The organism is Rheinheimera lutimaris (assembly GCF_013283795.1).
Taxonomy (GTDB): domain Bacteria; phylum Pseudomonadota; class Gammaproteobacteria; order Enterobacterales; family Alteromonadaceae; genus Alishewanella; species Alishewanella lutimaris.
The window spans coordinates 230,686-321,834 of record NZ_JABSOD010000003.1 but is presented as its reverse complement, the minus strand read 5'-3'; the positions used below and the strand labels follow the sequence as shown (position 1 = coordinate 321,834).

Genomic DNA, 91,149 nt, shown 5'->3' with positions numbered 1-91,149 from the left:
AGAAAAATGCCGGTCAGCTTAACTGACCGGCATTACCGCGTAAGCGGCCTTTTTTTTAACTTATATCACAGCCTGTTTATTGGCTCAGTATGTCAAGCGACAAACCATTGCAGTAAAAATACATCCAACGCTGGCGGCTCAGCCTGCAACAGGCTAAAGTAAAAGAAATTTTTCAGTGTCTTCCGGTTTTGGCCGATATAGTAATGCTGTAAGGCAAATTAAACTGCAATCAGAGGTAAATAATGCTCAGAACGATAACCATACAAAAACGATTGCTGGCCGCTTTCGGTATATTGGCACTGTTGCTGGCGATTACCGGCATATTTAGTGTACAAAGCCTGTCTAAGGTAAGAGCACAAGCGGATATTGTAGAATCTAACCTGTTGCCGGCGATAAGTTACCTCGGACAAGTAGAATCATTAACCGGTCGCTCCCGTGCCCTGACACTACGGCTATTGCTGGCGATCGATATTACCCAGGAAGGTGAAACCTTTAAGAGTATCGAATCAATTAATGCTGCGGTAGAAAAAGCGGTACAAGATTATGCTGCAACCGTTTATATACCGGAAGAGCGTAAACTGTTTGACCAATTTGAAGCCGTTGAAAAACAATATTTTGAATTACAACGCAAAGCATTAGAGTTGTTACGCCAGGAAGAACTTGGCGCAGCCCAGGACTTGCTGGAGCAAATGAATCCGTTGGCTGATCAAATGAATAATCTGCTGGCGCAACTTGGCAAAGTGAACCAACAAGCCGCTGTCAATGCCCGCGCGGAGTCAATATCTACCTATGAATCAGCGAAATGGGCGGTAATAGTGCTGATTATTGTCGCCATTATTATTGCGGTGGCGATTGCAGTACTTATCTCACGCAGCGTTAATCAACCTCTGGCACAAGCGGTACTGTCGGCACGTTTTATTGCTGATGGTGATCTGACACAGCCACTGGAAGTCAGTGGTAAAGACGAACTAACCGAATTATCTACCGCTTTAAAGCAGATGCAACAAAAACTGCGAGACGCCATCAGCCATATCGCCAGTTCATCAAACCAACTGGCAGCTGCTGCAGAAGAGCTGAACGTAATTACGGATGAATCGGCCAAGGCTTTGCAATTGCAGAACGATGAAGTTCAGCAAGCGGCAACGGCGATAACCGAAATGAGCTCGGCGGTAGACGAAGTTGCCGGTACAGCGCTGCAAACCTCAGAAGCCTCATCACAGTCTGCCACCCTGGCCAAAGACGGCACACAAAAAGTTGCGCAGACCAGCAGCGTCATTGAGAAGATGAATGCCGATGTACGCCAAAGTACCAAAGTCATTAATACCCTGGCTGAGAAAGTATCATCGATTAACCAGGTACTGGAAGTTATCCGCAGTGTCGCCGACCAAACCAACCTGTTAGCACTTAATGCTGCAATAGAAGCCGCCCGTGCCGGTGAAGCCGGCCGTGGCTTTGCCGTGGTGGCCGATGAAGTACGCAGCCTGGCACATCGCACACAAACCTCTACCGGTGAAATTGAGCAGATGATCCAACAAGTACAGTCCTCTGCCAAAGAAGCGGTAAATGCCATGCAGTTGATCAGCGGCAATGCCGACAATGCACAGAATGTGGCTAAGTCAGCTGCTGATGCGTTGGAGTTAATTGCCACCAATATTATGGCAATTAGTGATCAAAACCACGTTGTTGCCGGTGCTGCTGAAGAGCAATCAAAAGTAGCGCGTGAGATAGACCGTAACATTGTTACCATCAGTGACTTAGCCGCACAAACGGCCGACAGCTCCAGCCAAACCACTGCCAGTGCAGGTGAGTTGTCACGGCTGGCTATTGAGCTGAATGCGCTGGTCAGTAAATTTAAAGTGTAATTGTGTTTTAATCGCTCACATACAGTTCACTTAGTAAAAACCAGAACTACGGTTCTGGTTTTTTTATATCTCAACAACAGAGGTAATAAAAATATCAATATAATGGTGTTTATTGTTTACTTTTGAATTCATTTGAATACACTAAGTATTAAATGAACACGCACAGTGGCAAGGAGCGCAATATGAGCACGAAAACGGTGCCTTTCAGCGCCAGGATCAGTGTCGAAGACGCCGAGTTTATCAGCAGTCTGGAATATGATGGCGCTCATACACCGTCGGATAAATTACGCGCTTTACTGGCAGAAACCCGGCGCAGGCATCAGGGGTTCACCGATTATGGCCAGAATTTGGCCCAGATGCAGGAATGGTTGGGACAAATAAAGCGCCAATTACTGGTGCGTCAACAGCAGTTAAGTCAGCACAGCGAGTTGATGGTGCGGGTGCTGGATGCGCTACCCGATTTATTGGCGACGTTGCAAACAATGGCCGCCAGTTGCAGCAGCCTGAATAGCCGTGAACTGCAACAGACCGAGCAGCAAGTCATGCTAAAGCTATGCCGCTTAAATGAATTGTTAATGCCATTGGCATTAACAGCCAGTGCGGATACCGGGCTGGCCCAACGCATGTTTGGCTTAGCAACCCTGATCCATGAACACAAATTGGCAATACAAGGAGCACCGCAATGAGTGAGAGTATAACCCGTCGTGTCGCGCGTCTGGTCAGTGGCAGTGTTAACGCGCTGGTAGATGCAGTAGAAAACAGTGCACCGGAAACGGTAATGGAACAAGCCATCCGTGAGCTGGATGTTGCGATTGCGGATACCCGCAGCGAACTGGGTCAGCAGGTGGCACAAAAGCATCTGGCCAGTAAAAAACTGATGGAAGAAAACAGTCGCTATGAAGCGCTGGCAAGCCAGTTAGAGGTAGCAGTAGCCAATGGTCGTGATGATTTAGCTGAAGCCGGTATTGCAGAACAAATGGATATAGAGGCGCGCATTCCGATATTGGAAGCGGCCATTACTGATGGTACGGCGCGGGAAAAAGAACTGGAAGGTTTTGTGCAGGCGCTTCAGGCGAAAAAACGCGAAATGCAGGCGGAGCTGCGCTCCTTTGTACAGGCACAGCAAGCGAGTTCACAAGCTGCTTCAGCTGCTGCTCAGCGTGGTGATACTGCAGCCGATAGAGCCGGCCGCGCCAGCGATGCCTTTGGCCGGGTGCTGGAAAAAGCCTCCGGCATTGCCGGGCGCGACACCAACCTTGGTAATGCTGGCAAACTGGCTGAGCTGGAAGATTTAGCCCGCAAGAACCGCGTAGCCGAACGTCTGGCGGCGCTTAAAGCAGGCAAAAGCTAGTGTTTAGTCTGATGCTGGCCAGTGAGAATATGGCCTTTAGTATCGCACTGGTACTGATGCTGATGATAGCTGTGCTGGAAGGGGTCGCTGCCTTATTTGGTGCGGGCGTGTCATCAGCGCTGGAAAGCTTGTTGCCGGAGTCGGAGCTTAGTCCGCATGCAGAAGTTGGCCAGATTGATGCCGATACTGCCTTAAGCCGTTTTCTCGGCTGGTTACGCATAGGCGAAGTGCCACTGCTGATGCTGCTGGTGATCTTTTTACTGTGTTTTGGCTTACTTGGCTTGCTGTTGCAGGGCGCCTTGCACAGTATGCTGGGCGTGCTGGCCCCGGGCTGGTTGGCGGTGCCAATAGTGCTGGTACTCAGTTTGCCGTTGGTGCGGCTGGGCGGTGGTGTATTGCAGGCGATTATGCCGCGCGACGAAACCACTGCCGTCACAGAAGACAGTCTGCTGGGCCGTATTGCCGTTATTACACTGGGCACGGCGCGGGTCGGCTATCCGGCTGAAGCCAAAGTACGTGATCAGCATGGTTACAGCCACTATGTGCAACTGGAGCCGGAAGATGCGGCTGAAGAGTTTACCCAGGGCAATGAAGTGCTGTTGTTGTCGCGCCAGGGCGCGGTATACAAAGCGATGTTAAATCCTAACCCGCATTTGTCAGAGCAGCGCTAAGTGCCTGCCACAACGGAAGGTTTTTTAAAAGGAGCAGTAAATGTTGCCTTTAAATTTAATTGATATTTTGATCATCGCCGGTGCGGTGCTGGTCGGTTTGCTGATACTGGGCATGATTTTGGCCCGGCTATACAAAAGAGCGACTAAGGAAGTGTCCTTTGTGCGTACCGGTTTTCGTGGTGAAAAGGTGATTATGAATGGTGGCGCACTGGTGCTGCCGGTATTGCATGAAATTATCCCGGTAAATATGAATACGCTGCGCCTGGAAGTGCGCCGCGCGAACGAGCAAGCCTTAATAACCCGTGACCGTATGCGTGCCGATGTTACCGCCGAGTTTTATGTGCGGGTAAAGCCGACCGCAGATGCGATTGCCAATGCGGCACAAACATTGGGTTTAAAAACCATGAACCCGCAACAGCTGAAAGAGCTGGTTGAGGGTAAATTTGTTGATGCACTGCGCTCGGTGGCCGCTGAAATGGCGATGGAAGAACTGCATGAAAAGCGCGTTGATTTTGTGCAAAAAGTACAGCATGTGGTATCGGAAGACTTGTTGAAAAACGGTTTAGAGCTGGAGTCGGTATCCTTAACCGGTTTAGATCAAACGGCGTTTGAGCATTTTAACCCACAAAATGCGTTTGATGCCGAAGGTTTAACTAAGCTGACGCAGGCCATTGAATCACGCCGTAAAATTCGTAACGATATTGAGCAGGAAACCGACTTAGCGATTAAGACCAAGAACCTTGAAGCTGAGCGGGCCAAGCTGCAAATCTCACGGGAAGAAGAATACGCCCGCTTAGAGCAGGAACGTGAAGTATCCATTCGACGGGCGTCACAAATGGCAGAAATTGCCCGCGAACAGGCAGAAAAAAAGCGCGAAGCCGAAGAAGCGCAAATTGCCTCACAGCGTGAAATTGATTTAAAACGCATTATGTCGGAACGCGATATCGACAATGAAACCATTCAAAAAGACCGTGCGGTGCGCGAGATGGAAATTGCTAAACAACGCGCGGTAGAGCAAGCAGAAATTGAACGGCAAAAGGCGGTCGAGCTGGCATCGCAGGAAAAATCTATCGCGGTAGCAGAGAAATCCCGTGCCGAGTCTGAAGCTAAAGCCGATGCCGATAAAGCCCGTGCGTTAGCGGTAAAACAGGAAGAGGGCGTTATTACCGTGCGGCAAACCGAGCAGGCAGAACGGGCCAAGCAGGTTGAACTGATTCAGGCGCGTCAGCAGGCGGAAAAGGATGCGATCCATTTGGTGGTCGCTGCTGAGGCAGAGAAAAAAGCCGCAGAAGATCAGGCGGAAGCTTTACGGGTTGCAGCTCAGGGCCAGGCCGATAAAGAGCGCTTTACCGCCAAAGGGCAAGCTGATGCTGAACTGTTGTTAGCTGATGCCAAAGCGCGTAGCTACGCGGTAGAAGCCGAAGGTAAGCAGGCTATTAACGCCGCCGCTAACACCTTGTCAGCTGAGCAAATTGCCATGCAGGTAAGATTGGCACTGATTGAGCATCTGCCAAATATTATTGCTCAGAGCGTAAAACCGATGGAGCAGATCAGCGATATTAAGATCCTGCAGGTTAACGGTATGGGCTCACAGGGTGGCGGCAGCGCTGATGGCGTAGCCAGTGATGGCGGCAATGGCTCATTGGCCGATCAAGTAGTAAACAGCGCGCTACGCTATCGCGCTCAGGCGCCTATTCTGGATTCCTTGCTGTCGGAAATCGGCTTAAAAGCCGGCGACATTAACGGCATGACAGAAGCATTAAAAGCGCCGTTAAAACAGTAAGTTGTTAGATATAAATGTAGAACAGGCCGCAATTGCGGCCTGTTTTGGTTATGCAACTCAGTCGTCAGACATATTCTTTAGTTTATGTTCCCAGCGGCGCTTGGCAAAGCGGCGCATATTGGGGATATCATCGGTTTCATCCATAATCGGCTGGCCGATAATGGTTTCTATCACGTCTTCCATCGTTACCAAACCCAGCCAGCTACCGTATTCGTCGTAGACCAAACACATGTGTTGGCGCTCGTGCATCAGCTGTGTCATCAGCTGCTCGGCGCTCATCTTGTCAGAAATTACTTTGACCGGTTTCATTAAATCGGCAACGGTGGTTTGGTCGGTAATATCCAGCATATCGTAGCGAAAGGCGATACCCAGAGGCGCTTCGTCTTTATCCAATACAGGGTAACGGGAAAACTGGCCTACTTTGACCCGTTCAGCAAAAGCGTCCAGCGGCTCGTCCGGACTGGCAGTTTCGCACACGGTACGCGGTGTCATAATGTCACGTACTTTAATGTCGTGCAGATCAAGAATATTGGCAATAACCCGCTGCTCGTCTTCATCCAGCTTGTTCAGTTCGCGGCCCAATACGGTCAGGGCTTTAATTTCCTGGCGTAAATCATGTTCGTGCTGGCCGCCGCCAAATAACTTCATTATTTGATCCGATAACCAGATAAACGGCTTTAGCATAGTGATCATAGCGTTAAGCACAGCAGGCAGCAGCGGTGCCAGTTTTGGCCAGTAACGCGCGCCAATGGTTTTCGGCATAATTTCAGACAGCACCAGAATAAGCACCGTCATGATCGCAGAGGTGATACCCAAATAGCCGTTGCCAAATACGATAGTCACCTGAGCACCAACGCCGGTAGCACCTACAGTGTGCGCAACAGTGTTTAGCGTAAGAATGGCCGCCAGAGGCTGGTCAATCTTATCTTTTAATACTTTTAACTGTTCATACAGCTTAGGCCGGGTCAGCTTTTGCTGGGCAATATAACTGGGGGTAATCGATAGCAACGCTGCTTCGAGGATAGAACAAACAAAGGATACCGCAATTGACAAAACCGCAAATGCAATTAAAAGGCTCATACAGGTTGGTTACAACACTCCGTTTTACTAACACCGCTGCAGTATACTAAGAGTAAATCGGGAATGCGAGCCGGCACCCTGCCGGCCCTTGATGGTATAGCAACTGCTTTAATGCCTGACTTACAGCTCTGTTACCTGATACACCGTTACACTACCGCTGACTTCATTGCCGATAAGCAGCAGCGGGTTGCCGTTCGGACTGTCGGCGGCAGGCACAAACTTAATGCTTTCCGGGCCTAAATCGCCGGCCAGCGGCACTTCGGTACAGTCCATACCTTCGGCAGTATCACACGGCTCGGCTAAGTCATCGTCCAGCTCAAAATCGGCACTAAAATTACGGTTAATATAATGGCTGACAAAGCTGGCCTGAAACGGATTAGTTACGTCGTAAACAAACAAATCACCGCTACGCTCCTGGGCAATAAAGGCATAGGTGCGGCCTTCGATAGTGCCGACGTCAATGGCTTCCGGCTCGCCACCTTTGTCGTCAGAGCGGTTATCACCTTTGTTTTCAGTATGGGCACTGTTAAAGTTATTGCCGAGAATGGCAGCAGAGATACGGCCGAAATCGTCGCCGGAGTCATAGACCATATTCACATTTTGGTCCCAGATAGAAAATGAACGGCCGCCATAGGCATAGAGTTTTTCTACTACACCGTCGTTATCCGGGTCAACCAGTGCTGCTGTTACTTTTAACCGGCCTAAGCCGTCATCGCCGCCGGTGGCGTCGTACAGCGCTTGCAGTTCAGTACTAAAGGTTTTGTTCAGTTCGTCCGGGTCGATAATATCGGCAGCGCGGATATCTTCTGAGTAAGCATCCCAATCACGTGAGTCGCCTTCGTTAGCAGAGACAATAAAGGTAGCGCCATTCCACTGATAAGAGGCGATAGAATCCGGCTGATACAGGCCATATACGTTAGGCAGTTTGCGAAATGACGCCACTTCGTCTTCGTTAGTGTAATCAATCAGGTACTGCCCCCAATCTTTAACGCCCAGCGCTTTAACTTCAATGGTCATTGCCTCAAGGTCGATAATGCCAATGGCATTGGCTTCCTGCAACGACACCCAGGCTTTTTTGCTATCTGCCGCTACCGTGATGTATTCCGGCTCTAAGTCTTGCGCGACCGTGGTACCTGCCGGGCCGGCAAATTTAACACCCGCTGTTTGCAATAACGCCCGACGTTTAGCGTCAGTGTCGTAGTCGCCGGCAGAGAGTAAATCAGAGCTAAACACGATATCTGTCGTCAGATTTATAGTTTGTGCTACATCAGCCGGTATACCGTCGGTCAGGCTAATCACCGAAATGCTGCCTTCCGGGTCAGCGTTGTAATCGGTATCCGGTTCGCCTTCATTGGCCACCAGCACCTTGCTGCCATCCGGGGTAAAGGTCAGCATGTCCGGCAAGGCACCAGCCGCAACAGCTTTAACCAGGGTACCAACGCCGCTGGCGTTTAAGCTGTAAAACAACACCGCACCGTTGTCAGTTTTAACCGGTGCGGCAACCGCAATAGCAAGCAGGTCGCCATAAATGGCGATAGAGTTGGCTTCCCCCAGCGCTACCGTTATATCGTTACCGGCAGCATCTTTAACGCTGACACTATCGGCAAAAGTAAAAGGTACTGAGCTTAAGCTGTCATCAGTTATACCATTACCAACCGCTGCTACAGGCAGGTTGGCCAAAGCGATAACTTCAATTTGGTTGTCTGCAGCGTTAATGGCAAAAGCCGAGTTTGATGCCTTATGAAACTGCACAATTTCGGCAGCCGACTTACCATAAATGCCAGTGTTAAAACGGCCTACTACTTCAATGCTCAACTCTCGCGGCACGCTCTTGCCAGGCTGTCCGGCATCTCCTGCCGGGCCTGTAGCGCCTGCTGCACCATCATCACCGTCCAGCGAACAACCGGACAATATCGTTATAATACTTAAAGCGAGCAGTGAACGTTTTAGCATGCTGATATTCCTGATTTTATTATTGAAAGCTAACCAATTAATAAATCAGTGTCAGCACAACGCATGACAGTTACATGAAACAGCGGTGATGTTTTTATGACGGCTTGTCTTGCTGATCTTGTTGTTGCAAAAACAACTGCTTCGGCATCAGGTTAATACTTTCATGCAGCTCCGAATAGACAATCACCACTTCACCGCTTTGCAGTTGACGCTGTACCATGGCGACTTTTTCCGCCATCGCCATTTCCTGCTCGCCGTAATCGGTGCCCTCGCGCAGCACATAGTATTCGATCAGGTTGTTAAGGGTGTCTTCTGCGATCTCGGTGTAAGGAATAATCATTTAATTAACTGCTCAATAATAAACTGCGGAATACGCTGATTTAACCAGAATTTGGGCTTTAGCACACTGCCATAAACAAAGCCGACATGGCCGCCGCCGCTGGTCAGCTCGTAATGAATATGCGGGCTGAGCTCATCAGCTTTGGGGATCACGTCGTTACTTAAAAACGGGTCATCTTTGGCATGAATAATCAACGTGGGTATATGAATATGGCGTAAAAATGCTTTGCTGCTGGCTTTGCTGTAATAGTCCTGTGCATTTAAAAAACCATGCACCGGCGCGGTGTAATATTCGTCAAACTGCTCAATGCTGCTAAAACCCTGCACCTGCTGTGGTGTTAACGGCAGGGGAAAGTTACTGAATTGCTGCAGTTTGGCCAAAGTACTGCGCTTTAACCGGCCGAGTAAATAACGCTGATACAGCTTACTGCTGCCGCTGTTAATGCGTTTGGCACAGGCGGCTAACGACAGCGGCGGGCATACCGCCACCGCCGTAGCTAACGGATTCTTTTCGGCCTGCTCACCACAGTATTTCAGTAATACATTGCCGCCAAGCGAATAGCCTACCGCCACTAACGGTCGCTGCGGGTAACGCCGCTTTACCTCATTGATCACCAGCGCAGCATCTGCGGTATCGCCGCTATGATAAGCGCGTGGCAGTTTATTGGGTTTACCGTTACAACCACGAAAATGTACTAACACCGCCGGCCAGTTAAACTCACGGCACTGTGCCAGCATGGCCTGAATATAATGGCTGTTAATATCACCGGCCAAACCGTGCAGCAGGATAACCAACGGCGCTTTATCGTCTGTAACTGCATTGTCTAACCAATTTAGCTGTAATTCATCGCCATCGGGTAAGCTAAACAGTTCCGCTGTGGTGCTGACACGCTGTTTCGGGCTTAAATATTTGGCAAAAATGGTTTGCAGGTGGGCATGCTTTAACCACCAGGCAGGCTGAAACGGCGCATTTGATACTGGTCTGATCTGAGCTTGCAAATTAGTGTATCCTGATAAACAATGAGTTCACTTTTACAGCAGGTGCAGCACTATGGATCGGCGCAAATTTATCTTAACCGGCATTAGCTTAGGTGCAGCAGCCAGCCTGGGTAGCGGGTTAGCTATCCGGGGTTGGCAGCGAAGCCTGACGCCGGATAGCAGCAACCGCGACCTGGTGTTATCTGCGTTGTTACCGGCGCTATTGTACGGTGCTTTACCACAAGATGCGACCTTAGCCGCTGCCGAACTTGATCGCACTAAAACCGCGATCAGCGACTTTCTGCCGTTTTTACCATTGCGCCAGCAGCAGGAGCTTAACCAGCTGTTTAACCTGCTGGCTAACCGCGTTACTCAGTTGGGCCTGACCGGGCATGTCAGCACACTGGCCGACCTTAGCATCCACCAGCGGCTGCAATTGCTCAGCCGGTGGCGCGACAGTTACTTAGCGTTGTTACAGCAAGCTTATCATGGCCTGCGTGAACTGCTGTATGGTGCTTATTATGGCCAAAGTGAGCACTGGCAAACGCTGGGCTACACTGCGCCGCGGTTTAGATAGGATGATAATAAGTGCGAACAGCAACAGGTTGGAACCCCGATGCGCAGCCACAGAGTGTCTGAGTGGGCGCGAAGGCGACCGCGAGTTGCTGTGGCGAGCACAGCGGGTGTTGCAGCCTGTGAGCTTTGGTGGGCACGCGGTCACTGTGAACGACTCTGGTACAAGGAAATCCACACTTCGCCGCCTTCAACAGCACGTCCCTGTGCTGTCTCAGCCTGCGCGGCATCCCTGCCGCTGCTGCGTGCGGACACCTTGTACCGTCGCTTCAGGCACTTTCAGCAGATTAATGAGATAGACACATGACGATTAACCACCTGGATGCCAGCCAATTTACGCAAGACCAGCTGTTTGATACTGATATCGTTATTATCGGCTCCGGCGCTGGTGGCGGTATTGCCGCCGAGCAATTAGCGCAAGCTGGTTTTAAAATTTTGCTGCTGGAAGAAGGCGCCTGGTACACCCGCGATGATTTTGTGATGCAGGAACGCTGGGCGTACCCGCATTTGTATCAGGAAGGTGCGGCGCGTAAAACCCGCGATCAGGCCATCGGCATTTTGCAGGGCCGTACCGTCGGCGGCTCTACCACAGTAAACTGGACGACATCAATAAGAACACCAAAAGCTACACTGGACTTTTGGAACAGCAAATTTGGCGTCAATTTTAGTGGTAAAGATGATTTATCTGATTATTTTGCAGCAGCAGAGCAGCGACTTAACATTCACCAATGGCCGGTGCCACCCAACGCCAACAACGCCAAACTACAGCAAGGCTGCGAAAAGCTCGGTTGGCAGTACACATTAATTAACCGCAACGTGAATGGCTGCGCTAACCTCGGTTATTGCGGTATGGGCTGCCCGATTAATGCCAAGCAATCGATGCTGGTGAGTACTATACCGGCGGCGATGGCATTGGGCGCGACACTGATATCGCGGATTTCGGTGCGCCAGTTGCACTGGCAGAGCGACAGCATTACCGGGTTGGAAGCAGTACCGGTAGACCAGTACTTTCAGCCACGCCATGATCTTCGTATCCGCATTAAAGCAAAACATTATATAGTCGCTGCCGGCGCTATCGGCTCACCGGCTTTGTTGCTGCGCTCAAAAGTACCTGATCCGTCCGGCCGTTTAGGCAAACATACCTATTTGCACCCGACAGTGATTTCCGGCGCCTTGTTCGATGACGCCATAAACGGCCACAGCGGTGCGCCGCAATCCATTTACTCTGATCAATTTGTCTGGCCGGCGGATAACAACAAGGCCGGCTATAAACTGGAAGTACCACCGCTGCACCCGGTATTAATGGCCACCAAGCTAACCGGTACCGGCGCCCAGCATGCCGCCTTAATGCAGCAATTTAACCATTTACAGGTCACCATAGCGCTGCTGCGTGATGGTTTTCATCCGCACAGCCAGGGTGGCACAGTGCAATTAGATGATGCACAGCAGCCGGTGCTGGATTACCCGATCACAGATTATTTATGGCAGGGTATGCGCGAAGCCTTGTTATCGATGGCCGGGCTGCAGTTTGCCGCCGGCGCCAGACAAGTACTGCCTGTTCATCACGATGCTCAGCTTTACAACAATTGGCCCGAAGCCAAAGCAGCCATACTGCAGCTACCAATGCAGGCGCTTAAGCAAACCGTGGTATCGGCCCATGTTATGGGCGGCTGCAATATGAGCGCCAGCGCCGCCAACGGTGTGGTAGATCAAAATGGCCGCCACCATCAACTGCAAAACCTGTCGGTATTCGATGGCTCTATCTTGCCCACCAGCCTTGGCGCCAACCCGCAACTGACTATTTATGCGCTGGTGTGGCGCAATTGCCAACAGTTAATCAGCAGCTTAAGAAACCAGGTTAACACTTTAGCTTAAGCTAACATTTAAATCGCCGGCCGCAGATAAGCCGGCGGATCCGTGCTAAGGTTTACACAACTCTTTTGCTGTGAAGCCTTAGCCTTGCTATGAACACCGACAGTTACAAAGCGCTGAGTAACTATATCGATTTACTGCTCGATGCTATTTGTGTGGTAGATAAAGGCGGCCATTTTGAATTTGTCAGTGCCGGTGCTGAACGTATTTTTGGCTACACCCCCGCCGAAATGCTCGGCCGGCCGATGATAGAGCTGGTGCACCCTGATGACAGAGAGCGTACCTTAGCTACCGCAGCCGAAATTAACGCCGGGGTAGTAAAAGTAGACTTTGAAAACCGCTATATCCGCAAAGATGGCCGCATAGTGCATTTGCTGTGGTCGGCGCGTTGGTCTGACACCGACCAGCGCCGCGTGGCGGTAGCGCGCGATATCAGCCGCAGCAAGGTAATTCAGGCGCGCCAGGCGGCGGTTTATACTATTTCTGAAGCGGCTTTTGCCAGCACCGACTTGCCGGCGCTGTACCACACTATTCAGCAGATCATTGCCGGTTTAATTCCGCTGCAGCGTTTTAGCATAGTGCTGACCGATAATAACCCTCAGCAACTTAATTTTGTTTACGATACAGCCCAACAAAACCCGCCGGGCAGCGAGCTGTTAACCTTCTGCGCCGGGGTTATCCGCCGTGCAGAAACCATTTTAATTACCAAAGATAACCGCAAAGAACTGCCGGCCAAATTACGCCAGCTGGCCGGTGCAAAAGCCGCAAACTGGTTAGGTGTGCCGTTAAAATCGCACAGTGACGTAATAGGCGCTTTGATGTTACAAAACGATGCCACTGCAGCAGGTTACAACAGTAGTGACATTGAGCTGCTGGAATTTGTCTCGGTGCAGGTAGCCGTTGCGATAGAACGTAAACGTATGCTGGACCGGCTACAGTACAATGCGTTGTATGATCAACTTACCGGGCTACCCAACCGCGAATTGTTTGCCGACCGCTTGCAGCTAGCCAAAACCCGGGCGCAGCGCGAGCAGGGCAGCTTTGCCTTGTTGTATCTGGATTTAGATAAGTTTAAACCGGTAAATGACCAGCACGGCCACCATGTTGGTGATCAGCTGTTACAGCTAACCGCACAGCGTATTCTCAGTTGCCTGCGCCACAGCGATACCGTAGCACGGTTTGGCGGCGACGAGTTTGTCATTCTGTTGGAGCACGTAGATAGCACAGAGACAGCGGTGCAACTGGCAGAGAAAATACGCCAGGCACTCAGCCAGCCTTTTGCGCTGGCCGGCCAGCTGCTGCACATTCTGCCCAGCATTGGCGTAGCGCTGTACCCTTGTCACAGCGACACAGAAAAAGAGCTGCTGTTACTGGCCGATGAAGCCATGTACCTGGGCAAAAAAGCCGGTGGTAACCGCGTAACGCTAAGCCACTCCACTCAAGCACAACAGAGCACCGCTTAGCCGCCGGCGGCTCTCCCTCCCGCGCATCGCCGCAACAAAACACCACAGTTACTACTGGTATTTAAAGCCAAAAACAGTCTTACTGCTGCTATGCCCGCTGAAAATATAAAAAAAAGCAAGAAGGTAACGCATTTTGACAAAATCGCCAAAGTAACAAGATTACTACAATGATTGTCGGGGGCTTGGCTGGTCAGCATGGATGTGCAGGCAGTTGGCAAGGTCAGCGCCTGCACAAACGAGCACTGCGGGATCCGGCAAGTGGAATAAATAATGCTGTGAATGCCCGATTGTTTGATTTGAATGACTTATAACAAATCACAAGGGGATGTAGAAAAAATGGAAAACAGGAACAGATTTACCAGAACAGCCTTGGCCCAAGCGGTGTCATTGCTGCTTGGTAGCGCTGCAGGCATGCCGTTATATGCGCAACAAGCGCCGGAAACGGAAACCGTCACGGCGGCAGATATTGAAGTAATTCAGGTTAAAGGTGTGCGCTCCAGTATGCAGGAAGCCGCCTCTATTAAACGTAATTCCATGGGGGTGGTCGACGCCATTTCTGCCGAAGATATCGGTAAGTTTCCCGACACCAACCTGGCAGAGTCTCTACAACGTATTACCGGGGTGTCGATTAGCCGCAACAATGGCGAAGGCTCTGAAGTAACAGTACGTGGCTTTGGCGGCGACAATAATATGGTCACGCTTAACGGCCGCACCATGCCCTCTGCCACCACTTATGGTGCCGGCTCTGGTGCTGACGGTACCACCCGCGGCGGCAGCGCCAGAGCTTTCGATTTCTCCAACCTCGCTTCAGAAAGTATCCGCGCGGTAGAAGTGTATAAAACCGGCAAAGCCAATATTGCCACCGGCGGTATCGGTGCCACCCTGAACGTAAAAACTGCCAGACCGATGGACACCGGCGAAACCGTAGCCAGTGTTGGCGTTAAAGCAGTGCATGACACCACCAACCGCAGCGGCGACGATGTAACACCGGAAATATCGGGTATTTTCAGTCATGTGCTGGACAACGGTAAGTTTGGCGTCAGTATTTCAGCCAGCCACCAGCAACGTGATTCCGGCTATACCGGCGCCACGGTGAATGACTGGGAGGTAGATTACTGGGACGATATTGCCGATGCTGACCGTACCTGGAATAACGCTGATACTGTGGTGGTTAATGCACCGGCACAAGGCCAGTTATATGCCCGGCCAAACGATATCCGTTATGCCTTTTCCAACACTGAACGCAAGCGGGATAACGCTCAGTTGACACTGCAATTCAGACCTCAGGACAACTTTACCGCCACCGCAGATTATACCTTTGCCGAAAATAACCTGGTAGAACACCGTGGTGAAATTACCAACTGGGTGCAAAGAGGCAGTAACACCAAGCTGGTTGAGTTTGATAACAACACGGTAAAAACACCGTCTTATATTCAGGAAACCTATGCCAGTGCAGTTGATGAAGGGTACGAGCAGCAATGGCGTGAACAAACCAATACGCTGAAATCTGCCGGCTTAAACCTGGAATATCAGGTCAATAATTCGCTGACGCTGGCACTGGATGCCCACAGCTCTGAGCTGTACAGCCGCGGCACCGGACCGCGCAACTCAGGCGAGCTTGCTGTTGGTTTAGGCGCACCTATTGTTACCTCGCGTGAATGGTTCTGGGGCGCTGACTTACCCACTTACCTGAATGTGTATGACGACACCCTGCCGGATAAAGGCGCCAATGCCAATGGCATGGTTGACGCCGGTGATGTCGGTTCTTCTATTGCCCGTATTCGTAATGCCAGTCAGGAAAGTAAAATTAAGCAGTTGAAGCTTGATGGTGCCTACGAGTTTGACGATGGCCGCTTCGACTTTGGTGCTGAAATTCGCAATATGGAATCGCGCTCTATCCAAACTGCCGGTAATAATATCGCGCTGGGCAACTGGAACGTCGGCAACCCCGGCGAATTTGGTGATCTGATCCAACCCTTTAATTTACCGGGTGAGTTTGATGACTACGACACCCTGGCGGGCGGCTATGGCTTTATTGCCGATCCGCGTGCCCTGTATACCGCTGCCGAAGCGCTGTATCCGGGTATTCCGTCCACTGTTGAAAGTGCTTTATCCTACGACAACATTGTAGAAGAAGACACCATGGCAGTGTACTTCCAGGTAGCACTGGAAGGAGAGCTGGGCGGTATGCAGTTTGATGTATTAACCGGCCTGCGTTATGAAAAAACTGATTCGAAGTCCAGCTCTTTAGTAAGTGACGTGTACTTTCAGTGGGAGGATAACGACGATGTGGTGGCTTATGTCGACTCCACCGTACCGCCGGAGCCTGCCAATGCAAAAAATGATTATGACTATTTGCTGCCAAGCCTCGATGTCAGCCTGCATATTAGTGATGATCTGATTAGCCGCTTCTCGTTTAGCAAAACTATCGCCCGTGCCGGCCTGGGAAGCTTGGGGGTTTCAGCTTCCGACTTTGGCGGCGGCGGTGGTTCCACCTTGTTAGGCGCCCAACCGGTTGCTGATGCCTCTAATCCCCGTTTGCTGCCGTTGGAGTCGACTAACTTTGACATGTCGCTGGAGTGGTATTACAACCCGTTCAGCTATATGTCGGCCGGCGTTTTCCAGAAAAACGTGGTTAACTTTATCGGCAGCCGCCAGGTCGATCAACCACTGCTGGGTATCCGCGATGTCACCGCCGGCCCGCGTGCAATAGCGGCAGCCCAGGCGGTGCAGGACGGCGGCTTCCCGCTGGATGACACTTACCTGTATGCGATGATGGTATTTAACGAGTACCGCACCCACCCGGATATGATTGCCGAATTCGGCGCCAATCCGCAATTTACCGGCACGCCGGCACAGATCGATTTCCTCGCTAATAATGCGGGTTTTGATTTACGGGCGACAGACGAAGACCCGGAAGTGATTTTCCGTACCAGTACGCCGGACAACAACCGCGCTGCGAAAATCTATGGTGCCGAATTTGCTATTCAGCATTTCTTCGGTGAAAGCGGCTTTGGTGTGCAGGCTAACTACACCATAGTGCGCGGCGACGTTGGCTTTAATAACAATGCCGATCCGAACGAATCGCAGTTTGCTCTGGTTGGCCTGAGCGATACCGCGAACCTGATTGGTATCTTTGAGAAAGACGGCTGGCAAACGCGGGTGGCATGGAACTGGCGCGATAAATATCTGGCTGAAGTCAATAAAGGCGGTTCAAATAACCCGAGGTTCGAAGAAGGCTATTGGCAAATTGATGTTAACGTCAGTTACGACATCAATCCGCAACTGACTGTATTTGCTGAAGCCATTAACCTGACCGGTGAAAACAGCCGCTCACATGCCCGTAATAAAGCCATGTTGTGGTACCTGACCGATTTGGGGCCTCGCTATCAGCTTGGCGTGCGTTACGACTTCTGAAGCCTGCCGCCAGCACAACTGGCGGTGATGCTCTGTTCGTTGTACTGTAAAAGCCGGGCGGCAGCGCAGCGGCTTTTTACCGTTTAACGACAGTGGTAGTAACAGAGACAGGAAGCAGACATGACGCAGCACGTACTGTTAAATAATATCGACCATCAGGATACCCGGGTCTTGCACTGTTTTGCCGCAGAATATGGCGACAACCTTTGCAGTGTGCCGGTGTTTGCCACCGAATTTGGCGCCCTGCAACACGAGTACGCCATTCTGGCGCAGCACAATCAACAGGACGACAGCTTTCAGGCTGTCGCTTTACTGGGGCTGGCAGCAGAAGAAAATCTGTACCTTAACCCACAGCACGCCAATGGCTGGGATGGTCGCTATATTCCGGCACTGATTGAAAAAGGCCCGTTTCGTATCGGCTTTCAGCAGCAGGCCGGACAAACCGAACCCGAAGCCGTGGTGCATATCGATTTGGCACACCCAAAAGTAAACCGGCAATATGGCCAACAATTGTTTCTGTCCCATGGCGGCAACAGCCCTTATTTGCAGCATATTGCCGATACCCTGCAACGTATTCATCGCGGCACGGCGCTGACAGGCCCGCTGTTCAATGCCTTTGGCCGGTTAAACCTGCTGCAGCCGGTTAATATCGAATACAGCCTGCAAAATGGCGAAAAACACCGTTTAAATGGTTATTACTGTATTAACAGCGACGCTTTGGCCAGGCTACGCGGGCCTGAACTGGAACAGTTACATCAAGCCGGTTTTTTACAACAGGCTTTTGCCATGCAAAGCTCACTGCGCCATATCAGCAGTTTAATCGAGCGTAAAAATCAGCTGCTGCGCGCTGCAGCACAACCGGTATAGGGCCCGCTTATGCTGCAGGTTAGCCGGCACTGCCGTATTATTGATGACTGCCAGCCAGGCGTCGTACCGGCGCAACTGCTTAACAGCACTGAGCCGCTGCTGTTAAAAGGCCTGGTCAGCCATTGGCCTGCAGTACGGCTGGGACAACAGGGCCCGGCGCCGCTGGCCGATTATCTGTTATGCCATTACAACGGCGCAGCAACCCAGGTATACCGTGGCGACCCCGGCCTGAACGGTCGCTACTTTTATAATGACAGCGCCACCGGGCTAAATTTTAGTATCAGCAACGGCCGGATTGATCAGGTACTGGCTGATCTGCTGGCCTGGCAAGATGTTGCGCAGCCGCCGTCGGTATATATCGCCTCTAACCTGCTGCAAAGCCACTTTCCAACGTTGCCGGGCCAACTGCCATTGCAACTGCCCAAACCAGAGCTGGATTACGCTACTGAACCGGATCGGGTTAGCATCTGGCTGGGTAACCGCTCACTGGCGGCCTGCCATTATGATGCGTCAGAAAATCTCGCCTGCTGTGTCGCCGGTAAGCGGCGTTTTACGCTGTTTCCGCCGGAGCAAGTCGGCAATTTGTATCCGGGGCCGCTGCAGCCGACACCCGGCGGCCAGGTGATCAGCATGGTCGATTTCGATAAGCCCGACTTGCAACGTTTTCCCAATTTTCCGCGCGCTGTTGCTGCCGGCTGTATTGCCGAACTGGAACCGGGTGATGCCTTATATCTGCCCGGTATGTGGTGGCATCAGGTGGAAGCACAAAGCAGCTTTAATGTGCTGATTAACTACTGGTGGAGCACAGCGCCACACTATACCGGCTCGGGCATGAACCTGCTGTATCACGCCCTGTTGTGCCTGCGTGATAAACCGGCGCATGAGCGCAAAGCCTGGCAGGCACTGCTGAATTACTATGTGTTTGATGATCCGCAGCAAGCCGCAGCCCACCTGCCGGCCGAAGCGCGGGGCATGTTAGGCCCGCTGGATGAACTGCAGGCGCGCCAGCTCAGAGCCATGCTGCTAAGCCGGTTAAACCGCTAATATGAGGGACAATGCTGTGCACACTGAAACAGAACAACAGCCGGGCGTTAAAAAAGTGGTGATAGCCGGCGGCGGCACCGCTGGCTGGGTCGCTGCCGCGGCGCTGTCAAAACGCTTACAAGGTCTGGTACAGGTGGTGCTGGTCGAGTCGGAAGATATCGGTACTGTCGGCGTGGGTGAATCTACCATACCGCCGGTGCAGCTGTTTCATAATCTGCTGGGTATCGACGAGCAAGAGTTTATGCGCGAAACCGATGCCACCTTTAAACTGGGTATTTCGTTTGAAAACTGGGGCCAGCTGGGCGACAGATACATGCACCCTTTTGGCACCACCGGCAAAGGCAGTTTTCTGGCTGATTTTCAGCACTATTACCTGCATGGCCGGGCGCTTGGCGTCACAGCGCCGCTGGGCGATTATTGCTACGAGTTGCAGGCCGCCTGCGCCGGCAAGTTTGGCAAAAGCAGCAATTCGATGATTAGCTATGCCTACCATCTGGATGCCGGCCGCTATGCCCGCTTTTTACGCCGCTTTAGCGAAGCGCAGGGTGCAGTGCGCATAGAAGGCAAAATAGCGCAGGTGCAGCAGCATGTTAACGGTGATATTCGTGCATTGGTGCTGGAAAATGGTGAAGAAGTAACCGGCGATCTGTTTATCGATTGTACCGGCTTTCGTGCCCTGCTGATTGAGCAAACCCTGCACAGCGGCTTTGAACGCTGGGACCACTGGCTGCCGTGCAATAAAGCCGCCGTGGTACAAACCGCACCGGGCGCCAACCTGCCGCCGTATACCCGCGCCATCGCGCATGACAGCGGCTGGCAGTGGCGTATTCCGCTGCAACACCGGGTTGGCAATGGCCTGGTGTACGCCAGCGATTATCTGTCTGATGCCGCCGCCAGTGACCGGCTGCTCAGCAATCTGGAAGGCGCGCCGCTGTTTGAGCCGCGCATCCTCAGTTACCAAACCGGCCGGCGCAAGCAGTTCTGGTTGAAAAACTGTGTCGCGCTGGGCTTAGCCAGCGGTTTTATTGAACCACTGGAGTCGACCAGTATTTACCTGTTTATGAATGGCGTGATCAGGCTGTTGCGCTTATTTCCGTTTAACGGCGTTAGCCAGCCGCTAATTGATGAATATAACCAGCAGTCGATTGGAGAACTGGAGAAAATCCGCGATTTTATTATTCTGCATTATCATCAGACCGAACGCAGCGACAGCGACTTCTGGAACTATTGCCGCACTATGCCGATACCCGATTCACTGGCGCACCGTATAGAGCTGTTCCGTGCCAGCGCGCATGCCTTTCAAACCGGCGACGAAATGTTCCGGCTCGAGTCCTGGACTCACGTCATGCTGGGCCAGCGCTTAACACCACACAGCTATCATCAGCTGGTCGCTGGCTTGCCGGCACAGCAATTAACGGCACATCTGCAGCAAATTCGCGACACCATCAGCCATGCCGTGGCGCGCTTGCCGCAGCACAGCGAGTTTATCCGTCAGTACTGCCAGGCGCCGGACTATACGCGATGCTAAGCCCTAATCCTGCTATGCAGCTAACGGTACAGCACCCCGGCAACGAGCAATCGCCGCTGCTGATAGTCGATAATTTTCTCGCCAAACCAGAGCTGTTGCTGGCCGATGCCTGCCAGCAGCGCTTTGTTGCCAATTCGCCCTATTACCCGGGCGTGCGCGCGCCGGCGCCACAGGCCTATCAGCAAGCGCTGCTGCAAAGCCTGACGCCAGTGTTACAGGAGGTGTTTACCCTGCCTGCCGGCAGCCTGCAGTTTTCTATTTGTCATTATTCACTGGTTACCACGCCACCGGAGCAATTAAAGCTGCTGCAGCGCATTCCGCATTTTGATACCACCGAACGCCATGCACTGGCGGCGGTACATTATTTATTTCACGGCGAGCAGGGCGGCACCGCCTTTTACCGTCACCGTAAAACCGGCTTTGAAACTATAGATAACAACCGCACCGCAACCTATTTCTGTGCAATGGAAGCAGAAAATGGCGGCCCGAATATTCCCGGCCCCGATGCCGGTTATATTAACGGCGACACGCCGTTATTCACCCGGATAGCCGAGGCAGAAGGCGTATTTAACCGGTTAATTATTTACCGCCGCCACGCCCTGCACAGCGGCTCGATCCCGCCCCATGCCAGCCTCTCAGCCAATCCGGCAACAGGCCGGTTAACCATCAGCAGTTTTATCGACCTGCAGCCAGAGCAAGGGTAAACACTATCCTTGCTTTGCCAGACGGCTTAGCCGGTATTTTTTGCCAACACAACTATCGGCTGTACCTGTAAATTATTGTAAGTTGTACAGCAGCGGTGTAGTGTTCTGTACATTAAATTTACAAGCACGGGTAACCCGTGTTTACGTGCGGGCTCGACCCGCCGAAGAAGCGTTCAATGCTGATTTGGGTTAAGAGGTTATATTGAAGCTCTACAAATATATGCCGGATAAATTTGTTAGTGGATTTGTCGATAAAGGGCTTCTTTTGTTCAGAAACCTTACATATTTCAGACAATACGAAGACATTCGCAGAGGCGATCCATTAGAGGGATTTCATCGAGATAACCCTGAGAATGATGTAACTTTGTCTTGCCCAAAAACTGGTCGAATTTTGGCAAAAGGAGATTTCTCTTTCTTAAATTCAACAAATACCGATTTGATTTTTGTCTTTTGCATGTCGAGAATTCTTAAAGATGAGTTGTATAAAGAATTTGAGACTAATACATGCATAGAAATAACCGAACCTTTAGAGTTTACCAAGCGAGTCCATTTTTCGATAAAGAAATTATTGTCACCACATAAAAATGGTTTGTTAGCTGGGGATGTGAATTATTATCGTGATAACGCGCCTGTAGGATTTGATGTAAAAGAGCCAAAGAATCTTGCTTTTGCAAAAGGTAATCATTATGAGCATCAGAAAGAATTTAGGCTTGTATTTGGCACGACAAAGAGAGCCTTCGATTTAAAGCAGCAGATTGTAGTTAATCGAAGTTACGATTTCCTTAAAGAAGCTAAGAATGGTCAGCCTAAAGAGAAATTAGTGAAAATTGGTTGTTTACGTGACATTACGAAAGTACATCGCATTTAATAACCTAGGTCCGAGCAAAATTATCCATAGAGGAAGATTAATGCCACATTTTATCGTCGACTGCTCGGTTGAGGTGCTGGAAAGTCACCCTGAGGAATATATTGCAGAGCAAATTCACTTAGTTGCTGTTGCCTCTGATTTGTTTGATATCGGCGATATTAAAGTCCGGGTTAATCCTTACAGTAAGTATCTGGTTGGCGGAAAGCGTGAGCTTTTCATCCACGTTTTTTCCAGCATTATGCAAGGTCGCAGCACTGAGCAGCGGGCAAAGTTGTCGCAGTCGGTTGTTAAGAAGTTAGTGACTATGTTCCCCCATGTGCCAAATATTGCTATGAATGTCAGTGAATTTGAAAAAGCCACTTACTGCAACCGGAATATGCTCTGAGCAATACAGCTGAATAAAGTCGGGGCTTGCGGCACCCCCGATAAGCACATTTAAAACAAAGGGCAATGGCCGGGTTAAGCCAGTTACTTTGGCCGGGCAATCTGCGCAGTAAAAGGCGACGCCGGTAAGCCTGCACTGTTATACAGCACGGCATCCGGGTTATCGGCCCAGGCGTAGCGTACTTGCTGCGGCGCTTTAATATCGGCATGCGACAGCACTAATTGTTTACCTTGTAGCTTTACCTGCGCCCAGCGGTACTCGCCGTCGCTGCCGGCGATGGCAAAGCTTTGGCCGGCTTTTAGCACCAGCTGCTGATCAAAGCTAAGCAGTAATTTATCGCCCTGCGCCTGTGCCGACAGCAGCTGCGGCCCCTGATACTGCACATCCTCGCCCAGTGCTACCGCGCGTGCCGCCAATGCCAGCCGTTGACCAAGCGTTTTTTTATCCACCGGGTGAATATCGTTCCACTCGCCGACATCAATCGCCACCACCATGGCGGTATTGGGCTCGCTCTGCACAAGGCGTTGTGCTTCACGCAGCGCCGCCCAGCCACTTTCGGTAGGCTGTGGACTTTTCTCCAGATAATTGGCCAGTTGTACATATAAAAACGGCAACTGTGGCTGTTGCCACTTGGCGCGCCAGTCACGAATCAGCGCACGAAACCGCTGTTGATACTGTACTTCGCGGCCAACATTCGACTCGCCCTGATACCAGATCACACCCTTAATTGGCAGTTTGGTCAGTGGCGCGGTTAAGCCATTAAACAGCCCCAGCGGCTGCCAGCGGACAAAGGTATCAGACGGCAACGACTCTGCTGTGGCACCACGGCGCATCTGCCACTGGCCGCTAAGGGCTATATGCTGCCCGTCAGTGCCCAGCCAGTAAGGTTTATCCGGCATCAGGCCGGTTTTGTTATTGGTGGCAATAACCCGCACCGCTATCAGGTTGTTGCCGGCTGTAAGCAGCCCCTTTGGCAAGGTATATCGCCGTGGCGGATACTGATAAGTGGTATGGCCTACCTTAACACCGTTGATATACACCTCGTCGGCATCGATGATAGAACCAAGCCGCAAGGTATCGGCGGCAGCGGCTTGCTGCGCCGTTAACTGCACGGTTTTACGCAGCCACCAGGCGCCGGTAAAAGGCTCAGGCAAAAAGCCAGGTACGGTAAAGCTTTGCCAGTCGCTGTGATCCAGCGTTGGTGCATACCAAGGCGTATCGCCGGTTAAGCCGGCATCGGCTTTAGCCAAAGCGCCATACCACTGTGCGTTCTTGGCTTTATCGGCCGCTTCAATCTGCGCTATCAGCGCTTTGTCGCGAAACTTTAGCCCTTGTGCCAGTGCATCCGGAAAGGCCTGCAGCGCTTCTTCACTCAGCCAGGCTTCGACCGGCGAGCCGCCCAGGGCATTATTTAAAATGCCAATGGGCACGCCGTTGTGGTTAAACAGGTCGCGGGCAAAATAAAACGCCAGCGCGGAAAACTGCGCAATAGTGTCCGCGCTGGCGGCTTGCCACTGCCCGGCGCTTAAATCTTGCTGTGGCGCGTCAAAGTTATACTGCTGCGGTACGGTAAACTGGCGGATTTGCGGGTAATTGGCGCTGGCTAAATCCTGCGGATAGGCCTCAGTGAGGCGCGCCATCGGCAGTTCCATATTCGACTGGCCGGAAGCCAGCCAAACATCGCCAAAGCAAATGTCATTTAGCGTAATTTGATTGCTGCCGGTAAAGCGCAGCTGATGGCCGCAGCCGGCTTGTTGCGCCGCCAGCTTAAATTGCCACTGGCCCTTGGCAGCCTGTACTTGCCCCAACACAGCACCGTTTAACTGCACTGTTATCTGCTCGCCGGGCGCCGCATAGCCCCACAAGGTTAGTGCGGTGTCACGCTGCAGCACCATATTATCGCTGATTAATGTCGGTAAACGAATATCGGCCTGCACACTCAGGCTGCACAGCAAGGCGACGACAGCTAAGCATTTAATCATCCGTGGGCTCCGGCAAGGTTTTGACACAGCCTAACATGCTGTTTTATTACGCCAAGTCTTTGCACAATATTGGCTAAGCGCTTAGTAAAAAACGTAAAACCGGCGCTGACTTCCTCAATTGCAGCTTAAACGGCACATGCTAGCCTGAGCTTTTCGCTAACAGGAAAGCCGCAATGAAGATCACAGCCGCACGCGTTATTGTCTGCAGCCCGGGGCGTAATTTTGTCACACTGAAAATTGAAACCGATCAGGGCCTGTACGGCATCGGCGATGCTACGCTAAATGGCCGCGAGCTGGCGGTGGTCAGCATACTAAACGAGCATATGCTGCCCTGCCTGATTGGCCGTGATGCCGGGCAGATTGAGGATATCTGGCAATATTTTTACCGCGGTGTGTACTGGCGCCGTGGCCCGGTGAATATGACCGCATTGGCCGCAATAGACATGGCGCTGTGGGATATTAAAGCCAAGGCAGCCGCTATGCCATTGTATCAGCTGCTTGGCGGGCGCAGCCGTGACAAAGTGCTGGTGTATGGCCATGCCAACGGTAACGATATCGAACAGACGGTAGAGGCCGTGGCCAAATACCGCGAGTTGGGTTATCAAGCCATTCGTGCCCAGTCTGGTGTGCCGGGTTTGGCCTCGACCTATGGCGTATCGAAAGACACCTTGTTTTATGAGCCGGCCGATGCCGACCTGCCGACAGAAAACCTGTGGTCTACCAGCAAATACCTGAACCATACGCCAAAACTGTTTGCCGAATTGCGCCGGCAATTTGGTGATGAGCTGCACCTGCTGCACGATGTGCACCACCGGCTAACCCCGATTGAAGCAGCAAGGCTGGGCAAAGAGCTGGAGCCGTTTAAGTTGTTTTGGCTGGAAGATGCGGTACCGGCTGAATTACAGCAAGGTTTCCGGCTGATCCGCCAGCACACCACCACGCCGCTGGCGGTAGGCGAGGTGTTTTCCTCCATCCATGACTGTCAGCAGCTTATCAGCGAGCAACTGATTGATTATATCCGCACCACCCTGGTACACGGCGGCGGCATTACGCATTTACGCCGTATTGCCGCGCTGGCAGAGCTGTACCATGTAAAAACCGGCTTTCACGGCGCTACTGATTTATCACCGGTTACCATGGGCGCAGCGCTGCATTTTGACACCTGGGTGCCGAACTTTGGTATTCAGGAATATATGCGCCATACCGATGCTACCGATGCGGTATTTCCGCATGACTATTATTTTGAGCAGGGCTTTTTACACTGCGGCGAAACACCGGGCCATGGCGTGGATATTGACGAAAAGCTGGCAGCAAAGTACCCGTATCAGCGCGCCTACCTGCCGGTAAACCGGCTGGAAGACGGCACACTGTTTAATTGGTAAAAGCTAAGCGGATAACACTGAGCTGCAGATAGCAGGAATAGCTTTACCCTAAACCAACCGTTGCAGGCCAGGATGGCCGAATCGAGCCCCCAGGGATGGGTTCACGGCGTGTTGGTGTGGGTGAAGCTGTTTCTGCCACACCCCACACCAAACGCTTCACAATAAACGCATCAGTTACCGCAGGTCGCATTACCTTCATTTTGTGCCAGCCGCACATTGGCCAGTTGTAATACCAACCCGGCGCTGCTTTGCAGCCGCATAGGCTGGGTTACGCGGCTGATAGCAAAGTTGCTGTCGGCTTCACTAAAGCAGCGCAGTGCAATTTTAATGCTGTGCCAGCCTTTACCCTGCATCTGCGCCAGCTGAGCGCTGATATCCAGCATACCGGCGCAGTTATCGCCGCATTGCATACCCAGCGTAACCGCACTGTCAGCGCCCATCGCCGAAACCTGGTATTCCAGCTCCAGCGCCATATCGCCATTGGCCTGACGCGTTAAATCCAACACAGCTCCGTCAGCCAGGCTAACTGCCACCGCACCCGGTTTGATAAAGCTTAGCGTCACCGAATCTTCCTGCTGCAAGCGGTCGGTGGCCTGCGCCTTTAACGCGCCATTGGCAGAGGTGTGTGTCGCATCAGTGACCACGGTAACCTTGCCCTCATCCAGCAGTTGCAGCTGCCACGGCGTTACTGCCTTGCCGGCATACAAATAGCGGCTGGTATTCAGCATCTCCGCCGCACTGATACCTGCGTTTTCATGCAGTGCTGCCAGCGTGGTGTTATCGCTGTAGCTCAGGCCATAGCCGTAGGCAAACAGCGGATTGTAGTTGGCATCACCGACATTCAGCGGCTCACCTGTAGCGTTATCCGGCCAGGAGAACGACAGTCTGCCCTGAAAATCATGCCGCACACTGCCATCAGCGGCGCGAAACAATACATCGGCCACTGCACCGCCTTCTGAACCGGGCAAAAAGGCGGCAACAAAAGCATCTGACTGATTCAGTTCCGAGTTAACCCACAGCGGCCGGCCCGACAAGAACACGCTTATCGTCGGGATGCCCTGTGCTTTTAGTGCCGTTAGAATTTGCAGGCCCCGGTTATCGTCGAAGGCTAAATGGCTGCGATCACCGATAAACTCAGCATAAGGCTCTTCACCAAAAACCACTATTGCCACATCAGGCTGAGTACTGAAGCGGCCGTTTTCACTCAGTTCAACACTGCCACCACCGGCCTCAACCGCCTGTTTAATGCCGCTGTAAATGGACTCACCATTAGGGAAATCACTGTTACTGTTGCCCGAGCCCTGCCAGCTGAGGGTCCAGCCACCAGTTTGCTTGCCGATATTGTCAGCGCCATCACCGGCCACCAGCACACGGCCATTTGGCTTAAGGGGCAATAACTGCTGATTATTTTTCAGCAGTACCAAAGACTTACGCGCTGCTTCACGCGCCAGTGCGCGGTGCTCTGCATTGCCCAGCAATTCATAACGGCCGGCCAGCGGTCGCGCTGACGGCTTCACCTGCTCAAATAAGCCCATTTCGGCTTTAATGCGCAAAATACGGCTTACCGCTTCGTCCAGCCGCGCCATGCTGATACGGCCAGCTTTTACCCGGGCCAGCGTATTGGCATACAGGGTTTGCCAACTATCCGGCGCCATATACATATCCAGCCCGGCCAGCAACGCGGCGGCGCAATCGGTTGGCGTACAGCCGGCTACCTGGCCATGGCCGTTCCAGTCACCTACCACAAAGCCGTCAAAGCCCATCCGACCTACCAACACATCGGTTAGCATAGGCGCAAAGCCATGCATTTTGCTGCCATGCCAGCTGTTGTAAGATGCCATTACCACCCGGGCGCCGGCTTTAACCGCACTGTAATACGGCACGGCGTGAATATCGCGCAGCTGCGCTTCGCTATCTATACTGTCGCCCTGATCTTTACCGCCGACAGTGCCGCCGTCACCAAGAAAATGCTTTACTGTGGCCAGCATATGCTCGCCGCGCAAAAAGTCTGCCGCGCCGGGTTTACCCTGAATACCCTGCAAAATATAAGGCGCATAGCTGGCGACCAGTTCCGGATTTTCACTGTACGACTCATAGGTACGGCCCCAACGGTCATCGCGCGCTACCGCTATAGTGGGCGCAAAGGTCCAGTCCAGTCCGGTTACCTGCATTTCAACGGCAGTGGCTCGGCCAATTGCCTGCAGTAGCTCTGGCTCATGCATGGCGCCAAGGCCGATATTGTGCGCAAAGATGGTCGCGCCTTTAACGTTGCTGTGGCCGTGCACCGCATCTGTGCCCCAAAATACCGGGATATAAGGCCGGCCATCGCTGGTGTCGGTACTGGCTTGCCAGAACGCATCAGCCAATTCCAGCCAGGCGGCCGCACCGACACGGTTATCGCGGCCGGGGGCTGAATTGCCGCCGTTCAGCACTGAACCAAGGTAATAATCGCGTACCTGCTGTGGTGTCACCGAGGCAATATCGGCCTGAATAATCTGGCCAACTTTTTGTTCCACGCTCATTTGTGCCAGCAGCGCACTCACCTTCGCCTCAATGGCGGCGTTGCGCGCTATCGGCGACGCCTGCAACGGCCAGTTCGCCGGCTGAATAATTGCCCCCTGTTGCGCTGCGGCCTGCGGGTTCGCTTCCGTCGCCGGCCGGCTACAAGCGTTGAGCAACAAGGCCGTAGCCAACATCATTACCGAAACTTGCTGTGCCCTGAACGTTACTTTGTTAAGTTGTCGCATTGTGCCTCCCGGTTCGCTTTAGCCACACAGACCCGGCTAAGATACGCTTTGTTATCACTGACTTCTGTCAGGGCGCCATCAATAGTAAAACTGCCTTGCAGGCGGATATCCGCCGATGAACTGCCAAGTTGCAGCTGTATTTCGCCAGGCTCAACCACCCAGCGCATCTGCTGGTCAAAAAACGCCAGTAAGTTAACCGGCAAAGTAAAACTGACGGTGGCCTGCTCGCCACGTTTAAGCGCAACCCGGGCAAAACCCTTTAACTGCTGCACCGGCCGCGTTACGCTGGCGACAGGATCCTTGATATACAACTGCACCACTTCAGTACCGTCACGCGGGCCGCTGTTTTGCAGCGTCAGACTGATCTGCACTTCACCATTGGCCTGCGCCAGGCTGGCGTCAATCTGTAGCTGGCTGTAATTGAATGTGGTGTAACTTAAGCCATGGCCAAAGGGGTAGAGCGGGCTGATATCGTCAAACAGGTAGCCGCGTTTCGCCGAGGCCTTATGGTTGTAATACACCGGTATATGGCCGGCACTGCGCGGAAAGGTTAGCGGCAATTTAGCCGATGGGTTTACCTCGCCAAACAACACATTGGCTACGGCTGCACCGGTTTCCTGCCCCAGATACCAGGTTTCGATAATGGCTGGCATCGTATCCGCCAGCTCGCCCAGTGCCAGCGGCCGGCCATTGCTCAGTAGCAACACCACAGGTTTACCGGCAGCCAGTACCGCTTTGGCCAGTTGCAGCTGATTACCCACTAACTGCAGGCTGGCGCGATCACCCAAATGGCTTTCGGCCCAGGCTTCGCGCGATAAAGCTTCGTTTTCGCCCAATACCAGCACCACCGCATCGGCGCTTTTTGCCAGCGCCACGGCTTCTTCCAGCAGGCCGGCACGGTCGCTGTCATCGGCCAGCGCTATAGCATCATGGTTCCAGCGCTGCATCGAAAACGTGCCGGCAGCCTGGCTGCGCTGGCGGATATCAGAGGTAATAAAGGCCTGGTTGGCGTCTTGTGCTGTCGCAGTGTTGCTTAACGGTTTAGTAAGCACGGTGCCGCGGGCAAATACCACGTCAGCCTTGCCCTGCAGTTTTTGTTTTAAGCCCTGATAAATACTCACTGTTTGGCGCGGAATACTGCTGTAACCGCCAAGCAGAGTTTCATCGGCGTGTGGGCCTATCACCGCTAATTTACCGATTTTATCCGCATTTAGCGGCAAGATGCCGTTATTTTTTAACAGCACCATTGAGCGTTCTGCCACCTGACGGGCAAAGTCACGCTCGCTGGCCGCGCCCACTAACGCATTCGCCGCTTTGGCATCAACATAGGGCTTATCAAATAAACCAAGGCGAAACTTTAATGCCAGCACGCGGCGCACGGCCGTGTCTATCGCCGCTTCGTCTAACTGACCGGCTTGCACTAGGGCTGTCAGGTGTAAAAAGGTGTCGGGATCAGGCAATTCCATATCCACCCCGGCCAGCAGGGCGGCTTTGGCAGCTTCAGCCGGCGTACTGTATAAGTGATGGCGGCTGTTCAGCTCGTTAATGGCAAAATAGTCGCTGACAATCACACCGTTAAAACCCCAGTTGTCGCGCACTACACCTTGCAGCAGTGGCTGATTAACATGCGATGGTATGCCGTCAATTTCATTGTACGACGCCATAATACTGCCGGCGTGCGCCAGTTTTACTGCGGCTTCAAACGGCGGCAAAAATACTTCATGCAGCTCGCGCGGGGCAATTTGCGCCGGGGCTATATTCAACCCGGCCTGCGGCTGGCCATGGCCGGTCAGATGTTTTAACGTTGCCACTACTTTGTCGCTAGCAAAAGCGCCGTCTTTGCCGCTATCACCCTGAAAACCGCGCACTGCGGCCACGCCCAGCGCCGACATCAGATAAGGATCTTCGCCCATGGTTTCTTCAATCCGTCCCCAGCGCGGGTCGCGGGCAATGTCCAGAATGGGTGTTAACGCCCAGTGCGCGCCGGTAGCGCGCATCTCACGGGCGGCCAGTGCATACACATCATGCATAATGTGTGGCGACCAGCTGCTGGCCAGGGCTATTGCCTGCGGCAGGCTGCTGGCATCAAAGGCAGCATAGCCATGCAATGCTTCTTCGTGCATCAGTGCCGGAATACCCAGCCGGGTATGCTGCTTTAACCAGCGCTGCAGCGCGTTATTAAATTCGGCCGTTTGCTCTGGTGTTTTAAACTCGCTGGGCCGGCCAATATGACCGATACCGAGCGGAATAATCTGCGCCGCCTTATCGGCTAAAAACTGCTGCTGCGGCCCTTCCATACCGCGGCGCTGCTGCCATATGGTTTGCAACTGCGCCACTTTCTCCTGCAGTGTCATCCTTGGCAGTAAATCGTCGACCCGCTGTTCGGTGCTCAGGCCGGCGTTTTGATAGGGCAAAGGCGGCGTGCCTGCCGCAACGGCAACACCGGCGAGCACGGCGTAAGCGGATAGCACAGTAACCAGCAATAGCGGCTTACGCATAGCAATGCTCCTGTTTAGTCACGATAGGGCCTGAGGGTACGGATCCGGCCCTGGTCGTCATGCTGCAGTTCGGTCATTTTCACCGAGCGTAAATGGGTTACGCCGGCAGATAACACAGAGTCGTGGTAAAACAGATACCAGCGGCCGTTAAACTGACAGATCGAATGATGTGTGGTCCAGCCGACTACCGGCTCCAGAATGCGCCCCTGATACGTAAAGGGGCCGTAAGGGCTGTCGCCGGTGGCATAGCAGATAAAGTGTGTATCGCCGGTAGAGTAGGAAAAATAGTACTTACCCTGATATTTATGCAGCCACGAAGCTTCAAAAAAACGCCGATTGGTATCGCCGGCCAACAGTGGCTTGCCGTGTTGGTCCAGAATAACAATTTCGCGCGGGGCTTCGGCAAACTGCAGCATGTCGTCGGTTAATTTAGCCACCCTGGGCCCCAGCGCCGGCTCAGTGGCGGCCGGTTCGCCGTAGTGCGCTGCATACTGATTGTCGCGGTACTGCTGTAATTGGCCGCCCCAGATACCGCCAAAATACAGGTAGTAACTGCCGTCATCGTCGGCAAATACCGCCGGATCAATAGAATAGCTGCCTTGCATGGCTTCGGGTTCGGCTTTAAACGGCCCGGTTGGGCTGTTGCCGGTTGCCACCCCCAGTTGAAAACGGCCGGCGGCGTTTTTTGCCGGAAAGTAAAAATAATACGTATCGCCTTTTTTCGCCGCATCCGGTGCCCACATTTGCCGCTCTGCCCAGGGCACATCATTAATATGCAGTGCTACGCCATGATCGACGGCCTTGCTACCCGGGCCGTCCAGCGACAACACATGGTAATCCTGCATGGCAAAGTGGTCGCCGTTATCGTTAAAGGCTATGCCGGCTTCGATATCATGCGACGGGTAAATATAAATGCGGCCGTCAAACACATGCGCCGACGGATCAGCGGTATAAATATGCTCTACCAGCGGCTGCGACAACGCGCGTGCCTTTACGGCGCTGTAATCGACATCAGACATGGCTTAGTCCCCCTGTAGCACTGCAGCGCGGCGCTGATTCAGCTCACGCTCTATCTGCGATTCTTTATGTTTATTAATTTCGTACGCCAGCATGCAAGCCACACCGAGTAAAAACGGCACGGCAGCATATAAACTGACCGACAATTTAATGCCGTTAATGGTGTCGGCCGCCTGCTGTGGCAGCAGGGCGTCGTAGCCGTAGTGCGCCAAAATACCGGCCACCAGCGCACCGCCGATACTCAGCCCCAGTTTCAGGCCGAATATCATCGCCGAGAAAATAATAGCGGTGGCGCGGCGGTGGTTTTTCCACTCGGAATAGTCGGCCACGTCGGCAATCATCGCCCACAGCAGCGGTATGGTAATGCCGTAAAACAGGCCGTGCAGAATTTGCGCTAAAAACACCAGGCCGATGGCATCCGGCGGTAACAGGTAAAACAGCAAAATAAACAAGGTCGAAATAAACAGTGCTACGGCAAACACATCGCGCTTACCAAAGCGGTCGGCCAGTGATTTGGAAAAGCCAATACCAATAATCATGCAGATAATGCCGCCGGCATTAAACAGGCTAAAGCCGGACGTAGCAGCATCTTTCGGCCAGAGAAATTCATTTAAGCCGATGCCGGTAAGCAGGCTGTTTAAGCCAGCAATAAAGCTATTAAAACCAATATTTTGCAAAAACTGTGCAACATGCGGCGCACTGAGGTAATGCTCAAAGTAAAAAATATACATGCCGCCTTTTAGCGCCAGCGTAATAAACACCAGTACCGTTAGCAGCAACATAATAGCCCAGGGCTTGTTAGCGGCTAAATCGGTTAAATCCTGGCGGATGCTGGATTTTTGCAGCTGTGGCGACTGCACCCGCTCTTTGGTGGTAATAAAGGTGATCAGAAAAAACACTATGCCGGTAATGGCAAATAGCAGCATGGTTTTTTCAAACCCGACAGCTTTATCGCCGTCACCGAGGATCAGTACCAGCGGCAGCAGCAGCGCCTGAATAATAAACTGCGCTATCATTACGGCAACAAAACGGTAAGCCGACAAGCTGTTGCGGTCGGCCATATTACCGGTTAGCACGCCGCTTAATGCCGAATAGGGCAAATTGTTGGCCGAATACACCAGCACCAGCAACACATAGGTAATAAAGGCATAAATAATCTTGCCATTGGCACTGAAGTCCGGCGTGCTAAAGGCCAGCAAAGCAATAACGCCAAAGGGCACCGCTGTCCATAGAATCCATGGCCGGAATTTACCCCAGCGGCTTTGCGTGCGGTCAGCAATAATACCCATTACCGGGTTAAAGCAGGCGCCGATAATACCACCGCTGAAAATAATAGCGGCAGCCGCGCCGGGCGCGATCTGATACACATCGGTATAAAAAAATGCCAGAAAGGTCATCAGCGTCTGAAAAATCAGATTCGCTGCCAGATCGCCAAGGCTATAGCCAATTTTTTCCGTGACACTGAGTTTTTCTGTCGCCACTGATGTAACTGTTTGCATCTGCGTCTACCTGTTGATTATTGTTATTCTGCTGCTTTGTGCGTTTTGCTGTTACTCCGGCTGCTGCGCTGGCAGCCAGGCCTGAAACTGACCGCTAACATGTAACAACCCCAGCAAGTACAGCATGCCATCGTAGTAGCGGTACTGGCCGGTGGGTATAGTTTGCTGCCATAGCGCCTGGACAAACTCAGCCGAGCGCGGGTGCGAAGCGGCTAAGCTTGCCACCGCATTCATTGCTACCAGGCCCGCAGTTGGGCCGGCCTGTTGATTAGTATCGAGTTTTTTACCCTCCAGGCTGTACTGACCGCCATAGTTAGTTAACCCTTCGCTGGCAAAAAACGCCTGCAGCCGGTCACTCAGCTCAACCGCTGTGGCATTTGCGCGCCACCAACTCCAGTCAAACGACCAGTTCATCGCGCTGCGCCAGGCATCAAAGCGAAAATCGGCTGACTCCGGCCGCCACGCTGCGGCCCAGGGGCTACCATCAAAATTACCATAGTCCGGCGTCAGGCCGGTTGTCGGGTGCGCTGCTTTGCTGAAATAGTCGCGGCTAACCTGTGCTGCTTTTTGCCAAAACGCCCGGTCGGCCTCTGGCCCTACTCTGGCCCAGACTTCATAAAAGCCCGGCAGATGGTAAGACGCATCAGTATGCTCGGCATTGGTCAGATCCGGTGTAAAGCGCACCATGGCATAGTGCGGATGAAACAAATTGGTGCCGGTTTGGCTGCCGCGCTGCGTAGTGCCGCTGATCTCTTCACGGTGGCGCATAAGGTGCAACAGCTGGTCGGCCTGTGCCTTGTACTGATAAATACCCTCACCTTCGCCCCAGCGTGTGGCAGCAAAGTACAGCGCGGTAGCAAAGTAAATTTCGCCATCCGGCGCCGGCATTTCATCCAGCGCTACGCCGTCGCTGCGCACCGACCAGGCAAAATAGCCGTAGGCCGGGTGCGCCGGGTCGCTATGGTACATATGGCTTTTTGCCCAGTTCCACAGCGCATTAAACTCAGCCTGCTTATCAAGCTGTACGGCAATCATCATGCCGTACGACATGCCCTCAGAGCGCACATCATTATTGTTCACATCGAGAATATAGGCTTTGCCGCCGGCGGCATTAGTGCCGGCTGGGAAATACACCGCCTCTGTTACTGCATCGCCATAAAACAACTGGTTGAAGGCCTGCGCAATTTTGTCATGCACTGCCTGCTCGCTAATGCCCTGCGCTGCAAACAAATTAGGGTATTGGCCGGTGATGGCTGCCGGCTTAGCTACGCTGTTATCAGGCGCTGCGGCCAGACAAGCTGTGGCCAGGCTAACCCCCAGCAGCAGTATCAAAGCTGGGGTAAACGTCATTAGTCTGCTGTTTAAACTCATTTTTACTCATCGTTTGCTGCTGCTAATCTGACCTTACCATACAACGCCAGCAAGCCCGGCGAACTAACGAAATGTACTGAAAGAATTATGTTTTTTAGCAAGCACACTGTACAGCGGGCGATTAAACTTTATGCTGCAGGCAGATTAAAAAAACAACAGGAGTGACTATTTTGCAGCCTAACTCAGATACCGCAGCGCTTACTGCAGCAGCAGCCGATAACCGCGGCTTTATTTTATTTATTACCATAGTCGCCACCTTAGGCGGCTTTTTATTTGGCTACGACAGCGGCGTGATTAACGGTACTGTCGATGGCCTGCAGCAGGCGTTTAACTCTGAAAGTGCCGGCACCGGCTTTAATGTCGCCAGTATGTTACTGGGCTGCGCCTTCGGTGCTTTTTTTGCCGGCCGCCTGGCCGACATTAGCGGCCGACGCACCTTACTGCAGGTAGCGGCAGTGTTTTTTGTTGTCAGCGCCTGGGGTTCCGGCGTGGCAGATAGCTCTGTGGAGTTTGTGTTTTACCGGATCCTCGGCGGTTTGGCCGTGGGGGCAGCGTCGGTAATGGCGCCGGCCTATATCTCCGAAGTGGCGCCGGCGCGTTATCGCGGCATGCTGACCACAGTGCAGCAAATTGCCATTATCTTTGGCCTGTTTATTGCCTTTATCAGCAACTATTTACTGGCAAAATTCGCCGGCGCCTCTACTGCTGTATTATGGCTCGACTTTGCCGCCTGGCGCTGGATGTTTTGGATGGAGCTGTTACCGGCAACGCTGTTCTTACTGATGTTGTTGTTTATTCCGGAGAGCCCGCGTTTCCTGGTATTAAAGGGCAAAACAGCGTTAGCGAAAACGGTATTAAGCCGGCTATATGGCGACGTTGCCGCAACACGTAAATTAACCGAGATCCAGCAATCGCTGGAGGGCAATCATCAACCTCAGCTGCGCGATTTAGTGGATAAGCAAAGCGGTAAATTACGCCGCATTGTCTGGGTAGGCATTGGCCTGGCGACATTCCAGCAGTTAGTTGGTATTAATGTGGTGTTTTATTACGGCGCTGTGCTGTGGCAGGCGGTGGGCTTTTCCGAGTCAGACGCGCTGCTGATTAACGTGATCAGCGGCGGCCTGAGTATTGCCGCCTGTGTTATTACGCTGCTGGTGATCGATAAAATTGGCCGCAAGCCGCTACTACAATGGGGCTCGGTTGGTATGGCCATAACACTGGCCCTGATGGTGCTGGCCTTTGCCAATGCCGATCAGGACGCCAACGGCCGGCTGCTGCTGGGCGACTGGGGTATAGTGGCGCTTATTGGTGCCAATGCCTATGTGTTCTTCTTTAATATGTCCTGGGGCCCGGTAATGTGGGTGATGCTGGGCGAGATGTTCCCCAATCAAATTCGTGGCTCTGGCCTGGCCGTCAGTGGTTTGGCGCAGTGGAGCAGTAATTTCCTCATCACCATGACCTTTCCGCTGTTATTAAGCGGCATAGGTTTAGCCGGAGCTTACGGTTTATATACCCTGGGCGCACTGTGTTCAGTGTTCTTTGTCGCGAAAATGGTGCATGAAACCAAAGGCACTGAGCTGGAAGATATGCAGGGCTAGGCACCTGGCAAATTCCGTAATAGCAGCGGCAGCTAACGCAATACTGCCGCTGCTATTACAAGGTTAGGCTGGGTTATTTGCCTGAGCAGCCAAGCCTATGCAGCAATTTACTTTAACCAACCTGAGCGGCGACCGCCTGACAATACTTGAGCACGGTGCCGGCATGCAAAGCTGGTCAGTGCCACTTGGCAATAGCCGGCGCGAGCTGATCCTGGGTTATGCCAACCCACAACAATATTTGCAGGATAACAGCTATCTGGGTGCCGTGGTCGGCCCCTACGCTAACCGTATCGGCGGCGGCCTACTACTACTTGGCCAGCAGCAGTATCAGTTGCAGCAAAATGAAGGCCGGCATCATTTACACGGCGGTGCCAACGGCCTGCACCGCCAGCAATGGCAAGCGCTACAGCACAATTCATCCAGCGTAAAACTGTGCTGCACCTTAGCTGATGGCCACAGCGGCTACCCCGGCCCGACAGAGTTCAGCGTGCTATATCAGCTAAATGCTGACAGCTCGCTGGATGTCACGCTTCAGGCCAGGTCAGTGCAGCTGACTCTGGCCGGGCCAACCCTGCACCCGTATTTTAATTTGTCTGGCAAAGCAGAGCCGATAAACCAACATCAGCTCTGGCTTAATGCAGAGCACTACACGCCAACCGACAGCGGGAAAATTCCTACCGGGCAGCTCCTACCGGTAGAGGACAGCGCCCTGGATTTTCGCCACTGCAAAACCATCGGTACGGTACAGCTGGATCACAATCTGGTGGTTAGCGGCAATATGCAGCAAACCGCGGCAATACTGACCAGCCCGGATCAGCAGCTCAGGTTACGGCTAAGCTCAGACTACCCCGGCCTGCAGGTATACAGCGGCGATTATCTGGCCGCGCCCTTTAGCCCACGCCAGGGTATTTGCCTGGAACCTCAGTTTTACCCTGACGCACCGAACCATAGCCACTTCCCATGCCGCTACACCTCACCGGAGCAACCGTTTGTGGCGCATATTCGTTATCAGGTAGAGAAAAGTTAAGTAAACAGGAAGCCATACTAATGTCTGAAAGAATCTTTGCGCAGCTGTTCTGCTTGTTGTTGCCGGCATTAATGAGTTGCAGCGCCGATTTGACTGAAAATTCGGTAGCGGCCGGTTCAGCTGCAGCGGCCCCACCGTCAAGCTTTGATAACCCCATTATTAAATACGACACAGCAAACCCAACCCACCAGCCTGGTGACATCATTTACACTGCTGATCCTGCCGTGATGGTTATCGATGATACGGTTTACCTGTATAGCACCCGCGACGAACAAGCGTTAGAGGTGAACGATTACCGTATGTACGAATATCGCCTGTGGACCAGCAGCGATCTGCTCAGCTGGCAAAATAAAGGCGCAGTGCTGCGCTACTCCGATTTTGCCTGGGCCCGCGGCAATGACAAAACCGGCAACGCCTACGCCCACCATGTCATACAACGTAAAGATGCGACGGGTAAAGCACAGTACTATTTTTATGCCGCAGTAGAAGGCGGCCAAACCAACGGCGAATTTGGCTTTGCCATCGGCGTAGCAGTATCAGACAACCCTGCCGGGCCTTTTGCAGACCCACGCGGTATGCCGATGATTTTGCTCGAAGATACCGCACAGTACAAAGACCACAGCTGGCGCAATATTGACCCGGCGGTATTTATTGACGATGACGGCCGCGCTTATCTTTACTGGGGCAACAAGCAGTTATGGTGGGTAGAGCTGGAAAGCAATTTAATTCACTTAAAGGACGAAAGCTTCACCCCGGATGCCGCCGACAAGATGCAAAACCGTGATGTCAGTAAGGTGCAAATCCATACTGTAGACAGCTTGCCAAACTTCGAAGAAGCGCCTTATGTGTCTAAACATAATGGTATTTATTACTTGCTGTATGCCGCCGGCTTCCCGGAGAGTATCGCCTACGCCACCAGCAGCTCCGCCACCGGGCCCTGGCAGTACCGCGGCATAATCATGCCACCCTTACCCGGCACGACTACCATCCACCCGGCGTTGTTTGATTTTAACGGCAATACCTACCTCGCCTACCACAATGCCGACCTGCCAGGCGGCGGCAACTACCGCAGATCAGTCGCGATAGACAGAGTGTATTTTAACGCCGATGGCAGCATTAAACCCATTGTCAGGACAACGAAGTGACAGACGCCAGCCAACTCTTGTCCGTTAGAGAATGCTCAGTTAGAAAATAGCCAGATAAAGGATACCCTTGCTATGAAAATGACTAAAAACCGGCTCAGTGAGCCTTGCTGTAAACGCCCGGGTGTAAAGCTTGAGTTGTTCAACTTAATTTTACTGATAGCAGTATGTTTCGTTGCAGCGCAAGCGCTGGCGCAGCCGGACGACAGCATGACGGTGATTGCGACTCCGGGCCAGACTGATGCTATCGACCTTGGCACCGGGCCACTGCCCGGCGCCCGGCAGCAGGAAGCCTGGCATTCGCAGTATGGCAGCCGGTTTGTGCGTAATGTCACTGTGGCTACGCTTACACCCTTTTTACCTGATCCGGCAAACGCCAGTGGCGCGGCGGTTATCGTGGCACCCGGCGGGGGCTTTCGCACACTATCCATGGAAAACGAAGGCTGGAATGTCGCCCGTGCCCTTGCCAGCGAGGGTATAGCGGCATTTGTGCTGAAGTATCGTTTACACCAGACACCCTCAGAGATGGCGGCATTTAAACGCGCAATGGACGAGATGTTCTCTAACACCGGGCGCAGAGCACCGTTACTTGAGCCAGAACAGATGAGAATTCAGCTTGCGATACAGCTTGAAGACTCCCGCGCAGCGTTCTTCTTGATTCGGCGCCGGGCCGCTGAGTGGAAAATCGATCCGGAGCGTATTGGTATGCTGGGTTTCTCGGCCGGTGCCATGTTAACGATGGCCACTGCGCTCGCCAGCGAGGATGCCAAACCGGCCTTTATTGGCAATATTTATGGCCCGATCACAGCAGTTGCGGTACCGGCCGATGCCCCGCCTTTATTTGTCGCACTGGCGGCAGACGATCCCTTCTTTGCCAGCAGTAAATTTGGCCTGATCGAGAGCTGGCAGGCGGCGAAGAAACCAGTGGAGTTTCACTTTTATGAGCAGGGCGGTCACGGCTTTGGCATGTACCAGAAAGACACGACCAGTACCGGTTGGTTTAATGCATTCGTCAGCTGGTTAACGATGCACTGCATGCTTCACCGTAAAACGGAATAACAGAATCAAAAGGGTCAGTGTCATTGATTCCTAGTAGCGGCATGTTAACAGTAGAGTTATCAATGACACTGACCCCGTCGATCAACAAATATTGGAGTCAGCTCAAAAATAAATAGTCTAAGCTTAAGCCACACTTTAACAAAAATAGAGTTGCGCAATGGTAAGGCGTTCCGGAGTACATTCAGCGGGTGTACCAGAACATAATGTTCAGCACGGAAATATGTGCGTCATTCTAACCGGCGTTATCAGAGTAGCGGCACCTTCCTGGTCATTCCGGGGCTAGAGACTTCATAAAATATGAATGGTGATAAGTAATGGCATATGTCCCCCTTAAGAATGAAAAACCAGGCCACCAGCATCATCCAAGCCCTGCCAAGGCAACCGCACAAACATTTGTCGATAATCGTGAGTCCACCGCAGCCACTGCACTGCTAAAAGCTATGATGGCTAACAGTCCGCAGCAACAAAAATTGCAAAAAACTGCACAACTGGTGGCAAGTAGCGCTGCGCAACAACGTTTGAATAACACTACACAAACCTCTGCAAATAAACCCGAAGCCTTGCAGAGCATGGAAGGCAAAGAATCGCTCAGAAGTGAATTTGAAACTGCCCAGTTCGATACCAGCCCACGGCACTCCAAAGCGGGTATGCATGTTATCCAACATAAGAAAGGGGACCCGGATGATCCTCATCGGGTACCCGGCGGTGGAGGTGGAGTCTGTCAAGTCGTGCTACCGGAGGTGACCGAAGCAGTGCTTGTTCCGAGTTTGGCTGGCTGCGCCGCTGCCAAAGTGAATATTTATCAGAAGGTGCAAGACAAGCAGACCTTAGTAGGAAGTGCAGTGATACATTCTGAAGGGGACGTTCCACGAACCATAGATGCTGCTAACGAACTGAACGCATGGATAAAACAAACCGCGGTTGATGAAACCTTTTCTGTAAAAATATTGGTGATTTTTAACGGGAAACACCGTAAAGAACCTATTCATTCAACCATTATGGGCATGGTGGTAAAAGACATAAAAGCCCCGCATGAATGCAGAGAGGAGAGTATTAAAAGCGAGGTAGATTTTCTTGATGTCGACATGACAGGTGACGAGCAAGCCATATTGGATCGCTATCCGCTAGTGAAGCCAGCCAGTGAAGAAGTGACAGCTTATCGTAGAGGCAAATTCATTGCCTTCAAGATTTCGACCCAGAATGCGGTAGGTGAATACGAGTTTAATAATACCTGGTTGGTTCGTTGGGGTCAGACGACTTCAATAGACGAAGTGGATAAGTTGATTGCTGAAGCGAAGAAAAAGTCTGACGCTGTCAGATTAAAAAAAGAGCAGAAAAAAAATGAAGGTGGATGCTTTTTAACCTCAGCTTGCGTCGGGTTTGCCGGCTTAAACGATGATTGCCACGAGCTCATGGTATTGCGTAATTTTCGCGATAGTTACATGCTGAGTATGGAAAACGGTCCGGCGTTAATTGAGGAATATTATGCTATAGCTCCCGGCATCGTGGAGCGCATCGATCATCGCGAGGACAAGCAAAAGATTTACGAGAAAATCTGGGCTGTTGTAAGAATTTGCGTAGCTGAAATAGAAAATCTTCAACCAGCAAGTGCTTTTGAACGCTACCGGAGCATGGTGTTACAACTGAATCAAAAGGGCAGTGAATATTGGGGTTGATATACATTCTCACCGTTTAGACAGAAAAAAGCCCGGCAAGCCGGGCAACACACAGGACTACGGGAGTTAAAAACGTTTAGCGGTACAGCACCATATTCAGTTGGTTTTCCAGCAGTTCCTGGCGGCCGCTGACCGGTTGCGGATCAAGCTGGTCGCGTACTGTCAGCTCTGCCAAAGATTGCAGCGTGTGTTCACCGCTCTGAATGGCTTTGCCCAGGCTATCGCTCCAGCCGGCGTAACGTTTGGCCACGGCGGCGCTGAGAAAGTCTTTCTCTATCAGTGCAGCAGCGCGTTTTAGTGCCATGGCCAGGTGATCCATACCGCCGATATGGCCGTGGAACAAATCGTAACGGTCGAGACTCTGGCGGCGCAGCTTGGTATCGAAATTAAAGCCACCGGTTGAGAAACCACCGGATTTGAGAATTTCGTACATCACCAGGCTTAGTTCTTCAACATTGTTCGGGAACTGGTCGGTATCCCAGCCGTTTTGCGCATCACCGCGGTTGGCGTCGATACTGCCGAAAATACCCAGCGAAATAGCGGTAGCGATTTCGTGGTGAAACGAATGACCGGCCAAAGTAGCGTGGTTGGCTTCGATATTAACCCGAAACTCTTTTTCCAGGCCGTACTGCTTTAAAAAGCCGTATACGGTGGCGGAGTCGTAATCGTACTGGTGCTTGGTCGGCTCTTGCGGTTTGGGCTCGATTAATAAGCTGCCTTTAAAACCGATTTTATGTTTATGCTCTACCACCATTTGCATAAAGCGGCCCAGTTGGGCGCGCTCCTGACGCAGATCGGTGTTTAACAGGGTTTCGTAGCCTTCGCGGCCGCCCCACAGCACGTAGTTTTCGCCACCGAGACGTTTGGTGGCGTTCATCGCATGAAACACCTGGGTAGCGCCATAGCTGAATACCTGCGGGTCCGGGTTTGAAGCCGCACCGGCAGCATAGCGCGGGTTACTGAATAAGTTAGCGGTGCCCCACAACAGCTTAACGCCGGTTTCAGCCTGCTTTTGCTCCAGCACATCCACCATAGCAGCGAAGTTGTTGATGTAATCTTTAATGCCGCTGCCTTCGGGCGCTACGTCGGTATCATGAAAGCAGTAATACGGAATGGTTAATTTGCTAAAGAATTCAAAGGCCACACCGGCTTTATGTTTTGCCTGCTGCATGGCGTCACCGCCGGCCAGCCAGGGCCGGTTAAAAGTAGGTTGGCCGAAAACGTCCTGGCCGTTCCAGCAGAAGTTATGCCAGTAACAGGCCGCCATACGTAAATGCTCGGCCATGGTTTTACCGAGGATTTTTTCACTGGCATTATAATGTTTAAACGCCAGTGGGTTGCTGCTGTCGGCACCTTCGTAGGCGATTTTATCTAACTGATCGAAATACTGAGCCACACTGCTCTCCTTGATTTTGCCCTAAATACTACTTTGCTAATGTTGGCTATAGCCGCGGCAGAGCACAATTATGTTTTTTCAGAGCCAGCTTGTGCTTTTCGTCAGTAGCCACAGCCGTGCTCAGAAATGCGCCTGCAGTGCCTGATACAAAGCGGTAAACTTGCTGTAACGCATGGCCAGCGCAGCATGGCGCTGAGTGTCCGGCAGGTGCCGGCTAACTAACGGCGGTTGCGGGCACACACTCTCCAGCGTAGCAGATGGCTCCATAGCCAGTTGCGCCAGCCTGGCTGCACCTAACGCCGGCCCGACTTCGCCGCCTTCGCGAAAGCTTAGCGGCAATTGCAATACATCAGCCAGTAGCTGGCGCCAATAAGAGCTGCGGGCGCCGCCGCCAATCAGGTTAATGTCGGTCGGTTGCAAGCCACTGCTATGCAGGGCTTCCGCGCCTTGCGCTAGTGCAAAGCTAACACCTTCCAGCACCGAGTAAGTCAGCAGCCGGCGATCGGTAGCGTGGCTTAAACCAAACCATACACCTTTGGCATTAGGGTTATTATGCGGTGTACGCTCGCCGGATAAATACGGCAGAAACAGCGGTGCCTGGCTGATATTCACACTGGCTTGTTCCAGTTCTGCCAGCAAGCTGGCCACCGGCGCCTGTGCCACATTATCGGCATACCACTGCAGGCAGCTGGCGGCGCTTAGCGTTACCGCCATCAGGTGCCAGCTGCCTGGCAAGGCATGACAAAAGCTGTGTACTGCCGATTGTGGATTAGCTTTAAAACCGTCACTAACGGCAAAATACACGCCTGAGGTACCCAGCGATAACATCGCCTGGCCCGGGCTGACAATACCGGCACCGACAGCACCGGCGGCGTTATCGCCACCACCGGCTACCAGCGGTACTGCTGCCATACCCCAGCGCTGCGCCAGCTGTGGCAGCAGAATACCGGTGATCTGGTTACCTTCGTACAACTGCGGCATCTGGCTGCGGCTCAGGCCACAGGCACTGAGTAACTCATCGCTCCAGTCACGTTTGGCCATATCCAGCCATAAGGTACCGGCCGCATCCGACATATCACTGGCAAAATCACCGCTTAAACAAAAGCGCAAATAGTCTTTGGGCAGCAATACTTTGGCGACACGGCCGAACTGCTCTGGCTCATGTTGGCGCAGCCAGAGCAATTTTGGTGCAGTAAAACCCGGCATCGCCAGATTACCGGTTAGCTGCTGCAACTGCGGCACTTTTTGCTCCAGTTGCCGGCACTGGGCAAAAGCGCGGCCATCGTTCCACAGTATCGCCGGGCGGATGATTTGGTTAGCGCTGTCAAGCAGGGTGGCACCGTGCATCTGGCCGGCCAAACCTATGGCTTTTACCCCGGCCAGGCTTTGCCGGTTACTCAGTTGCTGCATACACTGCTGCAATGCCTGCCACCAGTGCACCGGCTCTTGCTCAGACCACAGCGGATAAGGCCGGCTTACACTAAGTTCTGCGCTGGCACTGTCGCTAACAGTGCCATCACCCGCCAGTAAAATAACCTTAATGCCGGACGTACCTAAATCAATACCTATATACATCTGTTACACCTGCTCTGCCGTTATCTGCTATCAGGCAATCTTTGTTGAGCAAGCTAACAGCAGCAATTACGAAAATTCGTAACGCGGCGCAGAATTATGATTTTTCGTTGGACGCAGTTAACTACTGGTCTAATATTGAGCAGACCTGCACTATTCTTGTACAGGTGTATTACAACAAATAATAAATAAAATAAGATAATTAACAGGATGGGGATATGTTTAAGGCAAAACACAGCATTACGTTGTTGTTTAATGCAAATAAAGTATATGACCGGCAAGTAATAGAAGGCATTGGTCATTATTTACAATCTTCCAAAGTAGACTGGGATCTGTATCTGGAGGAAGACTTCTCCTGCCGACTCGAACACATTCATGAATGGGGTGGTGACGGCATTATTGCTGATTTTGACGATATGAATATTCAGCGCGCGCTGGCAGACTCGGACAAACCGGTTGTGGCGGTAGGCGGCTCTTACAGCGATGCCGCCGATTACCCGGAAGTGCCCTATGTCGCTACCGATAATTACGCCCTGGTACAAAGCGCTTATGAGCATTTAAAACGTAAAGGCCTGGACCGTTTTGCCTTTTATAGCGTGCCGACAGACGAACAACACCGCTGGGCGCGCGAGCGCGAAAACGCCATCCGTAAGCTAACGGCACAGGATGGTTATGACTGCCATGTTTATCAGGGCCATTGCACCCGGCCGGAAACCTGGCAATACGCCATGAACCGCCTGACCGACTGGATCCAGGGCCTGCCCAAACCTATTGGCATTATTGCCGTTACCGACTCACGCGCCCGCCACCTGCTGCAGGCCTGTGAGCATGTCGGCATTATCGTGCCGGACAATATCGCTATTATCGGCATTGATGATGACGATATCGCCCGCTACTTAAGCCGCATCAGTTTAAGCTCGGTCACCCAGGGCTGCTTTGAAATGGGTTACAAGGCTGCCAAACTGCTGCATATGCAGCTGAATAATATTGATGTTGGCAACAAACGCATTCTGGTGGCACCGGCCGGCGTGGCATCGCGCCAGTCAACCGACTTTAAAGCCCTGCGCGACCCCCACGTCATTCAGGCCATGCACTATATTCGCCGCCATGCCACCCGCGGTGCCAAAGTTGAGCAGGTAACCGATTTTGTCGGTATATCACGCTCAAATCTCGAGCAACGCTTTCGGGCTGAACGTGGCCACTCTATTCACACCGAGCTGCATAACCAGAAGCTGAATAAAGCTTGTAAGATGCTAAAAGAGACTGAAGTGAATCCGGCTGAAATTGCCAAACTGTGCGGTTATCCTTCACTGCAATATATGTACGCGGTGTTTCAGCGCCACTTTGGCCAGACACCAAAAGATTACCGCTGCGGCCACACCGGCGTTGCCAACGATGTAGCAGTAAACGACTAAGGCGCTAAGCCGCTGCGGTTTTAAAAAACGCACAGCACTGACGTATTTTCGTAACAGCAAGGCCATTGATGACAATGGCCTTTTTCCATTTAATGTCACTAACCTTTATCAAGCCGGCACCATGCCGGCCCGGACACCGGGAGTGATATCTGATGCAAAACACCCTACAGAACACGCTGTTACGGCTTAGTTTGTTATGTTGTCTCAGCGCCTGTCAGCCAGCTCAGCAGGCCGTGCAGCAAACCACTGCGGCTGATACAGCTGCAACGGTAGCGGAGGCCCGGTTTGACTGGTTTGACTATCAGGGGCTGGACCCGGTATTCGCCGGCCCTGTGCCGCAGGGGCAATATCAGAACCCGGTACTGGCCGGCTTTTTCCCCGACCCCAGCATTACCCGCAACGGCGATGATTACTATATGACAGTGTCGTCTTTTACCTATACCCCCGGCTTGCCGATACTGCACAGCCGCGACCTGGTGAACTGGCAAATATTGGGTTATGCGCTAACGCGCGAGTCACAATTGCAGATGCATGACTTACAGGTGTCACGCGGTATTTTTGCCCCCACCCTGCGCTACCATAATGGCACCTACTATTTGATCACTACAGTAGTCGATCGCGGCGGTAATTTTATTCTTACCGCCACCGATCCGGCCGGCCCCTGGTCAGACCCAATCTGGTTGCCGGAAGTAGAAGGTATAGATCCGGATATTTTCTTTGATGACGATGGCAAGGTGTATATTGCCCACAATGGCGACCCCGTCGAATCACTGTACGAAGGCCACAAGGCCATCTGGCTATGGCAGTACGACCCGGTGCGCCAGAAAATTGTGCCGGATTCGCAGCAACTGCTGGTTAACGGCGGCGTAGATTTAAGCACTAAACCTATTTGGATAGAAGCACCACATCTGTATAAGCACGACGGCTGGTACTATTTGCTCTGTGCCGAAGGCGGCACCGCTGACCAGCATTCAGCGGTAATATTCCGCAGCCGCAGCCGCAGCCTGAGCGAGCCTTTTGTGCCCTACAGCGGCAACCCGATTTTAACCCAGCGTGACCTGGCGCCGGAGCGGCCAGACCCGATCACCACCGCTGGCCATGCCGACTTTGTCCAGCTACCGGATAACAGCTGGTGGGCGGTGTTTCTGGCCAGCCGTGCCTATCAACAACGTTATTTTAATACCGGCCGCGAAACCTTTTTGCTGCCGGTAAGCTGGCAAGATGGCTGGCCACATATTTTGCCGGCCGGCGAAGCCATACCTTACCGTTTGCCGGCCCCGGCACTGGCAGCGAGCCCGGTGGCAGAACCGTTAACCGGTAACTTTAACTGGCGCGATGAATTTAACAGCACAACACTGAGCCTGCACTGGAACAGCCTGCGCAGCTTTGACCAGAGCTGGCTAAGCCTGAATGGCCAGCAGCTTAGCTTACAGGCTAAAGCCGTTGCGCTGGACTCGCTGGCGCAACCGGCCTTTATTGCCCGGCGCCAGCAACATACGCATTTTGCAGCCAGCAGCGCTTTGCAGATACCGCAAAACAACGTGTCCGCCGGTATAGTGGCATTTCAGAACGAGCAGCATCATTACTATCTGGGAGTGCGCCGTCACAGCGCAGGTGCTGAAGTGTTTTTAGAGCAGGCTAACGGTAGTGCGCCACAACAAATCGTCAGCTTGTCACTGCCATCAGCAGCTGACAGCGTGCAGCTAAAAATCAGCGGCAGTGCCGGCAGTATCAGCTTTTACTTTGCCACAGCAGATAACGCCTGGCAGCCGCTGGCAACAGAGCTGGATGCCATGCTGCTCAGCACCCAAGTCGCCGGTGGCTTCGTCGGTACTATGCTGGGGCTGCACAGCCGGCTGGATACTGAGGCAAAGCAATGAGACTGTTTGCCCTGTTTGCGGCGCTGCTACTGAGCTACAGCGTCGCCGCTCTGCCCGGCAATTATCTGGCGGCAACGCCCGGCAACGCCGACTTTGCTCTGGTTGACCGGCATAGTCAGGCGCTGATCATGGTCGATGAGCAGGATCACAAAGGCGTATTGCGGGCGGTAAACAGCCTGCAGCGCGATATTCAACGTGTCAGCGATAAGCAACTCAGCATCCGCCATAGTGGCCGGGCGAAACAGCTGCTGATTATCGGCAGCCTGGGTAAAAGTGCGTTACTGGATCAACTGGTTAGCAGCGGCAAGCTGGATGTCAGCGCTATTGCCGGCAAGTGGGATGCCTTTCAAATTCAGTTAATATCGCAGCCACTACCCGGTGTCGAACAGGCACTGGTGATAGCCGGCAGTGACAAGCGCGGCACCATCTACGGCATTTATGATCTGGCCGAAACTATCGGTGTTTCGCCCTGGCACTGGTGGGCCGATGTGCCGCCGAAAAAGCAGCCACAGCTGTATATTAAAGCCGGCACCGCCTTTAACGATGCGCCCAAGGTGAAGTATCGCGGCATTTTTCTCAATGACGAGTACCCGGCGCTGACCAACTGGAGCAACGAAAAATTTGGCGGCTATAACAGCAAATTTTACCTGCATGTGTTTGAGCTACTGCAGCGGCTAAAAGCCAATTTTCTCTGGCCGGCAATGTGGAACAATGCCTTTGCCGACGACGACTGGCAAAATGCCGTGCTGGCCGATGAAATGGGCATAGTGATGAGCAACAGCCACCACGAACCTATGCTGCGTGCTGACAAAGAATGGAACCGCTACGGCGAGGGCCCGTGGGAATATTCCACCAACCGCGCCAATATCTACAAGTTCTGGCAGCAGGGCGCACAGCGGCATAAAAAACTGGAAAGCATCTTTACCCTGGGCATGCGCGGCCAGGAAGATGAACCAATGAGCGAAGGCGACAATATTGAGCTGCTGCAGCAAATCGTTGCCGACCAACGGCAGATTTTGCGTGACACCTTCACTGAACAGCCAATTGAAAGCGTACCGCAGGTATGGGCGCTATATAAAGAAGTGCAGGGCTTTTACGAGCGCGGCATGCGGGTGCCGGACGATGTTACCCTGCTGTGGGCCGATGACAACTTTGGCAATATCCGCCGCCTGCCTGCAGCAGAAGAGCGCCACCGCAGCGGCGGCGCCGGCGTGTACTACCACTTTGACTATGTTGGTGCACCGCGCTCTTACCGCTGGCTCAACACGGTACCGCTGGCAAAAATCTGGCAGCAAATGGCTTTGGCCCGGCAATATCAGGCCGACCGCATCTGGATAGTTAATGTCGGCGATTTAAAACCGATGGAGTTTCCCATCGACTTTTTCTTACGCATGGCGTGGAACCCCGAAGCCTTTAACGCGGATAACTTACAGCAATTTGCTACCGACTGGGCCAGCCAGCAATTTGGCCCGGCACATGCCGCCACTATCGCGCAATTGCTGCAGGGCTATACCAGGCATAACGGCCGGCGCAAACCCGAGGCAGTGGAGCCCGGCACCTACAGCATTTTTCATTACAGCGAAGCGCAGCGGGTAAGCGCAGAGTTAACACAACTGGTGCAAACATCAGACAGCGTACAACAGCAATTAGGCCCTGCGCTGCAGGATGCTTATATTCAGCTGGTCGCACACCCGTTAAAAGCCAGCCGCGCCGTGTTCGAGCTTAACCGTGCTGTGGCGCTAAACCGGCTGCATGGCGAGCAAGGCCGCGCCAGCACCAACCACCAGGCAGAGCAGGTAAAATTCTGGTTTGCCGAAGATGCCCGCCTGACAGAGCAATACCACAGCCTCGGCGACGGCCGCTGGAACCATATGATGTCGCAGCCACATATTGGCTTTACGTACTGGCGTAACCCGCCGGCCAATTTAATGCCGGTGGTATCACTAGCCAGCCCGATGCCGGTGGCCGATATGGGCGTAGCGGCTGAAGGCTCAGCGCAGTCGTGGCCGATAAGTGAATACGCCGGCCAGCAATTGGTGCTGGACACCTTTTACCCGCACGGCCAGCTACAGCGCCAAATTGAAGTGTTTAATAAAGGCACAATGCCATTTGAGTTCAGCGCTAAGGCCTCAGCCGATTGGATACAACTAAGCCACAGCAGCGGCAAAATTACTGTTGAGCAAAACATTGCCGTTTCTATTGACTGGAGCAAAGCCCAAACCGGACTAAATCAGGCCGAAGTACATGTTCAGGGTACCGGTTGGGGCGGTGCGAAAGTGCAGGTGTCGGCGTTTAAACCGGCCAGCACAGCAACAACCGGTTTTGTCGAAGCCGATGGCTATATTGCCGTGGAAGCGGCCAGTGCAACGGTGGGCGATAACAGCAGCAAGGCCTGGTGGCAAAAAGTGGACGGTCTCGGCCGCACCGGTCCGGCTATGGTGGCGATGACGCAAGCGGATTATCAGCTCAGTGATCTAAGCCAGGCGCCTTATCTGGAGTATCCGTTGTATTTCCACAGCAGCGGCAATTTCACCCTACACAGCATAGTGGCACCAACACTACAGTTAATACCCGGCCGTCAGCTGCGTATTGCTGTGGCGTTAAACAATGGCCCGCCGCACATTGTCGACACCTTACCCGATCACAGTGAGCAAGCCTGGCAGCAGGCGGTGCTGGATGGCGTGCGCACTATTAAAACCCCACTGCAGGTAGTGCAGCCAGGCGCGCATCGGCTGCGTATTTATCTGCTTGACCCGGCGGTGGTGCTGCAAAAGCTGCTGATCGATACCGGCGGTTTACAACCCAGCTATCTGGGCCCGCCGGCAAGCCTGCTGATCTCCCCTGAGCCGGGTTAATGCCCAACCGAATAACACAGGAACAACACAGATGAACCAACTTGAACAACTACGGCAGCTGACAGTGGTGGTAGCCGACAGCGGCGATATTGACGCCGTGCGGCAACTGCAACCGACAGACGCCACCACTAACCCATCGCTGATTTTACAAGCCGGTATGCAGCCGCAATATCAGCATCTGCTCGTTAACGCGCTGCAACAGCATCGCAGTGACATCAGCGCCGCCTGCGAGCAGGTGACAGTGAATGTCGGCGCTGAGATTTTGCGCCACATCCCGGGCCGGGTTTCCACTGAAATAGATGCGCATTTATCTTTTAATACTGCCGCCAGTGTCGACAGTGCGCTGCGTATTATCGAGCGCTATCAGGCGGCAGGTGTACCAGCGGAGCGGGTACTGATTAAGCTGGCAGCCACCTGGCAGGGGATCCGGGCGGCTGCGCAGTTAGAGCAGCAAGGGATTCACTGCAACCTGACGCTATTGTTTAGCCTTACCCAGGCCAAGGCCTGTGCCGACGCCGGCGTCACGCTGATTTCACCCTTTGTCGGCCGCATTCTCGACTGGTATAAACAACAGCAGCCGGAGCAGGATTTTAGCGGCGAAAACGACCCCGGCGTGCAGTCTGTCAAACGCATTTATCAGTATTACAAACAACACGGCATTGCTACTGTGGTAATGGCCGCCAGCTTTCGTAATGTTGAGCAAATTCGTCAACTGGCTGGTTGCGATCTGCTGACTATAGCCCCAAACCTGTTACAACAACTGGCGGCAGACACCGCGCCGTTGCCCCCGGCCCTGCAAAAACCAGCAACCCGGGCAGTAAACACTCCAGCGGCGCTTGGCGAAGCGGACTTTTTATGGCAACTAAATGAAGACGCCATGGTCAGTGACAAACTGGCAGGGGGCATCCGCCAATTCGCTGCTGATCAGCGCAAACTGGCGCAGTTGCTTAGCAGTATTAGCTGCCAATAAGCTCTGCCGCTAACCGGTAGCTGTGTTGTCGGGCTTTCGGATCATGCATCATACTGGTCAGCATCAGCTCGTCCGGCTTATGCTGAGCAATAAAATCGGTAATGCCTTGTTTTACCACGGCGGCATCACCCACTACGGAGCATGCCAGGGCGGTATTTACATAGGCTTTTTCATGCGGCTGCCAGATGCTGTCCATGCTGTCTACCGGAGCCGGCAGCAAACCGGGTGTGCCGCGCGCAAGGTTAACAAACTGCTGTTGCAGCGAGCTAAACAGCCGTTTGGCTTCTACTGTGTTATCTGCAGCAAATACGTTTAATGCCAGCATCAGATAAGGTTTGTCTAACTGTGCTGACGGCTTAAATTGCTGACGATATAACGCAGCGGCCTGCTGCATCATACCCGGAGCAAAATGTGAGGCGAATGCATAGGGCAGACCGAGCTGCGCCGCCAATTGGGCACCGTACAGGCTCGACCCCAGGATCCACAGCGGCACATTCAGTCCTTGCCCCGGCACAGCCTGCACCAACTGATCCGGCCTGGCGGCAGCAAAGTACTGTTGCAGTTCGGCGATATCGGCCGGGAACTGTGCTTCGGTTTCTACTTTATGCCGGCGTAACGCCCGCGCTGTGGCCTGATCACTACCGGGCGCACGGCCCAAACCTAAGTCGATACGGTTAGGGTATAAGGTTGCCAAAGTGCCGAATTGCTCTGCGATAACCAACGGCGAATGGTTTGGCAACATAATGCCGCCGGCACCTAAACGAATGCGCGAGGTGGCAGCGGCCAGGTGGCTTATCAGCAACGGTGTAGCTGCACTGGCAATACCCGGCATATTGTGGTGCTCGGCCAACCAATAGCGCTGGTAACCGAGCGAGTCGGCATCTTGTGCCAAGGCTTTGCTGGCGGCAAAACTGTCGGCAACCGTGCTGCCGGCCGACACCGGGGCTAAATCTAAAATGGATAAAGGGATCATCAGGGCTCCGCTACAGCGTAAAACGCCAATTTCATACCAAATGGTATACAACTGTAGCAGTAGTGGGGATTAACTGTAGCGGTTTCAAGGGATAGCTAATTGGTAATAAAAAAGCCCTGTAAAAACAGAGCTTTTTTATCAATCATTACTAAACAACGCTTTGCTTAGAACGGGATATCGTCATCAAAGTCGATTGGTGGTTCCATCGGCGCGCGTTGTTGCTGCGCCGGTTGCTGATAACCACCTTGTGGTTGAGCCGGCTTTTGGTAACCGCCCTGCTGCTGTGGTGCTGCCTGCTGGTAACCACCTTGCTGTGGCTGCTGATAGGCAGGGGCTGCTTGCTGGGCCGGTTGCTGATAACCACCCTGCTGTTGTTGGGCTGGTTTTTGGTAGCCGCCTTGCTGGCCGCCACCCATACCGCTACCTTGTTGCTGACCATCACCACGGCCATCTAACATTTGCAGTTCGTTGGCGATAATTTCAGTGGTGTAGCGTTCTACACCGTCTTTGTCCTGCCACTTACGGGTTTTCAGCTTGCCTTCAATATAAACTTTGCTGCCTTTACGCAGGTACTCACCGGCAATTTCGGCTAAACGCTGATAAATTACCACGCGGTGCCATTCGGTTTGCTCTTTCTTCTCGTTAGTGGCTTTGTCGGTCCAGCTTTCTGAGGTTGCTACGGTTAAATTAGCTACTGCGCCGCCTTGTGGCATATAACGCACTTCCGGGTCGGTACCCAGGTTCCCAATCAAAATAACTTTATTAATTCCACGCGCCATGCGAGCTCTCCATTTGTATAGATATCGACAACGGCGGGCCGGAGGCGTCAATATCAGGATCTAATACGGTAATGGCACAGAGTATAACACGGTAAACCGCCAATCAACCACGGTTGAATGCCGCAAAAAAGCAGAGACAGCACTGTGGCTGTCTCCGGTATTAGCTATGTTAAAGTTAACTACGCCGTTTAAATAACCGCAGGCCAAGCAGGGATAAACCAAACAAGGCTAAGGTTGCCGGTGCCGGCACGTCAGTGGGGATCTGGCGGTAACTGATACTGGCCTCGGTGAAGATAGTACTGACACCGGGGTTACCTTCTGACGTCCAGATGCGGGCAAAATTAGTGCCGTCAATCTCTACTTCATCCACCACAGCGCCGGGACCTGCCAGGAAGCGGAAGGAAATAAAGTATTCGTAGTCACCAATAATAAAGCTGTCTGACCCGGTAAGCGGTAAAGTCAGATAGAAATCCGGACATACGGGGTCTTCAATCGAACCCGGTGTGCCGGGCACGCAAGGGTCTGCATTGGTGGTTTCAGTAAACTGCAATGGATATTCTGAACCCAAATCGTAAATACCACCTACCAGTTCAAACAAGCCATACACACCTATGCTGGTCATACTGGCGCCGGCGTTTAAGATATTATTGGTGTGGATAAACTCATCAATGGTAAACCAGGTACCATCGGTGGTAATGCTGTCCGCACGGTGCGCTACCGACAAACTACTTTGGTCGCCGGTACTGCTTGAGCTATGCGGAAAACCCCAGGACACGGTATTGTAGGTTTGAAAACCACCGGGATTACTCACTGTGTCCGGATTACTCAGGGTCAAATCGCAAGCTGCAGGGCCACCATTACTGCAGGTGCCGTAACTACCGCTACCATCGGCACTGCCAAAATAGAAACCGCCTGAAGTTTCAAAATCGAACGACAGTATAGGTGCGGCTAGAGCTGACGTGCTGCAGAGCACTGCAGTTGCTGCGATTGCCAGCAGCAGATTTTTAGGTTGATATTTCATAGAGTCCTTCCTTGTTCCAGCTGATATTTGCTTGTGCAACGCATAATTAGCATTAAACAGGCCAATTTTTTTTGTTAACATTTATCAGATGGTTATCGCGCGGCTTATCCCTAAGCTGCGCTAAGATGTAAAATTAACAGACGGCGGCAAAGCTATAGCAACAGTTGTTTAATGGCTTGCTCGTCATAATCCTGCGGAGCAACTTTCAGATAACAGCGCCGCTCTGCCGGCACCAGGGTAACTTCCTGCACCCCACGACAAGTTGCCAGTTTTGCTGCCAGTGCGCCGGCTTGTTGTTCCGTAAGCGCAGCCATTGCCAACGTCAGACGCTGCGCCCGCTGTGGCAACTGCAGCTGAGTCGCCATTGCAAACCAACATAACCCCAGCACAGCCAACATTGCAAAGAGGACCGCATAGCCAAACTGTTGCACCAGAGCGCCACCGAGCACTCCGCCGACAAAGGCACCGAAAAACTGGCTGCTGGAGTAAATGCCCATGGCACTACCACGCTGACCGGCCGGTGCTATACGTGACACCAGTGCCGGCAAACTGGCTTCCAGAAAGTTAAAGCCGATAAAAAACAGCAATAAGGCTGCGGTTAACGGCCAAAAACCAGGCAGTACAACAATAAGCAACATAGCGCTGATTAATAAACTAATCGCCAGCAGAAAAAAGCCTTTTTCCTGCGCTTTACGCATAGCGATAATCATCATTGGCACCATCAGCACAAAAGAACCCAGCAACAGCGGCAGATAAAACTGCCAATGTTTTACCGATACCAGGCCATAATTTTGCAGTAGGGTCGGCAGTGCAACAAACATGGCGGTCAGCATTAAGTGCAGCAGCAGTACACCGGCATCCAGTTGCAGCAGTTGGCGGTGTTTTAGCATAGCGCCCAGGCTTTGCGGCAGCGCCAGGGTTTCGGCCATCGGCGCTTTGTTTACGCTTTTAGGCAGTAAAAACGCCACCAGCAGCATAGCGCAACAGGCCAATACGGCGGTGAACCAAAATACGCCGCTCAGCCCGGCCCATTTTGCCAACAAGGGCCCCAGCACCATAGCCGCAGCAAAACTTAAGCCGATACTGGCGCCGATAATCGCCATCACTTTCGGTCGTTGTTCTTCACGGGTTAAATCGGCCGCTAAGGCTAAAATAGCCCCGGCAATAGCGCCGGCGCCCTGTAAAATACGGCCCAGTGTAACCATATACACCGAGTCGGCCAGTGCCGCCACTACCGAGCCCAGCGCAAACAGCGCCAGCCCGCCCAGCATCACTTTATGCCGGCCAATACGGTCGGATAACCAGCCCAGCGGAATTTGCAAAATGGCCTGGGTTAAACCATAGGCACCAATGGCCACACCAATCCATAGCGGCGAAAAGCCATCGAGCTCAGTGCCATACAAAGCAAACACCGGCAGCAACATAAATAAGCCCAGCATACGGCTGGAAAACACCAGCGCCAGCGCCACAGCTGTACGTTTTTCTAAAGAATTCAGTTGATGCATCGAATAAGAATTAACCGCCGAAATAAGCGCGCCAGTGTAGCACAAAGGACACAGGGATAAGAGCCTGGTGTATCGTCAAAAATAAAACTAGTGTATATTTTTACAGTTTCATGCAGCCCACGCTGAGTATGTGAAACCAAAAGCAGGCTCAGCACGTAAGCACAGGCGCGATTAAGCTGGAGTAATAATGGACAAAATTGATATCCGTGGTGCCCGTACCCACAACCTGAAAAACATCTCGCTAACTATACCGCGCGATAAGTTAATTGTTATTACCGGTTTATCCGGCTCCGGCAAGTCGTCACTGGCGTTTGATACGCTGTACGCCGAAGGCCAGCGCCGCTATGTCGAATCGTTATCGGCTTATGCGCGGCAGTTTTTAAGTTTGATGGAAAAGCCCGATGTCGATCATATCGAAGGCTTATCACCGGCAATTTCTATTGAGCAAAAGTCAACCTCGCATAACCCGCGCTCAACTGTCGGTACCATTACTGAGATTTATGATTACCTGCGCCTGCTGTTTGCCCGGGTAGGTGAGCCACGCTGCCCAACCCATGATTTACCGCTGGCGGCACAAACCATCAGCGAAATGGTGGATAAAGTCACCGCCTTCCCCGAGGGCACCAAATTAATGGTGCTGGCGCCGGTGGTGCAGGAGCGCAAAGGCGAGCACGTTAAAACACTGGAAACCCTGGCCGCGCAGGGTTATATCCGTGCCCGTATTGATGGTGAAGTCTGTGATTTATCCGACCCGCCAACGCTCGACTTACACAAAAAACACACCATTGAAGTAGTGATAGACCGGATTAAAGTGCGCGACGATGTTAAAACCCGGCTGGCCGAATCGTTTGAAACGGCGCTGAGTTTATCCGGTGGTGTGGCCAAGGTAGCGTTGATGGACGAGCCCGACGCGGCCGAACTGGTGTTCTCAGCCAATTTCGCCTGCCCCAGCTGTGGTTATTCGATGGTCGAGCTGGAACCGCGATTGTTTTCGTTTAACAACCCGGCCGGCGCCTGCCCCAGCTGTGATGGCTTAGGGGTAAAACAGTATTTTGACCCGAATAAGGTCATTGTTAGTGACGAGCTAAGCCTGGCCGGCGGGGCGATACGCGGCTGGGATAAGCGTAATTTCTATTACTTTCAGATGTTAAAATCACTGGCCGAGCACTACGGTTTTGCCTTGGATGTACCCTTTAACAGCCTGACGAAAAAGCAACAGGACGCAATTTTACGCGGCAGCGGCCATACGGTAATTGATTTCAAATACCTCAACGATCGTGGCGATATCGTGCAACGCAGCCACCCGTTTGAAGGCATTTTGCCGAATATGGAGCGGCGCTATCGCGAAACGGAGTCAAATTCGGTGCGCGAAGAGTTAAGCAAATATCTGGCGCATCAATCCTGCCCCAGCTGTAACGGTACCCGCTTGCGCGAAGAAGCCAGGCATGTATTTATCGGCCAGACTAACCTGCCACAAATTGTCGAGCTGTCGATTGGCGATTGTATGGCGTTTTTCCAGCAGTTGGCATTAACCGGCCAGCGCGCGCAAATCGCCGAAAAAGTGTTAAAAGAAATTCAGGACCGTTTAAGCTTTTTGGTTAACGTTGGCCTGAACTACCTGAATTTATCGCGCAGTGCCGAAACTTTATCAGGTGGTGAAGCCCAGCGCATCCGTTTAGCCAGCCAGATAGGCGCCGGCTTGGTTGGCGTTATGTACGTGCTGGATGAACCCTCTATTGGCTTGCACCAGCGCGATAACGACCGCCTGCTTGGCACCCTTACGCACCTGCGCGACTTGGGCAATACCGTGATCGTAGTAGAGCACGATGAAGACGCCGTGCGCATGGCCGATCATATTATCGATATAGGCCCGGGCGCCGGCGTACACGGCGGTAATATTGTCGCCCAAGGTACCCTTGAGCAGGTAATGGCCGCGCCGGACTCCTTAACCGGCCAGTATTTATGCGGCAGCCGTAAAATTGAAGTTCCGCAAAAACGCCATAAGCCGGGCAAAAAATGGCTTGAGGTTTTAGGCGCCAGCGGCAATAACCTGAAAAATGTCGATGTCGCTATTCCGTTTGGTTTAATGACCTGTATTACCGGGGTGTCCGGCTCGGGTAAATCCACCTTAATTAATGATACCTTGTTTCGGGTGGCGCACCGCGTGCTAAACAAAGGCGAGGGCGACGACCCGGCACCACACCGCGAAATAAAAGGTATGCAGCACTTTGATAAGGTCATCGACATTGATCAAAGCCCAATCGGCCGCACGCCGCGCTCTAATGCCGCCACATACACCGGTATTTTTACTGCGGTGCGCGAGTTATTTGCCGGTACCCAGGAAGCACGTTCACGCGGTTATCAGGTTGGCCGCTTTAGCTTTAACGTTAAAGGCGGGCGCTGCGAAGCCTGTCAGGGCGATGGTGTAATTAAAGTAGAAATGCACTTTTTACCCGACGTCTATGTGCCGTGCGATGTCTGTAAGGGCAAGCGCTACAACCGCGAAACGCTGGAGATTAAATACAAAGGCAAGAATATCCATGAAGTGCTGGATATGACAGTGGAAGACGCGCTGGCTTACTTTGAAGCCATACCTGCGATAAACCGCAAGCTGCAAACCCTGCTGGATGTTGGCCTGAGTTATATCAAACTGGGGCAGTCAGCCACCACCTTGTCCGGCGGTGAAGCCCAACGGGTAAAACTGGCGCGCGAGCTAAGCAAACGTGACACCGGCAAAACGCTGTATATTCTGGACGAGCCCACCACCGGCCTGCACTTTTACGATATTCAGCAATTGCTGAACGTACTGCACCGCTTACGTGACCATGGCAACAGTATCGTCGTTATCGAGCATAACCTGGACGTGATTAAAACCGCGGACTGGATCATCGACTTAGGCCCCGAAGGCGGCAGCGGCGGCGGTGAAATTCTTATCGCCGGCACACCGGAGCAGGTAGCCGCGTGTGAAAAGTCTTATACCGGGCATTACCTGAAACCGCTGTTGGTTTAAGGTGCTATCTGAGTGGCCGGCAAAAAATACACAATTGCAAAAGTCCCATAATGGGACTATGATTGCGCTATGAGAATCATTGCACTCTCTACGTTAAAAGCGTTCTGGCAGGATAAGCCGGAATATAGCGATGCCAGGGAGCCTATTCTTGCCTGGCATCGCTATGTGCTAAGTGCTGACTGGCAGTCACCTGCAGATGTAAAGCAGGATTTCCGGCATGCCAGCATTCTCAAAGATGGCAGAGTGGTATTTAATATAGCCGGTAACAAATACCGGCTGGTTGTTTGGATTAACTATGCCTACAAGGTCGTTTATGTACGGTTTGTTGGTACTCACAGTCAGTATGATCAGATTGATGTGCAAACCATATAACCGCCGGAGCAGCAATGATGGATATTAAACCTATCAAAAACGAAGCCGACTACCGTGCAGCGTTGCAGGAAATCGAACAACTGATGCTGGCCCAACCGGACACGCCAGAAGGCGAAAAGCTGGATGTAATGGTTACGCTGATTGAAGCCTACGAAGCAAAACACTTCCCTATGGACTTGCCTGATGCGGTGGAAGCCATTAAGTTTGAAATGGATCGCAAAGGCTTAACGGTAAAAGACTTGGAACCGATGATCGGCAAAAGCAACCGGGTTTATGAAATTCTAAATTACAAACGCTCATTAACTCTGAAAATGATTTGGCGGCTGCACGAAGGTCTGGGTATTCCGGCTGAATCACTGATTAAACCGCCGGCAAGTACCTAAAGCCGTTGTTGGGATAACAAACATAAAAAAGGGGCAACAACTGTTGCCCCAAAACACTCGTGTAGCTACCAAGGAAAATTTAGAACTGGCCGTTTACGCCTAAGCTGTAAACTTTGGTATCAGAACTGTCAGTGTTGCTGCCAAAGCCGGCCACTAATGCCCAGTTACGGTTAAAGAAGTGCTTGGCATTCAGGCTGTAATCGTCAGCTTTATTGTAGCTAACACCTACTGAAGTCATTTTAGAGAAGTAGTAATCTGCTGCTGCGCCCCAGCTTGAGCTGCCATCGTTGTCAGCCAGTGACACGCCTACAGCGATATAACGGTCTTCACCCAGGGCAGCAAAATATTTGCTGCTCAGAGTAAAGAAATCAAACTCGTCATCAACACTGGCAGTAAAACCAACATAGTCGCTGCCTTGTAACTGGTGGTTATAGCTACCGGAGAACAGGTATGAGGTGCTGCCATCTTTTGGCTTAGAGGCTTCTGCGCGTACGATAATGTCGTCAGAGATTAGGTAGCCAATGCCTACTTTATTGCTGTAGAAACCGCTGGTACGGCTATGCGCTGCAGAAAAAACTAATTTGTTGTCGGCAAAGTATTCACCGCCAACATTCCAGAAGTTGCGGTCGTAGCTGCGGTTAAAGCCGGCATTTACATTGCTGACTTTATTAATGTATTCAAATTGATCCAACGGGCCTAAGGTTTGCTTCTTGTCGAAGAAGTAAGTGCCGTTCAGGTGCCAGTTAGTTTCGTTGTCACCGCTAACACGCACATGATCTGCAGTCAGGCTGGTGAATACTTGATATTCTTCCGCAGACAGTGCAGCAGAGGCTGTCAGTGCGATTACAGGTAATACATACTTTAACGTCATTGTTTTAGTTCCCTAAGTTGGTCATTGCGGCGCGCATACTAGCGACAGGGAATTAAAATGTAAATTAAAGTTCAATTAAAATTCACAAACAGAAACTGTTTGCTCACTTTTAAGGCGGGGTTAGTTTAAAAGTTAAGCAGTAACGTTAGTCATCAATATAATCCAGCTGTAACCGGGCTATATTCGTCCCTGATCCGCTTTAATTTATGCAACACACGTTAACAACCTTGCCTTTGCGCCTGGCTACAACGACAATAACGCTAATCAACAAGGAGAGATGATATGCGTAAAACCGTTTTTGCTGCGTTGGTAGCAGCCGGCCTGTTTACACTGCAAGCTGCACCGCTGAGCTTTGGCCCGGAATTTGATAAAACCCATGTAGTAGCGGTGACGGATGTTGTCGCCAACCCCGCGGCTTATCTGCAACAAGACATTACCGTGACCGGTAAAATTCAGGCGGTGTGTAAAAAACAAGGCTGCTGGATGACGTTGGCAGCGGCGGAGGATGCGCCGACGTTCCGTATCAAAGTACGTGATGGTGATATGGTATTTCCGCTTAGCAGTATGGGCAAAACTGCTTATGCGCATGGCCGCATTCAACCGCTACCGATGAACCTGCAAGCCAGTATTGACTATCTGGAGGAACAGGCAGAAAAAAGTGGCAGCGTATTTGACCCGACAAAAGTCACAGAGCCGGTAACGCTGTATCAACTGGTGCCTACCTCAGTGGAAATAACCGACTAACTCAGGCTGTTTAACCGCAGCTGTACTAAATAACGCCGCAACTGTGCCACCCGCTGCGGCCGGTTAAACAGCTGATACAGTTGCATCCAATCGGCCGGCGGCATCCAGCAAACACCGTCTTGCCAGTGACAATGCTGCGGCTTAAATGTCCAACTAACCACAGTGTGATTTTGCTTTACGGCGATACCGGCCATCAGTTCAATATCAGGCCAACCTTCACGGCTGAAACAGGCAAAGTGCGCGGAGACATAATCGGCATGCGGCAATGTTAGCTGCGGTTTAAAATCGGCTGACAACACCTGACAGATCGCGGCAAAATCCTGTTCGCTACATACAATATCAATGTCGTTCGGCGTCGTTTCCAACCCCAACTGCCACAGCAGGCAACTGCCGCCGACACCAAACTGATAGGGTTGCAATAAGCTACTAAGCTGCTGCAGCTGTGCCTGTAAATTATTATTACTCATCCAATGCCTTTATCAGCCCGGCCAGACGGGTCAGCTTTTCGTTGTTCAGCTGGCGGTAGTCAAAGTAAGGGCATACTAACACGCGCAGATGATTATCAACGGCAAACTCATGATCCAACCAGCTAAATTGCGCCGGCAACCCCGCATCCAGCAGCGCTTTGGCATGAGTGCGGCCGGCAATAATATGCACGGCATTGGCTGCGGGCGTCAGATCCGGCGCACTAAACAATAACGCCGTGTTGCTGCCGGCCTGCAGTAAATGCTGCTCACGGTACTGCTGCCAACTACCCGCTTGCTGCGCAAAGCTAAACTGCTTAACACCCGGGGTAAACAGCAGCTTGGCATAAACATTAAATACCTTGCGCCAGCCATTGCCACAGGCACGGTTTATCGCCTCTATTTCGCCGCTGTGCAGTGATTGTACCGTCTTTAACTCTGTATACTCCGCCATCGGTGGCCGGTTAGCGATATATACGCGGACGCTGGCAGCTGTATCACCAAAACCTGATGCTGATATCGATAGGGTTTTCATAGTGTTGCTCAGCAGTAATTCAGCTGGCTACTCTAACATAAGCTGTAATATAAGCACTTGCCTGCGGGGTTACCGCGGGTTAATTTTAATTATTACTCTGCCCGGGAAAGCAAAATGTCATCGTTTTCTGTTGCTGCCGTTAATCGGCTGGACCATTGGTTAATGCAGGTTACACCACCTCAGAATACAGCCGGGTTGCAGCGGTTTTGCTGGGAGTTCTGGTTTTTTGGTCTGAAACAAGCGCGGGCCTGTTTATTTGTTGTGTTGTTTTTTGCCTCTGTGCTGCTGGTGCCGCGCGCCGGTGTTTGGATCATACCGCGTTATGATGTGCTGCTTATTCTGGCGCTGCTGATCCAATATTGGATGGTGTGGAGCAAGCTGGAAACGATTGATGAGTTAAAAGCCATTTGTTTGTTCCACCTGGTTGGATTTGCGTTGGAAGTGTTTAAAACGTCGGGCGCTATTCAGTCATGGAGCTACCCTGATTTTGCTTACAGCAAGCTGTTTGGTGTACCGCTGTTTGCCGGTTTTATGTATGCCGCAGTGGGCAGTTATATTATTCAGAGCTGGCGCTTACTGCAGCAGCGGGTGGTGCATCATCCGCCTTACTGGATGGCGGTGCTGGTGGCGCTGTTAATTTATGCTAATTTTTTTAGCCATCATTATATCGGCGATTATCGCTGGTACATTGCGGCCGCCACCCTGGGGCTGTATGCCCGCACTGTGGTGTACTTTACGCCGCTGGATCGCGAACGCAGTATGCCGCTGTTGCTGGGCTTTGTGCTGGTGGGCTTTTTTATCTGGCTGGCAGAGAATATCAGCACCTTTATGGGGTTATGGAGTTACCCTAATCAGCTCGGCGCCTGGTCGGTGGTACATTTAGGCAAGTGGAGTTCCTGGTCACTGCTGGTGATTATGACTTTTACCATAGTGGCGCAACTAAAGTACGTAAAACAACGCATTGATGTACCGCGCTGAATTCTGCATAAACAAAAGGCAGCTTATAGCTGCCTTGGTATACATAAACCGGTTTAAGCGTCTTTTTGCAGCAGGTAGTTAACCAGCTCTTGCAGCTCGGCTTCCATATTTCTTTTATCCAGAGCTGCGTTGTTAATTTTGTACTTACCGTTTACCACCAACATTGGCACGCCGGTTAAAATGCGCTTTTCAGATAACTCGTCCTGCTCTTTTTTCATCTGATTCGCCGCACCGCGCACAGAGAAGCTTTTCATCGCTTTATCATAGGTTTCAGCGTCGATGTCGTTGATAAGTACCAGGTTACGAATATCATTTTCATTGCTGAACGGCGCACGGTTACGGTGAATTTGCTTAAAAATGGCACTGGCCACCTGGTCACCTTTACCTTGAGACTTCGCAACCAAATACGCCCGGGCCAGGGCGTTTTGAATTTCCGGCGATGCCGCGCGGATAAAATCGACATGCACTTTTTTAAATTCAGCGTCGGCCGGCAGTTTTTTTGCCAGGCTTTGTGCTATCGGCTCGAACGCATTACAGCCACCGCAGTAAAACGAGAAGTACTCTTTTACTTCGGCCTTAGCTGTAGTTTGCTCAGCAATAACATCATAATGTTTGCCCTGCTGGAACTTACTGTTGGCAGACGCCGCCAACGGCAGCAATAACGCAAATACACATACAGATAACAGCTTTTTCATCTTGGGTAATGTCCTTTAGTAGGCAATTAAGCCACAGCTTAACAAAAACTCAGTAGTCTGGCACCAATGAAAGTGGTACTTGTTGTAAGCAAAATAGTTGCTCTTTTAAGGCAATACATTGTTGTTCCCAGTATTTGTCTGTAGCAAACCAGGGAAAGTTCATTGGAAACGCCGGATCTTGCCAGCGCCTGGCCAACCAAGCCATATAGTGCACCATGCGCATGGCACGCAACGGCTCTATCAGCTTTAGTTCGGCAGGGTCAAATTCACAGTATTGCTCGTATTCTTCCAGCATCAGTTCCAGTGTATCACGCTGTTGTAAGCGGTCACCGGAGAGCATCATCCAAATGTCCTGAATGGCAGGGCCGCTGCGGCAATCGTCCAGATCGACAAAAAACGGCCCTTCATCGACATAGAACAAGTTACCGGCGTGGCAGTCGCCGTGCAACCGGATCTGCTGCGCCGGCTTGTACTGTTTTGCGGCTAACTCAATAACCTGGTTTAGCGCCGTGTCAAACGCCGGCCGTATATAATCCGGAATAAACTCCAGAGATTGCAGCACCTCGCGGCTTTGCAACAGATGACTTTCGATGCTGAATGCCGGGCGCTGCGTAAAGGCTTTGGCTTTGCCCACCTGATGCATACGACCGAGAAACCTGCCCAACATAGCAAGTTGATCATCGTTGTCAATTTCCAAAGTTCTGCCGCCGCGGCTGGGGAACACTGCAAAGTGGTAACCGCCATATTGCAGCAATGACCGGCCGCCAATTTGCAACGGTGCCACAACGGGTATATCGGCAGCTGCCAGCTCGAAAGCAAAATCATGCTCTTCCTGCAACTGCGGCGTACTCCAGCGTTGTGGTCGGTAGAACTTCACAACAAACTTGTCCGGCCGCACAGCATCAGCACGGTAAGCACTGAACTGATAAACGCGGTTTTCATAGCTGTTTAACGCCAGCAAACCGGAGCTGACATCCAGCCCCAACTGCTGCAACGCATCAATAATCAAGTCAGGTTGCAGCGTCGAAAAATCAAAGGCCGTCATAGGGCTCCTTAACGGCCAACAAAAAATTTCGTGGTTTGCTCAAGTTTAACATCCGGATTGCCGGCTTGCTGCACGGTAAAGCTGATATCCAAACTACGCTGCTCTGTGGCATAAGGGTCGAGCGCTAAACTTACTGTAACACTGCGCGTTTCGCCACCATTAAGGCTGGCTTGATGCGGGCCTATCCAGTTAAAACTGGCGTCAGAGGCTACACTCAAATCATACTGCACGGCATGCTGCGACTTATTCGAAATACTCAACGTGTAGGTATTCTCCACCAGCCCCTCGTTAGTTTCACGATACAGCGCACCACGATCACGAATAATGTTCATTTCAAACGGCACGCGGCTGTATAACGTCCAAACAAAGGCGCCACATACCACTATCAGCACTAATAAGTAACCCAATAGCTTTGGCCGCAGCACCTTGGTGGGTTTGCCGTTCAGGCTGTGCTCGGTAGTGTAGCGGATTAGCCCGGTTGGGTAGCCCATTTTTGTCATAGTATCGTCACAGGCATCAATACAGGCACCGCAGTTAATACACTCGTACTGCAGGCCGTTGCGGATATCGATACCGGTGGGGCACACCTGCACACAAAGGTTACAGTCGATACAGTCTCCCAAACCTTTGTCTTTATAATCTTTATCTTTCCGGCCGCGTGGGCCTCGGTTTTCACCGCGCTTCTCATCGTAAGTTACGGTAAAGGTGTCTTTATCAAACATTGCTGATTGAAAGCGCGCGTACGGGCAAATATGTGTACACATAATCTCGCGCATCCAACCGGCATTGCCATAAGTGCAAAGAGTAAAAAACAACACCGACACTACCGCCCAAAAGCTTGCCTGCAGCGTAAAAAATTCTGCAAACAGCGGCCCAACGGGGGTAAAGTAGCCGACAAAAATCAATGCTGTAAGCAGTGAGAACGCCAGCCAGCAAAAATGGGTCGCGGCCTTTTTGATAAATTTACTGCCAGACCACGGATCGGCATCCAGTTTCATGCGTTGATGGCGTGTACCCTGAATTTTTTCTTCAAACCAGATAAAAATAAAGGTCCATACCGATTGCGGACATAAATAACCGCACCAGACACGGCCGTAAAAAGCGGTGATAAAAAATAGCGCATAAGCAGCAATAATAAAAAGCCACGCCAAAATGGTAAAATCTTGCGGCCATAGTGTCAGGGCAAAAATATTGAATTTTTGCTCAGTAATATCGAGCAAAATGGCCTGATGCCCCTCATAGCGCAGCCAGGGCAGTAACATAAACAGCCCCATAAACACAAACCCCATATAACGACGAATCGCCTGATGCAGGCCTTTAACGGCACGCACATAAATGCGGTCTCGCGGGTTATATTGGCCGCTGACACCAACGGGTTGATGTACCTCAACATGCACCGGGATATTTCTGATATCTATCTTTTGCTGATCCACCTATGGCTCCGTTTACTGCTTATTGTGTCCGCTACAGAGTATAACAGCTTGAACACCGGATTTTTTGACCTGTAACAAAGCAATATCTGTGCCTGACAACCGGACGCCTTTTGCGCATAAAAGACCGACAAAGCGTAAACAACAGCGACAACCAGCAAGAATATCGTCAACTAAGTTTACAATGCAGCAGATATCATCGCTGTTCCGGTGCAGAGTGTTACACGATCCGCTACAATGGCGCCGTTGTTTTAGCGGAGTAAGTAAGCTGATGAAAAAGTTCTTCTGGTTGGTTGTTGTGGTGTTGTTAGTTATTACCTTTTCCGATCATGATCTGATCAGGCCGCATAAAGAACAACTGTTTGAATTGGTTATGGATAAAGCCGCCATTGCCGGCGACAGTAAAGAAGCAGCATTACGTACCACCCGTAAGCAACTGACAGCGCTGGCGGAACAATGGGGTGAAGGCCAGCGGGCACAACTGGAAAAAGCGGCGGTGAGTATCGACAGTCTGAAAAAATTCCGTCGTGATTATTGTGTCAATAAAGACTTTAACCCGATCCTGTACGGTGAACCGCTCAGAGAGGCCTGTAAGATTATCGACAGCCACTACAATAATTTAATTCAACCCTAAACTGAGGACTGCCCATGCGCACTTGCGGGATCGAAATCAAAGGCAGCGAAGCCATTATTTGCCTGATGACACTGAAAGATGGTTTATTTGAATTGCCGGATTGCCGCCAAACCCGCTTTGCCCTGAGTAAAGATCAGGAGCAACAGCAGATGCGCCACTTCCAGTTTACCTTTGCCAAGTTTATTGAAGATTATCAGGTTACCCAGTTGGTGATTAAAGACCGGCCGCAAAAAGGTAAATTTGCCGGTGGCGCAGTTGGCTTTAAAATAGAAACAGCGTTGCAATTAATTGCCGGTTGTCAGTGCAGCATTCTCAGTTCAACAGAATTGAAGGAGCAACTGAAACGCCATCCGATACCGGTAGATTTTAAAGCCACCGGCCTGAAAGCATTTCAGGAAACAGCCTTTTTAACTGCTTATGCATTTTTAGCGAAGTAACACCCAATAAAGCGATGTGTACCGCTATTTATCCTGTTCCGGGGCAGCATAGCGGTTGTCGTAATCGGTTAAATCTAAGGTTACGGCGCGACCAGCTTGTAAAATCAGTTGGCGGATCAGCTTAGATTTAGCTTCTCCGGTTACTCTGCTTAATTCATTTAACGCATCTATCGCTTCCTGGCTCAGCGTAAAAGTGGCATGACGCATCGGCAAGCGGCTGCTGTCATCCTCTTGCGGTAACTGACGGCGCAAGCTGACGATACGCGGCATGCCCATCGCATAGTTGTTTGCGTCATCAATAAACTCGTCAGCCGTAAAACCGGGTTTACCGTGCGGCTGTGACTTTTTCTTCAGATCGGTCAGCGCCATCGTCTTGTATCGCCTTCATTGCCAATAGCTCAGTGACTATATCACGAATTTCCTGTGCAGCTTTGCCGTCAGGTTCGACGTCCATAACCGATAAACCTTTCTCCTCACTGTCATCATAGGTATTCCGGTTATAGGTAATGGCGTTAAGCACACGAATATTAAATGATTTACACACTTCTTTCGCGTCAAGAATACGCCCGGCCTGGTTTGGCAGCGACGGCGCCTGAGTAATAACACAGCCGACGATCATGTCCGGATTTACCACATTACAAGCGCTGACCAAATCTTCCAGATGCTCTAAGGTTTTTAAATCACGCCGTTTCGGCCGCAGCGGCAACAATACATGGGTTGCCACCACCATGGCAGAACGCAACGCCACACTATCCTGGCCGCCGCAGTCAACAATCACCACGTCGTAATGCATTTCCAGGCTTTTTAACTCGTAACGGATTTTGCCATACATTTGTACGCAATTGATCCACGGTAGTGAAGGGTCCAGATGCCGCTCCTGCACCCAATCTGAAGAGGTTCTTTGCGGGTCGCAATCTACCAGCATAACGTTAGCGTTTTTTTCGCGTGAAAAGTACACCGCGATATTCTGTGCCAGACAGCTTTTACCGCTGCCGCCTTTTTCTCCACCAACCAACAAGATCATCAGGCTACCCTCATTTACACCAATACACCAAATGGCTGTCAAAACTTCAGACAGGGTTGTGGAATAAGTGTAGATGACATCGCTGATATGACCAGCAACACGGCAGAAAGAATTTAGCTAAGCAAATGCTTTATAACAAAATAACACTGTATAAAGTAACAACGGAGCCAAGGCTCCGTTGTTGTTGCATTAACAGCTGCGTCGTCTTAATGCCAGCAACGCTAAAGGCAGTAAAAACCAGCCAAAGCTACCACCACTGCTGTCGTTGCTTGCCGGTGGCGGTGTAGTATTCGGTACCAAAGTTAAACCAGCGACGGTGTTTACTCTGGCATCAACCACTACCATCGACTCTATAACCACAAAGTTATCTGCGACCAACGGCTTGTTATCATCGCGGTCGCTATTGCTGTAATTGCGCAGCGGCAGACCTTCAATGCCGGTAAAGTTAAAGCGTGGCAAAGCCGCTATAGCATCCACTACCGCCATATCGGCGGAACTGATTTGGCCAAAAACGGTAAAACCTGAATTCTGAATATCCAGCTGCGGTCGGCCGCCACTGTTATTCGCCAGATTAATAAACCACTGATTTGTCGCGCTGTCCGGCTTACCGCCTAACTTCGCCATGGCAATGGTGCCACGCACATTAGACCATTTGGGTTCGTTAACAATGGCGGGGTTAGCAGGCCGCGCTTTCAGAGGTAACTGCTGCTCAAACGCAAATCCGCCTCCCTGGATCACAAAACCAGGTTCAGAGCGATGAATAACCGTACCATTGTAGCGTTCTGAGCTTACATAGTTGAGGAAGTTCTGCACGGTTACCGGCGTACTTTCGTCGTACAAATTAATTTCAAACTTACCTAAGTTAGTGGTGACTTCCACTATCGTTGCCTGCGCAAGACCGCTGCAACTCAGCAATGACGCTGCCAGCAGCGTTTTTAACAGCTTTGTGCCCATTATGTGATTTCCTGTTGGCTTATTTGTGTTGCAGCATAAGGCAAGCAGCAAAAAAAAATCCAGCGGGATAACAATTAATTACGCTTTGTAGTTGCACGGTTGCCGGCTTTACGGCGGCCGCCCCCACGTTTGGCAGTCGCAGGGCTTTTACTGCCGCGCCATTGCCTTGTATTTTGTTGTGGTAAACCGCTTGGCGTAACGCTGGCGGCCTGATGTACCAGTTGTGACAACTCGGCAATTAACGGCTGCATAAAAGCCTGATAACTTTGCTCCCGCTGGCAAATCGCATTTAATGCCGCCTCCCACCGCGCCGTCATATCAGGTAACGACGCTTGTGCCGGCACAGCTGCAATAAGCGCTTTACCGGTATCAGTGGCATTAATTTGTTTACCCTTACGCTGTAAAAAGCCGCGTTTAAACAGTAATTCAATAATACCGGCACGGGTTGCATCAGTGCCCAGGCCGTCGGTATCGCGCAAAATTTTACGCACCGCTTCATCTTTTACATAACGACTGATACCGGTCATCGCCGCCAACAAACTGGCGTCGGTAAAAGCCTGCGGCGGCTGAGTATGTTTCTCTAATAACTGTGACGCTGTGCAGAGCAACTGCTGGCCTTGCTGTAACGGCGGTAAAGCGGCTTGCTGCATTGCCGGGTCGGCCTGTTTATCTAACGGCTCTGCTATATTGTCTCGGCGAAATAACTGCTTCCAGCCTGCGGCCTTTTCTGTACGGGCCTTAGCAATAAAACAACCACCGGCAATAGTTAACTCCACCATGGCATCGCTGTAGCAAAATGGCGGGTAAAACTGCGCCAGATACTGCCTGGCGATTAATTGATACAGCCGTTGCTCTGCCACACTCAACCGGGTTAGCGGCAAACGTTTTTCTGTCGGAATAATGGCATGATGCGCCTCAACCTTACTGTCATTCCAGGCTTTGCTGATAAGCTTTGTATTTGCCTCCTGCACCGCGGCGGCCAAATCAGGGTCGTTGGCTGCTATAGCGTCACATACCTTAACAGCTTGCTTCAGTTGCTCCTTTGGCAAATACCGGCTGTCTGAACGCGGATAGGTAATCAACTTGTGCCGCTCATATAATTGTTGGCAGCTGTCCAGCACCTGTTGTGCTGTCATACTAAAGCGTTTAGCCGCATCTATTTGCAATGCCGACAGATTATACGGCAGTGGCGCAGCCTGCTTAGCGTCCTTGTGCTGCAATTTACTTACGATGGCCGGTTGACCGCTGATTTTCTGTTGTACCTTTTCCGCCAGCGCTTTGAGCAATACCCGGCCTTCCTCATCTTGCCACGGGGCGCAGGCTGCACTGGGTTGCCATAACGCAGTAAAACGCTGCTTGTCTGCAGTTTCCAACTCAGCGACAACCTGATAAAAAGGCTTAGAAACAAAATTTGCAATCTCCTGATCCCGCCTTACTACCAGCCCTAACAGCGGAGTTTGCACGCGGCCAACTGACAGCACGCCCTTATAGCCAGCCTTTTGCCCCTGCAAAGTGTAAGCTCTGGTCATATTAAGGCCGTACAGCCAATCAGCACGGCTACGCGCCAATGCTGAGGTAGATAAAGGTACAAAATCTTTATTCGGCTTTAACTGGTTAAGCGCCCGTTTTACTGCCGGCGGATTAAGGTCGCTGATCAGCAGCCGCTGCGTCGTGGCTAAGCGTGCGCCGCTCACGCCGCAATAGGCCAGGACCTCATCTACCAGTAGCTGGCCCTCACGGTCAGGATCGCCGGCATGCACCAGGCTATCTGCCTGTTTTAACAGTTTTTTAAGTACGTTAAGCTGCTGTTCAGCTGACTTACGTACCTTTAACTGCCATTTCTGCGGCACTATAGGTAAGTGCGTGGTTTGCCAACGTTTGTAGTCAGGGTTATAGTCTTGCGGCTCAGCCTGCTCCAATAAGTGGCCAATACACCAACTTACTACGTCGCCATTGGCAAGGCGGATAAAACCTTTGTCTTTATATTGCGGTTTTGGCAATACCGCTGCAATGGCCCGGGCTAACGCTGGTTTTTCAGCAATGTATAAGATCATAGCGGCACTCAACTGTTTTTATATACAGTAATTTAGCCCCGATGCGACCAGGTTGCAAAGAAAATGTAATTTAAATTTGGTTTTAAGCCAAAAGCGCTTAAAATGTTGCCAATAACAAAGCGGTATTTTTTTTGTACTTCCATTCAGTTCAGTTGGATAAATAAACCATGCAATATAGTGAAGTTAAGAAAATCTGTGATGAACTGCATAAAACAGGCAAACCCGTTTCATTAGATTATTTAATTTCTCAGGTGCCGGGCGCCCAGGCCAGTTTGGTCGTGCATTATCAGAAATGGCGTAATGAGCAAGCGAACCGCACACCAGCGCCCGCTGAAGCCCCAACAGACAGTATGTTTAGTACCGACTTTATCAATGCTTTTCAGCGTGAATCTGAACAATATGCCAAGAAACTCACCGACCAACTGAATCAGCAACTGCAACAAGCTATGCAGGCTGAAGTACTGGCAGCCGAACACAATCGTGAGTTGCAACAGCAAGCAGAGCAATTAGAACAACGAAAAGCCGAGTTGGAAAACAGCTTGCAGCAACAACAGCAGCAACTGTCAACCCAGGCGGAAAAGTACGCCGCGTTGAATGAAGAACGTGACCATGCCGTTAAACTGAGCCAAAGCCAACAACAAGAATTGGACAGCGCGAAAAAACAGCTGGATGAGCAACAAAAAGCCTTAGCAAAAGCAGAGCAAGAACTGCAAAGCAATCAACAAGCCCTGACTGCATTGCAAGCTGAACTGAAGCAAGCGCGACAAGAAACGGCACAAGCACAAAAAGCCGCAGAGGATATTCAGCTTAAAGTGATCAGCCTGCAGCAAGCGCAGGATGAGCTGGAAGAACAACTGCAAAACGAGCAACAGCTAAACCAGCAAAAGCTGCAGAAATTGCAAACCGAGCTGGCCGCAGCTGAGCAAGAGCTTGAACCGCTGCAAAATAAAATAAAAGTAGCCGAGCAAGCAGAGCAACAAATAAAAACACTGCAACAAGCGGAAGCTAAAGTAAAAGCTGAGCTGGAAGCTGCACAAAAAACCAGTCAGCAGGCGTTACAGGATCTGCAAACACGCGATCACGACGTTACTGAATTGCAGGCCATGTTGGATGAGTTTGAAAGTAAACTACAGCAAGCCACCAAAACCGAAACTCAGGCGGTTGCGCTAACCAAACGTTTGCAGGCGCAACTGGATCAACTGCAAAAGTCATCCAATGCGCAGGGCAATGTTATTGCCGACCAAGCCGGTATGGCAGATCAGCACAGCGCTTTGCTGGAAGAGCGCGATGCCGCGTTGGCGCAGTTGGCCGAGCTGCAAAAACGCACGGAAGCCCTGGTGCAGGAACGCGACACTGCCTTGGCACAGTTAGAACAAGCACAGCAAGACGCTGTTGACGGTATTCAGTCGCAACAAGCACCGGCTGCGGATATAGCAGCTGAGCAGGAAAAGCTGCAACAGCAACTGGATGAGTATGAGAAACAAATATCGGCGCTGCAAAAAGAGCGTGAAACAGCAAAGCGCGAAGCTGCAGAACAACGTGATGCCGCATTAAAAGTGCAGGAACAGTTGGACGCAATGCAAAAAGCACAAGTCAGCGACGAAGCTGATGAAGCTGATATCCATGCCGCCCTGGCACAATTAAAGTCGAATAACGCCATGTTAAAAGAACAAAGCGCTATTACCGCTAACCATCAGGCTGAGCAACGCGAAACCATTAAACAGCTGCGCGAAGAGTTGCAGCAGCAGCGCGATAAGATGCACGATATGCAAATGGATCAGGATAAGCTGACGAAGCAAAAAAATCAGTTGGAGCAACAAGTTAGCTTTGTTAAAGATAACGCCGCTGCAACTATTGAGCGCTTAACCCGTTACCGTGAACAAGCGCAGGAAAAAATCGAGAAGCTGGAGAAAAAACTCAGTAAAGCTACTGATGCCTAATCAAACAACCCGTTTTACTGTGTAAAACGGATACGGAAACAACTGCCGGGTGCTTCACCCGGCACGTATTCTAACTGTGCTTCGTACAGCTGTAACAAAGCCCTCTATCCGCAAACCAGCCATGGTATTAAGACAACAATAGTGAACGCAGTAATGATAAATAAAGGATTGTTAATGAAACTAAGTATGGTTTCGGCGGGCCTGTTGCTCAGCGCTTGCAGCACACCCAATAGCGTACAACAACAGATTGGCGGGCAGGCGGTGATAGAGCAGGTAACCGAAGGCGAGAACCAGGGTATGTACCGTAATTTGTACCGTCCGCAGAAGGGCTACCCCGACTACCCGGTAACCTGTGACGGTGACTGTTATCCGGCGCATCCTGCTGTGGCCTGCAAGGCCCCGGCGCAAGATTGTCAATATACCGGGCCACAGCTGGCCCCTGCGCTGGACAGTGGTTTTAGCTTGCAGTGGCTGGGCCATGCCAGTTTCTTAGTGAATACGCCCGATGGCCAGCAACTGCTGTTTGACCCGGTATTCGGCCAGTTTGACTGGCCGGTAAGCTGGGCGCAGCATCTGGCCGGCATTATTAAACGACCCTACACACCTAAACTAAGCACAGAGCAATTGGCGGCTACCGATGCCGTGCTGTATTCCCATCTGCATTACGACCATTTCAGCCATGCCAGTATTGCGCAAATTGGTACCGGCGCCACCTATTATCTGCCACTGGGTATGGCGGCTTATATGCCCAAGGGAGGTTACAACATTGTTGAACAAGCCTGGTACAGCCATAGCCAACAAAACGAGCTGAATATCCACTTGATGCCGGCACACCATTTTAATAGCCGTAAGCTATTTAATGATCATAACCAGGCAATGTGGGGTGGCTGGTTGCTGGAGCATGGCGGAAAAACGCTGTTTTTCGCCGGTGATACCGGCTATTCCAACCATTTTAAGGATATTCAGCAACGTTATGGCGATATTGATATCTGCCTGTTGCCGATAGCCTCTTATCACCATGAAAAAGACGGCGCCTGGTACCGCTATGTGCATACTACACCGGAAGACGCGCTGGTTGCCGCAGCAGAGCTGAGCTGTAAAGTGATGATCCCCTGGGGCTACGGCAATGCCAGCTGGCAGATGGGTGATATCAGCTCACACTCGCCGTTACTGCGGTTGTTACATATGCAGCAGCAACTGGATAGCCAGGTGCCGCTGCTGATTTTAAACGAAGGTGATAGTGTCGCGTTATAGTTTACCACTGGCCATTACAGCACCGGTTTTAACCGCGCTTTAGCGGCCAGCCTATTGCTGAGTTTGCCGGTAACGGCCCACACCAGCAACGCCAGCCAGGCAATCCAGGAAAAACCGGCCGGTATATTAAGCAGTGCAATTTTGCCCAGGTGCTGACGGTTAAACGCCAGTGCCAGCAAGCTGGGCAAAAACCACACCGCTAAAAAAAACAGACCAAAGCCAACTAAAAACAGTACATCAGCTTGTTGCCAGGCACTGCTGAAGGCGGTAAAAAGTTGATTTATCGTATCCATATCTTAACCCTCGATCCCGGCTTTTTTCAACGCCGCTTCAACAACCATGGCAATAAACCACATTGCGCCAAAAAAGATGCCGAACGATATGAGCTGGTGGCTGTCAGCCTGATACCAGGCTGTGGTAAAGGGTGTTATCAACTGTTGTAATGTTTCCATTTGTATATCCTCGTTGTTTTAACGTTGTCATCAGTTAAGTCATTGATTATTTGTCAGCTGTTACAGATTATTTTTTTATTTTTTTATGTAACACTTGGCAGCGACAACCAGACTTAACAGGCAGGCGCGGTAAAAAGCGGCCTCAGCAAAACTAAAACTTAACAGCAAGGCAGCATCGTTTGACAACAGGACTTAACAGCGCGCAAAGCGCGATCGATTTTGTATTGCAGCTGTGGCAGCAGCATCAGGGCGCTATTAGCCGTGCGTTGCTGGCCAATGAAGCCGACCAGGCGGCGCGGCAGGATTTAAAACAGGATGTTTTTCTGGCGTTACATCAGGCAGCAGAGCGGCTGCAGGCCGCCGGGCTGCCGCGTGCTTACTTGTTTCGCATTGTGCACAATGTGACGGTAGACCATATAGCCCGGGCGCAGCGCCACAAGTGGCAACCTTTGGATGATGAAATTCAACAGAGCCTTCTGGATGATTGTCCGTCTGAGCAGCTGGGTGAGCAACAACAAAGCCGGCAGTTAATGCAGGCGGTACGGCGTTTGTCGCCGGCCAACCGGCAGGTCATTCTGCTGGCGATGGAGGATTTAGATGCGCCGGAGATCGCTGACATTCTGCAGATCAGCCACGGTGCAGTGCGGGTGCGGCTTAACCGTGCCAAAACAGAATTGATGGAGTTAATGCAAGATGGCCGATAACTTTGATTTCGCCGCATTGGCGAAAAGCTGGCAGCAACAGCCAATCGTTACAGAGACGCCACCCGACGCAGCCGACTTAGCCCAGGCCAGTCAGCGCCAGCGTGAACAAAAGTTGCTGATGTATGCCGAGTGGCTGGGTGCGCTGGTAATGGCCGGTGCCGCCTGCTGGCTGGTATTGGCGATGCCGGATGCGCTGGGGTACTTAGCCGCTGCGTTTTTGGCGTTGGGCGCGCTGGGCACCTTGTATGTTAGCTGGCATATACACCGGCCAATACTGGCTTACGACAACTGGAGCAGCAGCGGGCTGCTGCAATTTCGCCAGCGCGCCTGCCAACTAAGTTTACGTTACTACCGTTACACCCAGCTTAGCTGTGCCGCACTGATACTGTTTACCGCCGCATTATGGTTGCTGGATTGGTGGCAGTTGGCTGCAACATCAACCACCCTGCTGCTGTTTTACAGCCTGATTGCATCGCCGTTATGCTTATTCGGTATGTACCGGCTGCAGCAAAAAGTGCAGCAAAAAACCGCTGAGCTGGCGCATTTAAGTGCGCTGGCAGAAGATTTTAGCTAAGTAGCCAGCCAAGCAATAAACTGCCGGCAAACACCGGCAGCGACCAGTAATGAAATTCCCGCCACAGGCCCGGCTGCTGGCTTAGCCTAAGCGCTATTAAATTCGCCAGTGAGCCGATGGCCAAACCAAAGCCGCCAACCGTTACGCCCCAGCTTAGCGCACGCCAGTCGTCGGTAAAATGCTGTAGAAAAATCGCCGCCGGCACATTGGATATCAGCTGCGACAGCAAGGCAGAGCCCAGATAACTGCCGTCCGGTAACGCCACTAGCTGCGCCGCCAATTGCTGCAGCAACGGCAGTTGTGCCAGCAAGCCAAGGTCAATAAACATCAGCATAAATACCAACAGCAATAACCAATCGATACCGGTTGCCACACTGCGCTTAAACACCGCATAGACTGCCAACACGGCAAGGGCCGCGATGGGCGCTAACTGATACTCCATTGCCAGAATAAACAGCGGATAGCCGGCCAGCGACCAGCCAAACAAGCTGGCGCTATCACTGCTGTTATTATGCGGTACGGCAATACTGAGTTTGTTACTGCCAAAGGCCAGCCAACTTAGCAGCAAGATCAGCAGCAATAAACTCAGTGCCAGTGGTGCCATCATTGAGGTAAATTGCCAAAAGCTATAACCGGATGCTTGCCACAGCAGCAGGTTTTGCGGATTACCAATCGGCGTTAAGGCCGAGCCGGCATTGACCGCCAATGCCAGAAAAATAATTAATCGCCCCACCGGCATACCGGTTAAGCGGCCGATACTGAGGGTAATAGGTAGCAGAATAAACAAGGCGACATCATTGGTAACGATGGCCGACAGCAGCGCAGCGAACAGCAACAGCAGCAGCGCCAACAGGCGCTCAGAATGGCATCGTGGCAGCAGCCAGGCCGCAAACCGGGCCAGATAACCGCTGTCTTCCAGCGCCCGGCTTAACAGCATCAAGCCCGCCAGTGCGGTAACTGTATGCCAGTCAACCAGCGCGGCTAAACCCGCTGCTGAGGTTGGTTTAAGCCATAACAACAGCGGCAGCAATAATAACAACGCCAGCAGCAAATAATCTTCAGTGATACGGCACAGTAAGCGGCGCATGGCTGGCATAGTGGCAGGCTTTTACTGTAAAAACCGTTGGCTGTCGTCTATCTGGCACTGCGCAACAGGCTTGGGTTCGTTGCTACGGTCTGCCAACCAACATTCGTCATAGATAGAGCAGTAGCATAGCTCAATCTGCAAGTTGTCGTTCTCGACCAGTAGCTTGGCGGCCTCCTCATCTTTGACATGTAACGGGGTTAACTTTTCTCCGGCGGTTAATACTAATGATCCCAAATGGGATTGCATATGTGGCACTACCCGCCCGGTGCGCACTGTCAAATAGTCAGCCCACTTTATTATCGGCTGTTCGTTTGACGTTAACCGGGCAAATTTGATCACCGCCGGCCCGGTGCCTTTATTGGTTACGGCGTACAGGAAGGAAGGCTTTGTACCGACATCACTGTAGCTGCGGTGAATTTCCAGCCTTGGCCATACCGAAGCACGGGCGTAGGCCCGGTCAATAAACGCAGAGTAAATACTGACAAAGGCGGTAATTAGACTGACCAGCAGGGCTGAGCCGGCAATGATCATTTCCGGATTTTTAAAACTGTAACGTGTTGTCATATATTAACATTCTTGGCAAAGTAGCAATAAACAACACTGTAATGCAGATATCACGGTGACAACAAGCGCTTAATGTAAAAAACGGCTGCAGACATGCAGCCGGAATAACATAAGATTAACTGAAGCTATGCATTATAAGCCACAATAAGCTGCTAAGCCTTTGTCGGCAACCTGATCGACGGCACGTTGTCCGCCAGCGCGCAGCGCGGCCACTTTGGCCTCTGCTTCCGTAGTAGTAAGCAGCTTATCTTCAACATGCAGCACCCAGTCGATATCCTGCTGGTACTGGCGGGGCTCGGTTGAATCTATCGGGCCAATTGAACCATCGGCGCCCTTGGGCATAAACCACAGGTTAAAATTCATCGACATCGGTACTTCCGGTGCTACGGCGGCGCTATGTTCACCCACTACGTTACCGTTAACATAGTAGCGCACCGATTCTGCTGTAACGTTCATCACCAGTGTATGCCAGCCGGCATAATCACCCGGCACGCGGCTGTATTCGTTAACCTTGGTCCAGGGTTCCAGCTGAAAGGTTTCCCAGGTGGTGGTCCACATTGCGCTGTCACTGTTTTCACCCCAGCCGCCGTTGGGCAGATATTCGAAATCCACTTCGCTATAGTCAGGGTCCAGTGGCGCGGCCAGCGGGCTGATGGCATAGAAAGTCTGGATCACTTCATCGCCATCCGGACCGTAAGTCGGCTCGTTGCGAAAAAACACTCTGGCAGCATAGGTGCCATATAAATATTTACGCGCATGGCAAATTTGCGTATGGCGGGTGCCGGTGCCACTACCATCGGTGATTGAGCTCATGCGGGCAATGCCAAACTGCGCACCGTCTGGCGCTTCGTGCGTACTAATACCCTCTGCTGACCAGGTAGCAGCGGCAATACCCGGATGGCCGGTTTCAGTGCGGGCCGTCCAGCCATTGGCAAACAAGGCATCTGCATCGGCGTAGTTAAAATCGTCAAACATTAAACCGGCCTGCTCAGGTGCAGCAGTTTGGTTTGAACCCGGATCTGTAGCCTGGCCGCAACCGGCCAGTAACAGCAGTACAGCAAATGATGAATAGCGCATAATGTTCCCCGTTTATTGTTTAAAAAACAGCCTAACGGCAAAATGACAACGCTGTCAATTGCTAATTTATTTGCCTCGCCCGGGGTATGCTGAATTATTTGACACTTATGCCAGTCAGGCTATGTTGCTGATCCATTGCAATAATAATGTCCGCCTGTTGCGGCAACTGCTGCCAGCCGGCTTGCGTGAGGCGCTGAAACGGCAACATAAAACGGGCCAGTTCAGCCTCTGTCATGCCTGTACCGCGCTGTTGCCATAGCTGTTGTTCCTGTTTGGCCCGCCAGCGGCAGACACAATCCCAGTCCGGTGCTTGTAGCCACACCAGTGGTGTAAGTAAGCGCCAGTAATCGGTATAAAGCCCGGCCAGTTGCGTATTAACGTAGTGCCGCCAGCGGCCACCAGCGTCCTCGTTAGCTTCCAGTGTATTTACCGGCTGCGAGAGCTCTGCTGCGGTTTGCGGCTGAACGCCTACGCACCAGCCCTCTACCACTAGAATATCCAGTTGCTGTGCAGCTAACGGCGCGGCAGGTTCATCCAACGCTTTATCAAACTGTGGCAGAGCCACCGGCTTGCCGGCCAGCACCGCGTTGGCATCGTTAATCGCCTTCTCAATATCATGAGTCCCCGGCACGCCGCGCTGTGCCAGCAAGGGGTGGATAGTTTGCGCCAGTTGTTGCCGCTGTGCTTTGCTCAGGTAGTAATCGTCCAGTGATACCGCTGCGGCTTCAAGGCCTTGCTGCTTTAGCTGCGCTACCAGCTCGGCAGCTAAAGTGCTTTTACCACTGCCCTGAGCCCCGCTAATACCAATTACCGCCGGCAGACCAAGGTCGGATTGCAGTTTCGCCATTAACCGGGCTAAGGTAGTTTGATAATGCGCGTTGCTGCGAAAATCAGCCATGCTAAACACCTTGGTAAATAACCTGATAACGAGTCTACTATGCTAAACGCCGCTGCTAAACCCCTTGTTAAACTGGTAGAACGTTACCTGCCCGATCCCTATGTTTTTGTGTTGTTGCTCAGCATAGTGGTGTTTGCTGCTGCCGTGCTGTTTGAGCAGCAAAGCCCACTGGTGGTAATAAGTTACTGGGGGGACGGTTTTTGGGGCTTGCTGGGCTTTTCCATGCAAATGCTGCTGGTACTGGTTACCGGCTTTATGCTGGCCAATACCCCGCTGGTAACGGCGATCCTGAACCGCCTTGCCGCTCTGGCAAAAACGCCGGGCCAGGCCATTTTGCTGGTAACGGTGATCTCGTTAATTGCCAGTTGGTTAAACTGGGGTTTTGGTTTAGTGGTGGGCGCTTTATTTGCCAAAGCCTTAGCACGACGTATTAAAGTGGATTATCGCTTGCTGGTGGCCAGCGCCTATTCCGGCTTTGTGGTGTGGCATGGCGGCTTGGCAGGCTCAATACCGCTAACTATTGCTACACCAAACCATTTCAGCGAAGCACAAATTGGCATTATTCCAACCAGCGAAACCATTTTTGCCGGTTTTAACCTGCTGTTAGTGGCACTGCTGTTTATTGCCGTCCCTCTGGTCAATTACTTAATGCTGCCAAATAAAAACGACAGCATTTATGTCGACCCAGCCAAACTACAGGATTCGCAACCGGTGGATAGCGGCACTACGCGCCCGGCAGATAAGCTGGAAAACAGCCTGCTGCTGGCATTACTGGTTGGTTTTGCAGGTATTGCCTATTTAGTACAGTACTTCGGCAAAGGCGGCAGTTTAAACCTGAATATCGTTAACTTCTTGTTTTTATTTCTTGCCATCGTGCTGCACGGCACGCCAAGACGCTTATTGCACAGCTTGCACCAGGCGATACAGGGCGGTGCAGGTATTGTTATTCAGTTTCCGTTTTATGCCGGCATTATGGCCATTATGCTGCAATCAGGCTTGGCGCAGAGTATGTCACAGTGGTTTATCAGCTTTGCCAGCGCCGAAAGTTTAGCGTTCTGGAGCTTTATCAGTGCCGGCATTGTGAATATTTTTGTACCGTCCGGCGGCGGCCAGTGGGCGGTGCAGGCACCGGTAATGCTGCCGGCCGCGCTGGAGCTGGGTGCCGATGTCAGCCGCATTGCTATGGCCGTGGCCTGGGGCGACGCCTGGACCAATCTTATTCAGCCATTCTGGGCCTTGCCGGTGTTGGCCATAGCCGGTTTAAAAGCCAAAGATATTATGGGGTTTTGTCTGGTACAACTGGTTATTACCGGGGTAATTATCAGCCTGGTATTAAGCTTTGCCTTTATCTGAGTTTTGCACGGCCGGAAAACAGGCTGGACAAGGCCACCCTCTCAAATGATAATGGTTATTATTTATATAATTTGCCATTATCAGAGCCCGGATGCCTGCCACAACCAGTTATAACAAAACCCTGCTGGTGATCGAAGATGATGCCCAGATGCGCCAGCAATTACAGCTGCTGCTGCAAAACCATGGTTATCAACCGGACATTGCCGCAGATGGTGAGAGTGGCGCCAGTATGGCGCTGACCGGCAGCTATGATTTGATCCTGCTGGATATCCGCCTGCCCGGCATCGACGGCTTTAACGTGCTGCAACTGTTAAGGCAGCGCGCCAATACGCCGGTTATTATTGTCTCGGCCTGTGGCGCTGAAGCTGATCGTATTCAGGGCTTTACCCATGGCGCCGATGATTATCTGGCAAAGCCCTACAGCTTTGCTGAGTTGCTGCTGCGAATTGAAGCCGTGCTGCGCCGCAGCCAGCCTCAGGCTGCGGTGTGGCAACTGCAATATCAGGAATTAACACTGGACCGGCGCAGCCAGAGTGCCAGCTGCTATGAGCAGTTGCTGATGCTGACGCCGGTAGAATTTCGTTTACTTTGGGCACTGGCGCAGCAACCGCAGCAGGTACTGAGTAAGCGCGTGTTGTATCCGCTGGTGCTGGACCGTAACTTTACCGAGCATGATCGCAGCCTGGATATGCACTTAAGCCGGTTGAGAAAGAAACTCAGCAGTTGTGGCTTTAACACCGAGCGCCTGGTGACACTGCACGGTAAAGGCTTCCGGTTACTATGAACCGGCCGCTGTTTATCCGCTTATGTCTGCTGCTGCTGGCGGTAGGTACTGTGCTGTTGTTCTGGCTGATTGCCGCAGCACTGAACCAGCTGGAGCGTCAGCTTAGCATGTTAAGCCCAGCAGCGAGGCAAACATTATTGCAGTACCGAGATCAGGCCGAAGCTTTGTATGACCCGGCCAATCCGGCTGCACTGCAGCAATGGCTTAACCAGTTTCGGCAACAGGAAAATAGCTGGGCTACCGTGGTGCACCTTGATGTTGTCAGTATCGACAGCACCGATTTACAGGCCCGCTTCACCGATGGCTTTATTCTTGGCCGCAGTATCGATTGGCCAATTCATTTACATCTGGACTATAACCCGGTAATGGACCTGCCGTTTATCCACCACCATGCCAGTTTACTGCTGGAACTGCCTGAGCAACTCAGACCGGGCAAATACTGGCCACCGCTGAAACTACTACTGCAATTATTGCTACCGTTAACGCTGATGCTGCTGGTGTGTTATTTGCTGTACCAACATTTAATGCGGCCGGTAAAGCTGTTACAGCAGCATGCCCGCCAACTGGCCGCCGGCCGGTTAGACAGCCGCGTGCGGCCTGCGCTGGGGCCAAGGCAGGATGAACTGACCGAGCTGGCCGACAATTTTGATCTGATGGCCGAGCGGTTAAACCAGCAACTGCAGCGTCAGCGCCAGTTTATTGCTGATATGTCGCATGAGCTGCGCACACCGCTTAGTCGGATGACGTTGGCGCTGGACTGCGCCGAACAGCAATTGGATAGCCAGATCATGCTGGCACGGCTGCGGCGCGAGTCTGATGCGATGCAGCAACTGATTGGCAATGCGCTAACGCTGGCCTGGCTGGATAATGAAGCAGGTCAGCTGGCCGCTGAACCCTTTGATTTAGCTGACTTACTCGACAGTTTATGCAGCGATGCCCGCTTTGAGTTTCCTGATCGGCAATTACACTGCAACTGGCCGGACAGCATGCCGTTAAGCAAGGGCAGCGCCCGTTTGCTTGGCCAGGCGATTGAGAACATTTTACGTAATGCGTTGCGGTTTACTCCGCCCGGTGCCAGCGTCTGGCTTAGTGTCAGCCGCAGCGAAGAGTACTGGAATCTGCAAATCCGCGACAGCGGCCCTGGCGTAGCAGAAGCTTATTTACCACGGCTATTTACACCATTTTTCCGCGTGCCCGGGGCAGAGCTTTCCGGCTCCGGCTATGGCCTGGGGTTGGCACTGGCGAAGCGGCTGACAGAAGCCGCTGGCGGCAGTATCAGCGCCGCTAATTGCACGCCCGGTTTGTGTATTAGCCTGAAGTTACCCGGCTAAATGTAACAAGTGTAAAAGTGGTTTGCTTCGGCTTGCTGATCTTTACAATGATTAATGATAATTATTCTCATTGTTAAGGAATACACATGTCTCTGCGCTACTCATTGCTGGCTGTCGCTGTTGCCGCCGCCAGTGCTCAGGCTTTGGCCAATACTGGCTCATCTGAGCTGGAAACCATAGAAGTCGTCGGTAAGCGCATTACCGCAGAGCGGCTGATCCTGACTGACGACGACTGGCAAAAGCGCCAGGCGCAGGACTTGGAAGATTTATTCGCTGAACAGGCTGCACTCAGTGTCGGCGGAGGCTTAGGCGTAGCGCAGAAAATCTACCTGAATGGCATTGAAGATTTACTGCTGAATGTATCAATTGATGGCGCCGTGCAATCGGGCAGTATGTTTCATCATATTGGCCGGCTAACACTGGAGCCGGAGCTGCTGCGCCAGGTTGAAGTGCAGGCCGGCCCCGGTGATGCCACTCAGGGCGCTGGTGCTTTAGGCGGCAGTATTGATTTTATCACCAAAGACGCCAGCGACTTATTGCTGCCGGGCGAGCGTTTTGCCGGCTTGGCCAAAGCAGGCTATAGCTCAGTGAACGACGGACAAAAGTATAACCTGACTTTAGCCGGTATGCTGAGCGATAACTGGGGCATGATTGGCAGTTTTTCTGATGTGGATAGCAAGCTGATGCAAGATGGCGCCGGCATTAAACAGCCAGGTACAGCAGCAGAGCAACAATTTGGTTTTGCCAAGCTGACCGGCCAGCTAACTGAGCATCAAACTGTGCGCTTTAGTTTTGAACGCGCCACTGACGACGGCCTGCGGGCGCAGCGGCCAAACTGGCAGGTTAGTAGCTGGAATGCGGTGTATCCGCTGCAAACGGTGCGCAGCACCAGCGCTGTTAACTACCAGTTTAACCCTGACTCTGTGCTGGTTGATGTCAAACTGGCACTGTTTCACAGCGACACCAAACTGAAGCAAAACGCCCGTTTTGGCCTGTATCAGGGCGATATTCAGAATCAGGGGCTGGATTTGCGTAACAGCAGCCGCCTTGGTACGCACCAGTTGGAATACGGTATTGACTACCGGCATGAAGAAACCGGCTTAACGGCGCTGGAAGACCCAACAGTGCCGCCGGATGGCGAGAAAGCCCGCGTGATCGGCGTGTTTTTGCAGGACTACTGGGATATTACGCCGCGCCTACGCCTGAATGCCGGTGCCCGCTTTGACGACTATAAAGTTGATGATGCTAATCAGCAGCGGTTAACGTCTGACGGTATCAGCCCTAACCTTGGCCTGTCATGGCAGCAAACAACAAACTGGCGCCTTTACGGAGGTTACAGCAGTGCGCTGCGTGGCCGCTTAACCACTAACAGCTTTGTACTGGACAGTCGTAGCAACAGCGAGGGTTTACAAGCGGAAGAAGCCCATCACTGGCAACTGGGTTCTGAATGGCGCCAGGGTAACTGGCAGCTGAATGCCAACCTGTTTCAGACCGATATTGATGATGCTATTTCAGAAGTCAGCCGGGTGTACCAGAACATCGGCGATGTAGAAACTAAGGGCTATAACGTGCAACTGCGCTACCGGTTGCAGGATTTTTCAGCCTCGGCCAGTGTAAATCAAGCAAGGGCCCGACTAAACGGCGAGCGAATGAATGGCTATGACCATGGTGCCCTTGGCACCACTTTGGGCCGTACCTGGGTACTACGGCTGGAATACGCGCTCAGCGATACGCTGTTAACCGGCTGGGGCAGCCGGGCGGTGGAAGGTGAACACGATATTCCCACCTCAGCCGGCCTGGTGCAGCAACCCGGCTATGCGGTGCATGATGTATTTGTGCGTTGGCAACCGGCGATGCTTAATGGCCTGACACTGAACCTGACAGTACGTAATCTGCTGGATAAATTCTACCGCGATCACGCTACTGTGGCCGATTTCGGCCATCTGCCGGATTTTGAAGGTCTGGCCGGCTTGCCGGAAGCCGGTCGCGATCTGCGCCTGGAAGCACGTTGGCAGTTTTAACCCGATGGGCGCTTGCGCCCGTTATTCTTTCTGGCAGGCAATGTTGAATTATGCGGCACTGGCTAAGAAAAATTCACCTTATTACTGCGCTACTCAGCGGTATTGTAGTTAGTATTGTCGGCATTACCGGCTCCTTGTACGTGTTTGAACCTGAGCTGACCGCCTGGTTGCAACGCGATTATTATCAGCCGCAATTAAGTAGCCGGCCTTTTGCCGACGATGCTGCCATTGCCAGCTATATCGAGCAGCAAACGCAGGCGCAGCTGCAAACTCTGCAATGGCCGGTACGCAGCCGCCAGACTTACGCCTTTAAGTTATTTGGCGACAGCAACTGGTATTATTTTGATCAAAGCTCGGGGCAGATTTCACAAAACAAAGGTGCTTTTAACCACCCTTTTTTTGAGCTGGTGTATAACATCCACGCCAACCTGCTGCTGGGCGAGCCCGGCCGCTATATTACCGCCACCGCGTCATTGCTGTTTGCGTTAAGCAGCATACTAACCGGCTTGTACCTGTGGTGGCCAAGGCGCTTAACCCGCTGGCGTCATGCGCTGAAAATTCACCGTGGTAATGCCAGGCGCGTTAACTTTGAGCTGCACAGCGTTAGCGCTGCCTGGTTTGCGATACCGCTGTTTATTATGGGCATTACCGGCGGATATTTTCTTTATACCGCGCCACTGCAAAAAATGCTGGATATGATTACTCTGTCAGAAGCGGCGCCGGCCGACCCATGGCAACAGCAGTATCAATTTGCCGGTGTAATGCAGCCAAAGCTAAGCGCCGCTGAAGCGATACAGCAGATGGCGCAGCATTACCCTGAGCTGCACCCGCGTAATATCTGGCTGGCCGAACATGACGATGATGCGGTGGTGTTTGGCTACCAAAACAGCTTAAGCCTGCATAGCGGGCCAAGGCGGCGGGCTTTTATTCATGCCAACCCCTATACCGGCGAGGTGTTATCGCGCTACGACCCGGCAACCCTGCCACGCGGCGCGGCGCTGGCAGCCGCCTGGCTTATTCCACTGCATTTTGGCGAATTTGGTGGCCTGTTTACCCGCATACTGTGGTTTATCGGTGGTTTTTTGCCGCTGCTGTTGTTTGTGACCGGCATTAAAATGTGGTTGAACCGACGGCCAAACACTACTCATGGGCGGCGCTAAGATAAGTATTCAGCGGAGCAAAATCCGGAGAGGCGACAAAGCCAGGGCAGTTACCGGCCAACCGTTGTTTTAGCTGCGCGGCCTTGTCCATATCGCCCAGGTACATCCATACCAGCGCCATAATATGCAGGGAAGCCGGCTCTGCCGCAGCATCCAGCGCCAGGGCTTCTTCGCGTAGCGAGGCCTGCAATTGCGCAGAAACCAGCTCTGGCTGCAACAGGGCTAAATCCAGATAAATAGCCACCCGGATCGCACGTTGCAAATGGTTGGCTTCGCCTTTGGCAATAGCATGCTCGATATAGTGCAGCGATTTTTGATAAGCCAGAACCGCTTCACTGTTAGCACCAACATGACGGTAAGCATTGGCCAGGTTCATCCAGATATTGTATTGCTGGTCGGCGCCTTTCTGTTCAAGCGTGTCCAGCCGTTGCTGCAATATGGCGATAGCTTGTTGATATTCCTCAAGGTAGTAATGCACGGTAGCAATATTGGCCAAAACTATCTCCTGCTCCGGTTGATAATGTAAGGCAGCTAAATAATGTTGCCTGGCTGCGACCAGATCGCCTTTGCAGAATTGCAGAGTGCCCAGATTGTTATAAGTTTGAAACTCCGGCCTGATTTTCGCGGCTTGCGCCGACCAATTGATAGCAGCATCAACATTACCGCTGAAGTAATACGCTCTGCCCAGGGTGTAAGGTAATTTCCAGTTATCCGGTTCACTGGCAAAGGCTTCGCCCAGTAGGCCAATAGCAGTTTCAATATAACTGGCGTCGCCACTTTTACGGAACTGCAGCATCTGTACTTCAGCCAGCACAAATTTCGCAGTTACGTTGTTGCTGTCTTTCGCCAGCACTTGCTGCAACAGTTGCGCCGCTTGTTCTGTGTCGCCTTGTTTGCGTGCCAGGTTGGCCTGAGCCTGCAGCACGCTAATGGCTTCAGCATTTTGCGCGGCGGCAACATCACAGGCTTGTTGTGCTTCGTGCAGTTTGTCAGCGGCACCGCTTAATATGCTCTCCTGTATTAAGGCTGAGCATAACGCCGCATGCGCGTCGGTATAGGTAGCGTCGAGGCGGATAACAGCCGATAACTCGCTTACCAGCCGCAATAAATTCTGCTCTGTGCGGTCCAATTCAAAGTAATTTAAGCTGTCTGTGTAACGCTGTGTCAGCTGCCAATCCGGATTTTGTGGCAAGGAGTAACTTTGTTGGCTTTGGCTGATCGCCGTAGCAAAATAATCTTGTAGCAGCGCTACAGATGACGAAGCGGCCATAGTGCCGGCCCAAATTTGTTGCATACCATGGCGCTGATAAACAAACAGCCTGATAGCCAAATGCCGGCCAAATTGCCGGCTCTCACCGGTAAACACTACATCGGCTTGCTTATCGGCCAGCAACTGCAATGGATTGGCGCTGGCGAAGCGGCTGGCACTGCCGGGCAAACTACTGCTGTAAATGGCTAATACCTGCTCCAATGCGGGCGTTAGCATAGCGGTTTGGTCGCCCTGAAACGGCAATACAGTGATGACTTTACGCTCTAATTGCAACGCCGGCGATGCTGTAGCAGCCGGCTGTGCCGGCTTGTTATCCGACGCAGGGAAATAGAGCACAATGATAAGCAACAGCAAAGTTAACGCGCCCGACAAATACAGTAACGGCGCGCGCTGAGTTTTTGCTGTAATACTGTGCTGCGGGGTTAGTGTGTCGGCTTGCTGATCGTCAGAACTTAAATACAACGCCCAGGCTTCAATATGCAGCGCCCTGGCAACACGTTCCAGGCTGAGTAAATCGACTTGTTCGCCGCTAAACACTCTGTTTACTAATGAGCGGGGTGGCTTGTCCAGGCCTTCGAGTTGCTGGATGCGCTTAGCCAGTTCAGCCTGTGATTTTATGCCAGCGGCCAATTGCGCCGCTCTGAGTTTGGCCGCAGATGCTTGTACCCCGCGCGCGCGTTTGCCATGGCCGTTGTTTTTGTCTGCAACCGGTTCCATCAACAGATCCTCTTGAGAGACGGAAAGCTGTCTATGCATACAACGAGAGACAATCAGGTTAGCAGAGTAACGTAATAATAGTGTTTTGTTCAAAAAATTTTATCAGGACGTGACAAAGCACAAGATTGGCCGTGGCAACCTTGTGCTTTGTGGCAACTACTGCAATTACTCGCCGAGTAAGCTCGCTTTGGTCACCAGCTGAATAGTGGTAAGCATGGCGGTTAAATCTGTACCTAAATCAGTATTTTTCAGTGCAGCCTGACGATGACGCTCAAACAGCGAATTGTGCTGTTCTATGCGCTTGCCCAGCGTAGCCCAGGCTTGTTGTTTGGCGGCCATTGGCCACGACTCCAGCTCAATACGGTGTGATTCCAACTGACCACTGAACATATTCATTGCCATCACCATTCCGGTGCGGGTTTTATCATCCAGCGTAGCGGCAGTAGCTAACCCCGACATCCAACTGGCAGCATTTTTCAGGTGATCGTAGTATTTCTCCAAAGCTCTTTCGTCGTATTGGTTAACCTCAAAATTGTACTGCTTGCGATCCGACACTGTCACGGTAGACAGTGTTTGCTTAACCACCACAGGCCTCGCCGGCGCAGCTACTGCGGTGGTTGTATAGTTGGTTGTGGCTTGCGGCGTAGCGTCTGCCGCACCGCCGACAGTCAGCCTGCCGCCTTTACCCAAACCACCTTCCACTTGCTGGGCTTTATAATTGCGCAGCGCCTTCACCATCTGATTGTAAGAATCAGCAAAGGCGGCTGTAATAACTTTGCCTTCCGGCGTATTGGAAAAACCACTGGCACCACCGGCGATACCGCCGCCAAACAAACCACCGAGGATACTGAAATCGTAATTGCCGGCATTGCCTACTGCCGCCGATACCTGCACACCCGAGCGGTTGTCAATCAGCAACAAAGTGGTAGCTGCTTCATTTTTGCTGACGCCACCACCAACCAAGCTACCAAAAGACCCCAGCAAGGCGCCGCCTAAAGCCCGCACGCCTTGGGTGCCTTTGGCGGCAAACTGAATTTCCGGGCTTAGCGTGTAATCAGCCGCTACCATCTGGCCGCCACCAACGTTGCTATGCTGACGCAACTGACCGGATTGCATCAGTTCGCGCTCGCGGTTCATTGCATTCATGGCCTGGCCGCGCTCTACCACCACAAAGCAGTTTGATTGCTGAATCATTAAGCGGATCACCGGCAAGGTACTGCCCAAAGTGGGATAACGGCCGCGATATTCGTGCCACCAGGGTAAGCTGGTATCTTCAAACACCGACAAGGTACCCAGCGCGGCATCGCAGCTTTCCAGCGCGCTGTTAGCCCCGGCGCTGTTTGCCCCTCCGGCACCGCCGGTTACCACATTGCCTTTAGAGTTACCCATTTGCGGGCTGGTTGACATACAAGCCGTAAGTAACAATGCTGCTGCCACTGACACACAACTTTGTTTGAGTTTGCTTCGTACGTTTGCATTTTGGTGGTTGCTCCGGCTCATATTTTACACTCCGCTTTAAGGTTCCTTTTAAGCAACCAATACTAACAACCACTCAGGCAGCATCAGTTGCAATACTTTTGACAGTGCTAAGCAGTATGGCAAGACATAAACAATGAAAAAGGGCAGGTAAACGTTAACTGATGCAGCTTGCCACTAACCGGGGTTAACTGAGGTTAAGTGAAATTTTACAGCCGCAGGTACCGGATATAACAGGTAACAGCAATAAACATTGCTGCCGGGTCAGGTCAGAATCAACGACATAACTCCACCGTTTGCCGCAAGACAACCTTAACACTATTGATAATGGTTATCATTAATGTATGATCATCGGAACTTTTGGAGGTGATGATGCAGTTAACCATGAATAAATTAAAACTGGCGCTGGCAGTACAACTGGCGTGCTTACCCGCTGCCGCCATTGCAGCCGATACGCAGAAAAATGACGAAACAGCTTTAGAAACTATTACCGTGCGCGGCCAGTACACGGTTAATGAAACCATCGACACCGCCACCGGCCTGGGCTTGACGCTGATGGAAACACCGCAATCGGTTAGTGTGATGACTGAACAACGGATGCGGGATCAAAACATCAATACCGTACTTGAAACAGTAAAAAACGCTGTTGGTGTGTCATCAACAGAGCTGGACAATGTGCGCAGCTCATTTAAATCACGCGGTTTTGAAGTGACTAATTACCAGATTGATGGCGTACCTCTGGCCTGGAGTTTAGC

General features: G+C 52.0%; 76 protein-coding genes (1 of these 76 only partly in view). 42 read left to right on the top strand and 34 right to left on the bottom strand.

Annotation, left to right across the window (positions count from 1 at the left end; all coding sequences use genetic code 11):
- The first annotated feature begins 242 nt into the window (after positions 1-242).
- From HRH59_RS04565 to HRH59_RS04545, 5 genes are all read left to right on the top strand, one after another.
- Complete coding sequence (locus HRH59_RS04565; RefSeq protein ID WP_173500090.1) at positions 243-1,862, top strand: methyl-accepting chemotaxis protein; 1,620 nt, start codon at positions 243-245, stop codon at positions 1,860-1,862.
- Between the two features lie 182 nt (positions 1,863-2,044).
- Positions 2,045-2,548 carry a hypothetical protein gene (locus tag HRH59_RS04560; RefSeq protein ID WP_173500089.1) on the top strand — a complete coding sequence of 168 codons (504 nt, stop codon included), beginning with the start codon at positions 2,045-2,047 and terminating at the stop codon, positions 2,546-2,548.
- Positions 2,545-3,213: a PspA/IM30 family protein gene (locus HRH59_RS04555; RefSeq protein WP_173500088.1), complete on the top strand. Its 669-nt coding sequence runs from the start codon at positions 2,545-2,547 to the stop codon at positions 3,211-3,213. The genes HRH59_RS04560 and HRH59_RS04555 overlap by 4 nt, the downstream gene beginning before the upstream one ends.
- On the top strand, positions 3,213-3,884 hold the full coding sequence (locus HRH59_RS04550) for a YqiJ family protein (RefSeq protein WP_173500087.1): 672 nt from the start codon (positions 3,213-3,215) through the stop codon (positions 3,882-3,884). The genes HRH59_RS04555 and HRH59_RS04550 overlap by 1 nt, the downstream gene beginning before the upstream one ends.
- Before the next feature lie 40 nt (positions 3,885-3,924).
- Positions 3,925-5,667 (top strand): flotillin family protein, encoded by a 1,743-nt coding sequence (locus tag HRH59_RS04545; protein WP_173500086.1) that lies wholly within the window; start codon positions 3,925-3,927, stop codon positions 5,665-5,667.
- Between the two features lie 57 nt (positions 5,668-5,724).
- Here HRH59_RS04545 and HRH59_RS04540 read toward each other — a convergent pair whose 3' ends face one another.
- From HRH59_RS04540 to HRH59_RS04525, 4 genes are all read right to left on the bottom strand, one after another.
- Positions 5,725-6,747, bottom strand: a complete 1,023-nt coding sequence (locus HRH59_RS04540; RefSeq protein ID WP_173500085.1) for a CNNM domain-containing protein — start codon at positions 6,745-6,747, stop codon at positions 5,725-5,727.
- Positions 6,748-6,867: 120 nt separating this feature from the next.
- Positions 6,868-8,700, bottom strand: coding sequence for a choice-of-anchor I family protein (locus HRH59_RS04535; protein WP_173500084.1), 1,833 nt, complete (start codon positions 8,698-8,700; stop codon positions 6,868-6,870).
- Between the two features lie 94 nt (positions 8,701-8,794).
- A complete protein-coding gene (locus tag HRH59_RS04530; protein WP_173500083.1) occupies positions 8,795-9,040 on the bottom strand; it encodes a YheU family protein in 246 nt (81 codons plus the stop codon).
- Positions 9,037-10,038, bottom strand: coding sequence for a hydrolase (locus tag HRH59_RS04525; RefSeq protein WP_173500082.1), 1,002 nt, complete (start codon positions 10,036-10,038; stop codon positions 9,037-9,039). Before HRH59_RS04525 ends, HRH59_RS04530 begins: the two co-directional genes overlap by 4 nt.
- 52 nt (positions 10,039-10,090) lie before the next feature.
- Here HRH59_RS04525 and HRH59_RS04520 point away from each other — a divergent pair, with 52 nt between their 5' ends.
- From HRH59_RS04520 to HRH59_RS04475, 10 genes are all read left to right on the top strand, one after another.
- Positions 10,091-10,594 carry a hypothetical protein gene (locus HRH59_RS04520; RefSeq protein ID WP_173500081.1) on the top strand — a complete coding sequence of 168 codons (504 nt, stop codon included), beginning with the start codon at positions 10,091-10,093 and terminating at the stop codon, positions 10,592-10,594.
- 299 nt (positions 10,595-10,893) lie between these two features.
- Entirely contained in the window at positions 10,894-12,465 is a 1,572-nt protein-coding gene (locus HRH59_RS04515; RefSeq protein ID WP_173500080.1) for a GMC family oxidoreductase, read from the top strand.
- A gap of 89 nt (positions 12,466-12,554) precedes the next feature.
- Positions 12,555-13,925 carry a diguanylate cyclase domain-containing protein gene (locus tag HRH59_RS04510; RefSeq protein WP_173500079.1) on the top strand — a complete coding sequence of 457 codons (1,371 nt, stop codon included), beginning with the start codon at positions 12,555-12,557 and terminating at the stop codon, positions 13,923-13,925.
- A 411-nt stretch (positions 13,926-14,336) separates the two neighbouring features.
- Positions 14,337-17,342, top strand: coding sequence for a TonB-dependent receptor (locus tag HRH59_RS04505; protein WP_218573458.1), 3,006 nt, complete (start codon positions 14,337-14,339; stop codon positions 17,340-17,342).
- Positions 17,343-17,462: 120 nt separating this feature from the next.
- On the top strand, positions 17,463-18,209 hold the full coding sequence (locus HRH59_RS04500) for a SapC family protein (protein WP_173500077.1): 747 nt from the start codon (positions 17,463-17,465) through the stop codon (positions 18,207-18,209).
- A gap of 9 nt (positions 18,210-18,218) precedes the next feature.
- Positions 18,219-19,253 (top strand): cupin-like domain-containing protein, encoded by a 1,035-nt coding sequence (locus tag HRH59_RS04495; RefSeq protein WP_173500076.1) that lies wholly within the window; start codon positions 18,219-18,221, stop codon positions 19,251-19,253.
- A gap of 16 nt (positions 19,254-19,269) precedes the next feature.
- Entirely contained in the window at positions 19,270-20,781 is a 1,512-nt protein-coding gene (locus HRH59_RS04490; RefSeq protein WP_331460149.1) for a tryptophan halogenase family protein, read from the top strand.
- Positions 20,775-21,485: a DUF6445 family protein gene (locus tag HRH59_RS04485; protein WP_173500074.1), complete on the top strand. Its 711-nt coding sequence runs from the start codon at positions 20,775-20,777 to the stop codon at positions 21,483-21,485. The genes HRH59_RS04490 and HRH59_RS04485 overlap by 7 nt, the downstream gene beginning before the upstream one ends.
- Positions 21,486-21,687: 202 nt before the next feature.
- Positions 21,688-22,353: a hypothetical protein gene (locus HRH59_RS04480; protein ID WP_173500073.1), complete on the top strand. Its 666-nt coding sequence runs from the start codon at positions 21,688-21,690 to the stop codon at positions 22,351-22,353.
- Positions 22,354-22,393: 40 nt separating this feature from the next.
- Entirely contained in the window at positions 22,394-22,738 is a 345-nt protein-coding gene (locus HRH59_RS04475) for a 5-carboxymethyl-2-hydroxymuconate Delta-isomerase (protein ID WP_173500072.1), read from the top strand.
- Positions 22,739-22,821: 83 nt separating this feature from the next.
- On the opposite strand, the gene HRH59_RS04470 is transcribed toward HRH59_RS04475, so the two are convergent.
- Positions 22,822-24,720, bottom strand: a complete 1,899-nt coding sequence (locus HRH59_RS04470) for a sialate O-acetylesterase (protein WP_173500071.1) — start codon at positions 24,718-24,720, stop codon at positions 22,822-22,824.
- A 173-nt stretch (positions 24,721-24,893) separates the two neighbouring features.
- Here HRH59_RS04470 and manD point away from each other — a divergent pair, with 173 nt between their 5' ends.
- On the top strand, positions 24,894-26,102 hold the full coding sequence (manD, locus tag HRH59_RS04465) for a D-mannonate dehydratase ManD (protein ID WP_173500070.1): 1,209 nt from the start codon (positions 24,894-24,896) through the stop codon (positions 26,100-26,102).
- Positions 26,103-26,272: 170 nt separating this feature from the next.
- Here manD and HRH59_RS04460 read toward each other — a convergent pair whose 3' ends face one another.
- Genes HRH59_RS04460 through HRH59_RS04440 form a run of 5 tightly spaced genes read right to left on the bottom strand, consistent with a single transcriptional unit; the run spans position 26,273 to position 35,213 of the window.
- A complete protein-coding gene (locus HRH59_RS04460; protein ID WP_173500069.1) occupies positions 26,273-28,849 on the bottom strand; it encodes a glycoside hydrolase family 3 protein in 2,577 nt (858 codons plus the stop codon).
- Complete coding sequence (locus tag HRH59_RS04455) at positions 28,828-31,347, bottom strand: glycoside hydrolase family 3 N-terminal domain-containing protein (protein ID WP_173500068.1); 2,520 nt, start codon at positions 31,345-31,347, stop codon at positions 28,828-28,830. Before HRH59_RS04455 ends, HRH59_RS04460 begins: the two co-directional genes overlap by 22 nt.
- 14 nt (positions 31,348-31,361) lie before the next feature.
- Positions 31,362-32,366, bottom strand: a complete 1,005-nt coding sequence (locus HRH59_RS04450) for a glycoside hydrolase family 43 protein (RefSeq protein WP_173500067.1) — start codon at positions 32,364-32,366, stop codon at positions 31,362-31,364.
- A 3-nt stretch (positions 32,367-32,369) separates the two neighbouring features.
- Positions 32,370-33,863: an MFS transporter gene (locus tag HRH59_RS04445; protein WP_173500066.1), complete on the bottom strand. Its 1,494-nt coding sequence runs from the start codon at positions 33,861-33,863 to the stop codon at positions 32,370-32,372.
- A gap of 51 nt (positions 33,864-33,914) precedes the next feature.
- On the bottom strand, positions 33,915-35,213 hold the full coding sequence (locus HRH59_RS04440; protein WP_218573457.1) for a glycosyl hydrolase family 8: 1,299 nt from the start codon (positions 35,211-35,213) through the stop codon (positions 33,915-33,917).
- 191 nt (positions 35,214-35,404) lie between these two features.
- Here HRH59_RS04440 and HRH59_RS04435 point away from each other — a divergent pair, with 191 nt between their 5' ends.
- The 5 genes from HRH59_RS04435 to HRH59_RS04415 all read left to right on the top strand — a co-directional run bounded on the left by HRH59_RS04435 (position 35,405) and on the right by HRH59_RS04415 (position 41,736).
- Entirely contained in the window at positions 35,405-36,832 is a 1,428-nt protein-coding gene (locus HRH59_RS04435; protein ID WP_173500064.1) for a sugar porter family MFS transporter, read from the top strand.
- A gap of 97 nt (positions 36,833-36,929) precedes the next feature.
- Positions 36,930-37,859: an aldose epimerase family protein gene (locus HRH59_RS04430; protein ID WP_173500063.1), complete on the top strand. Its 930-nt coding sequence runs from the start codon at positions 36,930-36,932 to the stop codon at positions 37,857-37,859.
- Positions 37,860-37,879: 20 nt separating this feature from the next.
- Positions 37,880-39,004, top strand: a complete 1,125-nt coding sequence (locus HRH59_RS04425; RefSeq protein ID WP_173500062.1) for a glycoside hydrolase family 43 protein — start codon at positions 37,880-37,882, stop codon at positions 39,002-39,004.
- 72 nt (positions 39,005-39,076) lie between these two features.
- The gene (locus tag HRH59_RS04420) at positions 39,077-40,060 is read left to right on the top strand and encodes an alpha/beta hydrolase (RefSeq protein WP_218573456.1); all 984 of its coding nucleotides are present in this window, start codon (positions 39,077-39,079) and stop codon (positions 40,058-40,060) included.
- 314 nt (positions 40,061-40,374) lie between these two features.
- Positions 40,375-41,736, top strand: a complete 1,362-nt coding sequence (locus HRH59_RS04415; RefSeq protein WP_173500061.1) for a CFI-box-CTERM domain-containing protein — start codon at positions 40,375-40,377, stop codon at positions 41,734-41,736.
- 76 nt (positions 41,737-41,812) lie between these two features.
- On the opposite strand, the gene xylA is transcribed toward HRH59_RS04415, so the two are convergent.
- Together xylA and xylB are read right to left on the bottom strand one after the other, a co-directional pair.
- Positions 41,813-43,132, bottom strand: coding sequence for a xylose isomerase (gene xylA, locus HRH59_RS04410; protein ID WP_173500060.1), 1,320 nt, complete (start codon positions 43,130-43,132; stop codon positions 41,813-41,815).
- A gap of 120 nt (positions 43,133-43,252) precedes the next feature.
- Positions 43,253-44,707, bottom strand: coding sequence for a xylulokinase (gene xylB / locus HRH59_RS04405; RefSeq protein WP_173500059.1), 1,455 nt, complete (start codon positions 44,705-44,707; stop codon positions 43,253-43,255).
- Between the two features lie 215 nt (positions 44,708-44,922).
- On the opposite strand from xylB, the gene HRH59_RS04400 reads away from it, so the two are divergent.
- The 4 genes from HRH59_RS04400 to tal all read left to right on the top strand — a co-directional run bounded on the left by HRH59_RS04400 (position 44,923) and on the right by tal (position 51,824).
- Complete coding sequence (locus HRH59_RS04400; RefSeq protein ID WP_173500058.1) at positions 44,923-46,119, top strand: XylR family transcriptional regulator; 1,197 nt, start codon at positions 44,923-44,925, stop codon at positions 46,117-46,119.
- 152 nt (positions 46,120-46,271) lie between these two features.
- Positions 46,272-47,999 (top strand): glycoside hydrolase family 43 protein, encoded by a 1,728-nt coding sequence (locus HRH59_RS04395; RefSeq protein WP_173500057.1) that lies wholly within the window; start codon positions 46,272-46,274, stop codon positions 47,997-47,999.
- The gene (locus HRH59_RS04390; protein ID WP_173500056.1) at positions 47,996-50,854 is read left to right on the top strand and encodes a glycosyl hydrolase 115 family protein; all 2,859 of its coding nucleotides are present in this window, start codon (positions 47,996-47,998) and stop codon (positions 50,852-50,854) included. The genes HRH59_RS04395 and HRH59_RS04390 overlap by 4 nt, the downstream gene beginning before the upstream one ends.
- A gap of 31 nt (positions 50,855-50,885) precedes the next feature.
- Positions 50,886-51,824, top strand: a complete 939-nt coding sequence (gene tal / locus HRH59_RS04385; protein WP_173500055.1) for a transaldolase — start codon at positions 50,886-50,888, stop codon at positions 51,822-51,824.
- On the opposite strand, the gene HRH59_RS04380 is transcribed toward tal, so the two are convergent.
- The 4 genes from HRH59_RS04380 to HRH59_RS04365 form a co-directional block, all read right to left on the bottom strand.
- Positions 51,811-52,797: an LLM class flavin-dependent oxidoreductase gene (locus HRH59_RS04380; RefSeq protein WP_173500054.1), complete on the bottom strand. Its 987-nt coding sequence runs from the start codon at positions 52,795-52,797 to the stop codon at positions 51,811-51,813. The genes tal and HRH59_RS04380 overlap by 14 nt on opposite strands.
- A 164-nt stretch (positions 52,798-52,961) precedes the next feature.
- On the bottom strand, positions 52,962-53,576 hold the full coding sequence (gene ssb / locus HRH59_RS04375) for a single-stranded DNA-binding protein (protein ID WP_173500053.1): 615 nt from the start codon (positions 53,574-53,576) through the stop codon (positions 52,962-52,964).
- 175 nt (positions 53,577-53,751) lie between these two features.
- On the bottom strand, positions 53,752-54,597 hold the full coding sequence (locus HRH59_RS04370; protein ID WP_173500052.1) for a THxN family PEP-CTERM protein: 846 nt from the start codon (positions 54,595-54,597) through the stop codon (positions 53,752-53,754).
- 152 nt (positions 54,598-54,749) lie between these two features.
- Entirely contained in the window at positions 54,750-56,102 is a 1,353-nt protein-coding gene (locus HRH59_RS04365) for an MFS transporter (protein WP_173500051.1), read from the bottom strand.
- Positions 56,103-56,289: 187 nt separating this feature from the next.
- Between HRH59_RS04365 and uvrA the strand changes: the two genes are divergently transcribed.
- The 3 genes from uvrA (at position 56,290) to HRH59_RS04350 (ending at position 59,867) form a co-directional block, all read left to right on the top strand.
- Entirely contained in the window at positions 56,290-59,112 is a 2,823-nt protein-coding gene (gene uvrA, locus HRH59_RS04360) for an excinuclease ABC subunit UvrA (protein ID WP_173500050.1), read from the top strand.
- Between the two features lie 69 nt (positions 59,113-59,181).
- Positions 59,182-59,484 (top strand): type II toxin-antitoxin system HigB family toxin, encoded by a 303-nt coding sequence (locus tag HRH59_RS04355; RefSeq protein ID WP_173500049.1) that lies wholly within the window; start codon positions 59,182-59,184, stop codon positions 59,482-59,484.
- 17 nt (positions 59,485-59,501) lie between these two features.
- Positions 59,502-59,867 (top strand): helix-turn-helix domain-containing protein, encoded by a 366-nt coding sequence (locus HRH59_RS04350; protein WP_173500099.1) that lies wholly within the window; start codon positions 59,502-59,504, stop codon positions 59,865-59,867.
- A 79-nt stretch (positions 59,868-59,946) separates the two neighbouring features.
- On the opposite strand, the gene HRH59_RS04345 is transcribed toward HRH59_RS04350, so the two are convergent.
- Positions 59,947-60,738, bottom strand: a complete 792-nt coding sequence (locus HRH59_RS04345) for a putative porin (RefSeq protein WP_173500048.1) — start codon at positions 60,736-60,738, stop codon at positions 59,947-59,949.
- Positions 60,739-61,020: 282 nt separating this feature from the next.
- Here HRH59_RS04345 and HRH59_RS04340 point away from each other — a divergent pair, with 282 nt between their 5' ends.
- Positions 61,021-61,482 (top strand): DUF4920 domain-containing protein, encoded by a 462-nt coding sequence (locus HRH59_RS04340; RefSeq protein ID WP_173500047.1) that lies wholly within the window; start codon positions 61,021-61,023, stop codon positions 61,480-61,482.
- Here the strand turns inward: HRH59_RS04340 and HRH59_RS04335 are convergent.
- Both HRH59_RS04335 and HRH59_RS04330 read right to left on the bottom strand, forming a co-directional pair.
- The gene (locus HRH59_RS04335; RefSeq protein ID WP_173500046.1) at positions 61,479-61,949 is read right to left on the bottom strand and encodes a hypothetical protein; all 471 of its coding nucleotides are present in this window, start codon (positions 61,947-61,949) and stop codon (positions 61,479-61,481) included. The genes HRH59_RS04340 and HRH59_RS04335 overlap by 4 nt on opposite strands.
- Positions 61,942-62,481 (bottom strand): DUF6942 family protein, encoded by a 540-nt coding sequence (locus HRH59_RS04330; RefSeq protein WP_173500045.1) that lies wholly within the window; start codon positions 62,479-62,481, stop codon positions 61,942-61,944. Before HRH59_RS04330 ends, HRH59_RS04335 begins: the two co-directional genes overlap by 8 nt.
- Before the next feature lie 114 nt (positions 62,482-62,595).
- Between HRH59_RS04330 and HRH59_RS04325 the strand changes: the two genes are divergently transcribed.
- Positions 62,596-63,459 carry a DUF817 domain-containing protein gene (locus HRH59_RS04325; RefSeq protein WP_173500044.1) on the top strand — a complete coding sequence of 288 codons (864 nt, stop codon included), beginning with the start codon at positions 62,596-62,598 and terminating at the stop codon, positions 63,457-63,459.
- A gap of 53 nt (positions 63,460-63,512) precedes the next feature.
- Here the strand turns inward: HRH59_RS04325 and HRH59_RS04320 are convergent, their stop codons facing one another.
- Genes HRH59_RS04320 through ccoG form a run of 3 tightly spaced genes read right to left on the bottom strand, consistent with a single transcriptional unit; the run spans position 63,513 to position 66,632 of the window.
- Positions 63,513-64,154 carry a thiol:disulfide interchange protein DsbA/DsbL gene (locus tag HRH59_RS04320; RefSeq protein ID WP_173500043.1) on the bottom strand — a complete coding sequence of 214 codons (642 nt, stop codon included), beginning with the start codon at positions 64,152-64,154 and terminating at the stop codon, positions 63,513-63,515.
- Between the two features lie 49 nt (positions 64,155-64,203).
- Entirely contained in the window at positions 64,204-65,199 is a 996-nt protein-coding gene (locus HRH59_RS04315) for a serine/threonine protein kinase (protein WP_173500042.1), read from the bottom strand.
- A gap of 8 nt (positions 65,200-65,207) precedes the next feature.
- Entirely contained in the window at positions 65,208-66,632 is a 1,425-nt protein-coding gene (gene ccoG, locus HRH59_RS04310) for a cytochrome c oxidase accessory protein CcoG (RefSeq protein WP_173500041.1), read from the bottom strand.
- Positions 66,633-66,900: 268 nt separating this feature from the next.
- Between ccoG and HRH59_RS04305 the strand changes: the two genes are divergently transcribed.
- Both HRH59_RS04305 and HRH59_RS04300 read left to right on the top strand, forming a co-directional pair.
- Positions 66,901-67,263, top strand: a complete 363-nt coding sequence (locus tag HRH59_RS04305; RefSeq protein ID WP_173500040.1) for a hypothetical protein — start codon at positions 66,901-66,903, stop codon at positions 67,261-67,263.
- A gap of 14 nt (positions 67,264-67,277) precedes the next feature.
- The gene (locus tag HRH59_RS04300) at positions 67,278-67,700 is read left to right on the top strand and encodes a DUF3010 family protein (protein WP_173500039.1); all 423 of its coding nucleotides are present in this window, start codon (positions 67,278-67,280) and stop codon (positions 67,698-67,700) included.
- A 24-nt stretch (positions 67,701-67,724) separates the two neighbouring features.
- Here HRH59_RS04300 and HRH59_RS04295 read toward each other — a convergent pair whose 3' ends face one another.
- The 4 genes from HRH59_RS04295 to HRH59_RS04280 all read right to left on the bottom strand — a co-directional run bounded on the left by HRH59_RS04295 (position 67,725) and on the right by HRH59_RS04280 (position 71,732).
- Positions 67,725-68,069: a ribbon-helix-helix protein, CopG family gene (locus HRH59_RS04295; protein WP_173500038.1), complete on the bottom strand. Its 345-nt coding sequence runs from the start codon at positions 68,067-68,069 to the stop codon at positions 67,725-67,727.
- The gene (locus HRH59_RS04290) at positions 68,026-68,724 is read right to left on the bottom strand and encodes a nucleotide-binding protein (RefSeq protein ID WP_173500037.1); all 699 of its coding nucleotides are present in this window, start codon (positions 68,722-68,724) and stop codon (positions 68,026-68,028) included. The genes HRH59_RS04295 and HRH59_RS04290 overlap by 44 nt, the downstream gene beginning before the upstream one ends.
- Before the next feature lie 189 nt (positions 68,725-68,913).
- Entirely contained in the window at positions 68,914-69,678 is a 765-nt protein-coding gene (locus HRH59_RS04285) for a peptidylprolyl isomerase (RefSeq protein WP_173500036.1), read from the bottom strand.
- Positions 69,679-69,752: 74 nt separating this feature from the next.
- Positions 69,753-71,732: a DNA topoisomerase III gene (locus tag HRH59_RS04280; protein WP_173500035.1), complete on the bottom strand. Its 1,980-nt coding sequence runs from the start codon at positions 71,730-71,732 to the stop codon at positions 69,753-69,755.
- Between the two features lie 167 nt (positions 71,733-71,899).
- Between HRH59_RS04280 and HRH59_RS04275 the strand changes: the two genes are divergently transcribed.
- Positions 71,900-73,672, top strand: coding sequence for a coiled-coil domain-containing protein (locus tag HRH59_RS04275; RefSeq protein ID WP_173500034.1), 1,773 nt, complete (start codon positions 71,900-71,902; stop codon positions 73,670-73,672).
- Positions 73,673-73,846: 174 nt separating this feature from the next.
- Positions 73,847-74,926, top strand: a complete 1,080-nt coding sequence (locus tag HRH59_RS04270; RefSeq protein ID WP_173500033.1) for an MBL fold metallo-hydrolase — start codon at positions 73,847-73,849, stop codon at positions 74,924-74,926.
- A gap of 14 nt (positions 74,927-74,940) precedes the next feature.
- Here the strand turns inward: HRH59_RS04270 and HRH59_RS04265 are convergent, their stop codons facing one another.
- Together HRH59_RS04265 and HRH59_RS04260 are read right to left on the bottom strand one after the other, a co-directional pair.
- Positions 74,941-75,219: a superinfection immunity protein gene (locus HRH59_RS04265; protein WP_173500032.1), complete on the bottom strand. Its 279-nt coding sequence runs from the start codon at positions 75,217-75,219 to the stop codon at positions 74,941-74,943.
- Positions 75,220-75,222: 3 nt separating this feature from the next.
- A complete protein-coding gene (locus HRH59_RS04260; protein WP_173500031.1) occupies positions 75,223-75,378 on the bottom strand; it encodes a hypothetical protein in 156 nt (51 codons plus the stop codon).
- Positions 75,379-75,557: 179 nt separating this feature from the next.
- Here HRH59_RS04260 and HRH59_RS04255 point away from each other — a divergent pair, with 179 nt between their 5' ends.
- Positions 75,558-76,082, top strand: a complete 525-nt coding sequence (locus HRH59_RS04255) for an RNA polymerase sigma factor (RefSeq protein WP_173500030.1) — start codon at positions 75,558-75,560, stop codon at positions 76,080-76,082.
- Entirely contained in the window at positions 76,072-76,656 is a 585-nt protein-coding gene (locus HRH59_RS04250) for a hypothetical protein (protein ID WP_173500029.1), read from the top strand. Before HRH59_RS04255 ends, HRH59_RS04250 begins: the two co-directional genes overlap by 11 nt.
- Here the strand turns inward: HRH59_RS04250 and HRH59_RS04245 are convergent.
- The 4 genes from HRH59_RS04245 to HRH59_RS04230 all read right to left on the bottom strand — a co-directional run bounded on the left by HRH59_RS04245 (position 76,649) and on the right by HRH59_RS04230 (position 80,282).
- Complete coding sequence (locus tag HRH59_RS04245) at positions 76,649-77,752, bottom strand: SLC13 family permease (RefSeq protein WP_173500028.1); 1,104 nt, start codon at positions 77,750-77,752, stop codon at positions 76,649-76,651. The two genes, HRH59_RS04250 and HRH59_RS04245, sit on opposite strands and share 8 nt — an antisense overlap.
- Before the next feature lie 12 nt (positions 77,753-77,764).
- Positions 77,765-78,307, bottom strand: a complete 543-nt coding sequence (locus HRH59_RS04240) for a hypothetical protein (RefSeq protein ID WP_173500027.1) — start codon at positions 78,305-78,307, stop codon at positions 77,765-77,767.
- Between the two features lie 132 nt (positions 78,308-78,439).
- On the bottom strand, positions 78,440-79,384 hold the full coding sequence (locus tag HRH59_RS04235; protein ID WP_173500026.1) for a glycoside hydrolase family 16 protein: 945 nt from the start codon (positions 79,382-79,384) through the stop codon (positions 78,440-78,442).
- Between the two features lie 94 nt (positions 79,385-79,478).
- A complete protein-coding gene (locus HRH59_RS04230; protein WP_173500025.1) occupies positions 79,479-80,282 on the bottom strand; it encodes a kinase in 804 nt (267 codons plus the stop codon).
- A 39-nt stretch (positions 80,283-80,321) separates the two neighbouring features.
- Here HRH59_RS04230 and HRH59_RS04225 point away from each other — a divergent pair, with 39 nt between their 5' ends.
- The 5 genes from HRH59_RS04225 to HRH59_RS04205 all read left to right on the top strand — a co-directional run bounded on the left by HRH59_RS04225 (position 80,322) and on the right by HRH59_RS04205 (position 86,931).
- Positions 80,322-81,635: a short-chain fatty acid transporter gene (locus HRH59_RS04225; RefSeq protein WP_173500024.1), complete on the top strand. Its 1,314-nt coding sequence runs from the start codon at positions 80,322-80,324 to the stop codon at positions 81,633-81,635.
- Between the two features lie 91 nt (positions 81,636-81,726).
- Positions 81,727-82,419 (top strand): response regulator transcription factor, encoded by a 693-nt coding sequence (locus HRH59_RS04220; protein WP_173500023.1) that lies wholly within the window; start codon positions 81,727-81,729, stop codon positions 82,417-82,419.
- Entirely contained in the window at positions 82,416-83,750 is a 1,335-nt protein-coding gene (locus HRH59_RS04215; RefSeq protein ID WP_173500022.1) for a sensor histidine kinase, read from the top strand. Before HRH59_RS04220 ends, HRH59_RS04215 begins: the two co-directional genes overlap by 4 nt.
- Positions 83,751-83,836: 86 nt before the next feature.
- Positions 83,837-85,771, top strand: coding sequence for a TonB-dependent receptor domain-containing protein (locus tag HRH59_RS04210; RefSeq protein WP_173500021.1), 1,935 nt, complete (start codon positions 83,837-83,839; stop codon positions 85,769-85,771).
- 50 nt (positions 85,772-85,821) lie between these two features.
- Positions 85,822-86,931, top strand: a complete 1,110-nt coding sequence (locus HRH59_RS04205) for a PepSY-associated TM helix domain-containing protein (protein ID WP_173500020.1) — start codon at positions 85,822-85,824, stop codon at positions 86,929-86,931.
- On the opposite strand, the gene HRH59_RS04200 is transcribed toward HRH59_RS04205, so the two are convergent.
- Both HRH59_RS04200 and HRH59_RS19165 read right to left on the bottom strand, forming a co-directional pair.
- Complete coding sequence (locus HRH59_RS04200; RefSeq protein ID WP_173500019.1) at positions 86,912-88,918, bottom strand: tetratricopeptide repeat protein; 2,007 nt, start codon at positions 88,916-88,918, stop codon at positions 86,912-86,914. The two genes, HRH59_RS04205 and HRH59_RS04200, sit on opposite strands and share 20 nt — an antisense overlap.
- Positions 88,919-89,083: 165 nt before the next feature.
- Positions 89,084-90,325, bottom strand: a complete 1,242-nt coding sequence (locus HRH59_RS19165; protein WP_218573455.1) for a CsgG/HfaB family protein — start codon at positions 90,323-90,325, stop codon at positions 89,084-89,086.
- A 453-nt stretch (positions 90,326-90,778) separates the two neighbouring features.
- Here HRH59_RS19165 and HRH59_RS04190 point away from each other — a divergent pair, with 453 nt between their 5' ends.
- On the top strand, positions 90,779-91,149 hold the 5' end (the start) of the coding sequence (locus tag HRH59_RS04190; protein WP_231702391.1) for a TonB-dependent siderophore receptor. It continues 1,774 nt past the right edge of the window; only the first 371 of its 2,145 coding nucleotides appear in the window; the start codon lies at positions 90,779-90,781; its stop codon lies beyond the right edge, outside the window.

Coding starts and splice junctions, on each gene's coding strand:
- HRH59_RS04325 (WP_173500044.1), top strand. CDS start 62,596: ATGTCATCGTTTTCTGTTGCTGCCGTTAATCGGCTGGACCATTGGTTA.
- HRH59_RS04365 (WP_173500051.1), bottom strand. CDS start 56,102: ATGCATCAACTGAATTCTTTAGAAAAACGTACAGCTGTGGCGCTGGCG.
- HRH59_RS04350 (WP_173500099.1), top strand. CDS start 59,502: ATGGATATTAAACCTATCAAAAACGAAGCCGACTACCGTGCAGCGTTG.
- HRH59_RS04210 (WP_173500021.1), top strand. CDS start 83,837: ATGTCTCTGCGCTACTCATTGCTGGCTGTCGCTGTTGCCGCCGCCAGT.
- HRH59_RS04335 (WP_173500046.1), bottom strand. CDS start 61,949: ATGAGTAATAATAATTTACAGGCACAGCTGCAGCAGCTTAGTAGCTTA.
- HRH59_RS04495 (WP_173500076.1), top strand. CDS start 18,219: ATGCTGCAGGTTAGCCGGCACTGCCGTATTATTGATGACTGCCAGCCA.
- HRH59_RS04240 (WP_173500027.1), bottom strand. CDS start 78,307: ATGACAACACGTTACAGTTTTAAAAATCCGGAAATGATCATTGCCGGC.
- HRH59_RS04450 (WP_173500067.1), bottom strand. CDS start 32,366: ATGTCTGATGTCGATTACAGCGCCGTAAAGGCACGCGCGTTGTCGCAG.
- HRH59_RS04485 (WP_173500074.1), top strand. CDS start 20,775: ATGCTAAGCCCTAATCCTGCTATGCAGCTAACGGTACAGCACCCCGGC.
- HRH59_RS04445 (WP_173500066.1), bottom strand. CDS start 33,863: ATGCAAACAGTTACATCAGTGGCGACAGAAAAACTCAGTGTCACGGAA.
- HRH59_RS04505 (WP_218573458.1), top strand. CDS start 14,337: ATGCCGTTATATGCGCAACAAGCGCCGGAAACGGAAACCGTCACGGCG.
- HRH59_RS04475 (WP_173500072.1), top strand. CDS start 22,394: ATGCCACATTTTATCGTCGACTGCTCGGTTGAGGTGCTGGAAAGTCAC.
- HRH59_RS04220 (WP_173500023.1), top strand. CDS start 81,727: ATGCCTGCCACAACCAGTTATAACAAAACCCTGCTGGTGATCGAAGAT.
- HRH59_RS04460 (WP_173500069.1), bottom strand. CDS start 28,849: ATGCGACAACTTAACAAAGTAACGTTCAGGGCACAGCAAGTTTCGGTA.
- HRH59_RS04275 (WP_173500034.1), top strand. CDS start 71,900: ATGCAATATAGTGAAGTTAAGAAAATCTGTGATGAACTGCATAAAACA.
- HRH59_RS04250 (WP_173500029.1), top strand. CDS start 76,072: ATGGCCGATAACTTTGATTTCGCCGCATTGGCGAAAAGCTGGCAGCAA.
- tal (WP_173500055.1), top strand. CDS start 50,886: ATGAACCAACTTGAACAACTACGGCAGCTGACAGTGGTGGTAGCCGAC.
- HRH59_RS04440 (WP_218573457.1), bottom strand. CDS start 35,213: ATGACGTTTACCCCAGCTTTGATACTGCTGCTGGGGGTTAGCCTGGCC.
- HRH59_RS04500 (WP_173500077.1), top strand. CDS start 17,463: ATGACGCAGCACGTACTGTTAAATAATATCGACCATCAGGATACCCGG.
- HRH59_RS04270 (WP_173500033.1), top strand. CDS start 73,847: ATGAAACTAAGTATGGTTTCGGCGGGCCTGTTGCTCAGCGCTTGCAGC.
- HRH59_RS04455 (WP_173500068.1), bottom strand. CDS start 31,347: ATGCGTAAGCCGCTATTGCTGGTTACTGTGCTATCCGCTTACGCCGTG.
- manD (WP_173500070.1), top strand. CDS start 24,894: ATGAAGATCACAGCCGCACGCGTTATTGTCTGCAGCCCGGGGCGTAAT.
- HRH59_RS04380 (WP_173500054.1), bottom strand. CDS start 52,797: ATGATCCCTTTATCCATTTTAGATTTAGCCCCGGTGTCGGCCGGCAGC.
- HRH59_RS04395 (WP_173500057.1), top strand. CDS start 46,272: ATGCAAAACACCCTACAGAACACGCTGTTACGGCTTAGTTTGTTATGT.
- HRH59_RS04545 (WP_173500086.1), top strand. CDS start 3,925: ATGTTGCCTTTAAATTTAATTGATATTTTGATCATCGCCGGTGCGGTG.
- HRH59_RS04560 (WP_173500089.1), top strand. CDS start 2,045: ATGAGCACGAAAACGGTGCCTTTCAGCGCCAGGATCAGTGTCGAAGAC.
- HRH59_RS04425 (WP_173500062.1), top strand. CDS start 37,880: ATGTCTGAAAGAATCTTTGCGCAGCTGTTCTGCTTGTTGTTGCCGGCA.
- HRH59_RS04530 (WP_173500083.1), bottom strand. CDS start 9,040: ATGATTATTCCTTACACCGAGATCGCAGAAGACACCCTTAACAACCTG.
- HRH59_RS04370 (WP_173500052.1), bottom strand. CDS start 54,597: ATGAAATATCAACCTAAAAATCTGCTGCTGGCAATCGCAGCAACTGCA.
- HRH59_RS04555 (WP_173500088.1), top strand. CDS start 2,545: ATGAGTGAGAGTATAACCCGTCGTGTCGCGCGTCTGGTCAGTGGCAGT.
- HRH59_RS04330 (WP_173500045.1), bottom strand. CDS start 62,481: ATGAAAACCCTATCGATATCAGCATCAGGTTTTGGTGATACAGCTGCC.
- HRH59_RS04420 (WP_218573456.1), top strand. CDS start 39,077: ATGAAAATGACTAAAAACCGGCTCAGTGAGCCTTGCTGTAAACGCCCG.
- HRH59_RS04285 (WP_173500036.1), bottom strand. CDS start 69,678: ATGGGCACAAAGCTGTTAAAAACGCTGCTGGCAGCGTCATTGCTGAGT.
- HRH59_RS04235 (WP_173500026.1), bottom strand. CDS start 79,384: ATGCGCTATTCATCATTTGCTGTACTGCTGTTACTGGCCGGTTGCGGC.
- HRH59_RS04320 (WP_173500043.1), bottom strand. CDS start 64,154: ATGAAAAAGCTGTTATCTGTATGTGTATTTGCGTTATTGCTGCCGTTG.
- HRH59_RS04535 (WP_173500084.1), bottom strand. CDS start 8,700: ATGCTAAAACGTTCACTGCTCGCTTTAAGTATTATAACGATATTGTCC.
- HRH59_RS04540 (WP_173500085.1), bottom strand. CDS start 6,747: ATGAGCCTTTTAATTGCATTTGCGGTTTTGTCAATTGCGGTATCCTTT.
- xylB (WP_173500059.1), bottom strand. CDS start 44,707: ATGTATATAGGTATTGATTTAGGTACGTCCGGCATTAAGGTTATTTTA.
- HRH59_RS04315 (WP_173500042.1), bottom strand. CDS start 65,199: ATGACGGCCTTTGATTTTTCGACGCTGCAACCTGACTTGATTATTGAT.
- uvrA (WP_173500050.1), top strand. CDS start 56,290: ATGGACAAAATTGATATCCGTGGTGCCCGTACCCACAACCTGAAAAAC.
- HRH59_RS04245 (WP_173500028.1), bottom strand. CDS start 77,752: ATGCCAGCCATGCGCCGCTTACTGTGCCGTATCACTGAAGATTATTTG.
- HRH59_RS04205 (WP_173500020.1), top strand. CDS start 85,822: ATGCGGCACTGGCTAAGAAAAATTCACCTTATTACTGCGCTACTCAGC.
- HRH59_RS04565 (WP_173500090.1), top strand. CDS start 243: ATGCTCAGAACGATAACCATACAAAAACGATTGCTGGCCGCTTTCGGT.
- HRH59_RS04305 (WP_173500040.1), top strand. CDS start 66,901: ATGAAAAAGTTCTTCTGGTTGGTTGTTGTGGTGTTGTTAGTTATTACC.
- HRH59_RS04345 (WP_173500048.1), bottom strand. CDS start 60,738: ATGACGTTAAAGTATGTATTACCTGTAATCGCACTGACAGCCTCTGCT.
- HRH59_RS04265 (WP_173500032.1), bottom strand. CDS start 75,219: ATGGATACGATAAATCAACTTTTTACCGCCTTCAGCAGTGCCTGGCAA.
- HRH59_RS04520 (WP_173500081.1), top strand. CDS start 10,091: ATGGATCGGCGCAAATTTATCTTAACCGGCATTAGCTTAGGTGCAGCA.
- HRH59_RS04230 (WP_173500025.1), bottom strand. CDS start 80,282: ATGGCTGATTTTCGCAGCAACGCGCATTATCAAACTACCTTAGCCCGG.
- HRH59_RS04200 (WP_173500019.1), bottom strand. CDS start 88,918: ATGGAACCGGTTGCAGACAAAAACAACGGCCATGGCAAACGCGCGCGC.
- ssb (WP_173500053.1), bottom strand. CDS start 53,576: ATGGCGCGTGGAATTAATAAAGTTATTTTGATTGGGAACCTGGGTACC.
- HRH59_RS04355 (WP_173500049.1), top strand. CDS start 59,182: ATGAGAATCATTGCACTCTCTACGTTAAAAGCGTTCTGGCAGGATAAG.
- HRH59_RS04415 (WP_173500061.1), top strand. CDS start 40,375: ATGGCATATGTCCCCCTTAAGAATGAAAAACCAGGCCACCAGCATCAT.
- HRH59_RS04225 (WP_173500024.1), top strand. CDS start 80,322: ATGCTAAACGCCGCTGCTAAACCCCTTGTTAAACTGGTAGAACGTTAC.
- HRH59_RS04215 (WP_173500022.1), top strand. CDS start 82,416: ATGAACCGGCCGCTGTTTATCCGCTTATGTCTGCTGCTGCTGGCGGTA.
- HRH59_RS19165 (WP_218573455.1), bottom strand. CDS start 90,325: ATGTCAACCAGCCCGCAAATGGGTAACTCTAAAGGCAATGTGGTAACC.
- HRH59_RS04260 (WP_173500031.1), bottom strand. CDS start 75,378: ATGGAAACATTACAACAGTTGATAACACCCTTTACCACAGCCTGGTAT.
- HRH59_RS04290 (WP_173500037.1), bottom strand. CDS start 68,724: ATGATCTTGTTGGTTGGTGGAGAAAAAGGCGGCAGCGGTAAAAGCTGT.
- HRH59_RS04470 (WP_173500071.1), bottom strand. CDS start 24,720: ATGATTAAATGCTTAGCTGTCGTCGCCTTGCTGTGCAGCCTGAGTGTG.
- HRH59_RS04400 (WP_173500058.1), top strand. CDS start 44,923: ATGTTTAAGGCAAAACACAGCATTACGTTGTTGTTTAATGCAAATAAA.
- HRH59_RS04430 (WP_173500063.1), top strand. CDS start 36,930: ATGCAGCAATTTACTTTAACCAACCTGAGCGGCGACCGCCTGACAATA.
- HRH59_RS04295 (WP_173500038.1), bottom strand. CDS start 68,069: ATGGCGCTGACCGATCTGAAGAAAAAGTCACAGCCGCACGGTAAACCC.
- HRH59_RS04515 (WP_173500080.1), top strand. CDS start 10,894: ATGACGATTAACCACCTGGATGCCAGCCAATTTACGCAAGACCAGCTG.
- HRH59_RS04510 (WP_173500079.1), top strand. CDS start 12,555: ATGAACACCGACAGTTACAAAGCGCTGAGTAACTATATCGATTTACTG.
- HRH59_RS04390 (WP_173500056.1), top strand. CDS start 47,996: ATGAGACTGTTTGCCCTGTTTGCGGCGCTGCTACTGAGCTACAGCGTC.
- HRH59_RS04280 (WP_173500035.1), bottom strand. CDS start 71,732: ATGATCTTATACATTGCTGAAAAACCAGCGTTAGCCCGGGCCATTGCA.
- HRH59_RS04340 (WP_173500047.1), top strand. CDS start 61,021: ATGCGTAAAACCGTTTTTGCTGCGTTGGTAGCAGCCGGCCTGTTTACA.
- HRH59_RS04300 (WP_173500039.1), top strand. CDS start 67,278: ATGCGCACTTGCGGGATCGAAATCAAAGGCAGCGAAGCCATTATTTGC.